Below are 115343 nucleotides of genomic sequence, written 5' to 3'. Positions count from 1 at the left end.
CCCATCGCGGTGCCGGAGTCCCCGGCCGTCCCCCCGTCCGGTGCGGCGAGCGCGGCACCGGTGGCGAGCATCCCGGCCGTGACCGTACCGATGCAGGCGCTCGCCAGTCTGTGGCGTGGTCTGGCCATGGCGTTCTCCCGGGGCTTTCCGAATGGCTGGTCCTGAAAAGACGTTAGGCATCAGATCCGATGAACGGCCTGCCCGGTGACGGATCGGTAGGCCATTCGCAGCTGCGCACCACTTCCGCTTGGTCCGACTAGGTGAAAGACACCGTTCCCATGCACGCCTTCGCCACTCATGTGCCCGCGGTTCTGCTCAGACTCGACCGGAACCCCTTCCACCACGGCACCCTCGGCGCCGTCCGCTCGCTGGGCCGCCGGGGCGTGGAGGTCCACGCGGTGGTCGCCGACGGCGGTGGGCCGATGGCCCGTTCCCGTTACCTGCGCACGGTCCATGCCGGACCGTCAGGTCCCGAGGGGCTGGCGGAGTGCCTGACCGGGGTCTCCGAGCGGATCGGCCGTCAGGCGGTGCTGATCGCCATGGACGACCTGAGCGCGATCACCGTCGCCCGGCTCGCCCCCGGGCTGACCGACCGCTTCCGGATCCCCCACCAGCCCGACGGGCTGCCGGAGCGGGTCGCCGACAAGGCGGAGCTGGCCCGGCTCTGCGCCCGCTGGGACATCCCGCACCCCGAGACCGTGGTCCCGGAGGACGGTGCCGGGGCCGCCGACGCGGCCTGGCGGCTGGGACTGCCGGTGGTCGCCAAGTGGAGCCGGCCCTGGCTGCTGCCCGCCGGCAGCGGACTGCGCAGCACCACCCTGCTGCACACCGCCGCCGAGGCCCGCCGGCTGTACGAGCGGTCGGCGGAGGCGGGCAGCCGGCTGCTGCTCCAGCGGTTCCTGCCGGCCGGCCCGGACACCGACTGGTTCTTCCACGGCTGCTTCACCCGCTCCGGGCGGCCGCTGCTCACCGGCTCCGGCCGCAAGGAGCTGTCCTGGCCGGTCCGGACCGGGCTGACCGCGATGGGCCGCTGGCTGCCCGACCCCGCGGTGGAGGAGGCGGGCCTGCGGCTCGCCGAACGCCTGGGCTACCAGGGCATCCTGGACCTCGACTTCCGCCGCGACGAGGACGGCTGCCTCCGGCTGGTGGACTTCAACCCGCGGCCCGGCGCCCAGTTCCGGCTGTTCACCGAACCCTCCGGCCTCGACGTGGTCCAGGCGATGTACCTGGACCTGACCGGGCAGGGAGCCCTCGCCCCGGAGCCGGCCGGTGCCGCCGGGCGGCTGTTCCTCGCGGAGAACTACGCCCTGCTGGCCGCCCTGCGCGGGGCCCGGCCGCCGGCCGGCGGCCGGGCGGAGCACACCGGCGGGGGCGGCGGGTTCGAGGCCGCCTGGTTCGCCGCCGACGATCCGCTGCCGTTCCTGGGGATGGTCTCCGCCTTCCTCGGACGCGGAGCGGGCAAGGGCACCCGGCGGCTGGGCGCCGCGCTGCGCGAGCTCCCGGCCCGCGGCCGGGGCACCGGGGGCGCCCAGGCCCGTACGCCCCGCCAGCGCGGGGGCGGACTGCCCGCGCAGCACAGCTCCTCGCAGGCGCCGCCGCAGAGTCCGGCCGAGCCCGACGAACTGGTGACCCGCTGATCCCGGCCGGGGCCCGGCCGGGATCGCACGGAGGAAGAAGAGAGCGAGTGAACCGCATGGACGATCTGGTGGTGGTGGGCGCCGGGCCGTACGGGCTGTCGGTCGCCGCGCACGCCGCGGCCGCCGGGCTGAGCGTCCGGGTCCTGGGCCGCCCGATGGCCTCCTGGCGCGACCACATGCCCGAGGGCATGTACCTGAAATCGGAGCCCTGGGCCTCCAGCCTGTCCGCCCCGGGCGGCCGCCACGGCCTGCCCGAGTACTGCGCGGGCCTGGGCATCGGGGCGGCGCACGGCAGCCCGCTGCCGATCGGCACCTTCAGCGCGTACGGCCAGTGGTTCGCCGACCGGGCCGGGCCCGGCGTGGAGGAGCACACCGTCACCGCCGTCGCCCCGCACGGCCGGGGCTTCCGGGTCGACACCGCCGGGGGGCCCCGGCTGCTGGCCCGGACCGTGGCGCTGGCCGTCGGGGTGATGCCCTTCGTGAACCTGCCCGCCGTGCTCGACGGGCTGCCGCCCGGGCACGTCTCGCACAGCAGCTCGCACCGGGACCTGGGAGCCTTCGCCGGGCAGGAGGTGGCCGTGCTGGGCGCCGGACAGGCCGCCCTGGAGACCGCCGCGCTGCTCGCCGAGTCCGGGGCCCGCCCGGTGCTGGTGGCCCGCCGGCACCGGCTGAACTGGAACACCGTCCCGCAGGCCCTGGAGCGGCCGCTGCCGCGCGCCCTGCGCGAACCGCACAGCGGGCTGGGCACCGGCTGGCGCAGCTGGGCCTGGGCCGAGCTGCCCTGGGCGGTGCGCCGGCTGCCCGGCCGGACCCGGGAGCGGATCGTGGCCACGGCGCTGGGACCGGCCGGGGCCTGGTGGCTGCGCGAGCGCTTCGAGCGCCAGGTGCCCGCCCTGCTGGGGCACGAACTGCGCCGGGCGCTGCCGGTGGGCGGCCGGACCCGGCTGGGACTGACCGGGCCGGCCGGGGAGCCGGTGGAGCTGGAGGTGGACCATGTGGTCGCGGCCACCGGGTTCACCCCGGACCTGGCCCGGCTGGACCTGCTGGACGCCGGGCTGCGGGCCGGCCTGGCGACCGTCTCGGAGGGCCGCACCCCCCGGCTGACCGGTTCCTTCGAGTCCTCCTGCCCGGGACTGTTCTTCGCCGGGCTGCTCACCGCTCCCTCATTCGGCCCTTCCATGCGATTTGTACACGGCGCGGGCTTCACTGCGGGGAAACTGGTGGCAGGAGTCCGCAGGCGTCTGGGCCCGCGGATCCCGCTGCCCGGCGCGGCCGGGCGGCGGGCTGCCGACGAGCAGGGCGACCGGTCCGCGGTCAACCGGTGAGAGGGGTCCGTGATGAGCCGGGAGCGAGCACAGGGGCGGGGCTGGGTCCGCATTCCCGCGAGCCGTGCGGAACAGCAGCCCGCTGGCCCGGCCCCGACGATCTACATGTCCCTGGTCAAGCGCTGGCGGGAGGCCGGGCGCACCCTTCCGGGGCATCCTGACGAGGAGTGGGAACGGCTGGTCTCCCAGCCGTGCTGGCCCGGCCCTTAGGTGGTGTGTCCCATGGCAGCGGAGCGGGGTCAGGGGCGGGAACCGGAGCGGGAGTGGCGGTCGGCCGCGGTGACCGGGCCGGGGGAGCGGCTCGCGCTCAACGGGATGGGCAGTTTCGAGTGGGACCTGGACGCCGGGACCCTGGACATCGACCCGGCCGGAATGGTGGTCTTCGACCTCGCCGAGGGCGGTTTCGACGGCACCCCGGAGGGCCTGGGGGTGCGGATCCCGCCCGAGGACTCGGTCCGGCTGGGCGAGGTGGTGCTCGCCGCGATCGAGGCCGGGGAGTCGACGTACGGCTCGTACTTCACGGTGCGCCGGCGCAACGGCACCGAGCAGTGGACCCACACCCAGGGCCGGATCCTGCGGGACGCGGGCGGGTCGCCCCGGCGGATCGTCGGGGTGGTCCGGGACGCCACCGCCGAGCTGGCCCACTCCGAGCTGCTGCGGAAGCTGGAGGCGGCCCGGGCCAAGCAGACCACGATCGTGCAGCGGACCACCGAGGCGCTGTCCCGGGCGGTCACCGTGGACGATGTCACGGCGGTGCTGACCGGGGCGGGGGCGCTGGAGCGGCTGGGTGCGGACGGGCTGGCGCTGGGCCTGGTGGAGAACGGTTCCATCAAGATCATCGCATTGAGCGGGGAATCCCTGGAGATCCTCAACGAACGCCGGTTCACCCGGCTGGACGGGGACGTCCCGCTGGCCAAGGCGGTCCGCAGCCGCAAGGCCCGGTTCGTCACCTCGATGGACGAGCTGGCCGGGGAGTTCCCCGACATCGGCCGCTATCTGCGGGCCATCGCCTACGACGCGGCCGCCTATCTGCCGCTGATCGCCCAGGCCAAGGCCATCGGCGGACTGGTGCTGTTCTACCGGCGCCGCGAGGAGTTCACCCCGGAGGAGCGCAACCTCACCCTGGGCCTGGCGGGCATCGTCGCCCAGTCCCTGATGCGGGCGCTGCTCTTCGACCAGGAGCGCGAGTTCGCCACCGGGCTCCAGGCCGCCATGCTGCCGCGCCGGATCCCGGAGATCACCGGCGGGGAGATCGCCGTCCGCTACCACTCCGCGTGGAGCGGCCGGGAGGTCGGCGGGGACTGGTACGACGTGATCGCGCTGCCCCGGGACCGGGTCGGCATCGTGGTCGGCGACGTCCAGGGCCACGACACCCACGCGGCCGCCATCATGGGCCAGCTGCGGATCGCGCTCCGCGCCTACGCCGGGGAGGGCCATCCGCCGTCCACCGTGCTGGCCCGGGCCTCCCGGTTCCTCGCCGAACTCGACACCGAGCGCTTCGCCACCTGCACCTACGCCCAGGTCGACCTGGAGACCGGCGGGGTCCGCGCGGTCCGGGCCGGCCATCTGGGACCCCTGATCCGGCACACCGACGGCCGCACCGGCTGGCCCAACCTGCGCGGCGGCCTGCCGCTCGGCCTGGCCTCCGTCTTCGAGCAGGAGGAGTTCCCGGAGACCAGGCTCGACCTGGTCCCCGGCGAGACCCTGGTGCTGTGCACGGACGGCCTGGTGGAGGAGCCCGGCACCACCATCACCACCGGCATGGACGCCCTCGCCCAGGCGGTCCGCAGCGGCCCCCAGGAGGCCGGGGCGCTCGCCGACCACCTGCTGGACCGGCTGTGGGAACGCTGGGGCTCCGGCGACGACGTGGCCCTGCTGGTGCTGCGCCGCGCCCCCGACCCCGGCACCCACCGGGCCCCCCGGATCCACCAGTACGTCCACCAGGCCGACCCCGAGGGCCTCTCCGAGGCCCGCTACGCGCTGCGCCAGGCCCTGCGCGACTGGGGCATGCCGGCGCTGGCCGACGATGTGGAGCTGGCCGCCGGGGAACTCCTGGTCAACGCGCTGCTGCACACGGACGGCGGGGCGGTGCTCACCATGGAGGTGCTGCCCGAACCGGTCCGCAAGGTCCGGCTCTGGGTCAAGGACCGGTCCAGCGTCTGGCCGCGCCGCCGCACCCCGGGGGAGTCCGCCACCACCGGCCGCGGACTGCTGCTGGTGGACGCGCTGGCCGCGCACTGGGGCGTGGAGTCCCGGGGCGACGGCAAGGCCGTCTGGTGCGAGTTCGACGCCCCCGCCGAACCCTGAACGGCTGCGCTGGGTGACCGGATGGACGCACCGGGTTGTGGACCGGGCCGGCCGGGGTGAGGATCGCCGCATGAGAAGGATTCGGCCGTGAGTCGGCGGGTGAAGGGCGGTCTGCCGACCGCCCTGGTCGCCCTGGTGCTGCTCCTGCCGGCCGGCTGGGCGGCGACCCGCCCGGCCGCCGCCGACCACCCGGCCCCGGACCGGCCCTGCCGGCCGGTGGCCTACATGTCGATGGTCGGCCTGGAGCGGGACTGCCCGTAGCGGGACCGCCGGTAGCGGGACCGCCCGGAGCGGGCCCCCGGAGGGCGGTCCCCTAACCGCGCTCCACCAGCTCGATGTCGCGGTGCTCCTCGGCGAGGTGGGTGATCCGCGGGATCAGTCCCCGGCCCGGACGCGCCGAGGTCAGCCGCACCTCCGCACCGGCCCCGCCGGGGTGGACGTCCGGGGTCATCCGCAGGGTCCCGGTGGCGGACCACTTGCGCTGCTCCCCGTCACAGACGGCCTCGTCCCCGCCGAAGCCCAGCCGGGTGCCGTCCTGGACCAGGGTGGCCGCCACCCGAACCCCTCCAGAGGGTGACGGCGCGCTGCACCGGTAGGTCCCGGAAAGAGTGACGGTCCCGTCCCGGGAGATGTGCCCGGTGGGGTGCACGGAAATGTCGTTGCCGTAGGTCCCGGCGCTCGCCGGGGCGGTGAGGGCGAGGGCCGCCGCGGCCGCGGAGACCGCCGCCAGGGCCAGTCGGGGAGTGCTGATGCGCATGAATCCTCCGGATGTCAGGAAGTGGCTCGTGGGATGTGCCGCGGGATTTTTCACGGGATGTGCCGCGGGATGTTCCAGGGCGTGGTGAAACCGCCGGAACGCATTGTGCTGGCCGGGCCGCGGCAACTCGCCCGGCGCGCTCGTGTCGGTGTGTGCAATTGCCCGCTCGGCCGCGTGAGACTGACCGGAATACATCCCCCGAAGGGATCCCCATGCGCCGCTCGGTCACCCCCGCCTGTCTCGCCCTGCTCCCGCTGCTGCTGCTCTCCGCGACCGGCTGCGCCGACTCGCCGCCGGACGCCACCCTGGCCCCCGCCGCCATGCCCGCCGTACCGGTGGACGACAACGCCCCCGGCGCCGAGGAGGACCTGCCGCCCGACGGGCCCCCGGCCGGCCGCCGGGCCGCCGCGCACGTCGGGGACCCGCTGCGGGTGCACGGACGGCAGATGGGCCGCCATCTCCAGGCCGTCCTCGACGCCTACGCGGACCCGGCGGTCAGCGTGGACCGGGCCTACGCGCCGCCGGCCGGCAAGCGCTGGGTGGGCGCCCGGATGTCCTTCGTCAACGTGGGCGGTGCCACCTACGGGGCACTCGGGCGCATGTGGGCGCACGACAGCGCGGGAGGGCGTCATCCGGCGATCCGCACCGGGGAGCTCACCACGGGCAAACCGCTGGTCTTCGATTCCCTTTCGGTCGGCGACCGGGCCGAGGGATGGGTGGTGTTCGAAATTCCGGAAAACGCGCGCATTGTGCGCCTCCAGTACGCGGACGCGAACATCCAGGCGAATTCCGGAGAAGGATTCTGGGAGGTATAGCCCGCCCGGGTGAAGGGCCGGAAAGCACTCGGGGAAACACCACTAGGGTGCGGCGCATGACTTCAACTCACGCGGAAATCGACCGGTCCCAGCTGGGCACGCTCTCCGTGCTCGCCTGGATCGGCGACCCCGAGGACGGCCACGACATCCCCTACCTCCTCGCCTACACCCTGGGCGACGGCCCGGGCGGCGCGGAGAAGGGCGAGGAGGCCGCCCGGGCGCTGCTGGAGGAGATGGGCCTGCCGATCGGCGACGTGGTCCTCGACGGGACGGCCAACGCCTCCACCTTCCCGATCCAGGTGCTCCTGGAGGGCGACCAGATCGCCCTCACCCTGCCCGGGCTGAACGCCCGCTGCACCGCCCCGCCGGAGTGGGTCGAGGCGGCCAACGACAGCGAGCAGGTCTACTTCCTCTTCGGCACCCGCGCCTGGCCGGAGGCCGTCCCGGGCCGCCCGGTGACCGCCGAGATGCTCCAGGCCTACGCCGGCGACGAGGCCATCCTCACCGCCAGCGTGCACTGCGTCCTGCGCGTCCGGCGGCTCCAGAAGTAGCCGCGCCGAGCAGCACCAACGGGGGCCGTGCACGGCCGGCCGCCGGGCTCCCAGCCTGCCCGGTGGCCGGCTCCCTCCGCCGTACCGCCCGCTCAGTGCTCGAAGGCGAACTTCAGCGACCGGACCCGGTTGTCGAAGTTCGAGCCCGCGAGGTCCGGCAGACCCACCGCACGCAACTCCTTGGGCCGGGTGAGAAGTTCCCGGAACAGGGCCTTCATCTCCACCCGGGCCAGATGCGCGCCCAGGCAGAAGTGCGGGCCGCCGCCGCCGAACCCGAGGTGCGGATTGGGCGAGCGGGTGATGTCGAAGGCGTCGGGATCGGGGAACACCGCCTCGTCCCGGTTGGCGGAGGCGTAGTACAGCACCACCTTGTCCCCGGGCCGGAACAGGTGCCCGCCCAGGCTGTGCTCGGCCGTCACCGTCCGCCGGAACTGGATGATCGGCGTGGAGTGCCGGATCATCTCGTCCACCGCACCGTCCGCCCGGCCCTCGAAGTCGGCCAGTAGCAGCTCCCGCTGCTCCGGGTGATCGGTGAGCAGGCTCAGCCCGTGCGTGATCGCGTTCCGGGTGGTCTCCACCCCGGCCACCATCAGCAGCGAGAAGAACGCCCCCAACTGCCGGGCGCCCAGCGCCTGCCCGTCCACGTCCGCGCACACCAGGGCCGAGATCAGGTCGTCGGCGGGGTTCCGGCGGCGCTCCCGGCCGATCCCGGCCACCATCCGCTGCATCCGGCCCAGGGCCCGCAGCCCGCGCCCCGGGATCCGCAGCCGGTCCGCCAGCCCGCGCTCCACCCCGATGTTCTCGGAGGCGTGGTTGACCCGGGCGGCGATCTCCGCCCGGTACCGCTCGGGGATCCCCATCATGTTGCAGATGACCTCCAGCGGCAGGCGGGAGGCGACGGACTCGACGAACTCCTCGGGCCGCCGCTCCAGCACCTCGTCCACGATCCTGGCCGCCACCGCGTGGATGTCCGCCTCGGCGGCGGCCAGCAGGCGCGGGGTGAAGGCCCGTTGGACGATCTTCCGGAGGCGGGCGTGCTCGGAACCGTCCAGATTGACCATCGAGTCCCCGAACAGCGCCCGCACCCAGCGGGCCGGTTCCGGAGTGGTCACCCCCGGCGCGCTGGCGAACACCTTCGGGTTCCGGCTGGCCTCCTGGACGTCCGCGTGCCGGACCAGCGCCCAGTGTCCGCGCCCGCGCCCCTCCGGGAAGTAGCGGGGGCCGTCCAGGGCCCGCAGGCGGGCGAAGGCGGCCAGCCGGGCGGCCGGCGGCTGCTGCCAGAACGCCGGGTCGGCCAGGTCCCGCCGCTGTGCGGGAACCACCGGGTCTGTGTTCATGCGTGACGCCTCTCTGGAGTTCTCACGCTCCAGAACGCGTCCGTACGGCGAGGGTTACGCCGACCGCCACGGCCGCGGCGGCCACCAGCCCGGCCCACAGCACCGCGTAGGAACCCGTCCAGGCGCAGGCCAGTACGGCCACCGCGGCGACCGGCAGCACCAGCTGCTGGGCGGTGCCCCGCTTGAAGTGCCGGGAGTGCAGCAGCCAGGTGAACAGCAGGAACAGGGCGGCCGGCACGGCCACCGCCAGGTTCGCGGCGAGGGTGGACACGTGCGCCTTGCCCACCGCGTGCTCCACGGCCACCTCGATGCCCGCGCCGATCGCGGCCGCCGAGGCCAGGATCACGAAGTGCCCGTAACCCCACGGGATGGCCTCCCGGTTGCTCCGCAGCCGGTCGTGCGCCGGCACCGCGAAGTAGATCCACCAGGCCGCGAACACCAGCAGCAGACCACCCGCCGCGATCGGCAGCAGCACGTCCAGCGCCTCGTGCTCGTCCAGCGCGGACTGCACCGCGACGGTGGAGGCGGCGATGGTCTCACCCAGCACGATGATGGTGAACAGGCCGTACCGCTCGGCGATGTGGTGCGGGTGCCAGGGTGTCTGGTGGCCCCGCTCGGCGATCACCGGCACCAGCAGCTCGGCCGCCACCAGCACCAGGAACAGCCACCGCTTGGCGCCGTCCGGCGCCCACAGCAGCGCGATCCAGCCCAGCTGGCAGACCACCAGCCCGGCCGCGTAGGTGAGCGCGCAGCGGCGGGCACTGCCGGTCTCGGAGGCCGCCGCCCGCAGCCACTGTTCGGTGAGCGCCACCCGCATCACCAGATAGCCGATGACGGCCACGGTCCAGTCGCCGTCGTTGAAGGCGCGCGGGATCCCGGCCGAGTAGACGAGCACACCGGAGATCTGCACCAGGGCCGAGATCCGGTAGGGCACGTCGTCGATGTCGTAGGCGGAGGCGAACCAGGTGAAGTTCATCCAGGCCCACCACACACCGAAGAACACGAACAGGTAGCCGGTGATCCCGGCCCCCACATGGTCCTCGGCCAGCGCGTGCACCAGCTGGCGGCCGGCCTGCGCCACCGCCACCACGAAGCACAGGTCGAAGAACAGTTCCAGCGGGGTCGCCGCCCGATGGGCCTCGTCGCGGCTCCGGGCGGTCATCGGTACGTACGCCATGCCGCCATCCCAGCAGCGCGACGCCCCCCGACACCCGAGGCGCGCGGCCCGCGCCCCCCGCGTCAGCCGTCCGCGCGAACCGCCCCCACCAGCAGCGACCACGCCTCGGCCGACACCGCGAGGACCGGCCCCTCGTGCTGCTTGCTGTCACGGACCAGGACGGTGGAGACGGCGGAGGGGTTGATCTCCAGGCACGAGTCGTTGACACCACCGCTGTACGAGGACTTGAACCAACCCGGCATTCCGTGGGAGTTCATCTCATGCGCTCCAGTGCTGTTCGGATCATGTCCAGCGAACGGGCGGGCCGTTCAGCCTCTTCTGACAACCGATCATAGACCCGCTGGAACTCGGCTACCTCGGCTGGCTCTTCAGTATGAGCACCACACGCATGGCCCTCTGTATAGGCGGCACGCCCGGCCCCCCGGTCGAACGTGAGCAACGTCAGCATGCCCACGATGACCGGCGCGGAGTAGGGCAGGATGCGCACGCTGATGTTCGGCAGGGCAGCCACCTTCAGCAGGTATCCGAGTTGGTCGGCGACAGCCGGCTGGTCCCCGATCTCCGCATGCAGCACCCCCTCGTACAGGATGAGGGTCACGTGGGGCGGGGTGTCGCGCGTCAGTATCTCCTGGGCGCGCTCCCACCGCTCGTGGGCCAGGGCCCGGATGTCCTCCTGGCGCGCGCCGACCATGCCGGAGGCCATCAGCGCGGCCGTGTAGCGCTCGGTCTGGAGGGTGCCCGGTACCGCCGCCATGCCCACGTGGTAGATCGCCTCCGCGACGAACAGCCGACGCATGTACGGCTGGGCGTAGTCCCTGACCTTGGTGTCGCGCATCTGCCGGACCACGGCGACGAGGGCGTCCGGGGGAAGGTCGAGCGCGCGCTCCAGCTCGCGTGCGAGCGGGACGTCCGGCGGGGCGAGGCCGCGTTCCAGTTCGCTGATCCGGGTCTGGTTGGTCCTGGCCTTCGTGGCCAGTGCGGCCTGAGAGAGCGTCCGCCCGCTCTCCCTGCGGGACTTGCTCGTACGTGACTGCTGTACCACGTACCCGATCCAGTGGGCGGGGCTGTGGAACGGGTCGGCTTCCTGCTTGCCTGGCATATGCGGCCCAGTCCCTTCAACTGCACTAGGTGACTCATGGTCAGACTAGTTACACGGAGCCATAGTCGAGCCACGTTCGGTGAAACTCCGAGGTGGCGGGCGAAGGGCGGACGACCATGACCGGAAGCGGGAAAGCGGCGTGGGAGCAGATGTTCAGCGGTACCGAGCGCGGAGCCAGGCTGGCCCGCCGGCAGGCCGTCGTACGGCTCCGTGACTGGGGGTTGCCACCGGACGGGGAGGCCTCCGGGACGGCCGCCCTGGTGATCGGGGAACTGGTCGCCAACGCGGTGGTGCACGGCCGGGTCCCGGGGCGCCGGTTCCGGATCCGGCTGGAGCTGGCCGGGGGCACGCTCCGGGTGGCCGTCACCGACGCCCGATGGGAGCGGAAGCCGGAGATCCGGCCCGCGGCGGACGGCGCCGGCGGCAACGGCATGGTGCTCGTCGACGCGCTCACCGCCGCGTGGGGAGTCGACGTACAGCGGATCAGCAAGACCGTCTGGGCCGAACTGGAGCTCCGGGCGTGAACTGGGAAGTCCTGGCGGGCGGACTGGCGGACGGCCTGGAGGCATCGGGGGACCTGGGGTCCGCCGCTCTCGGCCGGGCGGTCAGGGGTACGCCGCGCCATGTGTTCGTCCCGCGCTACTTCGAGAACGCGGGTGGGGCGCCCACCCTGTGGCGGGAGCGGGGCCGGTCGGACGGGGACGGCTGGCTGGCCCCGGTCTATGCGAACAGGACCCTCGTCACGGAGCTCGGCGAGGCCAGACGTGCCGAGGGCGGCTGGTACGGCGTACCCACCTCGTCCAGCACCCAGCCGAGCGTGACCGTGCGGATGATCGAGGCACTGGACGTGCAGCCGGACGACGAGGTCCTGGACGGCGGGCTCGGCACCGGCTATCAGGCGGCGCTGATCCTGGGCCTTCTCGACGGGTCCTCCCGGATGGTGGCGTCGGCCTCACGGTCACGGCCGGCTCGCACCGCCTCCGGTACCTGAGCCCCGAGGGGGAGTCCTGGGAGCTGGCCCCGCTCTGAGGTCCGGTAGTGGCACCCGCTAGCTGGCGAGGCGGGCGGTGCGGAGGGTGCGGGGGCCGTGGGCCGGGGTGGCGGTGGCGTAGCGGGAGAGGACCAGGCGGGCCAGGCGGGGGTGGTCGGCGAGCGGGGCGGAGACCGTCCAGGCGCCGCAGCCCTCCAGGGCGCGGGTGAAGCGGCCGGGGGCCAGCAGGTGGGCGGCCACCGCGATCCGCCGGTGGCCCTCGTCCCGCAGCCGCGCCAGGGCCTCCTCCACGGTGGGCGCGGCCGAGGTCAGATAGGCGGTCCGGACCGGGACCGGGGTCCCGGACGCCGGGTCGGCCGGGTCGGCGGCCAGCAGCTCCGCCAGCCGGGCCGCGCAGGCCTCGGTGCCGGTGTTCCCGCCGGGCCGGGAGGAGCCGGCGCCGGCCACCACCACCGCGTCGGCCCGGGCGAACGGCCCGCGTCGGCGTTCCGCCTCGCGCAGCCGCCCGTACAGGGCCGTGCCCACCTCCGGCTCGCCGGCCAGGCCGGCGGTCAGCCGGGCCCCGGGGGCGTTCGCGGCGATCACGGCGGGCAGGTCCACCCGCCGGTGGTAGCCGTCGCCGAGCAGCAGCGGCACCACCACCGAGTCCGGGTGGGCCCGCAGCACCTCCGCCAGCGACGGGTGCTGCACGTCGAGGTGGCCGACCAGGGCCCGGACCCCGCTCAGCGACTCCACGGCGGCGGTCAGCCGGTCGATGGTCGCGGCGGCGGCCGGGACGGCGCTGCCGTGCACGGCGAGTACGAGCATGCTTCCACGCTAGGCCCCCCGGACGGTCCGCGCAGGGGCCGGGCGGCGGTCGCGGCCGGGCCGCAGGTCCCGCCCCGAGGGGGACCTGCGGCCGCCCGCTTCGGGCCCTTCACGGCCGGTCGGGGCGGGGGCGGAGACCTACCGTCGAAGGAGGTGGCGGCCGCATCCCCGCGGCCCCGCGCGACCCGGAGTGAGCCCCATGACGCAGACGCTGGTTGTCATCGGCCACGGCATGGTGGGACACCGCCTGCTGGAAGCCCTCGCCGAGCGGGACGCGCTCGCCGGACCCGGCCGGGCCGGGGACACCGGCTGGCAGGTCACCGTGCTCGCCGAGGAGACCCGCCCCGCCTACGACCGGGTCCACCTGTCGGCCGCCTTCACCGGCGCCACCGGCGAGGAGCTCGGCCTGGTCGCCCCCGGGTTCACCGAACGCCACGGCATCGACCTGCGGCTGGGCGATCCGGCGGTGGCCCTGGACACCGCCGCCCGGACGGTGACGGCCGCCTCCGGCGCCGTCCTCCGCTACGACGCGCTGGTCCTGGCCACCGGCTCCTACCCCTTCGTCCCCCCGATCGAGGGCGCCGACGCGCAGGGCTGCTTCACCTACCGCACCCTCGACGACGTGGCGGCCCTCACCGGCTACGCGAAGACCGCCCGCACCGGAGTGGTCATCGGCGGCGGACTCCTCGGCCTGGAAGCGGCCGGCGCCCTGCGCACCCTCGGACTGACCACCCACGTGGTGGAGTTCGCGCCCCGGCTGATGCCCCTCCAGGTGGACGACGGCGGGGCCGCCGCGCTCCGCGCCACCATCGAGTCCATGGGCGTGGCCGTGCACACCGGGGTCGGCGCGGCCGGGGTGCGCACCGACGCCGACGGGCGGGCCGCGGGCCTGCGGATGACGGACGGCCGGGAGATCAGCGCCGACGTGGTGGTGTTCTCCGCCGGGGTCCGGCCGCGCGACCGGCTGGCCCGCGAGTCGGGGCTGGCCGTCGGCGACCGCGGCGGGGTGGTCGTGGACGCGCACTGCCGCACCAGCGACCCGTACGTCTACGCGGTCGGCGAGTGCGCGCAGACCGTGGACGGCAAGGTCTACGGGCTGGTCGCGCCCGGCTACCAGATGGCCGAGACGGTCGCCGACGCCCTCGCCGGCGACGGCCGGACCGTGTTCACCGGCGCCGACACCTCCACCAAGCTGAAGCTGATGGGCGCCGACGTGGCCTCCTTCGGCGACCCCTTCGCCCCCGAGGGCCGCGACGCCGCCGTCTCCGTGGTGTTCTCCGACGCCCGCGAGGGCGTGTACAAGAAGCTGCTGCTCGGCCCCGACGGCTCCCTCCTCGGCGGCATCCTGGTCGGGGACGCGGAGGCCTACGGTTCGCTGAAGCCGCACGCCGGCCGACAGCTGCCCGCCCCGCCGGAGGCGTTCATCCTGCCCAGCACCGAGGGCGCGGCACCGCCCGGCGCGGACGCCCTGCCCGACGACGCGGTGGTCTGCTCCTGCCACAACGTCACCAAGGGGCAGGTCCGGACTGCCGTCACCGAGCAGTCCCTCACCGATGTCGGCGGGATCAAGCAGTGCACCAAGGCCGGCACCGGCTGCGGCGGCTGCCTGGGCACCCTCCAGGCGGTCCTGGACGCGGAGCTGGCGGCGGCCGGGATCGAGAAGCCGCGCGGACTGTGCGAGCACTTCGCGCTGACCCGGGCCGAGATCTACGAGAAGGTGCGCACCGAGCGGATCCGCGGGTTCTCCGAGCTGCTGGAGCGGTACGGGCAGGGCGGCGAGGGCTGCGCCGTCTGCAAGCCGGTGGTGGCCAACGTGCTGGGCACCCTCGCCCCCGACCTGGGGCTGCGGCACATCCTGGACGGGGAGCAGGCGGCCCTCCAGGACTCCAACGACCTGTTCCTCGCCAACCTCCAGAAGGACGGCACCTATTCGGTGGTGCCCCGGGTGGCGGGCGGGGAGATCACCGCCGACCAGGTGGTGGCGCTCGGCGAGGTGGCCCGCGACTACGGCCTCTACACGAAGATCACCGGTGCCCAGCGGATCGGCCTGTTCGGTGCCCGCAAGGAGCAGCTGCCCGACATCTGGCGGCGGCTGGGCGGGGCCGGCTTCGAGTCCGGCCAGGCGTACGGCAAGTCCCTGCGGGCCGTGAAGTCCTGCGTCGGGGCCCGGTTCTGCCGGTTCGGGCAGGGCGACTCCATCCAGCTGGCCATCGACCTGGAGCTCCGCTACCGGGGCCTGCGCACCCCGCACAAGTTCAAGGGCGGGGTCTCCGGCTGTCTGCGCGAGTGCGCCGAGGCCCGCGGCAAGGACATCGGGGTCATCGCCACCGCCAACGGCTGGAACCTCTACGTCGGCGGCAACGGCGGGGCGGTCCCGCGCCACGCGGACCTGCTGGCCGCGGACCTGTCCACGGGTGAACTCCTCGTCCTGACCGACCGGTTCCTCATGTACTACATCCGCACCGGGGAGCGCCTGGAGCGGACGGCGGCCTGGGTGGAGCGGCTGGGCGGCAGCACCGGCGGGCTGGACCACCTGCGGGAGGTGCTGATCGAGGACTCGCTGGGCATCTGCGCCGAGCTGGAGGCCCAGATGGAGCGGCACGTGGCCGCCTACCAGGACGAGTGGCAGGCGGTCCTGGAGGACCCGGCGGCCCTGGACCGCTTCGGCACGGTGGACTTCGGGGCGGCGGCCTCCGGGGAGGCCGTCCTCGAAGCGGGCCGCGGGCGCAGCGCGGTCCTGCCGGACGGCTCGACGGCGGCGGTGTTCAAGGACCGGGCGGGCGAGGTGTACGCGGTGGGCGGCCGGGACCCCTTCTCCGGGGCCGAGGTGATCGCGGACGGGATCATGGGGTCGCGGGACGGGGTGCCGGTGGTGGCCTCGCCGATGCACAAGCAGGTCTTCGACCTGCGGACCGGTGTCTGCCTGGACGACCCGGAGGTCTCGCTGCCGGTGCTGCCGCTGCCGTAGGGCTCGCCGCGGGGGAGTCGAACGCCTGGTGGGCGGTGGGACAAGGTCCCGCCGCCCACAGTGCGTTCTCCTCTGCCGGGGGCCGGGTCCCGGGGCGGAACCTGGATAGGCAAGGACACCTCTCGACGTTTGAGGACACGCCATGAGCTCCGCCACGAAGGACGCGGTACGGCAGCCGCTCGCCGCCGACCCGGCGCAGTACCGGCCCGGCCGGACCATCACCGACTGGACCCCGGAGGACCCGTCCTTCTGGCGGACCACCGGCAAGAGGGTGGCCACCCGCAACCTGTGGATCGCGGTCCCGGCCCTGCTGGTCGCCTTCGTGGTGTGGCAGGTCTGGAGCATCACGGCCACCAACCTCAAGGACGTCGGCTTCGGGTTCAGCCAGTCCCAGCTGTTCTGGCTGACCGCCGTCCCGGGCATCACCGGCGGCACCGCCCGGATCTTCTACACCTTCCTCGGCCCGATGGTCGGCCAGCGCCGCTTCACCGCCCTCTCCACCGTGGTGCTGATCGTGCCGCTGCTGTGGCTGGGCTTCGCGGTGCAGAACCCGGACACCCCGTACGGGGTGATGATCGCCATCGCCGCGCTGTGCGGCATCGGCGGCGCCAACTTCTCCTCCTCGCTGGCGAACATCGGCTTCTTCTACCCCAAGCAGGAGAAGGGCAACGCGACCGGCATCAACGGCGGCCTGGGCAACCTGGGCGTCTCGGTGGTCCAGCTGCTCACCCCGATCCTGATCACCTCCTCGGTGCTGGCCATCGGCGCGGGCCAGAAGAAGGCCAACGGCTCGGAGATCTACCTCCAGAACGCGGCCTTCGTCTGGGTGCCGGTCCTGATCGTCCTCGCGGTGATCGCCTGGTTCGGCCAGAACGACCTCAAGGTCGCCTCCACCCCCTTCAGCCAGCAGAAGGTCATCTTCAAGCGCAAGCACAACTGGCTGATGACCTGGCTGTACGTCGGCACCTTCGGCTCCTTCATCGGCTTCGCGGCGGCCCTGCCGCTGCTGATCAAGACCACCTTCCCGGCGTACTCGGTCGCCACCTACGCCTGGATGGGCCCGGCCCTGGGCGCGCTCGCCCGCTGGGCCGGCGGCTGGATCGCCGACAAGCTGGGCGGGGCCCGGGTGACGATCCTGTCCTTCGTCGGAATGGCGATCTCCATCATCGGAGTGATCAACTTCCTGCCGTCCGGCTCCGACCAGGGCTCGTTCTACGGCTTCTTCTTCTGCTTCCTGTCGGCCTTCTTCTTCTCCGGCATCGGCAACGGCTCGACCTTCCGGCAGATCCCGGTGATCTTCCGGAGCCAGCACCTGAAGGGCCTCACCGAGGGCACCCCCGAGTACACGGCCGCCCTGAAGCAGTCGGAGATCGAGTCCGGCGCCGTCACCGGCTTCACCGCCGCCATCGCCGCCTACGGCTTCTTCTTCATCCCGGCGATGTTCGCGAACTTCGCGGTCACCAGCGCGATGTGGGGCTTCGTGGGCTTCTACGCCTCCTGCATCGTCGTCGCCTGGTGGTTCTACGCCCGCCCCGGCGCCGAAGCCCCCAGCTAGAGCGCGCAGCACCCGACGCCCCGCCCCCGCGCGGGGCGTCCTGGCGTCCTGGCGTCCTGGCGTCCACAGGGGGGCACGCACCGTCGGAAAGGTCACGCAGTGTTCGGGATGGTCCTGCAGCTCGGCGTCATGGTGGGGGCCATCGCCCTCGGGTCCCGCAAGGGCGGGGTGGCGATGGGCCTCTGGGGAGCGGTGGGCGTCTTCGTGCTCGCCACGGTCTTCGGCGTCGCCCCCGCCGACACCTCCGGCATCGTGGACGTGATGCTGATCATCCTTGCGGTGATCATGGCCGCGGCGGCCATGGAGGCGGCCGGCGGCATCGACCACCTGGTCGGGGTGGCGGAGCGGGCGATCCGCCGGAACCCGCGCCGGGTCACCTACATCGCCCCGCTGGTCTCCTGGGCCTTCACCCTGGGGGCCGGCACGGCCCACGTGTTCTACCCCCTGCTGCCGGTCATCCACGACGTGGCCCGGGAGGGCGGCATCCGTCCGGAGCGGCCGATCGCCGTCTCCTCGGTGGCCGCCACCGTGGGCATCACCGCCTCCCCGGTGTCGGCGGCGATGGCCGCGATGATCGTGATGTTCGACGGGGACGGCTGGAACCTGCCCAGGATCATGGCGGTGGCCGTTCCCTCCACCCTGCTGGGGGTGCTGGTGGCGGCCACCGTGCAGTCCAGGGTGGGCCGGGAGCTGGACCGGGACCCGGAGTACCTGCGCCGACTGGCCGCCGGGGAGCTCGACCCGCCGTCCCCGTCCCCGGCCGCCGCCCCGGCTTCGGCTCCGGCCGCCACCCCGGCCGGGCCGGCGGGGCCCCGCCCCCGGGCGGCCTGGTCGGCGTACCTCTTCCTGGCCGGGACGGCCGCGGTGGTGCTCAGCGGGCTGTTCCCCTCGCTCCGCCCGGACACCGGCGAGGGTCCGCTGGGCATGCCGGCCACCATCGAGATCCTGATGATGGCCGTGGCGGCGCTGATCCTGCTGTGCTGCCGGGTGGACGCCCGCCGGGTCCCGGGGACGGACGTGGCCCGCTCGGGTCTGGTGGCCGTGATCGGGGTGTTCGGGCTCTCCTGGCTGGGCCTGTCCTTCATCGGCGCCAACGAGCAGCGGATCACCGCGGCCCTGGGCGGGATCGCGCAGGGCCACCCCTGGTTCTTCGCGGTGATGCTGCTCCTGCTGTCGGCGCTGCTGTTCAGCCAGGCGACCACCACCAAGGCGCTGATGCCGCTGGGCGTGGCCCTGGGCATCCCGGCGCCGCTGCTGATCGCCATGTGGCCGGCCGTGAACGGCTACTTCCTGCTGCCCACCTACGGAACCTTCATCGCGGCGATCAACTTCGACCGGACCGGCACCACCCGGGTGGGCCGGTTCGTGGTGAATCACTCCTTCATGCTGCCCGGCCTGGTGACCACGGCGGTTGCCGTGGGGACCGGATTCGCCCTGGTGACGGTGGTCTGAGCAGGTTCTTGTGAAAGTTTTCACAAGCGAACTAAGGCCTTTGGTCCCGGGTGAAGCCCCAGGTCAGGACCCCTACCTCCCCCCTGGGCCGGTCCGGGGCGGGACCTTCGGGCCGCAGGAGGGGACCAACGCGGGCCCAAATGATCGATCAAAGGGCGTGCAATGGAGACAAGCAAAGACGCGAACTCGGAAGGTGTGCGGGCCATGACTGCCACTCCTGCGGAAATCACCACCAACGGCGAGGCCTGGAAGGGCTTCAAGGGCGGGCTGTGGCGCGACGCCATCGACGTCCGCGACTTCATCCAGCAGAACTACACCCCCTACGAGGGTGACGACGGCTTCCTGGCCGGCCCGACCGAGCGCACCACCGCCGTGTGGAAGGCGATCACGGACAAGTTCCCCGAGGAGCGCGAGAAGGGCGTCTACGACGTCTCCTTCGACATCCCCTCGGGCATCACCGCCCACGCCCCCGGCTACATCGACCGGGACAAGGACCTCATCGTCGGCCTCCAGACGGACGCCCCGCTGAAGCGCGCGATCATGCCCTACGGCGGCTGGCGGATGGTGGCCGGCGCCCTGGAGACGTACGGCTACCCGGTCTCCGAGGACCTGGAGAAGGTCTTCACCGAGTACCGCAAGACCCACAACGCCGGTGTCTTCGACGCCTACACCCCCGAGATCCGCGCCGCCCGCAAGGCCGGCATCGTCACCGGACTCCCGGACGCCTACGGCCGCGGCCGCATCATCGGCGACTACCGCCGGGTCGCCCTCTACGGCGTGGACCGCCTGATCTCCTTCAAGAAGGAGGAGAAGGAGGAGCTCAACACCCTCCCGGCCGGCCCCCGCGGACTGGAGGAGACCATCCGGCTGCGCGAGGAGCTCTCCGAGCAGATCCGCGCCCTCGCCGAGCTCAAGGCCATGGCCGCCTCCTACGGCCACGACATCTCCCGCCCCGCCGCCACCGGCCGCGAGGCGATCCAGTGGCTGTACTTCGCCTACCTGGCGGCCGTGAAGGAGCAGAACGGCGCGGCCATGTCGCTGGGCCGCACCTCCACCTTCGTCGACGTCTACCTCCAGCGGGACATCGAGGCCGGCCTCCTCACCGAGGAGCAGGCCCAGGAACTCGTCGACGACTTCATCATCAAGCTCCGCATCGTCCGCTTCCTGCGCACCCCGGAGTACGACGAGCTGTTCTCCGGCGACCCCACCTGGGTCACCGAGTCCATCGCCGGCATGGGCGAGGACGGCCGCCCGCTGGTCACCCGGACCTCCTTCCGCTACCTCCAGACCCTCTACAACCTCGGCCCGGCCCCCGAGCCGAACATGACCGTCTTCTGGTCCCCGCAGCTGCCCCAGGGCTTCAAGGAGTTCTGCGCCCGGGTCTCCATCGACACCTCCTCCGTGCAGTACGAGTCGGACGAGCTGATGCGCCCCCGGTTCGGCGACGACACCGCCATCGCCTGCTGCGTCTCGGCCATGCCGGTCGGCAAGCAGATGCAGTTCTTCGGCGCCCGGGTCAACCTCGCCAAGACCCTGCTCTACGCGATCAACGGCGGCCGGGACGAGAAGTCCGGCGCCCAGGTCGGCCCGGAGACCGGCGCGGTCACCGCCGAGGTCCTCGACTACGACGAGGTCCTGGCCAAGTTCGACGCCCAGATGGAATGGCTCGCGAACGTCTACGTGCACGCCCTGAACGTCATCCACTACATGCACGACCGGTACGCCTACGAGCGCATCGAGATGGCCCTGCACGACCGCGACGTCCGACGCACCATGGCCTGCGGCATCGCCGGCCTCTCGGTCGCCGCCGACTCCCTCGCCGCCATCAAGTACGCCAAGGTCACCGCCCTGCGCGACGAGACCGGCCTGGCCACCGACTACACCATCGAGGGCGACTACCCGGCCTACGGCAACAACGACGACCGGGTCGACGACATCGCCGTCTGGCTGGTCGAGGAGTTCATGAAGAAGGTCCGCAAGCACGAGACCTACCGCGGCGCCGAGCACACCCAGTCGGTCCTGACGATCACCTCCAACGTGGTCTACGGCAAGAAGACCGGCAACACCCCCGACGGCCGCCGGGCCGGCGAGCCGTTCTCCCCGGGCGCCAACCCGATGAACGGCCGCGACACCCACGGCTACGTCACCTCCGCCCTCTCGGTCGCCAAGCTGCCCTACGAGGACGCCGAGGACGGCATCTCGCTGACCAACACGGTCACCCCCGACGGCCTGGGCCGCACCCCCGAGGAGCGGATCAAGAACCTGGCGGGCGTGCTCGACGGCTACATGGCCAGCGACGGCTTCCACATGAACGTCAACGTCCTCAACCGGGACACCCTGATGGACGCCATGGAGCACCCGGAGAACTACCCGCAGCTGACCATCCGGGTCAGCGGGTACGCGGTCAACTTCGTCCGCCTCACCCGCGCCCAGCAGCTGGACGTCCTGAACCGCACCTTCCACGGCTCCCTGTAAGGGAAGCCCCACCGACCGCGCGGCTCCGGGGCCGGGCCCTCACCCCCGCCCCGGACCGCGCGCCTCCTCCTCCCCTCTCTCCCCTCCCTCCCTCCCCGCCCGGATCCGTCCCGACAGGAGCGCCTGCCATGACCGTCCTCCTCGGCTCGACCATCCCCGTCGGCCCGACCGCCGCCTCCTGCGGCGGCTCCGGCACCGGATCCGGTACCGGCCCCGCGCAGACCCCGGCCGCCGCGGCGACCCACCGGCCCAGCGAGGGGTCCGTGCACTCCTGGGACCTGTCGACCGGGGTCGACGGCCCCGGCACCCGCTTCGTCACCTTCCTCGCCGGCTGCCCGCTCAGCTGCCTCTACTGCCACAACCCCGACACCATGCGGATGCGCAACGGCAAGCGGACCTCCGCCGACGACGTGATCGCCGAGGCGCGCAAGTACGTCCGCTTCATCACCGCCTCCGGCGGCGGGGCCACCGTCTCGGGCGGCGAGCCCCTGCTCCAGCCGGTCTTCGCCGGCGAACTGCTGCACCGGCTGAAGAAGGACCTCGGCCTGCACACCGCCCTGGACACCTCCGGCTTCCTCGGCGCCCGCGCCACCGACGCCCTGCTCCGGGACGTGGACCTGGTCCTGCTGGACATCAAGTCCTGGGACCGCGAGACCTACCGCTCGCTGACCGGCCGCCCGCTGGAGCCCACCCTGGACTTCGCCCGCCGCCTCGCGGACCTCGGCAAGGAGGTCCACCTGCGCTTCGTGCTGGTCCCCGGCCTCACCGACGCCCCCGACAACATCGCCGGGGTCGCCCGCTTCGCCGCCGGCCTCGGCAACGTCTCCCGGGTGGACGTCCTCCCCTTCCACAAGCTCGGCGAGAGCAAGTGGGAGGCCCTGGACATGCCCTTCACCCTGCACGACACGCCCACCCCGACCCCGGAACAGGTGGCCGCGGCCAAGGCCGTGTTCGCCGCCGAAGGTCTCCTCGCGGTCTGACCCCCACCCGAGATCCCCCGAACGGCCCACCCGCAGGGCCCTCATAACGGGCTGAAACGGTCTATACCGCCTAGCGTGGTGCTGTGCCCGAGCCCACAGAAGCAGTCGCCGCCGCGCCGCCTCCCCCGGAGGCGGCGCCCCCGCAGGAGCCCACCGGGACGGGTCTGTCCGTCGCCGCGCGCGCCACCCTCGCGGGCGCCGTCACCTCCCTCCTCCTGATCGTCGCGATCGTGCTGGGCAGCCGCTTCCTCCGGGACTTCGACTCGGCACTGCTGCCCTACGCCGTGGCCATCGTCTTCCTCGCCTTCGGCGTGGCCTACCGCTACACCGTGTGGGTCTCGGCCCCCGGAGCCCGCCGGCTCTTCAAACGGGGCTTCGGCAGCTTCTTCTCCGCCGAGAACTTCAAGAAGGCCCCCACCGCCCTGCCGAAGATGATCGCCACCTATCTCGGCTTCCAGAAGTTCCTCGGCGCCCGCTCCCGCGGCCGCTGGATCGCCCACCAGCTGATCTTCTGGGGCTGTCTGCTCGCCGCGGCCATCACCTTCCCGCTGACCTGGGGCTGGTTCACCTTCACCGCCGACTCCGGAGCCGGACCCGGCTACGACATGCGGATCTGGGGCATCAAGGTCCTCGGCTTCGACTCCCTCAACATCATCGGCTGGCTGATGTTCCACGGCCTGGACATCGCCGCCGTCCTGGTCATCCCCGGCGCCTCCTACTTCCTCTGGCGGCGCATGAGGGACCGGGGAGCCATCACCGGCCAGCGCTTCGCCTACGACCTGCTCCCGCTGATCTGCCTGATCGTCATCTCCGTGACGGGCCTGCTCCTCACCTTCTCCTCGATCTTCCTGCACGGCGGCGGCTACGAGTTCCTGGCGATCCTCCACATGGTCTCGGTGGTCTTCACCCTCATCTACATCCCCTTCGGGAAGTTCTTCCACATCGTCCAGCGCCCCGCCGCGGTCGGCATGCAGCTGTTCAAGTACACGACCCGCGAGGACGAGCAGGTCTTCGCCTGCAAGCGCTGCGGCGAACCCGTGGACACCGCCCCCTACGTGGAGAACCTGCGCGGCACCATGCGCGACCTCAAGCTCGGCTTCGACGCCTGGGCCGAGTACTGCCCCCGCTGCAAGCGGGTCCTGCGCGGCAACGCCTACCTCACCCACGTCAAGAAGGGCTACAAGTGACCCGGCAGCACATCCCGCTGGACCCCGCGATCGCCCCGCCCGGAACCCGCAACTTCCGGGACGCCGGCGGCATCCCCGCCGACCAGTGGCACGCGGACCAGAACGGGGAGACCCTGGTCCCCACCCACTGCTGCTTCTGCGGGGTCCAGTGCGGCATGTACCTCCGGGTCGACCAGGGCGGCAAGGTCTTCGGAGTGGAACCGCGCAACCACGACATCAACCGGATGCGGCTGTGTCCCAAGGGCATCAACGCCTACCAGCAGGTCAACCACCCCGACCGGCTGACCGCACCCCTGATGCGCCGCTCCCGCGACGAGGAGTTCCGCGAAGCCTCCTGGGAGGAGGCCCTGGACTTCACCGTCTCCGAGATCCGACGCATCCAGCAGACCTACGGCAACGACGCCTTCGGACTGCTCGGCGGCGCCAGTCTGTTCTCCGAGAAGACCTATCTGGTGGGCAAGTTCGCCCGGGTCGCCCTGAAGACCAAGCACGTGGACTACAACGGACGGCTCTGCATGGTCAGCGCCGCCGGCGCCAACAAACTCGCCTTCGGCATCGACCGCGCCGGCAACCCCTTCTCCGACATCCTCCTCTCCGACTGCCTGCTCATCGCCGGGTCCAACGTGGGGGAGTGCTTCCCCGTGATGACCCAGTACCTGTGGGGCGCCCGGGACCGCGGCGCCACCCTGATCGTGGTCGACCCGCGGGAGACCGCCATCGCCCGCACCGCCGACATCCACGTGGCCCTCAAACCGGGCACCGACTCGGCCTTCTTCAACTCCGTCCTCCATGTGGTGATCAGGGAAGAACTCGACGACGAGGCCTTCGTCGGCGCCCACACCACCGGCTGGGAAGAGGTCCGCGACACCGTCGCCGACTACCCGCCGGAGCGCGCCGCCGAGATCTGCGGCATCCCCGCCGAGCAGATCGTCCAGGTCGCCCGCACCTTCGCCGGAGCCGACCGCGCCATGGCCTGGCACGCCCGCGGCATCGAACACCACTCCCAGGGCGTCGAGAACTGCCTCTCCGTGATCAACCTCTGCGTGGCCACCGGGAACATCGGCAAACCCGGAGCGGGCTACGGCACCATCACCGGCCAGGGCAACGGCCAGGGCGGCCGCGAACACGGCCAGAAGTCCGACCTCCTCCCCGGCGGCCGCTCCATCACCAACCCCGAGCACCGCCGCCAGATCTGCGAGATCTGGGGAATCGAGGAGTCCGAACTCCCCGCCGCCGGGACCTCGATGATGGAAATGGTCTGGCAGATGCAGCGGAAGGAGATCCGCGGCCTGATCGGCATCTGCAACAACCCCTTCGTCTCCCTCCCCAACTACGCGGTGGTGAAGGAGGGCTACGACACGGCCGAGTTCCACGCACAGTTCGACTTCTTCCTCTCCGAGACCGCCGCCAACGCCCATGTGGTCTTCCCCGTCACCACCTGGGCCGAGGACGAGGGCGTGATGGCCAACGCCGAAGCCCGGGTGGTCAAGCACAACAAGGCCCAGGAGCCCCCGCCCGGGGTCCGCACCGACACCTGGGTGATCTGCGAACTCGCCCGCCGGCTGGGAGCCGGCGACAAGTTCGAGTTCCCCGGCTCCCGCGAGGTCTTCGAAGAGCTCCGGATCGCCTCCGCGGGCACCGTCAACGACTACTACGGCATCACCTACGAACGGCTGGAGGAGACCGGAGGCATCGCCTGGCCCTGCCCCTCCACCGAGCACCCGGGCACCCCCCGGCTGTTCGAGGACGGCCGCACCTACCACCCCGACGGCAAGATCCACATGCAGGTCGTGGAATGGCATCCCCCCATGGACGCCTACACCGAGGAATTCCCCCTCTCGCTCACAACCGGCCGCACCGTCGCCCACTTCCTCTCCGGCAACCAGACCCGCAGGCTGGGCGCCCTGGTCGAACAGACCCCCCGCCCCTGGGTCGAGGTCCACCCCTCGCACGGCTTCGCCAACGGCGACCCGGTCCGCGTGGTCACCCGCCGCGGCAGCGAGGTCTTCCCCGCCCTGGTCACCGAGGCCATCCGCCCCGACACCGTCTTCATCCCCTACCACTGGCCGGTCCCCACGGCCGCGAACGCCCTCACCATCGACGCCCTCGACCCCCGCTCCAAGATCCCCGAGTACAAGGTCTGCGCCGCCCGGATCGAGTCCGCGGAACGGGTCGACGAGGTACCCGCCCCGCCCACCGCTCCCGGCCACGAGGCCTATCCGGAGGCCCAGGCCTCCCGCACCGACCCGCTGCCCCCCACGTCCCCGCAGGGCCGTGGCACGGCCGAGAGGAGCTGAGCCCCGCCATGATGGGCCGCACGATCTTCATCGACCCGGGCCGCTGCATCGGCTGCCAGGCCTGTGTCTCGGCCTGCCGCGAATGCGATTCGCACCGCGGCAAATCGATGATCCACCTGGACTACACCGAACCCGGCCAGTCCGTCGCCTCCCTCCCCACCGTCTGCATGCACTGCGAGGACCCGGTCGCCCCCTGCGCCGAGGTCTGCCCCGCCGACGCCATCCTGATCACCGCCGACGGAGTGGTGCAGCAGGCCGACACCACCCGCTGCATCGGCTGCGCCAACTGCGTCAACGCCTGCCCCTTCGGAGTCCCGAAGATCGACCTCCAGGCCAAGCTCCAGATGAAGTGCAACCTCTGCTACGACCGCACCGCCTACGGACTGGCCCCCATGTGCGCCACCGTCTGCCCCACCGGAGCCCTCTTCTACGGAACCCTCGAAGAGCTCCAGGCCGAACGCCCCGGCGTCCAGGTCGCCGACTCCTTCGCCTTCGGCGACGTGATGGTCAGCACCGGTGTCGCCATGGTCGTCCCCGCCGACAAGGTCCAGTGGCCGGTGCCCGGCGGCCTGCCGGTCGTCGAGGTGAACGGAGTCGATGTCCGATGAGCGTCACCGAACAGCCCGGCCCCGGCTCCGGCAGCGGACCCGGCTCCGAGACCGGAACCGATCTGGCACAGGAACAGCTCCACGACCGGATCAGCGCCGACTCCCTCACCACCCGCCGCGACTACCTGCGGATCGTCGCCACCGTCTCCGGCGGCCTGGCCGTCGGCGGGATCGGCGTGGCCGCCGGCATGCTGCACCGGCACGGCGACAGCGAGGAAGCCCCCGAACCCCGCAAGGTCGCCGACCAACTGGCCCCCGGCCAGTCCGTGGCCTTCCGCTACCCCGGGGACGAGGACCGGGCGCTGGCCGTCCGGCTCTCCGACGGCACCCTGGTCGGCTACTCCGCCGTCTGCACCCACCTCGCCTGCGGAGTCCTCTGGCGCGAGGACCGGGGACCCGACGGCGAGCTCTACTGCCCCTGCCACGAGGGCGTCTTCGACGCCCGCAGCGGCGAGGTGACGGCCGGACCGCCGCCCCGGCCGCTCCCCAGGATCTTCCTGACCGAGCAGGTGGACGGCAGCGTCTGGGCCATCGCCACAGCCCGGTCCGGAGAGCCGGCCAAGGACGCCCTGTGCCGGCAGTTCGGCGGATCCCGGCCCGAAGTGGCCCAGCGACTGGGCTGCCCCGGAGCGGACCGCACCACCGAGACCAGGCGGACCTGATGAGCGACACCCCCCTGCCTCCCGAGCCCCCCGAACCCTCCGGGCGCCCCGCGCGGGAACTGCCGCCCCGGCCGGAGTACCGGCCCGGCAGCGCCCAGCCCCGGCTCAACCGGCCGGTCCGGGAGCGCTACCCGCAGCTCCGCCCCACCAGCGGCTACGGAGACCCGCGGGTCCGGCACACCGGCCCCGGCCCGGGCGCCGGCTCCGAACAGGAACCCGAGCGCTCGGCCCGCCTCAACGCCCGCATCGCCCTGGCCCTGACCGTGGTGATCGGACAGCTCTGGGGCCTGACCGTGCTCGTCAACGAGTGGATGAAGGGCAATACCGGCACGGCCTGGTGGGGGGCGGGATTCATGATCCTGTCCTTCCTGGTCGTGCTCGGACTGTGGCGCCTCGACCCGAAGGACCGATGACCATGTCCATACCCACCCCCACACCGCCCGCGCGGCGATCCCACCGGGCGGAGACCTACCGCCCGGGCGCCACCATCGGGGACTGGCGCCCCGAGGACGACGGCTTCTGGCAGTCCACCGGCCACCGGGTCGCCCAGCGCAACCTGTGGGTCTCTATCCCCGCGCTGATGCTCGGGTTCGTGGTGTGGCAGGTCTGGTCGGTCACCGTGGTCCGGCTCAACGACGTCGGCTTCGGATTCACCGCCTCGCAGCTGTTCTGGCTGACCGCCATCCCCGGAATCACCGGCGGCACCTTCCGGATCCTCTACACCTTCATCGGCCCGATCTTCGGCGAGCGGAAGTTCACCGCCTTCTCGACGCTGATCCTGGTGATCCCGATGCTGTGGCTCGGCTTCGCCCTCCAGGACAACGGCACCCCCTACTGGGAACTGGCCCTGATCGCGGCCGTCTGCGGGATCGGCGGCGCCAACTTCGCCTCCTCCATGGCCAACATCGGCTTCTTCTTCCCCAAGCGGGAGAAGGGCAGCGCCAACGGCCTCAACGGCGGACTCGGCAACCTCGGCGTGAGCGTGGTCCAGCTGGTCGCCCCGCTGGTGGTCACCGCCGCCATCCTCGGCGCCCCGGCCGGCGGACCGCAGCGCGACACCAAGAACGACACCGACATCTGGCTGCAGAACGGCGCCTTCCTGTGGGTGCCGCTGCTGGTCATCATGGCCCTGCTGGCCTGGTTCCTGATGAACGACCTCAAGGTGGCCGCCGCCCCCTTCAGCCAGCAGAAGATCATCTTCAAGCGCAAGCACAACTGGCTGATGACCTGGCTCTACGTCGGAACCTTCGGCTCCTTCATCGGATTCGCCGCCGGCCTGCCCCTGCTGATCAAGAACAACTTCGAGTCCCAGGGCTACCAGGCCACCACCTACGCCTGGATCGGCCCCTTCATCGGCGCGCTGATGCGCTGGGCCGGCGGCTGGCTCTCCGACAGGATCGGCGGAGCCAGGGTCACCATGCTCTCCTTCGTCGGCATGGCGGCCTCGCTGGTGGTGGTGATCTACGCCCTGCCGAGCGCGGGGGACCAGGGCAGCTTCTGGACCTTCTTCATCGGCTTCCTGGCCGCCTTCTTCTTCTCCGGCCTCGGCAACGGCTCCACCTTCCGGCAGATCCCGGTCATCTTCCGGGACCAGCACACGAAGGCGGCCGCAGGCCAGGGCCCCGAAGTACAGGCCGCGGCCCTGAAGCAGTCGGAGATGGAGGCCGGCGCCGTCACCGGATTCTCCTCCGCCATCGCCGCCTACGGCTTCTTCTTCATCCCCGCGATGTTCGCGAACCTGGCCGTGACCACCGCACTGTGGATGTTCATCGGCTTCTACGCCACCTGCCTGGTGGTCTGCTGGTGGTTCTACGCCCGCAAGGGCGCCGAGGCTCCCAGCTGAGCCCGGGCCGCGGGGGCGGCCGTACCCTGGATGCATGAGCACCGCCCCCGCCCCCGGCTCCGAGCCCGGGACCCAGACCACGCCCCAGGCCGCCCCCGCAGCCCGGCCGAAGCCGGCCCTGGTCTTCGACGACCCCCTGGACCGGCCCTCGGCGGACGACACCGACGGGGGCTGGGGCGAGCGCCCCACCTCCTCCGGCAGCGCCGCCGACCTGGCCCGCTTCCTCGACGAGAAGCCGCCGCACCACCTCTGAACCGGACCGGTCAGACCGATCCGTCGCCGCGCAGCGGGCCGGCACCCCCGGTGCCGGAGGCGGAGCCGCCGGTGCCGCTGCCGCCGGTGCGCTGGGCGACCAGGTTGTCCCGGATCTCCTTCAGCACCTCCAGCTCGGTGATCTCCACGATCTCCTGGACGCCCTCCTTCGCCTTCCGGCGGGCCTCCACCTTCGCGAGGTACTTCGCCATCGGCAGCACCATCAGGAAGTACACCACCGCCGCGGTGATCACGAAGGTGAGAGCGGCGTTGAGCACCGAGCCCCAGAGCAGGTTCACTCCGACCGGGTCCCCGGTCTTCGGGTCGACCGAGCAGGGGCCCTTGAGGCAGGAGGTGTAGCCGTCCAGGTTCTTGGTGCCGATCGCGCCGACCAGCGGGCCGATGATCCCCTTCACCAGGGAGTTCACGATGTTCGTGAACGCGGCACCGATGACCACGGCGATCGCCAGGTCGACCACGTTGCCGCGCATCAGGAAGGCCTTGAAGCCTGCCAGCACGCTCTCCTTCTTCTCGCTCACCACTGAGCCTTTCGTCGTTCGAACAGGACGCGGAGCCAACGGTTCCGAAAACTACGGCAGTCCAGGCATGGCGTGTCCAATCGAGGCTCACCGCCGGGGGACTTGACTGCTCGCCTGTGCGATTCAGCACAGCGTCACCGCCAGCCGCGCCGTGGTCCCCGCTCCCACGAGTTCCCGCGCGGTCTCCCTCGGCACCGACAACACCACCAGCGCCCCGCCGTCCCCGACACCCTTGTCCGTCAAGGGCACTTCGGCAACCCGGGCCCCCGCCGCCAGCACCCGCACCGGCCCGCCCCGGTCCGCCGCCACCACGTCCACCCGGTCTCCGGGCCGCAGCAGCCGGACCGTCTCCCCGTCCGCGATCCGCACCGGCGCCGACACCGTCCGCACCGGTTCCGCCCGCGGCCCCGCCGACCCCGCCGGCCGCTCCGGCGGCTCGGCACGGGCCGGCCGGGCCTCGGCCCCACCGCTCAGCGCCAGCGCCGCCACGGCGGCCATGGCGAGCCCGGCTCCCGCCACCCGCCGTCGCCGCCGCACGGCCCGCCGGAGCCGCCCGGCGCCCCGCCGCACCCGCAGCGGGGCGAAATCGGGCACGGCACGCGGCGGCGGACACATGGAAGAGGAGGACGCAGAGAGGCCGGCAGAGAGGTCAGTGGAGAGGCCGTTGGAGAGGTCGGACATGCCGAACACCACCCGTCATGAGGAAGCGGACACCGGGCCGACTGCCCGGACCCCCCATACGATCCGCCGTCCCCGCCCGCCCCGCTCAGCCCTGTGGACAGCCCTCGCGCCTGTGGACAGCCCTGTCACTCCCAGGAGTTAGCCTCCGACCGGCACCGGGCCCGGATCCGGTCCGATCCCGCCGTCACCGTCCGCACGGTCCAGGAGGACGCCCGCACCCGCGGCGGGAAGGTCGACGTGGTTCACCTGGTCCTGACCTGAGCCCGCTCGTCCCCGCCCGGGCCCGCTCGTCCCCGCCCGGGCCCGCCCGAGGCCCGTCCCGCCCGCCGGGCTACGGCAGCTCGATCCCGAGGTCCCAGCCGTCGTGGGCGTGCGTGCACAGGCAGTCCCGGTCGGCGGTCGCCGGCAGCCCGGCCACCGCGTCGAAGAGCACCTCGCGCAGCCGGCCGACGTTCTCCCCGAACACCTTGAGGACCTCGGTGTGGGAGACTCCCTCGCCGGTCTCGGCCCCCGCGTCCAGGTCCGTGACCAGCGCCATCGAGGTGTAGCAGAGCCCCAGCTCGCGGGCGAGCACGGCCTCCGGGTGCCCGGTCATGCCGACCACCGACCAGCCCATGGCGGCGTGCCACCGGGACTCCGCCCGGGTGGAGAACCGGGGGCCCTCGATGACGACCATGGTGCCGCCGTCCACCGGCTCCCAGGACCGTCCGCGGGCCGCCGCCAGCGCCACCGCCCGGCCGGCCGGGCAGTAGGGGTCGGCGAAGGTCGTGTGCACCACGTTGGGGATGCTGCCGTCGGGCAGCGGGTGCCCGTCGAAGTAGGTCTGGGCCCGGGCCTTCGTCCGGTCCACGAGCTGGTCGGGGACCAGCAGGGTGCCCGGACCGTACTCGCCGCGCAGTCCGCCCACCGCGCAGGGCCCCAGCACCTGCCGGACGCCCACCGAACGCAGCGCCCAGAGGTTGGCCCGGTAGTTGATCCGGTGCGGCGGGAGGTGGTGGCCGCGGCCGTGGCGGGGGAGGAAGGCGACCTGCCGCCCGGCCAGCTCGCCGAGGTAGAGGGAGTCGCTGGGGGCCCCGTAGGGGGTGTCCACCCGGATCTCGGAGACGTCCTCCAGGAAGGAGTAGAAGCCCGAGCCGCCGATTACGCCGATCTCTGCGTTCACCATGGGCCCCACACTAGTCCTGACGTGCGGAAGCCCCCCGCCGCAGGGGGCGGGGGGCTTCCGGCACGAAAGCACGAAGCGTTGTGGAGCGTGTGGAGCCTGGGGCGGGCAGCCCGGGGTCAGGCCGCCGGGGTGCTCGGCGCGGACGCCGGGGCGGCCGGCGCGGACGCCGCCGGAGCCGTGGACGCGGCGGGCTTCGCGGCGCCGGTGGACGCCGGGGAGCTGCTCGACGAGGCGCCTCGGCTGTCGTTCCGGTAGAAACCGGAACCCTTGAAGACGATGCCGACCGCGGAGAACACCTTCTTCAGGCGTCCCTTGCAGCTCGGGCACTCGGTCAGGGCGTCGTCCGTGAACTTCTGCACGGCCTCAAGGCCCTCGCCGCACTCGGTGCACTGGTACTGGTAGGTCGGCACGAAATCTTCCTCCTGGCACTCTGACTCAATGAGTGCTAACGACGCTCCATGGTGACGTATTCCGGCGGATCAGTCCACCGTCACCGGCACGCGGTGACCCAGACCACGCTCGTTCACCCGCGCGGCAGGCTTCACGGCGACGGTGCCGGCGGCCTTCGCGGTGGGCTGCGGGGCGGTCTTCGCCGCGGGCTTGGCCGAGGTGGTCACGATCCGGCTGGGTGCCTTGGGCGCCAGCTTGGAGCGCAGGGCCAGCAGGGTGACCAGGGCCAGCGCGGTGGCGCCCAGCGGCACCAGGAACCCGAAGGCGGATCCGTGCGCGTCGGTCAGCCGGCCGGCCAGGGTGACGGCTCCGGCCTGGCCGAAGGCGACCGCGCCGGTCAGCCAGGTGAAGGCCTCGGTCCGGGACGCGGCCGGGACCAGGCTCTCGACCATGGTGTAGCCGGTGATCAGGGCCGGGGCGATGCACAGGCCGACGACCAGGCCGATGGCGCCGAGCAGGATCGCGGAGTCCGCGGCCCACAGGACGGACGCGGCGGCGGTGAGGCCGATGTAGCCGAGCAGCAGCCGGCGGCGCGGGCCGATCTTCCAGGCGATGGCGCCGCAGGCGATGCCCGCGATCATGTTGCCGGCCGCGAAGACCCCGTAGAGGAGGCCGTTGGCGCCCGGGTTGCCGATCTCGTTGGAGAAGGCGGCCAGGGAGACCTGCATGCCGCCGAAGACGGCGCCGATGCCGATGAAGGCGACGATCAGGACCCGCAGGCCCGGGAAGGACAGCGCGGAGGCGTGCTTCTCGGTGCCGGCGGTCAGGCCGTGGGCCTTGGGCTGGGTGGCGCGCTGCGCGGCGAAGAGCAGGCCGCCGAGCAGGCTCAGTCCGGCCTCGGCGATCAGACCGGCGGCCGGGTGGATCCCGGTGCACAGGGCGGTCGCCAGCACCGGGCCCACCACGAAGGTGAACTCGTCGGTGACGGACTCGAAGGCGGCGGCCGTCGGCAGCAGCGGGGAGCCCTCCAGTCGGGCCGCCCAGCGGGCCCGGACCATGGGGCCGACCTGCGGGACGCTCGCACCGGCCGGGACGGCGGCCAGTGCGAGGGCCCAGAGCGGGGCACCGAGCAGCGCGAGCGCGGTCAGCGCGCTCACGGCGGTGGTGTGGGTGAGGACGACCGGGACCAGGACGGCGCCCTGGCCGTGGCGGTCGGTGAGCTTGCCTATCACGGGGGCGAAGAGGGCCATCGAGACGCCGGTGACGGCGGCGATGACGCCCGCGTTGGCGTAGGACCCGGTGGTGTGCTGGACGAGCAGCAGGATGCTGATGGTCAGCATGCCGAACGGCAGGCGTGCGGCGAAGCCGGGGAGCAGGAAGCTCAGGGCGCCGGGGGTGCGCAGCAGTGCGCCGTAGCCGGGGCGGGAGGCAGTCGAGGAGTTCTCGGACTTGTCGGTGGTGACCGCGGATGCCACGGTCCTTGCCTTTCTACCGCCTGGTAGAGCGTCCCCGTCTGCGGACGGTGCGTGTGCCTCGTGGGCGGCCGCACCCGTACGTTGGGAGCTCCGAGAGCTGTCCTCTTGCGCAGGACCGAGTGATACCTGGGGCGCCCACTGCGAGGGTGCCACGGCCGCCGAGCGGTCGCGCCAGCTCTGCGTCAGGCAGAGTTGGTTCGTCTGTGTTCCTTCATCATACAGGCAAAGCGCTCGGGACGCCCTGTGATTACGCTGGCAAGACGTGCCTTAACCTGCGATTAACCCGCACTTCACTGTTTCACGCCATGGAAACGGTCGCGAAACGATCGGATTTCCTGGGGAAGTATGAGTGGAATCCGTCAGATGATCCTCCGGGGAGGCCCCCGGAGGATCGTGTGATCGTCGGATGGTCCACCAGGGGCGGCTCAGTGCAGTGAGCCGCCGGTGCCCAGCCAGCCCGCCAGCTTGCCCCCGCGGGCCACCGCCCGCAGCCGCGCCTCGGCCGCGTCCCGCACCGGGTCGGTGGCCACCACCAGCAGTTCGTCCCCGCGCCGCAGCACGGTGGAGGGGGCCGGTACGAAGCTCTTGGCGTCCCGGACGACCAGGGTCACGGCCGCGCCGGCCGGCAGCCGCAGCTCGCCGACCTCCACCCCGTGCATCCGCGAGGCCCCGGGGATGGAGAAGGACAGCAGATGGCCGCGCAGCCGCTCCAGCGGGGCGGATTCGATGCCCAGGTCGGCGGCGGCCTCGTCGGAGTCCCGGAGGTTCAGCTTCCGGGCCAGCCAGGGCAGGGTCGGCCCCTGCACCAGGGTGTAGACGACGACCAGCACGAAGACGATGTTGAAGACCCGCTCGCTGCCCTCGATCCCGGACACCATCGGGATGGTGGCCAGGATGATGGGGACCGCGCCGCGCAGTCCGGCCCAGGACATCAGGGCCTTCTCCTGCCAGGGCAGCCGGAAGGGCAGCAGGCTGACGAAGACCTCCAGCGGCCGGGCCACCATGGTCAGCACCAGTCCGATGACCACCGCGGGCCAGATGTCGTTGCCCAGCTCGTGCGGGGTGACCAGCAGGCCGAGCAGCACGAACATGCCGATCTGGGCGATCCAGCCGAGCCCGTCGGCGAACCCCCGGGTGGCCGGCCAGTGCGGCAGCTTGGCGTTCCCCAGCACCATCGCCGCCAGGTAGACCGCGAGGAAGCCGGAGCCGTGCGCCATCGCGCCCGCCGCGTACGCCGACACCGCGATGGCCATCACGGCGATCGGATAGAGGCCGGAGGCGGGCAGGGCCACGTGCCGCAGTCCGTACGCGCCGAGGAAGCCGACCGCGAGGCCGACCGCGGTGCCGATCGCCAGCTCCAGGGCGATCTTCCCGATCAGCAGGTACCAGTCGTCGATCGGGCCGACGGTGGCGAAGGCCACCACCAGGATGACCACCGGGGCGTCGTTGAACCCCGACTCGGCCTCCAGCACACCGGTGACCCGGGAGGGCAGCGGCACCTTCCGGAGCACCGAGAACACCGCCGCCGCGTCGGTCGAGGAGACCACCGCGCCGATCAGCAGGGCCTGCCGCCAGTCCAGCCCGACCAGGTAGTGGGCGCCCGCCGCCGTCACGCCCACGCTGATCGCGACGCCCAGCAGGGACAGCACGATCGCGGCGGGCAGGGCCGGCCTGATCTCTTTCCACTTCGTGCCCAGACCGCCCTCGGCGAGGATCACGACCAGGGCCGCGTAGCCGATGACCTGGGTCAGTTCCGCATTGTCGAAGACGACGTTGCCGATGCCGTCCTGACCTATCGCGATGCCTATGCCGAGATAGATCAGCAGGCTGGGCAGGCCGCTGCGGGAGGAGACGCGCACCGCCGCCACGGCGATGAGCAGCACGAGCGAACAGACCAGCAGGAGCTCGTTGAGCTGGTGGACAGTCAGGGGGCGGCCCTTTCTCGCGCGTGCCTGCCGGATCGATCCTCCGGCGGCAGGTACTTCGTTACCTTACCTAATCTTTGACGCTTTCTTGACGCGATAGTCACATTGTGAAACGCCAGTTCGACGCAGTCCCTGACACCGCGTCCGAATGGGCGCGGTGCTGCGCCTATGGTTGCTCCCAGCACTCAGGACCACCCTGCCCCTCGAAGGACAGCGATGCCCGCCAACGAATCCGCCCCCGCCCCCAAGAAGAAGGGGCGACGCGCCCGTCTGATCGTGCTCATCCTGGTGCTGGCGCTCGTCGCGGGCCTCGGTTACGGGGCGTACTGGAGCGTGGACAGTGTGCGCGCATCCTTCCCGCAGACGACCGGCTCCCTGGAGGTCCCCGGCCTGACCGGGACCGTCGAGGTGAAGCGCGACGCCCACGGGATCCCCCAGCTCTACGCGGACAACGACCAGGACCTGTTCCGCGCGCAGGGCTTCACGCACGCGCAGGACCGCTTCTGGGAGATGGACGTCCGACGCCACATGACCTCCGGCCGTCTCTCGGAGATGTTCGGCAGCGGCCAGGTCGAGACCGACGCCTTCCTGCGGACCCTGGGCTGGCGGAAGGTCGCGCAGACCGAGTTCGACACCAAGCTCTCACCCGAGACCAAGCGGAACCTCCAGGCCTACGCCGACGGGGTCAACGCCTACCTCGACGGGAAGTCCGGCAAGGACCTCTCGGTGGAGCACGCGGCCCTCAAGCTGAGCGACGACTACACCCCCGAGCGCTGGGACCCGGTGGACTCGGTGGCCTGGCTCAAGGCCATGGCCTGGGACCTGCGCGGCAACATGACGGAGGAGATCGACCGGGCGCTGATGTCCGGCACCTTCTCCAAGGAGCAGATCGACCAGCTCTACCCGCCCTACCCCTTCGACCGGAACCGTCCGATCGTCGAGGGCGGCAAGGTCGACGAGGACGAGAAGGAGTACGTCCCGCAGGGCGCCTCGGCCAAGGGCTCCGGCAACGGCTCCGGCTCGGGCAGCGGCCCGGACTCCGGCTCCGGCAGCGACCCGGGCTCCGGCACCACCTCCCCGGCCGGCTCCACCGAGGGTCTGCGCAGCCAGCTGACCGCGCTGTCCCGCAGCATGGACCAGATCCCCGCCCTGCTCGGCCCCAACGGCAGCGGCATCGGATCGAACTCCTGGGTGGTCGCCGGACGGCACACCACCACCGGCAAGCCGCTGCTGGCCAACGACCCGCACCTGGCCCCGCAGCTGCCCTCGGTCTGGTACCAGATGGGCCTGCACTGCCGGAAGACCTCCCCGGACTGCAAGTACCAGGTGGCCGGCTACACCTTCGCCGGCACCCCCGGTGTGATCATCGGCCACAACCAGGACATCTCCTGGGGCATGACCAACCTGGGCGCCGACGTCACCGACCTCTACCTGGAGCAGCTGCGCCCCGAGGGCTACGTCTACGACGGCAAGGTGCTCCCCTTCGCCACCCGCGAAGAGGTCATCAAGGTGGCCGGCGGCGAGAGCAAGACCATCACCGTCCGCACCACCAACAACGGGCCCCTGGTGTCCGACCGCAGCGACGAGCTCGGCACCGTGGGCGCCCGCGCCCCCGTCGCCAGCTCCGCCCCCGACCGGGGCAACGGCTACGGGGTGGCCCTGCGCTGGACCGCCCTGGACCCGGGCAAGTCCATGGACGCGGTGTTCAAACTGAACCGCGCCAAGGACTTCAAGGACTTCCGGGCCGCCGCCCGCGACTTCGAGGTGCCCTCGCAGAACCTGATCTACGCGGACGGCAAGGGCGCCTCCGGCAACATCGGCTACCAGGCCCCGGGCCGGATCCCGGTCCGCACCAGCGGCGACGGCCGGATGCCGGCCCCCGGCTGGGACTCCAGGTACTCCTGGAAGGGCAAGCCGGGCGGCACCGCCGGCTGGATCCCGCAGGACGAGATGCCCTGGGACTACAACCCCAAGCGCGGGTTCATCGTCACCGCCAACCAGGCCGTGATCCGGTCCGGCGAGGGCAGGTACCCGTACACCCTGACCAGCGACTGGGGTTACGGCGCCCGCAGCCAGCGGATCAACGACCTCATCGAGGCGAAGACCAAGGACGGCGGCAAGGTCTCCACGGACGACATGCGGACCATGCAGATGGACAACAGCAGCGAGATCGCCACGCTGCTGACGCCCATCCTGTCCCGGATCCACGTCTCCGACCCGGACGTCCGCGCCGCCCAGAAGCTCCTGGAGGGCTGGAACTACACCCAGGAGCCCGACTCCGCCGCGGCCGCCTACTTCAACGCGGTCTGGCGGAACATCCTCAAGCTGGCCTTCGGCGACAAGATGCCCAAGGAGCTGCGGGTCGAGGGCAGCTGCATGAACATCCGCAAGGCCGCCACCGGGCTCGACGACGACCTCACCGAGGAGGTCCGCGAGTGCGGCGAGCGCTCGGCGGACTCGGCCCAGCCGGACGGCGGCGACCGCTGGTTCGAGGTGGTCCGCCGGCTGCTCAAGGACGAGGACTCCTCCTGGTGGACCTCGCCCGCGAGCCGGAACGAGAAGGCCACCGCCACCCGGGACCAGCTCTTCGCCCGGGCCATGGAGGACGCCCAGTGGGAGCTGACGGCCAAGCTGGGCAAGGACCGCACCAGCTGGAGCTGGGGCCGGCTGCACCAGCTGATGCTGCGCAACCAGACCATCGGCACCGAGGGCCCCGGCGCGCTCCAGTGGCTGCTCAACCGGGGTCCCTGGAACCTGGGCGGCGGCGAGGCCACGGTCAACGCCACCGGCTGGAACGCGGCCGGCGGCTACCAGGTCACCTGGGTGCCGTCCATGCGGATGGTGGTCAACCTCAACGACCTCGACAAGTCCCGCTGGATCAACCTCACCGGGGCCTCGGGCCACGCCTACCACCCGAACTACACGGACCAGGCCGACCTGTGGGCCAAGGGCGAACTGCTGGACTGGCCGTTCGGCCCGGAGGCGGTCGCCAAGGCCACCGAGGAGACGCTGACCCTCAGGCCGGCCGGCGGCTCATGAGCTGAACCGGCGCACCCCCGAGGGGGTGGCCACCGCGCGCACGGGGTGGTCGTGCGGTTCCTCCGGGACCCGCGCGACCACCTCGCCGTCGTAGAGGAGCACCACCAGCGCCGGATCCGCCGAGGCCCGCTCCAGCCGGGCCAGCACCCGGTCGTAGCTCCCGCCGCCGCGTCCCAGCCGCATCCCCCGGCCGTCCACCGCGAGCCCGGGCAGCAGGACCGCGTCCGCCCCGGTCACCGCCTCCGGGCCGAGCCGCGGGCCGGCCGGCTCCAGCAGCCGCATCTTCCCCGGGCGGGCCGCCTCGGCCAGTGAGCCGGGGCCCTCGTAGCCGGCCCAGTCCAGATCGTCGTCGGGCAGCAGCACCGGCAGCAGCACCCGCTTGCCGGCCGCCCGCAGCGCGTCGAGCAGCTCCCGGGTCCCCGGTTCGGTGCCCACCGAGACGTACGCGGCCACCGTGCCGGCCGCCGCCAGCTCCGGGAGCTCCAGCGCCCGCCGGGCCAGGGCGGCCGCCGCCGCGTCCACCTCGGCCGCCGACAACGCGCGGCGGGCCGCCAGCAGTTCGCGCCGGAGCCGGGACTTCTCGGTTGCGGAATCATTAACTCCGGCTTTGTTCTCTACCACAGTGCTTCCAAAATCCCTTCATATATGCGGGCAAAGGCGGAAGTGTTCCCAGGAATCCGGCCTCGGCTCCTCCTCCACCGACTATCGTTCGGCCCATGACTCAGTTGCACCCCGTGATCAAAAAGGCCGTCATCCCGGCCGCGGGCCTCGGCACTCGCTTCCTCCCGGCGACCAAGGCCACTCCGAAGGAAATGCTCCCCGTCGTGGACAAGCCGGCCATCCAGTACGTGGTCGAGGAAGCCGTGTCCGCCGGGCTGGACGACGTCCTCATGATCACGGGGCGTAACAAGCGCGCGCTGGAAGACCACTTCGACCGCAACTACGAGCTGGAGTCGGCCCTGGTCGCCAAGGGCGACGACGACCGGCTGAAGAAGGTCCAGGAGTCCAGCGACCTGGCCACCCTGCACTACGTCCGGCAGGGCGACCCCCGGGGCCTCGGCCACGCCGTGCTGTGCGCCGCCCCGCACGTGGGCCACGAGCCCTTCGCCGTCCTGCTCGGCGACGACCTCATCGACCCGCGCGACCCGCTGCTCCAGACCATGGTCAACCTCCAGCACCGCACCGGCGGCACCGTCATCGCCCTGATGGAGGTCCCCCCGGAGAACGTGCACCTCTACGGCTGCGCCGCCGTCGAGGCCGACCCCGGCGAGGAGGACGAGGACATCGTCCGCATCACCGGCCTGGTCGAGAAGCCCGACACGGCGGACGCGCCGAGCAACTACGCGGTCATCGGACGCTATGTCCTGAACCCCGCGATCTTCGACATACTGCGGGAGACCCAGCCGGGCCGCGGTGGGGAGATCCAGCTCACCGACGCCCTGCAGAAGCTGGCCGCCGACGAGACCGTGGGCGGCCCGGTGCACGGCGTGGTCTTCCGGGGCCGCCGCTACGACACCGGAGACCGTGCCGACTACCTGCGCGCCATCGTCCGCCTCGCCTGCGAGCGGGAGGACCTCGGCCCGGAGTTCCGCACCTGGCTTCGCAGTTACGTCACGGAGGAGATGTAAGGCCTTGAGCAGCACCGCACCCGAGGACACCGGCCGCCCGCAGCAGCGACTGTGGTCGGTGGACGAGCACCTGGCGGACATCCTGGCGGCCGTCCGCCCCCTGGAACCGATCGAGCTCCAGCTGCTCGACGCCCAGGGATGCGTCCTGGTCGAGGACGTCACCGTGCCCGTCGCCCTGCCGCCCTTCGACAACAGCTCCATGGACGGTTACGCCGTCCGGGTCGCCGACGTCCAAGGCGCGAGCGAGGAGTTCCCCGCGGTGCTCACGGTCATCGGGGACGTCGCGGCCGGCAGCGGCGAGCTGCCGACCGTCGGCCCCGGCCAGGCCGCCCGGATCATGACCGGCGCCCCGCTGCCGCCCGGCGCCGAGGCCGTGGTCCCGGTCGAGTGGACCGACGGAGGCACCGGCGGCGGGGCCGCCGCCGGAATGTCCCCGGCCGCCGTGGCCCCCGAGGGCGCGGCCGGCGAGGTCCGGGTGCACCGGGCCGCCGAGGCCCGCGCCCATGTCCGGGCCCGCGGCGGCGACGTCCAGGCCGGGGACCTGGCGCTGGCCGCCGGCACGGTGCTCGGCCCGCCGCAGATCGCCCTGCTGGCCGCCATCGGCCGCGGCACCGTCCGGGTCCGGCCGCGTCCCCGGGTGGTGGTGATGTCCACCGGCAGCGAGCTGGTCCAGCCGGGCGAGGCCCTCCCGGCCGGCACCATCTACGACTCCAACAGCTTCGCGCTGGCCGCGGCCGCCCGGGACGCTGGCGCCATCGCCTACCGGGTCGGCGCCGTCGCCGACGACGCCGACACCCTGCGCGCCACCATCGAGGACCAGCTGATCCGGGCCGACCTGCTGGTCACCACCGGCGGGGTCAGCGTCGGCGCCTACGACGTGGTCAAGGAGGCGCTCTCCACGGTCGGCAAGGAGGACGGCGACCCGGCCGGCACCGGCACGCCCGCCGGGATCGACTTCCGCAAGCTGGCCATGCAGCCCGGCAAGCCCCAGGGCTTCGGCTCCATCGGCCCCGACCACACCCCGCTGCTGGCCCTGCCCGGCAACCCGGTCTCCTCCTACGTCTCCTTCGAGCTGTTCGTCCGGCCGGCCATCCGCGCCCTGATGGGCCTGCCCGACGTGTCCCGGCCCAGCGTCCGCGCCGTGCTCTCGGCGGAGCAGCCGATCGGCTCCCCGGCCGGCCGCCGCCAGTTCCTGCGCGGCGCCCACGACCCCGAGTCCGGGACCGTCTCCCCGGTCGGCGGATCGGGCTCCCACCTGATCGCCGCGCTGGCCCACGCCGACTCCCTGATCGTCGTGCCGGAGGAGGTCACCGAGGTGGCGCCGGGGACCGAGCTCGAAGTGATCCTGCTCGGCTGAACCCCTCCGGGTGCGGGTAGCGTGTGTCGCACCACACAGGCCCCCGGGGGCCCAGAGCGGAGCGGCACAGCATGAGTACCCAGAGCAGGCTCACCCACATCGACGAGGCCGGCGCGGCGCGGATGGTCGACGTATCCGAGAAGGACGTCACCACCCGGACGGCCCGCGCCAGCGGTCGGGTCCTGGTCTCTCCCCGGGTGATCGAACTGCTGCGGGGCGAGGGAGTGCCCAAGGGCGACGCCCTCGCCACCGCGCGGATCGCCGGGATCATGGGTGCCAAGAAGACCCCCGACCTGATCCCGCTCTGCCACCCGCTCGCCGTCTCCGGGGTCAAGGTGGACCTGACGGTCGCCGACGACGCCGTGGAGATCCTGGCCACCGTCCGGACCACCGACCGCACGGGCGTGGAGATGGAGGCGCTCACCGCGGTGGCCGTCGCCGGTCTCACCGTCATCGACATGGTCAAGGCGGTGGACAAGGGGGCCGTCATCACCGACGTCCGGGTGGAGGAGAAGACCGGCGGCAAGTCCGGCGACTGGAACCGCGCGTGAACGCCCCCCGAGGCGGCGAGGTCCACAGCCACCACCACAGCCCCGGCCACGACCACGGCCACTCGGGGCCGGACACGGCCCCCTCCCCCGCCGACCAGGCCCGGGCACCCCGCGCGCTGGTGGTCACCGCCTCCAACCGCGCCTCCCAGGGCGTCTACGCCGACAAGGGCGGCCCGCTGCTCGCCGAAGGCCTGGAGCGCCTCGGCTTCACCGTCGACGGCCCCCGGGTGGTCCCGGACGGGGACCCGGTCGAGCGGGCCCTGCGCGAGGGGGTGGCGGCCGGCTACCAGGTCATCCTCACCACCGGCGGCACCGGCATCTCGCCCACCGACCGGACCCCCGAGGCCACCGCCCGGGTGCTGGACTACGAGATCCCCGGCATCCCGCAGGCCATCCGCGCCGAGAACCTGGCGAAGGTGCCCACCGCGGCGCTGTCCCGGGGACTGGCCGGGGTGGCCGGCGGCACCCTGATCGTGAACCTCCCCGGCTCCACCGGCGGGGTCCGCGACGGGCTCACGGTGCTCTCCCGGATCCTGACGCACGCCGTGGACCAGATCCGCGGCGGCGACCACGTGCGCCCGCCGGCGGGGGGCCCGAGCTGAACGGGCCCTCCTGGCCGGTGGCGCTGCGCGACGGCGACGTGTGCCTGCGGCCGATAAAGCTCCGCGACCAGACCGCCTGGCGCGAGGTGAACCGCCGCAACCGGGACTGGCTGCGGCCCTGGGAGGCGACGATCCCGCCGCCCGCCCCCTGGGGGCCGGTGGTCCAGCGGCCCACCTACCGCCAGATGGTCCGCCATCTGCGGGCCGAGGCCAACGCGGGCCGGATGCTGCCCTTCGTCATCGAGTACCAGGGGCGGCTGGTCGGCCAGCTGACCGTCGCCGGGATCACCTGGGGTTCGATGTGCGCCGGTCACGTGGGCTACTGGGTGGACCGGGAGGTGGCCGGCCGGGGGGTGATGCCCACGGCGGTGGCGCTCGCCGTCGACCACTGCTTCCGGCAGGTCGGACTGCACCGGATCGAGGTCTGCATCCGCCCGGAGAACGGCCCGAGCCGGCGCGTGGTGGAGAAGCTGGGCTTCCGCGAGGAGGGGCTGCGGCCCCGTTACCTCCACATCGACGGGGACTGGCGGGACCACCTGGTCTACGCGCTGACCGCGGAGGAGGTCCCCGGCGGACTGGTCGACCGGTGGCACCGCACCTCCCGATAAACGAATATCCGTTCGAATTCGATCGGGTCCGTCCATAACCTGATCCGAAGAATCACAAAAAAAGTCCGTGATATCAGCCGGATCGTGCGACACACCGGCCCAATTGGCCGATGCCCCCGCCCGCGCCCCTCTACGGTGTGGGGTGTGAGCAGCAGCGGCCTCATCTACGCAGTCATCGTCGGGGCCTGGGCCGCCTACCTGGTGCCCATGTGGCTCCGGAGGCAGGACGAGCTGAACGAAGCCCGTCCGACGGAACGCTTCTCCACCGCCATCCGGCTGCTTTCCGGCCGGGCGGGAATGGAGCGCCGTTATGCCAAGGAGCTGCGGGAGCGCACCGGCGAGGAGTCGGATCCCCCCGCGGACCCGGACGCCGCGACGGAAACGGTGAATTCCGTGGACGCCGACGTCCGGGCCACAGGCATGTCCCCGACCAGGACGGAGCCGCGGGCGCAGGCCGCCGAACGGCTGGAGCGGACCCGGCGCGAACAGCGCCTCCAGGTGCTCGCCCGCCGCCGGCGCACCACCGCGCTCCTCTTCCTCGTCTTCACCCTCGGCGCCGTGGTCGCGGCCGTCGGCGGCCTGGGCTTCCTCTGGGCCCCGGCCGTCCCCGCCGTGCTGCTCAGCGCGTACATCGTGCACCTGCGGGCGCAGGAGCGCCGCCGGTTCGCGTTCACCATGGACCACCGCAGGGCCGAGGCGGCCGCCCGCCGGCTCCGCGAGAACCGCCCCCGCCGCCGCGAGTCCGAGGCCGCGGCCGGGGCCGATCCGGACCCCGCGCCACCCGTCTCCCCGCAGGAGGCAGGCCGGCGCGCCCTGGTCGAGCAGACCGACCACGCCGAATGGGTGGACCAGCAGAAGGAACGCGAACGCGGCCCCGCCCGAGGTGACAGCTGGGAGCCCGTCCCGGTCCCGCTGCCCACCTATGTGACGGCCCCGGTGGCCCCGCGCGCCACCGGCTCCCCGGCCCCCGACGCCTGGAGCCCGGACCGGTCCAGCACCGCCGAGCCCACCGACCCCAGGCTGCGGGCCCAGCGCCCGGCCGAGCAGAAGCCGGCCGCCGCCGTCCCGCCCGCCGCGGACCGGGAGCGCCCGCCGTCCCGCCGCAACCGCGAGACCGGCCGCGGCCGCACCCCGCTCTTCGACCAGTACGAGGGCGAGGACCGGCCCCGCGCCGCCAACGAGTGATTTTGGTGCTGTCGAGCCGGGGTGCTAATGTTTCACACGTCGCAAGGGCCTGTGGCGCAGTCTGGTAGCGCACCTCGTTCGCATCGAGGGGGTCTGGGGTTCAAATCCCCACAGGTCCACAGACATTGAGGATCCCGTCCGATCGCAAGATCGGGCGGGATCTTCTGCTTTCCGGGTCAGTTCGTCAGGGGCTTGGACATGCAGCGGCTGGAGTCGTAGGCGCGGTAGTAGCCGAACTTGGCGCAGAACTCGTAGCCCGAGGACTGGTAGAGGGCGATGGCCTCCGGCTGGCGGTCGCCGGTCTCCAGGACCATGCGGGTGCGGCCCGCCGCCCGGGCGGAGGCCTCCAGTTCGGCGAGGATCCGGCGGGCCAGCCCCAGGCCGCGGGCGGAGGGTATGACGTACATCCGCTTCAGCTCGGCGTCGCCGTCCGAGTAGCCCTCCGGGCTCTGGTCCTGGGTGCGCCAGCCGCCGCTGGCCACCGGGGCGTCGTCGGCGTCGTAGGCCAGCAGGTAGAGGCCGCGCGGCGGCTCGAACATGGCGGGGTCCAGCCAGGTGGCGTCGCCCTCGCCCTGGTACCGGACCTGGTACTCGATCTGTACCTGGTCGTTGAGTTTCACCGCGTCGGGGGCGTCGTAGGCGACGGCGCGGAGTTCGATCCCGTGAGACATCCGGACATCGTACGGAACCCTCCGGCTATGGTGCTGTGATGCTCATCGTGACCACTGTGAACGTGAACGGGATCCGCGCCGCCGCCAAGAAGGGGTTCGTGCCGTGGCTCTCCGGCACCGACGCCGATGTGATCTGCCTCCAGGAGGTCCGGGCCGAGGAGGGCCAGATTCCGGCGGAGGTCCGGGCGCCCGAGGGCTGGCACACCGTGTTCGCACCGGCTGCCGCCAAGGGCCGGGCCGGGGTCGCGCTGTTCACCCGGCGGGCCCCGGAGCGGGTCCAGGTCGGGTTCGGGAGCGAGGAGTTCGACGGCGCCGGCCGCTATCTGGAGATCGATCTGCCGGGCGTGACCGTCGCCAGCCTCTACCTTCCCTCCGGGGAGGCCGGGACCGAGAAGCAGGACGAGAAGTACCGGTTCATGGCCGAGTTCCAGGAGTACCTGAAGGCGCTGCGGGTGCGCGCCGCGGCGGACGGCCGCGAGGTGGTGGTGTGCGGCGACTGGAACATCTGCCACCGGGAGGCCGACCTCAAGAACTGGAAGACCAACCGAAAGAACGCCGGCTTCCTGCCCGAGGAGCGGGAGTGGCTCGGGAAGGTCTACGAGGAGGCCGGCTACGTGGACGTGGTGCGCGAGCTGCACCCGGAGCAGGAGGGGCCCTATTCCTGGTGGTCCTACCGGGGCCGGGCCTTCGACAACGACGCCGGCTGGCGGATCGACCTGCACGTGGCCACTCCCGGGCTCGCCGCGAAGGCCGTGAAGGGCTTCGTGGAGCGCGCCGAGACCCACCCGGAGCGCTGGTCCGACCACGCGCCCGTCACGGTGGTCTACGAGCTCGGCTGAGCTCCCGGATCCCGGGGCCCGGCCTGCCGGGCCCCGGTGCCGCCGCCGGCCAGCAGCCGGTCCATCGCCATGGTCAGCTCGGCCTCGACCACGCTCTTGGCCAGCGGGCGCAGCCGGGTCAGCGCGTCCCCGTCCTCCTTCAGATGGGTGCCGATCAGTTCGGCGAAGAGCTCGGCCATGGCGTCGGCGTGGCCGCGGACCAGCCGGCCGGTCTCCAGCACGGCCGCGAGCGGTACCCCCTCGCGGACCAGGGCCGCCGAGACGTCCAGCAGCCGGCGGCTGACGTGCACGATCTCGTCCCCGTCGGTGGCCAGATAGCCCAGGGCCAGGGAGGCGGCCAGGTTCTCCGGGGTGGCCTCGCCCTCGAAGTAGTCGGCCAGCGCCTCCGGGGTGAGCCGTACCGGGGTCTCCTCCGACCAGCCCATGCCGAGCAGCTCGCTGAGCTGGCTGACGTCCCGGCCGCTCTCGAACGCGGTGATCAGCTCGGCGATGCCGCCGAGGGTGTGGCCACGGTCCAGCAGGGCGGCGATGGTCCGCAGCCGGGCCAGGTGGTGCCCGTCGTACCAGGCGATGCGGCCCTGCCGGCGGGGCGGTGGCAGCAGTTTGCGCTCGCGGTAGAAGCGCAGGGTGCGCGGCGGGATGCCGGCCGCCTCGGCCAGCTCCTCGGTCCGGTACTCGCGTACCGTCGTCCCGTCCGGCTGCTCCTGCGGCTGCTCCCGAGGCTGGTCGTGGGGCGGTTCGTGCGACTGTTCGTCGGCCATTGGCGCAGCCTAAGGCGTACCCCCGGTAACTTTCCCGGCGCGACCCCTACCCATGAGTACGGGGAAGCTCTACCCTCCGAATAGTGCCAGTGATTGCTGGCAGAGTCTGTGAAGGGCGGCGGGCGTGGGCGAGCATGTGCGCGTGGCGGTGATCGGATCCGGATTCGGCGGGCTGGGAGCGGCCGTCCGGCTGCGCCGCGAGGGGATCACCGATTTCGTGGTGCTGGAGCGGGCCGGGTCGGTGGGCGGGACCTGGCGCGACAACAGCTATCCCGGGTGCGCCTGCGACGTGCCCTCCCATCTGTACTCCTTCTCCTTCGCGCCCAACCCGGACTGGCCCCGGACCTTCTCCGGGCAGCCGCACATCCGGGCCTATCTGGAGCACGTGGCGGACACCTTCGGGCTGCGGCCGCACATCCGCCTCGACCACGAGGTCCGGATGATGCGCTGGGACGCCGAACTGCTGCGCTGGGAGATCGAGACCTCCGGCGGGGACCTCACCGCCGACGTGGTGGTCTCCGCCACCGGCCCGCTGTCCGACCCCAAGCTCCCCGAGGTCCCGGGCCTGTCCGGGTTCCCCGGCAAGGTCTTCCACTCGGCCCGCTGGGACCACGACTACGACCTCCGCGGCAAGCGGGTCGCGATGATCGGGACCGGCGCCTCGGCCATCCAGATCGTGCCCGCCATCGCCCCCGAGGTCGAGCGGCTCACCCTGTTCCAGCGCACCCCGCCCTGGGTCCTGCCGCGCACCGACCGGGCCATCAGCGGGGTCGAGCGCTGGCTGCACCGGCAGCTGCCGTTCACCCGGGCGGCCCGCCGCGGGCTGCTGTGGGGGCTGCGGGAGCTCCAGGTGAGCGCCTTCACCAAGCGGCCCAACCAGCTCGGACTGATCGAGTCCATGGCCAAGGCCAACATGGCCCGGTCGATCAAGGACCCGGCGCTGCGGGCCAAGCTGACCCCCTCCTACCGCATCGGCTGCAAGCGGATCCTGCTCTCCAGCGAGTACTACCCGGCCCTGGCCCGGCCCGATGTGGACCTGGTGGCCAGCGGGCTGAAGGAGGTCCGCGGCTCGGTGCTGGTCGCCGCGGACGGCACCGAGACCGAGGTCGACGCGATCATCTTCGGCACCGGCTTCCACGTCACCGACATGCCCATCGCCGACCGGGTGGTCGGGGTGGACGGCAAGACCCTCGCCGACGAGTGGAAGGACGGCATGCAGGCGCTGCGCGGCGCCACCGCGGCCGGCTTCCCCAACTGGATGACGATCATCGGCCCCAACACCGGGCTCGGGAACAGCTCGATGATCCTCATGATCGAGTCCCAGCTGAACTACATGGCCGACTATCTGCGGCAGCTGAACCTGCTGGACGCGCCCGGCGGCCGCACCGCGCTCGCCGCCCGGCCCTCCGCGGTGCACACCTGGAACCGGCGGGTGCAGGACCGGATGCTGCGGACCGTCTGGAACACCGGAGGCTGCACCAGCTGGTACCTGGACGCCAACGGCCGCAACACCACCGTGTGGCCCGGCACCACCGGCGAGTTCCGGCGGGCCACCCGGACCGTGGACCTCACCGAGTACGAGGTCCTCCGGGTCCGGCACCGCGAGGCCGCGGCCGTGGCCGCGCCGGTGGCCGCGCCCGAGGCGCCGGCCGCGCCCGAGACCGCCGCCCGGACCGGGGAGGACGCCGCATGAGCCGGCTGACGCACGTCACCAGCGGCCCGTACGCCCCGCCCGCCGCCCGCCGGGAGCTCACCGCGGTCTCCGCGGACGGCGCCCGGCTGCACGTGGAGGTCCACGGGGACGAGGACGCCCCCACCGTGGTCCTGGCGCACGGCTGGACCTGCTCCACCGCCTTCTGGGCCGCCCAGATCCGCGAACTGGCCGGCAGCGGCCACCGCGTCGTCGCCTACGACCAGCGCGGCCACGGCCGCAGCCCGGTCTCCGCCGCCTACTCCACCGAGGTCCTCGCCGACGATCTCGTCGCGGTGCTCGCCGCCACCCTCGCCGACGGGCGGCGGGCGGTGGTCGCCGGCCACTCCATGGGCGGCATGACCGTCATGGCGGCCGCCGGCCGCCCCGGCTTCGACGAGCGGGTCTCGGCCGCCCTGCTGTGCAGCACCGGCAGTGCCCGGCTGGTCGCCGAGGCGACCGTGCTCCCGGGCCGGCCCGGGCCGCTGCGGACCCGGCTGACCCGGACCGTGATGACCTCCGGGGCCCCGCTGGGACCGGTCACCCCGCTGGCCCGGCAGGCCGTCAAGTACGTCACCATGGCCGCCGGCTCCGCCCCCGACCGGGTCGAGGCCGTCGCCCGCATCGTGCACGCCTGCCCGCCGCCCGTCCGGCAGGGCTGGTCCCGGGTGCTGGCCGGGCTCGACCTCACCGAGGGCGTGGCCCGGCTCCGGCTGCCCACCGCCGTCGTCGCCGGCACCGCCGACCGGCTCACCCCGATCGGGCACGCCCGCGGCCTCGCGGCGGCCCTGCCGGACTGCACCGGACTGACCGAACTGCCCGGCATGGGGCACATGACCCCGGTGGAGGCCCCGGAGGCCGTCACCCACGCCATCCGCGAACTCGTCCGCACAGCGAAGAAGGAGAAGCGCGCGTGAGCACCCGAAACCTGGAGGGACAGGTCGCCGTCGTCACCGGGGCGGCCCGCGGGGTGGGCGAACTGCTGGCCCGCAAACTGTCCGCGCGCGGCGCCCGGATCGCCCTGGTCGGCCTGGAGCCGGAGGCGCTCAAGGAGGTCTCCGAGCGGCTGCACACCGACAGCGACCACTGGCACGCCGACGTCACCGACCACGAGGCCATGGCCCGGGTCGCCGAGGAGGTCAAGCAGCGGTTCGGCAAGGTGGACATCGTGGTCGCCAACGCGGGGGTCGCGGCCGGCGGCCCGTTCGGGGACTCCGACCCGGTCGCCTGGCGGCGGGTCATCGAGGTCAACCTGATCGGCGGCGCCGTCACCGCCCGCGCCTTCCTGCCCGTCCTGCGGGAGAGCCGCGGCTACTTCCTCCAGATCGCCTCGCTCGCCGCGATCACCCCGGCCCCGATGATGACCGCGTACTGCGCCTCCAAGTCCGGGGTGGAGGCCTTCGCGCACTGCCTGCGCGCCGAGGTCGGCTACCTGGGGGTCAAGGTGGGCGTCGGCTACCTGTCCTGGACCGACACCGACATGGTGCGCGGCGCCGACCAGGACGAGGTGATGCGCGAGCTCCGGCAGCGGCTGCCCTGGCCCTCCAACCGGACGTATCCGCTGGGGCCGGCCGTGGACCGGATCGTGGCGGGCATCGAGCGCCGGTCGGCGCACGTGTACGCCCAGTGGTGGCTGCGCGGGATGCAGTCGGTCCGCGGCTACCTCCCGGCCGTCATCGCCTCCGCCGGGCAGCGGGAGATGAGGCGGTTCGAACCCCGGCTGGCCGGAGTGTCCAAGGGGCTGGTGGGCGCCGGAGGGGTCGCCGACGAGAAGGAGCGCAGCACCGCCGACTGACCGAAATGCGAGGGATGTCGGGTCGTGCCAGGCTGGTCGCACCCCAGTCACCGACACCCCTGACGGAGTGAGAAGCATGGGTCTCAGGGACCAGTTCCAGGCGAAGGCACAGCAGCTCAAGGCGCGGGCGGAACAGGCCGGCGAGTCCATCCAGCCCGGCCCGCCCGCCCGGGCCGGCCGGAACGAGCCCTCCGAGCGGTCCCCGCGGCCGCCCCGGGAGGCCGAGGAGCGGACCGGCCGGGCCCGCGAGGAACTCGACGACGCGTTCTGACCCGGCCGTCCGCGCGCAGGGGCGCGGTCCCGTGGACCACGGGACCGCGCCCCTGCGGCATGTCCGGGGCCGCCCCTACGGGCGGGGCGGCAGCACCGGGCGCCGGCGGTCCGGTACGTCGGTGTAGCCGGGCGGGGTCTTGGCCGGATGGCGTTCCAGCAGCTCCAGCGCCAGGTGCACGGCGTCGTCGAGCTGGGCGTGCCGGCCCTCGGCCCAGTCCAGCGGGGTGCGCAGCATCGCCAGGTCCGGCTCCACACCGTGGTTCTCCACCGACCAGCCGTACTCGGGGAACCAGGCGGCGTTCATCGGCACGGTGATCACGGTGCCGTCGCCCAGGGTGTGCCGGCCGGTCATGCCGACCACCCCGCCCCAGGTGCGCTGGCCGACCACCGGGCCCAGGCCGAGCAGCTTGAACGCGGCGGTGATCATGTCCCCGTCCGAGGAGGTGGCCTCGTCGGCGAGGGCCACCACCGGCCCCCGGGGCGCGTTGGAGGCGTAGGAGACCGGCTGGGCGTCCCGGGTCAGGTCCCAGCCCAGGATCCGGCGGCTGAGCTTCTCCACCACCAGTTCGCTGATGTGACCGCCCGCGTTGCCGCGGACGTCGACGATCAGCGCGGGCCGGGACATCTCCATCCGCAGGTCCCGGTTGAACTGCGCCCAGCCGGAGCCGCCCATGTCGGGGATGTGGAGGTAGCCGCAGCGGCCGCCGCTGATCTCGCGGACCACCTCGCGGCGTTTGGCCACCCAGTCCTGGTAGCGCAGCGGCCGTTCGTCGACCAGCGGCATCACCGCCACCCGGCGGGCCGGGCCCTCGCCGCCCTCGGCGCCGGCGGGCCGGAAGGTGAGCTCGACGGTGGTGCCGCCGGCCGCGGCGAGCAGCGGGTAGGGGCCGGTCACCGGGTCCACCGGGCGGCCGTCGACATGGGTGAGGGCGGCGCCGTCGCGGATGCCGGTGCCGGCCAGCGGGGAGCGCGCCTTGGAGTCGGAGGAGTCGCCGGGCAGGATCCGCTTCACCACCCAACGGCCGTCCCGGCAGACCAGGTTGGCGCCCAGCAGGCCGATGGCCCGCTGGTAGTGCGGGGGGCCCTCGTTGCGGCGGGCCGGGGCGACGTAGGCGTGCGAGGTGCCGAGTTCGCCGAGGACCTCGCGGAGCAGGTCGGCGAACTCGTCGGGGGAGGCGACCCGTTCGACCAGGGGGCGGTACTGGCGCAGCACCGCGTCCCAGTCGATCCCGCACATCCTCGGTTCCCAGAAGTAGGCGCGGATCAGCCGGCCGGCCTCCTCGTAGGCCTGTCGCCACTCGGCGGCCGGGTCCACCTCGTGCAGGATCCGGCGCAGGTCCAGATAGACGGTGGAGTCGGAGTCGCCGGAGTCGGTGGCCGGTACCGCCCTCAGCTCCCCGTCCTCGTTGACCACCAGCCGGGTGCCGTCGCCGCTGACCGCGAACCAGTCCAGGTCGGAGGCGAGCTCGCTCTTGCGGGCCTTGGTGAGGTCGAAGTGCTCCAGGGTGGGCTTCCCGCTGGTGTGGGACGGGTTGGCGAAGGTCTCGCCCAGTGCCCCGGAGATCGGCCAGCGCAGCCAGACCAGACCGCCGCCGCTGACCGGGTGCAGGGCCGAGTACTTGGACGCGGACACCGGGAACGGGGTCACCCGGCTCTCCAGGCCCTCGACCTCGACGGTGACGGTGGAGGGGTCGGAGTCCGGGGAGTCCCCGGCGGCCCCCTCCACCGGGTCCAGCCCCCCGGCGGCCGGCCGGCCGTCGGCGGACACCGCGAACGGCGAGGGGGTGGCGGAGGACAGCGGCACCAGATAGGGGCGGCAGCCCAGCGGGAAGGACAGGTCGCCGGTGTGCACGTCGTAGACCGGGTCGAAGCCGCGCCAGGAGAGGAAGGCCAGATAGCGGCCGTCCCGGGTGAACACCGGGTTCTCGTCCTCGAAGCGGCCGTTGGTGACGTCCACGACGGTGCGGGCGCCGGGTCCGGAGATCCGGGCCATCTTGATCTGCCGCAGGGAGCGGCCGATGCCCGGGTGGGACCAGGTCAGCCAGGCCCCGTCGGGGGAGAAGGCCAGGTCGGTGACCGGGCCGTTGATGGACCGGATCAGCTCGGTGACCTCCCCGGCCGGGTCCTCGCCCGCGTCCTCGGTGGTGTCGAGGAGCAGCAGCCGGCCGTCGTGCGAGGCGATGGCGAGCCGTTCGCCCTCCGGGTCGGAGACCAGCTCCAGCACCCGGCCGAGCTTCCCGGAGGCCAGCCGGCGGGGCTCGCGGTCCCCGGAGGCCCGGGGCAGGTAGGCGATCTCGACGGCGTCCTCGCCCTCGGCGTCCGTGACGTAGGCGACCTGTCCGCCGGAGCCGAGCATCTCGGGCAGCCGGACCCGGACCCCGGGCGTGTCGGCGATGGTGCGGGCGGGGCCGTCGCGGTGGGTGAGCCAGTAGAGGCTGCCGCGCACGGTCACGGCGCTGGCCCGGCCGGTGGCGTCGACGGAGACGCTGTCCACATGGCTGGCGGCGGGCACCTGGTACGTCCGGCGGCCCGCCCGGGGGCCGCCCAGCCGGACCGCGAGCCGGCGCGGCCGGGCGTCCGGGGCCAGTGAGTCCACCAGCCAGAGCTCGCCGGCGCACTGGTAGACCACCCGGCGGCCGTCGCTGCTCGCGTGCCGGGCGTAGAACTCGGCGTGGTCGGTGTGCCGGCGCAGGTCGCCGCCGTCGGGGCGGCAGGAGTAGAGGTTGCCGATGCCCTCGTGGTCGGAGAGGAAGGCGATCCGGCCGTCGACGAACATGGGGGAGTCGAGGTGTCCGTCGAGGTCCTCCAGCAGCCGTTCGCCGTGCAGCCAGAGCCGTCCGGTGGCCCCGCCCCGGTAGCGCTTCCAGGCGGCCGGCTCGTGCGGGGGCTTGCCGGTGAGCAGCAGGGTGTGGCGGGCGGCCGGTTCGTCCGGCCGGATCGAGGCCTCGTCGTGCACGGCGAGGTGGGCGACCGGCCCCCAGGGCAGCCGGCCGCCGGGGCTGCCGTCGGTGGGCAGGCTGTACGCCCAGGCGAAGTAGGAGAAGGGCTGGCCGTGCGAGGAGACGGCGAGGATGTCGCTGCGGCCGTCCTTGTCGGGCGGGGTCCAGCCGCACACCCGGGTGTCGGTGGAGCCCCAGTAGCTGAGCCGGCGGGCGGGGCCGCCGTCCACCGGGACCAGGTGGATCTCGGGGTCGAGGCTGCGCCAGGTGGTGAAGGCGATCTCGTGGCCGTCCGGGGAGAACCGGGGGTGTCCGATCCGGGTCCGGTCGACGGTGAGGCGCCAGGCCCGGCCGGGGGCCTCGCCCTCGGCCACCAGGGGGGCGACCCAGAGGTCGTCCTCGGCGGCGAAGCACAGCAGGTCGTCGTGCAGGTGCGGGAACCGGAGGTACGCGACGTCGTGACTCACCCCCCAATGCTTTCCGCGGGGCGGGGGCCCGGCAACTCGTACTGGTGAACAAGCCGTCCCCCGAGCGGGGTTCGGGTGCCCCCCTGGCGCGCCGCGAGTGCCCTTCGAGCCGTGACGCAGAACACGGCCCGGAACGAAACGAAACGGTTTCGTTCCGATGGTGGCGCGGGTATCGTCTTCGCTGTAAGAAGCAGTCCCGTCCGAGTGGGAGGTACGGAAGAGATGGTCAGCCGGATCACCCCCGAACGGGAGGCCGAACTGCACGGAGCGGTCCTGGACCTGCTCCGCGAGGTCGGCTACGAGGCGCTGACCATGGACGCGGTGGCAGCACGCACCAAGTCCAGCAAGGCGACGCTCTACCGCCAGTGGGGGAGCAAGCCGGAACTGGTCGCGAGGGCGCTGCGGTGCACCCAGCCGGTCTCCCTCCGGGAGATCGACACGGGTTCGCTGCGGGGGGACTTCGCGGTCATGGTCGAGAGTTCCGACGACGACCGGATGGCGAAGGACACCGCGCTGATGCGCGGCCTGACCCACGCGGTGCACGAGAGCCCGGAGCTCCACAAGGCGCTGCGGGACCTGCTGGTCGACCCGGAGATCACCGGGTTGCAGGTGATGCTCCAGCGGGCGGTGGACCGGGGCGAGGTCGCTCCGGACTGTCCGGCCCTGGACTTCGTGCCGCACATGCTGATCGGGGCGTTCATCGCGCTCCCGCTGATCGAGGACAGACCCGTCGACCGGGACTTCCTCTCCGATTTCATCGACGCCGTGGTCTTCCCCGCCCTCGGAGTCTGACCGCAGTCCCCGCTGCCGGTCGCTGTTCCTGCTGCTCCTGACACGCCGCTCTCGTCGTCGGGTCGGCTGACCAATCGCTGATCCCATCCCACGACTCGAACGGGAGACCACTGACGTGGCCACCTTCCTCTATCGACTCGGCAAGGGCGCCTTCCGGCGCCGGCGCCTCGTCGCCCTGCTCTGGGTGGCGCTGCTGTTCCTCGCCGGTTTCGGCGCGGCATCGGCGTCCGCCCCCACCGCCGGCTCCTTCTCCATACCCGGTACGGAGGCCCAGAAGGCCTTCGACCTGCTCGAACAGCGCTTCCCGGCGGCCGCGGCCGACGGTGCCACGGCCCGCGTGGTCATCAAGGTCCCGGCCGGCCAGAAGGTCACCGACCCGGCCGCCAAGGACCAGGTCACGAAGATCGTCAACGATCTGAAGTCCGGTTCGGACCAGATCGCCTCGGTCGACGACCCGTACCAGGCCCAGGCGGTCAGCCGGGACGGAAGCACCGCCTACATCTCCACCAAGTACAAGGTCAACTCCATGGAGCTGACCGATGAGACCCGTGAGGCCCTGACCGATGTCGGCGCCGGGGCCCAGAAGGCCGGGCTGACCGTGGAGATCGGCGGTGACGCGCTCCAGGTGATGCCGGAGACCGGCTCCGGCGAGATCATCGGCATCATGGTCGCCGCGATCGTGCTGGTGATCACCTTCGGTTCGCTGGTGGCGGCCGGACTCCCGCTGCTGACCGCCCTGATCGGCGTCGGCATCGGCATCTCCTCCATCACGGCGCTGGCCAACGTCCTCGACCTGGGCAGCACCACCTCCACCCTGGCCATGATGATCGGCCTGGCGGTCGGCATCGACTACGCCCTCTTCATCGTCTCCCGCTACCGCGCGGAGCTCGCCGAGGGCCGGGACCGCGACGAGGCGGCCGGCCGGGCCGTCGGCACCGCCGGCTCCGCCGTGGTCTTCGCCGGTCTGACCGTGGTCATCGCCCTGGTGGGCCTGGCCGTGGTGAACATCCCGATGCTCACCAAGATGGGCGCGGCGGCCGCCGGAACCGTGGTCATCGCGGTGTTCGTGGCCCTCACCCTGGTGCCCGCCATGCTCGGCTTCGCCGGCAAGCGGGTGCTGCCCGCCGGTACCAAGAGCAAGCTGTTCGGCGGGGGCAAGCCCAAGCCGGAGGGTGCCGAGGACAAGCCCAACGGCGGCACCCGCTGGGCCCGCTTCGTGCTGCGCCGCCCGGTCGCGGTCCTGCTGGCCGGCGTGGTCGGCCTCGGGGTGATCGCGCTGCCGGTCAGCCAGCTGAAGATGGGTCTGCCCGACGAGGGTTCCCAGCCGGTCTCCACCACCCAGCGCAAGGCCTACGACCTGCTGTCCGAGGGCTTCGGCCCGGGCTTCAACGGTCCGCTGATGCTGGTCGTGGACGGGGACCAGACGGCCGCCGACAAGGCGTCCGAGCGGGTGAAGAGCCTCGGTCTGGCCGAGGCCGTGACCCCCCCGATGCCCAACGGGAAGAAGGACACCTGGATCATCTCGGTGATCCCGAAGGACCGTCCCTCCTCCACCGAGACCGAGGACCTGGTCCACAAGATCCGCGAGGTCAGCGGGGACGAGGTGCTGGTCACCGGCCAGACCGCGATGAACATCGACTTCTCGCAGAAGATGAACGACGCCCTGCTGCCGTACCTGGCGCTGGTGGTCGGCCTCGCCTTCCTGCTGCTGATGATCGTGTTCCGGTCCGTCCTGGTGCCGCTCAAGGCCGCGCTCGGCTTCCTGCTCTCGGTGGTCGCCGCGCTCGGCGCGGTGGTCGCGGTGTTCCAGTGGGGCTGGCTCGGCGGGATCTTCGGGGTGGAGCAGCCCGGCCCGATCATGAGCATGATGCCGATCTTCATGGTGGGCGTGGTGTTCGGTCTGGCCATGGACTACGAGGTCTTCCTGGTCACCCGGATGCGCGAGGCCTATGTGCACGGCGAGCGGCCGGGCCAGGCCGTGGTGACCGGCTTCCAGCACGGCGCCCGGGTGGTCACCGCCGCCGCGGTGATCATGATCGCGGTGTTCGCCGGGTTCATCGGCTCCAGCGAGCAGATGGTGAAGATGATCGGCTTCTCGCTGGCCATCGCCGTCCTCTTCGACGCCTTCATCGTGCGCATGGCGATCGTGCCGGCCGTGCTGGCCCTGCTGGGCCACCGCGCCTGGTGGCTGCCGAAGTGGCTGGACCGGGTCCTGCCCAACGTGGACGTCGAGGGCGAGGCGCTGCGCAAGCACCTGGCCGACCCGGCCGACTCCGGCAACGGTCCCGACCAGGACCAGGACCGCGAGCTGGTCAAGGCCTGACCACCCGGCAGTACGGCACGACGACCCGGCCCCGCACCTGATCCAGGTGCGGGGCCGGGCCCGTTGCGCCGGGCGGGTGAGGGGGTGCCGGTCAGGGGGTTCCCGGCTGGAGGGTGCGGCGCAGGAACCGGCGCAGCACCGCGATGTCGAACTGGACCACGGCGACCCCTTCGGGGGAGTGGAACTCCACCACCGCCTGCACCCGGCCGCAGGGCCAGACGCGTACGTCACCGCTGCCGGACGGGGCCTGCAGGCCCGCCTCCAGCAGGGCCCGGGGGAAGACCCATTCGTTCTCGGTGCCTTCCGGGGACAGGCCCGCGGGGAACACGATGCGCACGGCCAGGGGCTCGTCGGGGGAGAACCGCAGGGCCACCGGGATGGCGCGGTAGAGCGGGTCGTCGGTGATCACTCGTGCGCGCACCCGCTCTTCGACGGCGGTGGTGGTGGCTGACATCGGCCGGCTCCTCGCGTCAGAAAGCGGAACAAAACACTCCGTATCGCACTCCAGCCTCGCACATTCCCACGAGTCCGCGTCCCGGGTTTTGTGACCGGAGCGCTATTGCCAAGCATTTGCAACTACCGACATGCTGAGAGAGATAAAGACTGTGTGAAGACCCGAAGCGGAGCGACTCAACCATGCATGTACCCGACGGATTCATCGATGCACCCGTCTCGGTGGCAGCAGGGGTCGCCGCGGCCGGAGCCGTGGCCGTCAGCCTGCGCGGCGCCCGCCGGGAACTCGACGAGCGGACCGCCCCGCTGGCCGGCCTGGTCGCCGCCTTCATCTTCGCCGTCCAGATGCTGAACTTCCCGGTGGCCGCCGGCACCAGCGGCCACCTCCTCGGCGGGGCCCTGGCCGCGATGCTGGTCGGCCCCTACACCGGGGTGCTCTGCGTCTCGGTGGTCCTGCTCATGCAGGGCATCCTGTTCGCCGACGGCGGGCTGACCGCCCTCGGCGTCAACATCACCGTCATGGGCGTGGTCACCGTGGTCGTCGCCTACGCGATCTTCCGCGGGCTGCTCGCCGTGCTGCCCCGCACCCGCGCCTCGGTCACCGCCGCCGCCTTCACCGGCGCCCTGGTCTCGGTGCCCGCCTCCGCCGCCGCCTTCACCCTGCTCTACGCCGTCGGCGGCACCACCGACGTGCCCGTGGGCAAGGTGCTCACCGCCATGGTCGGCGTGCACGTGCTGATCGGCCTCGGCGAGGCCCTGATCACCGCCGCGACCGTCGGCGCCGTCCTCGCCGTCCGCCCCGACCTGGTCCACGGCGCCCGCGGACTCACCGCCCCGCTCCGGCTGCGGGTCAACGGCGAACTGGTCGACGCACCCGCCCCGGCCCCGGCCGCCGCCCCGGCCCGCCCCACCCGGAAGCTCTGGGCCGGCGGCCTGGTCACCGCGCTGCTGCTGGCCGGCTTCGTCTCCTTCTACGCCTCCGCGAACCCGGACGGCCTGGAGAAGGTCGCCGCCGACAAGGGCATCGACGCCAAGGCCGACCAGTACGAGCACGCCACCGCCGACTCCCCGCTCGCCGACTACGCGGTCAAGGACGTGGACGACGAGCGGATCTCCGTCGGCCTCGCCGGGGTCATCGGCGTCGGCGCCACCGTGGCCGTCGGCAGCGGACTGTTCTGGGTGGCCCGAGGCCGCCGCCAGGACCCGGCCGCCACGGCCGCGGACTCCGAACCCTCGGCGGTCTGAGATGGCGGCCGGCCACGCGCACAAGCTCTACCGCCACGGGCACTCGCCCGTGCACGCGCTGCCGCCGCACTGCAAGCTCGCCGCGACCTTCGCCTTCGTCCTGGCCGTCGTGTCCACCCCGCGCGAGGCGGTGTGGGCCTTCGGCCTCTACGCCCTGCTGCTCGCCGGGGTCGCGGCCGCCGCCCGGATCCCCGCCGGCTTCCTGCTCCGCCGGCTCGTCATCGAAGTCCCCTTCGTGGCCTTCGCCTTCCTGATGCCGTTCGTCGCCGAGGGCGAGCGGGTGGAGGTCCTCGGGCTCTCGCTGTCCGTCTCCGGCCTCTGGGGCGCCTGGAACGTGCTCGCCAAGGGCACCCTGGGCGTGGCCGCCTCGGTGCTGCTCGCCTCCACCACGGAACTGCGCGCCCTGCTGCTGGGCCTCCAGCGGCTCAGGCTGCCCCCGCTGCTGGTCCAGATCGCCTCCTTCATGATCCGCTACGGTGACGTGATCACCGACGAGCTGCGCCGGATGTCCGTGGCCCGCCGCTCCCGGGGCTTCGAGGCGCGCGGCATCCGCCACTGGGGGGTGCTCGCCAAGACCGCCGGAGCCCTGTTCATCCGCTCCTACGAACGCGGCGAACGGGTCTACCTGGCGATGGTCAGCCGGGGCTACGCCGGCTCCATGCCGGTGATCGACGAGGTGGCCGCCACCCGCGCCCAGTGGGCGTACGCGGCCGTACTGCCGTTGGCGGCGCTCGCCGTCTGTCTGATGGGTTGGACGATATGACCAGCACCGCCCCCTCCCTGGAGGTCTCCGGCCTCGCCTACGCCTACCCGGACGGCCACCAGGCCCTCTTCGGGGTCGACCTCACCGTCGGCCGCGGCGAACGGGTGGCCCTGCTCGGCCCGAACGGAGCCGGCAAGACCACCCTGGTGCTGCATCTGAACGGCATCCTCGGCGGCGGGGTCGGCACCGTGAAGGTGGCCGGGCTGCCCGTGGAGAAGCGGAACTTCGCCGAGATCCGGCGCCGGGTCGGCATCGTCTTCCAGGACCCCGACGACCAGCTGTTCATGCCCACCGTCCGGGAGGACGTGGCCTTCGGCCCGGCCGCGGCCGGACTGCGCGGCGCCGAACTGGCGGCCCGGGTGCACACCGCCCTGGAGCTGGTCGGCATGGCCGCCTTCGCCGACCGGCCCCCGCACCACCTCTCCTTCGGCCAGCGCCGCCGGGTCGCGGTGGCCACCGTGCTCGCCATGGAGCCGGAGATCCTGGTGCTGGACGAGCCCTCCTCCAACCTGGATCCGGCCTCCCGGCGGGAACTGGCCGACATCCTGCGCTCGCTGGACGTGACCGTGCTGATGGTCACCCACGACCTGCCCTACGCGCTGGAGCTCTGCCCGCGCGCGGTCGTCCTCAGCGAGGGCGCGATCGCCGCCGACGGCCGCACCCAGGACCTGCTGTGCGACGAGGAGCTGATGCGGGCGCACCGGCTGGAGCTGCCCTTCGGCTTCGACCCGCGCTCGGTGGCCGTGGCATAACCGTCCCGCCCCGGGTGTTGCACCGCCCGTGGACAACGTGAACATCCAGGGTGTGGTGGCGGACGGCTTCGAGCCGGTGCGGGACGCGTTCGCGCGGAACTTCGCGCAGCTCGGCGACCGGGGCGCGGCGGTGGCCGTCTACCGGGACGGCCGCAAGGTGGTCGACCTGTGGGGCGGCACCAAGGACGGCGACCCGGCGCCGGGCGCCCCCGCCGAGCCCTGGACCCGGGACACCGCGGTGCTGGTCCGCTCCGCCACCAAGGGGGTCGCGGCGGCCGTACCGCTGCTGCTGCACCAGCGCGGGCTGCTGGACCTGTCCGCGCCGGTGGCCTCGTACTGGCCGGAGTTCAAGGCCGGCGGGAAGGAACGGACCCTGGTCCGCGACCTGCTCGCGCACCGGGCCGGGGTGCCCGCCCTGGACCGGTCCCTGACCGCCGCGGAGGCCGCGGACGGGGTCAGCGGTCCCCGCGCGGTGGCCGCCCAGCAGGCGTTCTGGGAGCCCGGCACCGCCCACGGCTACCACGCGCAGACGTACGGCTGGCTGCTGTCCGAGCTGGTCCTCCGGGCCACCGGGCGGTCGGTGGGCGACTGGCTGGCCGAGGAGATCGCCGAGCCGCTGGGCCTGGACTTCTGGATCGGGCTGCCGGAGGCGGAGGCCCACCGGGTGGGCCGGGTGGCGGCGGTGGAACCGCCCGAGAGCGCGGGCGGACTGCGGCTCAGGCCGCGCAGAAACGTTTCCGAGGCCTATGCCGACCCCGGCTCCCTGACCCGGCGGGCGTTCGCCGCCATCGACCCGCTGCCCGACGAGAACGACCCCGCCTGGCGGACCGCCGAACTCCCCGCCTCGGCCGGCATCGGCACCGCCCGGGCCCTGGCCCGGTTCTACGCGGCCACCATCGGGGTGGTCGAGGACGGCGCCCGGATCCTCACCCCCGAGAGCACCGCCCGGGCCGGCACCGAACTGTCGGCCGGACCGGACCGGGTCCTGGTGGTCGGCACCCGCTTCGGCCCCGGCTTCATGCTGCACGGGCCGGCCTCCCCGCTGCTCTCCCCGGCCTCCTTCGGACACCCGGGCCGCGGCGGCTCGCTGGCCTTCGCCGACCCGGACTCCGGGATCGGCTTCGGCTACGTCACCAACGCACTGGCCAAGTCGGTCACCGCGGACCCGCGCGCCCAGGCCTTGGTCCGAGCGGTCCGCTCGGCCCTCTGAACCACCCGGGCGCCCCCCGGTACCCGGGCCCGGCACCGGGGGGCGCACGGCGGGGCACGCCCGGCGGTGGGTCCGCCCGTCCACGGGCACTCCCGCCCGCCCGTGGTACCTGGGCCACCCGGACGGACCTGCCAGGGTGTGTTCGTGCCGGGCCTGCCCGGGTCGCGTCAGTGGTCGGCCGGACTCCGGCCCCCGGCCCGGCCGTGGCCCGGCCCGGGTCCTGGCCGGGGATCGTCAGCCGGCCCGCAGGACCTGGGCCACCAGGGGGCCGGCCGCGTCGGCGCCGTGGCCGCCGCCCTCGACCATGGCCGCCGCCGCGATGTCGTCCGAGTAGCCGGTGAACCAGCTGTCCGGGGCGTCCTCGGCGCCGCCGACCTCGGCGGAGCCGGTCTTGGCGCCCTTGTCGCCGCCTACCGAGGCCATCACCCCGGCCGCGGTGCCCCGGGTGGCGGTCTGCCGGAGCATCGAGGTCAGCTGCCGGCGCACCTCCGCCTTCATCCGGCGCTCCGCCTTCGCGATCGGCCGCCCGTCCAGCGAGGCCGGCACGATCACCGGCTGCCGGAACACCCCGGTCTTCGCGGTCGCCGTGATCGAGGCGATGTTCAGCGGGTTCATCCGGATCCGGCCCTGCCCGATGTACTCGGCCGCGGTCTCCGCGCCGCTCGCCTCCGGCACCTCGCCGTCCCAGGTGGCGATCCCGGTCTTCCAGTTGTCGAGGCCGATCCCGAAGACCTCGCGGGCCTCCCGGGGCAGCGCCCCGGCGTCGTCCACCTCGTCGATCCGGCCGATGAACGCGGTGTTGCAGGACTTGGCGAAGCTGGTCGCGAAGGTCTGCCCGGTCAGTGAGAAGCCGTCGAGGTTCTTGAAGGACCTCCCGTCCCAGGAGACGGTGGGCGGGCAGGGCGCCACCTCGTCCGCGGCCACCAGCCCCCGGTCCAGCAGCATGGCCGCCGTCACGATCTTCAGGGTGGAGCCGGGGGCCCGGGTGCCCTGCACAGCCGCGTTGAAGCCGTCCGCGCGGTTGTTGGCGACCGCGAGGATGTCCCCGGTGCTCGGCCGGACCGCCACCACCGAGGACTGCGGGTACTTCTTCACCGCCCGCTCGGCCGCCGCCTGGACCCCGGCGTCCAGCAGGGTCCGGATCCGCCCCGGCCTGCCCTCGGCCAGGGTCAGCAGGGTCCGCTTGGGGGCGTCCTCGGCGGCCGGCTCGATCCACACCTCGGCGCCCGGGTCCCCGCCCGCCCCCTTGCCGTACGTGGCCCGGAGCTGCTCCAGCACCGGCCGCAGCGAGGGGTACCGCTGCGGGTCCAGCTCCTTGCCGTTCCGGTCCAGGGCCACGACCGGCGGCGCCTCCGGGACCCCGGCCCGCAGCTTCTCGTCCTTGCGCAGCTGCGGATGGAGCACCGAGGGCTGCCAGTCCACCAGCGCCTTGCCGGTGGTGGCCCCGCGCACCACCGTCAGCTCGGACTTCCAGCCCAGGCTCTTCACGGCCCCCTGGAAGGAGAACTCGGCGGTCACCGTGAAGGGCACCCGGGCGCCGGCCGGGGCGCCCGGGGTGGCGGTCAGCCGGGTCACATGGGCCCCGGCGCGGAGGTCGGCCACGGCCGGCTGGGCGGCGTACGCGTTGTCGGTCAGATCGGCCGCCGCGCGCTCGTCGCCCGTGGCCAGGGCCGCCAGGAAGGCCCCGGCGGTCGCCTCGACCTCCGCCGGGGAGGGCGGTCCGCTGCCGCGGACGGGCGGCCTCCCGTCGGCGGCTCCGCCCCCCGATCCGCCGGAGTCGAGCACCAGCGCGTAGGCCCCGTAGCCGGCGCCTCCCACCATCGCCAGGAACACCGCTCCGGCGATGGCCCCCTTGGCCGCCCCGTTCATGACAGTCCCCTCCCCAGGGTTCACAACAGTCTGAACATGTTCAACCAATCCGGGGCGGGTGTCCACCGACTTGCGGGCTCAGTCGTCCGGGTCCGCCGCCGCCCGGGAGGAGGGGCACCAGGAGCTGACCGGGCACCAGCCGCAGTGCTCCCCGGGAGCGGCCTCCCAGACGGCGTCCCGGTGCCAGCCCGCCGCCCTGCGCCGGACCTCCGCCCTGGCCCGGGCCAGCGCCTCCGGGTCCCGCGCGTCCCAGGAGTACACCCGGCCCTCCAGCGGCGACAGCACCTCCAGCTCCAGACGCGCGGCCTCCGCGGCGGCCGCGCCGCCGGGGCCGCGGAAGCCGCTACCCAGCAGGTTCAGCAGCCACGGCACCTGGAAGTACCGCTCGAAGGCCGCCTCCTCGGAACCGGGCAGCGGCAGGGTGGTGGTCTTGGTCTCCCGGACCACCAGTGCCCCGCCGGCGTCCACGTACACCGCGTCGGGACTGCTCGCGACGACCAGGTCGGCCGAGGCGTCGTACCCGTACACCGCCGGCTCCGACTCCAGGTGCCGGACGCCGTCCCCGAGCGGGCAGGTCCCGATGTGCCGCAGCAGGTAGTCCCGCACCCCCGCGTACTCCTCCGCGGACAGCGAGGAGGTGAAGAACCCCTGGTCGAAGAACTCCCCGAGGTCGGACGGCCGGCACGGCTGCGACCGGGCGTGCGCCGTGGCGAGCCAGCGGTGCACCAGCGTCCCCCGCCGGGAGGCCGGACCCGAGGAGCGCCGGCCCGGCAGATGGCAGTCCAGGTCCAGGTACCACTGGGCCGGGCAGGTCTCGTACACCTGGATGTCCCGGGCGCTGACCGACCGGGTGCGCGCGCCGGGCACGTCCTGCCCCAGGAACCCGTCGAGCTCCTCCGTCGCACCACAGCAGCCCGCGATCTTGCAGTCCTTGCAGCCGCGGCCCGGGGCCGCCTCCCGCGCCCCGGTGATCTGCTCCAGGGCGGGCACCGCGATCTCCCGGAAGGCGTCGGCCGCGGCCCCGGGCGTCCCGTCGAACAGCACCCGGAACGATCCGTCGCCCAGCCCGACCTCCGTCACCCGGACCCGCTCCACCCCGTCCGACGGCCGCATCAGCGCCACCACCCGGGCGGCCACCGCCGTCCAGCGGTCCGGGTCCGCAGACCCTTCCGCCGGGCGGACACCGCCCATCCGGAGCCTCCTGATCTCCCGGGTGCCGCTGCCGTCCTCGTAGACCGGACCCCATGCGGTGAGCGTCCGCCCGGACCCCACCCGGGCCTGCGGATCGAAGCAGCGGAACACCAGGGGGGCGCCCTCGGGGGCCTCCGCCTCGTGCGCCTCCAGATAGTTGGCGACGGCCCGGCGGGCGTACGCGGCCGTGCCCGGATGGAGGCCCTGCCCGGCGAGCTCCTCGCGTATCGCGGAGTCCAGCCCCTCCCAGGTGTCCGTCCCGGGGCGCCCGTGCAGGCGTACGCAGACCTCCCGGACCAGCCCGAGCAGGAAGGGCCGGGAGTTGTCGTACCGCCGGGACCAGTGCGCCGGCCGCAGCAGCGGACGGACCTTCAGCGCGCCCTGGGCCCCGCAGCCCCCGGGCCGCTCCTGGGCGTCGGTGGCGCTGATGCTCAGCACCCCGGCGTCCCCCTCCAGCGGCGGCCACACCCCACGGCGCTCTCCCACGGTCCTTCTCCCCCTACACCCAGGTGTCCAGCCACATGCGGCCCCGCCAGGAGTCCATCGGCAAGGTCTGGCCGGTGTAGATGGGCCAGAAGTAGATGAAGTTCCAGACGATCAGCAGGACCAGCACCCCGGCCCCGATCGCGCCCACCGCACGCCGGCGCTCGGTGGATCCGGCCGGTCCCAGCAGGGCGCCGACCATCATGGCCACCGCCAGGCACAGGTAGGGCACGAACACCACGGCGTAGAAGTAGAAGATGGTCCGCTCCTGGTAGTTGAACCAGGGCAGGAAGCCCGCGGCCGTCGCGCAGACGATCGCGCCGGCCCGCCAGTCGCGGCGGAACGCCCACCGCCACAGCACGTAGAGCAGGGCGAAGCAGGCCGTCCACCACAGCAGCGGGGTGCCCAGGGCCAGCACCTCGCGGGCGCACTTGGCGGTCTCGGTGGCCGGGCAGCCGTCGGTGCCGGGGGCCGGGGACTCGTAGAAGTAGGACACCGGGCGGCCCAGGACCAGCCAGCTCCACGGGTTCGACTCGTAGGTGTGGCCGTCGGTGAGGCCGACGTGGAACTTGTACACCTCGGTCTCGTAGTGCCACAGGCTGGTCAGCCAGTCCGGCAGCCAGGACACCCCGCCCTGCTTGGCCGACCAGTCGCGGAAGTAGCCGCCCTTGCCGTTGTCCGGGCTGAGGATCCAGCCCGTCCAGGAGGCCACGTACACGCCGATCGCCACCGGGACGGTGGACAGGAAGGCGGGCAGCGCGTCCCGGCGCAGCATCGAGGCGTACGGGGTGCCGGCGCCGGCCACCTTGCGGGCCGAGGCGTCCCACAGCACCGTCAGCAGCCCGAAGAAGGCCAGCACCACCAGGCCGTTCCACTTGGTGCCGAAGGCCAGGCCCAGGCTGACGGCCGCGACCAGCCGCCACGGCCGCCAGCCCAGCCGCAGGGTCTCCGCCACGGTCGCGTCGGCCCGGGCCGTGCCCGCCTCGTCCAGCGGGAGCGCGGCGGCCAGCCGGGCCCGTGCCGCGTCCCGGTCGATCAGCAGCGCCCCGAAGGCCGCCAGCACGAAGAACATCAGCACCAGGTCGAGCAGGGCGGTGCGGCTCATCACCAGGTGCAGGCCGTCCACGGCGAGCAGCAGGCCCGCCAGGCAGCCCAGGAAGGTGGAGCGGAACAGCCGGCGGCCGATCCGGCACAGCATCAGCACCGACAGGGTGCCGAGCACGGCGGTCATGAACCGCCAGCCGAAGGGGTCGAAGCCGAACATCCACTCGCCGAGGCCGATGACCCACTTGCCGACCGGCGGGTGCACCACGTAGCCGGGGTCCAGCGGGAGCGCCACCCCGTCGGGGTTGGCGATGACCGACTTGTCGATGTCCTTGGGCCAGCTGGCCTCGTAGCCCTGCTGGACCGTGGCCCAGGCGTCCTTGGCGTAGTACGTCTCGTCGAATATCACCGCCTTCGGGGTCCCCAGGTGCCAGAACCTGAGCACTCCGGCGACCAGGGCCACCAGCAGCGGACCGGCCCAGGCCAGCACCCGGTTCACCGTCCCCGTCAGGGCCGGCGGCACGCCGAGCGCCGTCCACAGCTGTGCGGACGGCCCGGTGTACGGCGGCACCAGGCGCGCGCGTACGTCGTCCCGGCGGGGCGGGCTGGGCGCGTGGGGCTCGGTAAGCGTCGCGGTACTGGTCACCGGGTCATCGTAGGGAACGGTTCCGTGCCATCCACAGCACCGGGGGAGTTCGGTGCGCGGGCTGAGAGGATGGGCGGGTGACCGACATCCAGCCCAGCCCCTCCGACCGTCCCGCCGACCCCTCCGGAGCCCCTGCCGCCGACCCCGCCGGGGCGTCCTCCCCGGCCCCCGCCCGGGTCCGTTCCGCGGACGGCTCCGCCGGGGTGCTCGTCCTCGCCGGCACCCCCATCGGGGACCTCGCCGACGCCCCGCCGCGGCTCGCCGCCGAGCTGGCCGGGGCCGATGTGATCGCGGCCGAGGACACCCGGCGGCTGCGGCGGCTCACCCAGGGGCTCGGGGTCCACACCACCGGCCGGGTCGTGTCCTACTTCGAGGGCAACGAGTCGGCCCGCACCCCGGAGCTGGTCGAGGCCCTGGCCGGCGGTGCCCGGGTGCTGCTGGTCACCGACGCGGGCATGCCCTCGGTCTCCGACCCCGGATACCGGCTGGTCGCCGCCGCCGTCGAGCGGGACATCAAGGTGACGGCGGTGCCCGGTCCGTCCGCCGTGCTGACCGCGCTGGCCCTCTCCGGGCTGCCGGTGGACCGGTTCTGCTTCGAGGGCTTCCTGCCCCGCAAGGCCGGGGAGCGGCTGGGCCGGCTCCGCGAGGTGGCGGCCGAGCGCCGCACCCTCGTCTACTTCGAGGCCCCGCACCGGCTCGACGACGCCCTGGCGGCCATGGCCGAGGTGTTCGGCCCGGAGCGGCGGGCCGCCGTCTGCCGCGAACTGACCAAGACCTACGAGGAGGTCCGGCGCGGCGGCCTCGGCGAGCTGGCGGCCTGGGCCGCCGAAGGGGTCCGCGGGGAGATCACCGTAGTGGTCGAGGGGGCGCCCGCGGCGGCCCCCGGGGACGTGGACGCGGAGGAGCTGGTGCGCCGGGTCCGGGTCCGGGAGGAGGCCGGGGAGCGGCGCAAGGAGGCCATTTCGGCCGTCGCGGCCGAGGCCGGCCTTCCCAAGCGGGAGGTGTTCGATGCGGTGGTCGCGGCAAAGAACGCGGCACAAAAGGTGCCGTAAATCGGCAAAGGGCTAACCTGAAAGGCAAAAGCCAAGACAAGCCCAGACCGCGCTCCGGGCGCTTTGGAATCGATTCGCCCAAAGACCGTCCAACAGTCGACAGGGCCTGATGCGCTCCCCGCCGCGGAGGCGTCCACTGGTCAGGAGACCAGAAGGACCAGAGGAGTCGGCATGAGTGAGATCGTCGAACCGCCCGTCACGGCAACCACCTCCCCGGCGCATGCCGGACCCGCCCGCTCCGCCGCGGTCTCGACCGTGCACGAGGCCTACTCCTTCGCCTGCATGAAGTGCGGCTACGGCTGGGAGCAGGCCTACGAGATCGAGCACCACGTCGACGCCCACGGCCAGCCGTTCATCGTCTACACGGCGGCCGGCGAGCGGGTGCCCTCGCCGCTGTCCAACCCCACCTGCCACAACTGCGGCGGGCACGTGGTCCGGATCATGCGCGAGGGCCAGGTCTCCTCCGTCCTGGGCATGCTCGACCAGCTCTACCACCACCGGATCGCCCCCGGGATCGCCGGACCGGTCCCGGCCGGAGCCAAGGTCCCGCAGCCGCCGAAGCGGCGCGGGGCCGCCCCGACGCACGACTCCCCGGGGCCGGTGGCCGTGGACGGCACCGAGGAGGAGGGCGGCTGGTTCGCCCGCTTCCGGGCCCGGATGCGCCGCTCGTAGCGGACCGGCCGGGCCCGGACGCGCCGCCCGCGGCGGTCCGGTCCGGTCATAGGATCGGCTCCATGAGCCCCAGCAACGCCAAGGACGAGATGCCGCCGCTGCCCGAGCCCCTCCGGGTCGCGGTGGCCGACTCCCACACCCATCTCGACATGCAGCGGGACACCGTGGAGGAGGGCCTGCGCAAGGCCGCCTCGGTCGGCGTGACCACGGTCGTCCAGGTCGGCTGCGACGTGAAGGGCTCCCGCTGGGCGGCCGAGACCGCCGCCGTGCACGAGAACGTCCACGCGGCCGTCGCCCTTCACCCGAACGAAGCCCCCCGGATCGTCCACGGGGACCCCGACGGCTGGTCCCGGCAGGGCGCCCGCCCCGGCGGCGGCGAGTCCGCCCTCGACGAGGCCCTCGCCGAAATCGAGGCGCTGGCCGCGCTGGAGCAGGTCAAGGCCGTCGGCGAGACCGGACTCGACCACTTCCGGACCGGCCCCGAGGGCAAGGCGGCGCAGGAGCGCTCCTTCCGCGCCCACATCGAGATCGCCAAACGGCTCGGCAAGGCCCTGGTCATCCACGACCGGGAGGCCCACGCCGACGTCCTGCGGATCCTCCGCGAGGAGGGCGCCCCCGACCGGACCGTCTTCCACTGCTACTCGGGGGACGCCGAGATGGCCCGCGAATGCGCGGCCGCCGGCTACTACCTCTCCTTCGCCGGGACCGTCACCTTCAAGAACGCCCAGCCCCTGCGGGACGCCCTCGCGGTGACCCCGCTGGACCGGGTGCTGGTCGAGACGGACGCCCCCTACCTCACCCCCGCCCCCTACCGCGGACGGCCCAACGCCCCGTACCTGATCCCGCTCACCGTGCGCGCCATGGCGGCCGTCCGGGGCCTGGACGAGGACGCCATGGCCACCGCCATCGCGGCCAACACCGCCCGGGCCTTCGACTACCGGTAGGGCCGCCCGGCACACCGTCCGGCACCATCCGGCACACCGCCCGCCGCCGCCCGCCCGGCCACCCGTGCGACACGCAGGGTAGCCGCCCGGTTTCCCCGGGTGACGCCCGCTCCGCTAGTCTCCCCTGCCCGAACCAGGGCGGGCCGGACCAGTGGAGCGAGCGCCGTGAGCGATACCCAGCCGTACGCGGACACGTACGTCGACCCGTACGCCGACCCCTACCCCGGACCGGGCCCGCACCCCGGCCCCCGGCCCGCCCCGGCCCCGGGCCGCGACCCCTACGCCGACCGGTACACCGCCGAGGCCGACACCCTCCCGGCCGTGGAGCCGCCCCGGACCCTCCCGGAGGAGCCCGCGCCGGCCTTACCCGCCCCCCGAGGCGGCCGCCGCCGCAAGGAAGCGCCCCCGGCCCCGGCCCCCGGCCCGTCCCCGCGGCGGCGCCGCTCCAAGGCCGGCGGGCGGGCCGCCGTCCGGGCCGCCGGCCGGACCGCTGCCCCCGACAGCTGGCGGCGGATCGTCCCGCAGGCCCTGGTCGTCGCCTTCCTCGCCGGCGGCACCTCCGCCTTCGTCGCCGCGGACAAAACGGTCCGCCTCACCGTGGACGGCGTCCCCCGCACCCTCCACACCTTCTCCGACGACGTGGACGAACTCCTGCGCCGCGAGGGGATCGCCCTCGGCGGCCACGACCTGGTCGCCCCGGCCCGCACCGCCGACCTCGACGACGGCGACGAGATCAGCGTCCACTACGGCCGTCCCCTCCGCCTCACCGTGGACGGCGAGCACCGCCGGGTGTGGACCACCGCCCGGACCGTGGAGACCGCCCTGCGCGAGCTCGGCGTCCGCGTCGAGGGCGCCCACCTCTCCGCCCCCCGCACCGCCCCCGTCCCGCGCACCGGCCTCGCCCTCAGCGTCCGCACCGAACGCGGCGTCACCTTCCTGGCCGACGGCCGCGAACTCACCATCCGCACCAACGCCGCCACCGTCCGCGAGGCCCTGGACCAGGCCGGCATCGGCCTCGGCGGCCAGGACACCACCTCGGTGGCCCCCGACTCCTTCCCGCGCGACGGCCAGACCGTCACCGTGCTGCGCATCACCGGCACCCGCGAGGTCCGCGAGGAACAGATCCCCTACCGGACCGTGCGGGTCGAGGACCCCGAGGCCTTCGCCGGCACCGAGGTCGTCGAACGGGCCGGCCGCCCCGGGGCCCGCCGCGTCACCTTCGCCCTGCGCACCGTCAACGGGGTCCGCGAGAAGCCCCGCCGGATCGCCGAGGAGACCGTCCGGGAACCCGTGGACGCCCTCATCCGGACCGGCACCCGCCCGCTGCCCCGCTCCGTCGCCGGAGCCGACGGCCTGGACTGGGCCGCCCTCGCCCACTGCGAGTCCGGCGGCCGCCCCGCCGCCACCGACCCCTCCGGCACCTACGGCGGGCTCTACCAGTTCGACACCCGCACCTGGCAGGGCCTCGGCGGCAGCGGCAGCGCCCAGGACGCACCCGCCGCGGAGCAGACGTACCGGGCCAAGAAGCTCTACGTGCAGCGGGGGGCGAGTCCGTGGCCGCACTGCGGCCGTAGGCTTTACCGGTGAGCACCACTGAACCCCCCGCGACGCCCGAAGCCAACGAAGCCTCCGACGCCCTGCTCGGGCCCGCCGACATCCGCGAACTCGCCGCGGTCCTCGGCGTCCGTCCGACGAAGCAGAAGGGCCAGAACTTCGTCATCGACGCCAACACCGTCCGCCGGATCGTGCGGACCGCCGGGGTCCGCCCCGAGGACGTGGTCGTCGAGGTCGGTCCGGGCCTGGGCTCCCTGACGCTCGCCCTCCTCGAAGCCGCCCGGCACGTCACCGCCGTCGAGATCGACGACATCCTCGCCGCCGCGCTGCCCGCCACCATCGAGGCCCGGCTGCCGCACCGCAAGGACCACTTCGCGCTGGTCCACTCCGACGCCATGCTGGTCACCGAACTGCCCGGCCCGGCCCCCACCGCCCTGGTCGCGAACCTCCCGTACAACGTGGCCGTGCCCGTGCTGCTCACCATGCTCGACCGGTTCCCGACCATCGAGCGGACCCTGGTCATGGTCCAGTCCGAGGTCGCCGACCGGCTCGCCGCCGAACCGGGGAACAAGGTGTACGGGGTCCCCTCCGTCAAGGCCAACTGGTACGCCCAGGTCAAGCGGGCCGGAGCCATCGGCCGCAAAGTGTTCTGGCCCGCCCCCAACGTGGACTCCGGCCTGGTCTCCCTGGTCCGCCGCACCGAGCCGGTGAAGACCACCGCCACCAAGGACGAGGTCTTCGCCGTCGTCGACGCCGCCTTCGCCCAGCGCCGCAAGACCCTGCGCGCCGCCCTGGCCGGCTGGGCCGGCTCCGCCGCCGGCGCCGAGGCCGCCCTCGTCGCCGCCGGGATCTCCCCGCAGGCCCGCGGCGAGTCCCTCACCGTCGAGGAGTTCGCCGCCATCGCCGAGCACCGGCCGCAGCCGGAAGGGCCCACCCTGTGACCGCCGCGACCGCCGCCACCGGGGCGACCGCCGCCACCGGGGTGACCGTACGGGTCCCCGCGAAGGTCAACGTCCAGCTGGCGGTGGGCGCCGCCCGCCCCGACGGCTTCCACGACCTCGCCAACGTCTTCCTCGCCGTCTCCCTCCACGACGAGGTCACCGCCACCCCCGCCGACACCCTGCGGATCACCTGCGAGGGCCCCGACGCCGACCAGGTCCCGCTGGACCGCGGCAACCTGGCCGCCCGGGCCGCCGAACTCCTCGCCGCCCGGCACGGCATCGAACCCGCCGTCCACCTGCACATCGCCAAGAACATCCCGGTGGCCGGCGGAATGGCCGGCGGCAGCGCCGACGGCGCCGGCGCCCTCCTCGCCTGCGACACCCTCTGGGGCCTGGACACCCCCCGCTCCGAACTCCTCGACCTGTGCGCCGAGCTCGGCAGCGACGTCCCGTTCAGCCTGGTCGGCGCCGCGGCCCTGGGCACCGGCCGGGGCGAGCACCTCACCCCGGTGGACGCCGGCACCTTCCACTGGGTGTTCGCCGTCGCCGACGGCGGGCTGTCCACCCCGGCCGTCTTCCGCGAGTTCGACCGGCTCACCGCCGGCACCGAGGTCCCCGCCCCCGCCGCCTCGCCCGCCCTGCTCGCCGCACTGGCCTCCGGGGACCCCGCCGCGCTCGCCGCCCACCTGGCCAACGACCTCCAGCCGGCCGCCCTCTCGCTGCGCCCGGCGCTCGCCGACACCCTGGCCGCGGGCCTCGACGGAGGGGCCCTCGCCGCCCTGGTGTCCGGCTCCGGCCCCACCACGGCCTTCCTGGCCCCCGGCCCGGAGGCCGCCCTCAAGATCGCCGCGGCCCTGGAGGCCTCCGCCACCTGCCGCACCACCCGCATCGCCACCAGCCCGTCCCCCGGCGCCACCGTCCTGCCCCGCTGACCGCCCCCGGGCGGCCCCGGGCACCGGCGGGCACCCGGGGAGGTACTCAGGCCCGGCCTGAGTACCGGGGCGGTGCCGCCCGGACGGCAGCCCCGGCACCGTGGGGGCATGGGACAGACCGCCGCCGCACTCGCCGCCGCCACACCCGCCGGACGGGACCGCTTCACGGACCTCCTCCGGGTCGCCTCGCTGGGCACCGTGGTGCTCGGCCACTGGCTGATGGCCGCCGTCGGCACCGACGGACGCATCGGGAACCTGCTCACCGAGCTCCCCGCCCTCCAACTGCTCACCTGGGCACTCCAGGTGATGCCGGTGTTCTTCCTGGTCGGCGGGTTCTCGCACGCCCTCTCCTACCGCTCGCTGGTCCGCCGCCACCCGGACACCCCGGTCTACGCGCTGTTCCTGCGGCTCCGGCTCCGCCGACTGCTGCGCCCCACCCTGGTGTTCGTCCTGGTCTGGGCGGCCCTCGCCCTGGCCGTCCAGCTCGCCGGGGGCGGCGACGGCCTCACCGGCGCCGCCCTGCGCCTGGTCACCCAGCCCCTCTGGTTCATCGGGATCTACCTGGCCATGGTGGCCCTCACCCCGCCGATGCTGGCCCTGCACGACCGCTACGGCTGGGCCGCCTTCGCCGCGGTGGCCGCCGCGGCCGCCTTCGTGGACCTGCTGCGCTTCGCCGCCGGGGTCCCGCACGTCGAGTTCCTGAACTTCGCCTTCGTCTGGCTCGCCGTCCACCAGCTCGGCTTCCTGCGCGCCGACGGCCGGATCCGCCGCCCCGCCCTGCTCGCGGGGGCCGGACTGGCCGGCGCCGTCCTGCTGGTGGCCCTCGGCCCGTACCCGCTGTCCATGGTGGGGATGCCCGGCGAGAAGGTCTCCAACATGGCCCCGCCCACCCTCGCCCTGCTCTGCCACGGCCTCTGGCTGGCCGGGGCGGTCGAGCTGCTGCGCCGGCCGGCCGCCGCCGTCCTGGCCCGGCCGAGGGTGTGGCGGGCCGTGGTCGCCGCCAACGGCATCGCCATGACCGCGTTCCTCTGGCACCTGACCGCCATGCTCGCCGTGTACGCCGCCCAGCTCGCCCTCGGCCCCGCCCTGCCGGCCCCGGCCACCGCCGCCTGGTGGGCCCAGCTGCCCGTACGGATCGCCCTCGCCGCGCTCGCCACCGCCGGACTCGTCGCCCTGTTCCGCCGGTTCGAACGCCCCGCCCCGCCGGCCCCGGCCGGCCGGGCACCCGGCGCGGGCCCGCTGGCCGCCCTGGGGACCGTGCTCTGCCTGTTCGGGATCCTCGGCCTGTCCATGACCGGGCTGGGCGGCCTCCTGGAGGGTCGGACCGCCGTCCTGGTCGCGGTCCCCGTCAGCGCCCCCGCGGCCGTCCTGATGGTGCTGGGCGGCTGGCTGCTGGTGGAGCGTTCCGGGTCCGTCGGGAGGGTTAGGCTGAGGGGCTGATCCTTCCCTTTCCCTGGAGCGCGTCTGATGGCCGTCAATCTGGTCAATGTCGAGGCAGTCAGCAAGGTGTACGGCACCCGTACCCTGCTCGACGGCATCTCCCTCGGCGTGTCCGAGGGGGACCGGATCGGTGTCGTCGGCCGCAACGGCGACGGCAAGACCACCCTCATCCGGATGCTCGCCAAGCTGGAGGAACCCGACAGCGGCCGGGTCACCCACACCGGCGGCGCCCGCTTCGGGGTGCTCACCCAGCACGACTCCCTGGACCCGGCGGCCACCGTCCGGCACGAGATCATCGGCGACATGGCCGACCACGAGTGGGCCGGCAACGCCAAGATCCGCGACGTGCTCACCGGACTCTTCGGCGGACTGGACCTGCCCGGCTTCGGCCAGGGCCTGGACACCGTGATCGGCCCGCTCTCCGGCGGCGAGCGCCGCCGGATCGCGCTCGCCAAGCTGCTGATCGCCGACCAGGACCTGCTGGTCCTCGACGAGCCCACCAACCACCTGGACGTCGAGGGCATCTCCTGGCTGGCCCGGCACCTCCAGGAGCGCCGCTCCGCACTCGTCTGCGTCACCCACGACCGCTGGTTCCTGGACCAGGTCTGCACCCGCATGTGGGACGTCCAGCGCGGCGAGGTCCACGAGTACGAGGGCGGCTACAGCGACTACGTCTTCGCCCGCGCCGAACGCGACCGGATCGCCGCCACCGAGGAGGTCAAGCGGCAGAACCTGATGCGCAAGGAGCTGGCCTGGCTGCGCCGCGGCGCCCCCGCCCGGACCTCCAAGCCCCGGTTCCGCATCGAGGCCGCCAACGAGCTGATCGCCGACGTGCCGCCGCCCCGCGACACCTCCGAGCTGATGAAGTTCGCCAACGCCCGGCTCGGGAAGACGGTGTTCGACCTGGAGGACATCACCGTCCAGGCCGGTCCCAAGACCCTCCTCAAGCACCTCACCTGGCACCTCGGCCCCGGCGACCGCATCGGCCTGGTCGGGGTCAACGGCGCCGGCAAGACCTCCCTGCTGCGGGCCCTCGCCGAGGCCTTCCGCACCCAGGGCGACAAGCAGCCGGCGGCCGGCACCATCACGGTCGGCAAGACCGTCAAGCTGGCCTACCTCTCCCAGGAGGTCGGCGAACTCGACCCGTCCCTGCGGGTGCTGGAGGCCGTCCAGCGGGTCCGCGACCGGGTGGACCTCGGCAAGGGCCGCGAGATGACGGCGGGCCAGCTGTGCGAGCAGTTCGGGTTCACCAAGGAGAAGCAGTGGACCCCGGTCGGGGACCTGTCCGGCGGTGAGCGCCGCCGGCTGCAGATCCTGCGCCTGCTGATGGACGAGCCCAACGTCCTCTTCCTCGACGAGCCCACCAACGACCTGGACATCGAGACCCTGACCCAGCTGGAGGACCTCCTCGACGGCTGGCCCGGCTCGATGATCGTCATCTCGCACGACCGGTTCTTCATCGAGCGGACCACCGACACCGTGATGGCCCTGCTCGGCGACGCCACCCTGCGGATGCTGCCGCGCGGTCTCGACGAGTACCTGGAACGGCGGCGGAAGATGATCGAGGCGGCCGCTCCGGCGCCCGCCCCGGTGGCCGCCAAGAGCAGCTCCGCCGTGGACTCCCGGGCCGCGAAGAAGGAGCTCCAGAAGATCGAGCGCCAGCTCAACAAGCTGGGCGACCGCGAGTCCCAGCTGCACGCGCAGATCGCCGAGAACTCCACCGACTACGACAAGGTGGCCAAGCTCGACGCCCAGCTCCGGGAACTGCTCTCCGAGCGCGACGAGTTGGAGATGCGCTGGCTGGAGCTGGCCGAGGAGGCCTGATCCGGAGCGGGCCGACGGCATAACGGCGGGATCACGGGCCGGTCCTCCCTTGGGAACAGGGGTGCGACCGGCCCGTGCGTCGTCGGGGCCGGGTGGTAGAAAGGTCATCCCCCCACGACTCCCTCACGCCGAAGGTATGCGCTGATGACGAACCCGCCGCCTGTCCCCGAGGGTTACGGGCACCTGCCCGGTCCGCCGCCCCAGGGGTACGGTCAGCCCCAGCCGGGCCCCAACCCGTACGCGCAGCCGGGGCCCTCGCAGCCGGGACAGCCGCCGCAGTACGCGCAGCAGCCGCCGCAGCCGGGCTACGGCTACCCGCCGCCGCCCCCGATGCCGCCCGGCCCCCCGCTGGGCCCGCACGGCACCGCCCCCGGCCGGCGCAAGGGACTCGTCCTGGTCGCCGCCGCGGTCGCCGGGGTGCTGGTCCTGGGCACCGGCGGCTACTTCCTGCTCGCCGGCGGTGACGACGCGAAGGACGGCAAGACCACCGCCCAGCCCGGCCAGAGCCCCGCCACGGACGGCAAGCCGGCCGGCAGCCCCTCGCCCTCCGTCCCGGTGGACGACGGGGACGGCAGTGGCCCGGGCCGGGACACCGGGGAGGACGAGGACCTCAACGCCGACCGCAAGCCGGGCGAGGACAAGGTCCTCTGGCTGAAGACCAACTCCGTGGAACTGCCCGGCAACGGCGCCGAGGCACCCGCCCAGTGGATCGTCGGCGACACCGTGGTCAAGGCCCTCTACAAGTCCGTCACCGGCTACGGCGCGGCCGACGGCAAGCAGCGCTGGAACGTGGAGTTCCCGTCCGTGATCTGCGCCGCCACCGGGCAGACCACCGCCGACGGCAAGACGGTCGTCGCCGTCAAGAACGGCGACTCCTCCAGCGCGGACTGCAACCAGCTGCGCCTGGTCGACCTGAAGACCGGCAAGGCGGGCTGGACCAAGGAGGTTCCCAAGGAGGGCCTCTTCGACATCATGACCTCGCTCAGCCTCGCCATCACCGGGGACACCGTCGCCGTCAGCCGCATGGGGCAGGCCAGCGCCTTCAAGGTGAGCACCGGGGAGAAGCTGTTCGGCCCCCCGGCGACCGGCTGCAAGCCCGACTCCATCGCGGGCGGCGCCAAGATGGTCGCCATCGCCGGCTGCGCGGACCAGGTCCAGGAGCTCCAGGGCCTGGACCCGGCCACCGGCAAGCCCCGCTGGACCTACCGGCTCAGCAAGGGCTGGGAGGTCAGCCGGGTCTACTCCACCGATCCGCTGGTGGTCGACGCCACCAAGAAGGCGACCAAGGAGCGGGCCATCGCGGTCGTCGGATCCGACGGACGGCTGCGCAGCCAGCTCACCGGCAAGGGCAGCTTCACCGCCCGCTGCGGGCTCTCCATCTTCGCCGGCCCGCAGGCCTGCACCGGTGTGGTGGTGGACCGCGCCACCGACACCGCCTACCTGCCCACCGAGGGCGACTCCAACGAAGTGGTGGCCTTCAACCTGGCCACCGGCAAGGTCAAATGGCGGGCCGCGGCCGGCGAGGGCCGCACCGCGATCCCGCTGGGCACCGAGAACGGCCGACTGGTCGCCTATCTGGAACCCGGCTTCGAGCAGGGCGGCCAGGTGGTCTCCTACCCGGTCGGCGGCGGCAAGCCCGACACCCTCCTCCGGAACCCCTCGGGCACGGCCGCACCGGTCGAACGCGGTTTCTTCAACCCGCAGATCGACTACGCCGACGGCCGGCTCTTCCTCTCCGCCACCCGCCTGAGCGGCCGGAGCGAGGGTCCGGAGAAATTCCTGATGGTCTTCGGCAAGTGAACGACGAGAGGCAGTGGAACACCCGATGAGCACCCCGCCCCCACCCCCGCCGAGCCAGCCCCCGACTCCGCCCGGCCAGCCCCCCGTCCCGCCCGGCCCGCCCCCGGGCCAGCCCCCGGCGGGCGGCTTCGGCGCCCCCCAGGACCCGCGGTCCGGCGGCTTCGGCGCCCCGCCGCCGGTGCCCCCGCAGCAGCCCGGCTACGGACAGCCGGCCGGCGACCCCGGCTACGGCTACCCGCAGGCCCCGCCCGCCGCCGCCCCCGGCTACGGCTACCCGCAGAACGCCCCGCAGGGCGCCGGCTACGGCCAGACCCCGCCGGCCGGCACCGGCTACGGCCACCCGCAGCCCGCACAGCCCCCGCAGCCCGCCACGGCGGTCATGACCGGCGGCGCCCGCACCAACGACAAGCGCAACCAGCTGCTGATCGTCGTCGCGGCCGTCGTGGCCATCGCCCTGATCGTGACCGGCGGCTTCCTCGCCGTCTCCGACGACGGGGACGGCAAGGACGAGCCCGGCAAGCAGCCGGTCGCCCAGGGCTCCCAGAGCCCCGGCGAGGACAAGGGCGGCGACACCGGCACCGGCGGCGACGAGAAGCCCACCGGCAACACCACCGCCAAGACCCTGGTCAACCTGGAGCAGCCCAAGGTCCCCAAGGACCCCGACGGCGGCTACAACACCATCGGCACCTACGGCTCCTGGCTCACCGACTCGGTGTACGCCAAGTCCGACATCGCCAAGGTCGTCGGATACGACCTGGACTCCGGCAGCACCAAGTGGACGGTCGACCTGCCCGCCCACGTCTGCGCCGCCAGCCGGCACCTCTCGGACGACAAGACGGCCGTCCTCTTCCAGAACTTCCTGCCGACGGCCGAGAAGAAGTACCCCAAGTGCACCAAGGTGGGGGTCGTCGACCTGAAGGCCGGCAAGCTGCTCTGGTCCGCCGAGACCAAGTCCGCCACCGGCGGGGACGAGGCCATCGCCTTCAACGAGGTCACCGTCAGCGGCAACACCGTCGCGGCCGGCGGCCTCTACGGCGGCGCCGCCTGGAACCTGGCCGACGGCAAGAAGCTCTGGACCCCCAAGGAGGACGCCGACCGCTGCTACGACATGGGCTACGCGGGCGGCGAGAAGGGCCTGGCGGTCCTCCGCAAGTGCGGGGCCATCGGCTCCCAGTCCCTGCAGGCCCAGGTCCTCGACCCGGTCACGGGCTCGCCCAAGTACTCGTACAAGATGTCCCCGGGCATCGAGTGGGCGCAGATCGTCTCCACCGATCCGCTGGTGGTCGCGGCCAACGTGAACCGCAGCGCCCCCAACGCCACCGGCGTCAGCGACATCTTCGTGGTCGACACGTCCGGCGGGCTGAAGACCAAGATCTCGCTCACCTCGGGCAACTACGACCCCAAGTGCAACTCCACCAACGTGGAGAAGTGCCACAAGATCGTGGTCGGCAACGGCAAGCTCTACCTGCCGTCCATCGAGCACGCGGGCACGAGCAACGAGGGCGGCCCGCGGACCAACGAGATCCTCTCCTTCGACCTCACCACCGGCAAGCAGACCAGCGACCGGGCCGACGCGGGCGAGCGCTACACCATGTTCCCGCTGCGCATGGACGGGTCGAACATCATCGCCTACAAGCGGCCTCCCTACGACAAGGGCGGCCAGGTGGTCTCCATCGACGGCAAGACGATGAAGCAGACCGTGCTGATGGTCAACCCGGACGACAAGACCACCCAGCGGGCGGAGACCAGCTTCCTCCCGGAGTCCGAGTTCCGTTACGGGGACGGCCGGCTGTTCATCGCCGACGACATCATCAGCTCCAGCACCTCGGCGTACGAGAAGGACTACCTGTTCGTCTCCTTCACCACGCACTGACCCGGCCGCCGACAGAGCGGTTCAGGCCGAAGCCCCCGGAAGGTCAGCCCTTCCGGGGGCTTCTGCGCGGTAAGCCGGACGCGCCCTCGAACAAGCGTGTAGCTTCCCGGGACATGGGCGTACGGGTGATGGTGGTCGACGAGCACCGGCTGCTGGCCGAGGCGCTCGCCTCCGCCCTGAAACTGCGCGGGCACCGGGTGCTGGCCGCGGCGGCCCCGGCCGCGGGCGCCGCCGAACTGGTCATCAGCCGCGCCCCCGAGGTCTGCCTCCTCGGCACCGCCAACCCGGCCGAACCCGGGGTGTTCGAACCGGTGGTGCGGATCAAACGGGAGCGCCCGCAGATCGCCGTGGTGGTGCTGGGGCCGGTGCCGAGCCCGCGCGGGATCGCCGCCGCCTTCGCCGCCGGAGCCTCCGGCTACGTCCGGCAGGACGAGCGGATCGAAGGGGTGGAACGGGCCCTGGCCAAGGCCCGGGCGGGGGAGGCCGCGGTCTCCCCGCAACTGCTCCAGGGAGCCTTCGCCGAGCTCCTCAACCCCGCGGCACAGCCCGACGACGAGGCCGGCCGGCTGCTGCGGATGCTCACCCCGCGCGAGGTGGAGGTCCTGGTCAGGGTGGCGGAGGGGGAGGACACCCGGCTGATCGCGGCCGGGATGGCCATCGCCCCGAGCACCGCCCGCACCCATGTCCAGCGGGTGCTGATGAAACTGGGCGTGGGCTCCCGGCTGGAGGCGGCCGCGCTGGCCGCGCGGACCGGGCTGCTGGACCGGGCGGCGGCCCTGCCGCCCCTCTGAGCCCCGCCGTCCCCGGTGACCCGCCCGGCCGAACCCCGATTTCCGCCGGGCCGCCGGGATCGGGTATGCCAGTGCGCGACAGACCGCGCGGCCGCGCGCGGTGTCGGGACTGCGGGAGTGAGCCACACGTGAGCAAGTACCTGGTCACCGGCGGCGCCGGATACGTGGGCAGTGTGGTGGCCGCCCACCTCCTGGAGGCGGGCCACCGGGTCACCGTCCTCGACAACCTCTCCACCGGCTTCCGCGAGGGCGTCCCGGCCGGGGCGGACCTCATCGAGGACGACGTCCAGGAGGCCGCCCGGCACCTGGACTCCTCCTACACGGGCGTGCTGCACTTCGCCGCCTCCTCCCAGGTCGGCGAATCGGTGGCCGACCCGGCCAAGTACTGGGAGAACAACGTCGGCGGCAGCATGGCGCTGCTGGCCGCGATGCGCGGCGCCGGGGTCCGCCGGCTGGTCTTCTCCTCCACCGCCGCCGTCTACGGGGAACCGGCCGCCGGCCCGATCCCGGAGTCCGCGCCCACCGCGCCCACCAACCCGTACGGGGCCACCAAGCTGGCCGTGGACCACATGATCGCCGGGGAGTGCGCGGCACACGGCCTGGCCGCCGTCTCGCTCCGCTACTTCAACGTGGCCGGGGCGTACGGGGAGTTCGGCGAGCGGCACCGGCCGGAGAGCCATCTGGTCCCGCTGGTCCTCCAGGTGGCGCTGGGGGAGCGCCCCGCCGTCTCGGTGTTCGGCGAGGACTACCCGACCCCGGACGGCACCTGCGTCCGCGACTACATCCATGTGGCCGACCTGGCCGAGGCCCATCTGCTGGCCCTGGACGCGGCGGCCCCCGGCGCGCACCTGGTCTGCAACCTGGGCAACGGCAGCGGGTTCTCGGTCCGCGAGGTGGTCGAGACCGTCCGGAAGGTGACCGGCCGGGAGATCCCGGAGACCCTGGCGCCCCGCCGGGCCGGCGACCCGGCCGTGCTGGTGGCCTCGGCCCGGACGGCCGAGGAGCGGCTCGGCTGGACTCCGCGCCGGCCGGAGCTGGCCGCGATCGTCGCGGACGCCTGGCAGTTCGCCCGACGCCGGCATGCCGAGACCGGTCAGGGCTGAGCCGGACCGGAGGCGGGGGAGCGGGGCGGGCGCACGGTACGGCGCGTGCGCCGGTCCCACGCCTTTCGCGCGGGCGCCTGGCGCGCACGCGCTGCGTGAAATGCCCCCCGTGCAACTGCCCGGGGCACTCTCCGGGCACCCTCCGGGCCGTACGTTCCCTTCCGGACCCCCGGGCGGACTGTTTCAAGCCACCGAAAACCGCTCAGAAGGCCCCCGCGCCGGAAAAGGGCAAGGAAAACTTCTGCTATTCGGCCAACCACGGGCTGTCCGCGCCCCTACGCTGATGCGTGACACCGGTGGGGGCCGGTGTTGATTCAGGGGTCGAGACACGTCGGGTACGACGGCCGGTCCGGGGTAATGCACTGGTGTTGCGGCGGCGGCCGCGCCGGCTGCGGACCACCGGGTCCCGGCCGTCGTACCCGACGCCGTCCGTTCCCCGACCCATGGGGGTGTCTGTGGTGCGTATCCGGGTTCTCGTGGTGGACGATCACCGCATCTTCGCCGAGTCCCTCGCCGCCGCGCTGGCGGCCGAGCCGGACGTGGACGTGTCCGCTGCCGGCAGCGGTCCCGCCGCGCTGCGCGCGCTGGAACGGGGCGCGGCCGAGGGCCGGCGGTTCGACGTCCTGCTGGTCGACGCCGACCTGGGCGCGGCCCCCGGGGCGGGCGTCCTGCCGTCCCAGCGCGAGCCGGGGACCGGCCCGCCGCCGGGAACGGCCGCCCCGCCGGGCACCCCGGCCGACGGGATCGCTCTGGTCGCCGGGGTGCGCACGCTGCATCCGGGGGTCCGCACGGTGGTGCTCGCCGAGCGCGACGAACCGCGCCGGGCCGCGCTGGCCCTCCAGGCCGGGGCCACCGGCTGGGTGGCGAAGGACTGCTCGCTGTCCCGGCTGCTCGCGGTGGTCCGGGGGGTGCTCCGGGAGGAGACCCATCTGCCTCCGGCCCTGCTCACCGGGGTGCTGCGGGAGCTGACGGCGGCGCGCAAGCACCGCACCGACAGCGAGCGGCTGGTGGAGTCACTGACCCCGCGGGAGCACGAGGTGCTCCGCTGCATGGTGGCCGGTCTGGGCCGCAAGGACGTGGCGGCCCGGCTGTTCCTGTCCCCGCACACCGTCCGCACCCACATGCAGAACGTGCTGGGCAAGCTGGGGGTGCACTCCACCCTGGCGGCGGTCGCGCTGGCCCGCCGGGCCGGGGTGCGCCCGGCGGATCTGGCGCCGGGGCATCCGCTAGCCGGGGATGTTGTCGAACGGAGCGGTCAGCCGGCGTAGCAGGGCGGCCAGGTCCCCGCGCTGGGCGCCGGAGAGCTGGGCCAGGATGGCCCGCTCCTGGGCCAGCAGCCCGGCCAGGGCCTGATCGGCGGCCTCCCGGCCCTCGGGGGTGAGCCGGACCAGGACCCCGCGCCGGTCGTTGGGGTCCGGCAGCCGTTCCACCAGGCCCTTCTTGGCCAGCCGGTCGATCCGGTTGGTCATGGTGCCCGAGGTGACCAGGGTCTGGGTCAGCAGCTGGCCGGGGGAGAGCTGGTACGGGGCCCCGGCGCGGCGCAGCGAGGTGAGCACGTCGAACTCCCAGGGCTCCAGCCCGTGCTCGGAGAACGCGATGCGGCGGGCCCGGTCGAGGTGCCGGGCGAGCCGGGACACCCGGCTGAGCACTTCGAGCGGTTCCACGTCGAGGTCAGGGCGTTCCCGCCGCCATGCCGCGACCAGTCGGTCGACCTCGTCCTCCATGCCGATCATTGTAAGGGGTCTGTCGACATGAAGTCTCTTGACGTCAAGATATATTTCGCGTGACCATGGGGCATGGAGGGGGCCGGAGCAGCTTCCGTTCCCCACCGTGCTGCCGGCAGGAAGGCTCGAACATGCATTCCGACATCGCACCTGGTCCACGTCCCACCGTTACCGACACCCCCACCAGCCACAACAACCCCACCAACCCCATCGCGTCCCCTCCGCCGACCTGGGACCCCCAGCAATACCTGCACCACACCAGCCATCGCACCAGGCCGTTCCTCGACCTGCTCGCCCGGATACCCGAGCTGCCCACCCGGCCCGCCCGCATCGCCGACCTCGGCTGCGGCCCGGGCAACGTCACCATCCTGCTCGCCGACCGCTGGCCCGACGCCCGCATCTCCGGCTACGACCTCTCCCCGGAGATGCTCCACCGCGCCGACCGCGAACACGCCGGCCCCACCCCCGGCGGCGGCACCCTCGACTTCCACCGCGCCGACCTCGCCACCTGGGTCCCCACCGAACCCCACGACCTGATCGTCTCCAACGCCGCCCTCCAGTGGGTCCCCGGCCACCCCGGCTCCTTCGCCACCTGGATCAACGCCCTGCGCCCCGGCGGCAGCTTCGCCTTCCAGGTCCCCGGGAACTTCACCGCGCCCAGCCACGCCCTGCTCGCCGAGCTCTGCGACGCGCCCCACTGGCGCAACCGGCTGGCCGGCCACGGCGCCCGCTACATCCACATCCGGGAACCCGGCGAGTACCTGGCGCGCCTCACCGAGCTCGGCTGCGAGACCGACGTCTGGGACACCACCTACCACCAGCTGCTGTCCGGCCCCGACCCGGTCCTCGAATGGGTCAAGGGCACGGCGCTCCGGCCGGTCCTCACCGCCCTGGGCGAGGACCGGGCGGCGGTGGACGCCTTCCTCCTCGAATACCGGGACCTGCTGCGGGAGGCCTATCCGCCAGGCCCGCGCGGCACCGTCTTCCCGTTCCGGCGGATCTTCGCGATCGCCCGCAAGGAGGGCTGACACGACGGCGCCCCGCCGCCGGGGGTACCGGGGGCGGGGCGCGTCGTGGGCCGGGCCGGGGCTCAGCCGATCTGGGTGTACTTGTTCCAGCCCTTGTCCAGGTAGGCGCGGGCGGTGAAGGTGCCGGTGCCGCCGTTGCCGGTGGCCTTGTAGAGCCACATGCCGCCGGCCGAGTCGCGGGCGATCAGGTCCGCGCGGCCGTCGCCGTTGAGGTCGCCGGGGGCGGCCAGGGCGTTGTACATGTTCCAGCCGCTGCCGATGAGCGTCCGGGCGCCGAACGGGGCGGCGGCGTTGCCGGTGCCCTTGTAGAGGTACAGCTTGCCGTCGGTGCCCGCGGCGACGAGGTCGGCACGGCCGTCGCCGGAGATGTCCCCGCCGCCGACGAGGGACTTGTACGAGCCCCAGCCGCTGCCGACCTTGACCGGGTTGTTGAACACGGTGATGTCGGCGGTGCCGGTGCGCAGCCACAGGGTGCCGCCGGAGTCGCGGGTCAGCAGGTCGCCGCGGCCGTCGCCGTTGAGGTCGCCGGGGCCGACCACCAGGTTGCCGGTGAAGCTGCCCTTGACCGCGATGCCGGACAGCACGTGGGTCAGCGTGGACCCCTTCCAGCCGTAGCTGGTGGTCCAGTTGTAGCGGCTCACCGAGGCGGCGCTGACCAGCTTCACGCCGGCCGGCAGCTTGTCCTCGAACGCGGGGAGGGGTGCGCCCTCGAAGCGGCCGTTGGTGAGGTTGGCGTAGTCCCAGACGTCCCCGTCGGCCTCCACGGCGTTCACGCCGTGCTTGCCGTAGACCGGGGTGACACCGGAGTTGACGATCAGGTCGGTGTCGGTCCAGCCGTCCGCGGCGCTGATCCGCCCGTGGAAGGCGCCGTCGCCTTTGCCCTTGCTGATGTAGCCGAACAGGGTGCCCGAGGGGGTGATGGCCCACAGGTCGCCGCGGCCGTCGCCGTCGATGTCGTCGCCGCCGACGATCTTGTTGTAGGCGTTCCAGCCGCCGCCGACCAGGGTGCGCCCCTTGAAGGGGGCGGAGCCGCTGCCGGTGCCCCGGTAGTGGTAGAGCTTGCCGTCGGTGGACTTCGCCACGAGGTCGGCGTTGCCGTCCCCGTCGAGGTCGTTGGCGCCGACGATCTGGTCGTAGACGCCCCAGCCGCTGCCGACCTTCACCCGGCCGGCGAAGGGGTTGCCGGAGGCGGAGCCGGTTGACTTGTACAGGTACAGGTCGCCGGAGGGGGTGCGGGCGAGGAGGTCGGGGCGGCCGTCCTTGGTGAGGTCCCCGGCGGCGATCAGCTTGTTGTAGATCTGCCAGCCGGTGCCGGTCCAGGTCGGGGCCTGGGTGCCGGTGCGGGTGGCGCCGTTCAGCGACAGCCGGCCGTCCCGGTACCACTGGAGGACCTCGGGGCCGGAGCCGCCGCGGATGTTGCCGATGCCGACCAGGTCCCTGGCGAGCTCGTCGGCCTCGCCGTGGACGGTGAACGGGCCGGAGGTCCCGCCCTTGCTGCCGAGGAAGCCCGCGGTGCCCCACGGGGTGCGGTAGAGGAAGTCGCTGGTGCCGTCGCCGTCCGCGTCCAGACGCGGCTTCGCCTTCTTGAGGGCGAAGGAGGACTTGCCGGGGGCGCCGGCCGGGGCGTGCAGCTCGGGCAGGCCCTGGAGCGAGGGGCCCGCGGGACGCGAGGAGGCGCCGGTGGGGCGGTCCTGGTCCTGCGGGGCGGCGGAAGCGGGAGCGGCGGACAGCAGGGTGCCCGCCGAGAGGGCCAGCGCGGTGCAGGCCGCGATACGGCCCAGGCGCCGGGAACGCGAGGAAGACAAAGGGGTTCCCCCTGAGTTGCAGGTGAAACCGGGTGGAAGTCCCTGACTGCTGGCACGCGCCGCAGCAGGCGGCACGGAGCGTCGGACATTCCCCCCCGGGTAAGTGATCTCACCATATCCGGGGGGTCCGACAACTCAGAAGGGGATGCCCGTACAACCTTTCCCGCGCCCGTCCGTCCCGGCGCGGGAGGCCGGCGGCCTTGTCGACTAATCGATGACTAGTCGACCTGCACGTGGACGTTCCAGCCCTTGTCCGCGTAGGTGCGGGCGGCGAAGGCCTTGGTACCGGTGCCCCCGGTGGCGCGGAACAGGTAGACGGTGCCGGTGGCGTCCCGGGCGACCAGGTCGGCGCGGCCGTCGCCGTTGAGGTCCCCGGGGGCGACCAGGGCGGTGTAGGCGTTCCAGCCGGTGCCGACGAGCTCGCGGGCGCCGAACGGGGCGGTGCCGCTGCCGGTGCCGCGGTAGAGGTAGAGCTTGCCGTCGGGGCCGGCCGCCACGATGTCGGCGAGCCCGTCCCCGGTGAGGTCCCCGCCGCCGGCGATGGTGGTGTAGCCGCCCCAGCCGGGTCCGACCTTGGTGGGGGCCCCGAACCAGTTGCCGGAGCCGTTGCCGGCCCGCAGCCACAGGACGCCCGCGGTGTCGCGGAGCAGCAGGTCGCCCTGGCCGTTGCCGGTCAGGTCGCCGGGGCCCAGGATCAGGTCGGTGCTCGCGTAGTCGCCCGCCACCGGGACCTCCAGCGCGACGCTGTCCAGGGTGCCCGCCGCACGGTTCCAGGCGAGCGGGGAGCCCCAGTCCGCCGAGTCCAGCGCGGTGGCGTTCACCAGCTCGCCGCCGCCCCACCGGAAGCCCTTGTCGGCACCGGCGGCGGGGGCCAGGAACCGCCCGTTGGTGAGGTTGATCTTCTGCCGGGTGTTGCCCGCGCCGTCGACCATGATCGCGCCGTGCTTGCCGTACACCGGGGTGGTGCCCGAGTTGACGATCAGCTGCTGGGTGGTCCAGCCGGTGCCGTCCAGCTTGCGGGCGGTGAACTTGCCACCGCCCAGCGAGGCGTACGAGTAGTGGTCGCCGTTCTCCGCGACCGCGAGGAGGTCGCCCCGGCCGTCGCCGTTGCGGTCGTCCAGGCCCACGATCTTGTTGTAGGCGTTCCAGCCGCCGCCGACCAGGGTGGCCGCCTTGAACGGCGCGGCGGCCGTCCCGGTGCCCTGGTAGGAGTACAGGTTGCCGTCCGGCTTCCGGGCCAGCAGGTCGCCGATGCCGTCGGCGTCCAGGTCGCCGGTGCCGACGATCTGGTCGTAGATCCCCCAGCCGCCGCCGACCTTGATCCGGGCCGCGAAGGGCTCGCCGGTGGCGGCCCCGGTCGCCGGATACAGGTACAGGTCCCCGGAGGGGGTGCGGGCGAGCAGGTCGGGACGGCCGTCCCGGGTGAGGTCCCCGGCCGCCGTCAGCTTGTTGTAGATCTGCCATCCCCGCCCGGACCAGCTCGCCGGCCCGGTGCCCTCCGGACCGGCCTCGTGCAGCGCCAGCCGGCCGTCGGCCGACCACAGGAGCACCTCCGGGAGGGCCCCGCCGCGGACGTTCCCCAGCCCGACGATGTCGCGCGGGGCCTCCCGCCCGAAGTCGGGCACCAGGAACTCCACCCCCTGCGACCCGCCCGCGCTCAGCAGCGAGAAGGAGTCACCGGCCACATCGCGGACGATCAGGTCCGACAGCCCGTCCCCGTCCAGGTCCAGCCGCGGCTTCGCCGCCACCGCCGCCGCGAACGCGCCCTTGGCCCGGGCGCCGGCCGGTGCCGACAGCCCCAGCGAGAGCTCCGGCGCGGGCAGGTCCACCGCGGGTCTGCGCGCGTCCGGGCCCGGACCGGCCGCCGAGGCCGTCACCGGCACGGCGCACAGGCAGACCCCGACGGCCGCGACGAGGGCGGCACGGGCAGCGGAACGGACGGAACGCGGAAGGCGCGAAGCAGACAAGCGCGAAGCAGACAAAGGGGTCCCCCAGACGAGCGTATGACCGCAGCCTAGTCCGGGGGTGAACGAGTGCAAACATGTTGCCTGTACAACCTTTGAGGAGCTGGAGCGTCAGCTCTTGCGGTGCCCCATCAGCCGGGGCTTCGCCTCCAGCCCGTCCAGCCCGTGCCAGGCCAGGTTCACCAGATGCGCCGCCACCTCGGCCTTCTTCGGCCGACGCGTCTCCAGCCACCACTGACCCGTCAGCGCCACCATCCCCACCAGCGCCTGCGCGTACAGCGGGGCCAGCTTCGGATCGAACCCCCGGGCCTTGAACTCCAGCCCCAGGATGTCCTCCACCTGCGTGGCGATATCACTGATCAGCGAAGCGAACGTGCCCGTCGACTGGGCCACCGGCGAATCCCGCACCAGGATCCGGAAACCGTCCGTGTAGTTCTCGATGTAGTCCAGCAGCGCGAACGCCGCCTGCTCCAGCAGCTCCCGGGGATGCCCCGCCGTCAGCGCCCCCGTCACCCCGTCCAGCAGCTGCCGCATCTCCCGGTCCACGACGACCGCGTACAGCCCCTCCTTGCCGCCGAAGTGCTCGTACACCACCGGCTTGGACACCCCGGCCTTCGCCGCGATCTCCTCCACCGAGGTGCCCTCGAAACCCTTCTCGGCGAACAGGGCCCGGCCGATGTCCAGCAGCTGCTGGCGCCGCTCGGCACCGGTCATCCGGACCCGGCGACCGCGCCGGGGCTTGTCACTGCTGGAACTGCTGCCGTCGATCGCCACATCACCCATCATGCCGGGTTCGCGCTCTTCTCCCGGCGCCGGGCTTCGATCCGGGCACCCGACGGCCAGCGCACATCGGTCGCCCAGCCGAGCACCTCGAACCAGCGGATCAGCCGCGCACTCGAATCCACCTGCCCGCGCAGCACCCCGTGCCGCGCCGAGGTCGGATCCGCGTGGTGCAGGTTGTGCCAGGACTCCCCGCACGACAGCACCGCCAGCCACCACACGTTCCCCGAACGGTCCCGCGACCGGAACGGCCGCTTGCCCACCGCGTGACAGATCGAGTTGATGGACCAGGTCACATGGTGCAGCAGCGCCACCCGCACCAGAGAACCCCAGAAGAACGCCGTGAACGCACCCCACCACGACATCGTCACCAGACCGCCCACCAGCGGCGGGATCGCCAGCGACAGCATCGCCCAGAACACGAAGTCCCGGGAGATCCGCCGGATCGCCCGGTCCTTGATCAGATCGGGCGCGTACTTCTGCTGGTCCGTCTGCTCCTCGTCGAACAGCCACCCGATGTGCGCCCACCACAGGCCCTTCACCAGCGCCGGCACCGTCTCGCCGAACCGCCACGGCGAATGCGGGTCACCCTCGTGGTCCGAGTACTTGTGGTGCTTGCGGTGGTCCGCCACCCAGCGCACCAGCGGACCCTCCACCGCCATCGACCCCGCGATCGCCAGCGCGATCCGCAGCGGCCGCTTCGCCTTGAAGGACCCGTGCGTGAAGTACCGGTGGAACCCCATCGTGATCCCGTGGCAGGTCAGGAAGTACATGAACACCATCAGACCGAGGTCCAGCCAGCTCACCCCCCAGCCCCAGGCCAGCGGAACCGCCGCCAGCACCGCCACGAACGGCACGACGATGAACACCAGCAGCGCGACCTGCTCGACCGACCGCTTGCTCTCACCCCCCAGCGTCGCCGACGGCAGCGGCCCGCCGGCCGCCTCCGGGGATTCTTCGATCAGATCGGGGCTGAGGGTCATGGGCGTCCCCTGAGGGTGAGGGAGTCGAGTGGCACACGGGCTACGGATGCGTAACCTACGGCCACGTAAGTATGGCGCAGCCGCGCCCCCCGGCAAGAGCAGCAAAACGAGCCACCCCCCACCCGTCTCACAAGGTGAGCCACCACCGGCGACCCTTGACCGGGCACCGCGCCCCGGCACCTATCCTGGTCTCGTCGGACAGCGCGGTCCGCACGGGCAGCCCGAGCTGCGCACAGGAAGCGGCCCAGCCGCGCGCACCCGGGAGACCCACTCCCCGTAGCGCTCGAACCACTGCAAGGAGCCGCACCTGTGAGCAGTGCCGACCAGACCACCCCCAACGCGAACGCAGAGCTGCGCGCGGACATCCGCCGCCTCGGCGACCTCCTCGGCGAGACCCTGGTCCGCCAGGAGGGGCACGAGCTCCTCGACCTCGTCGAGCAGGTCCGCGCCCTCACCCGCACCGACGGCGAAGCCGCCGCCCAGCTCCTCGGGGACACCGACCTGGAGACCGCGGCCAAGCTGGTCCGCGCCTTCTCCACCTACTTCCACCTCGCCAACGTCACCGAGCAGGTGCACCGCGGCCGCGAGCTCCGCGCCCTGCGCGCCGCCGAGGGCGGCCTCCTCGCCCGCACCGCGGACATGCTCAAGGACGCCGACCCCGAGCACCTCCGCGACACGGTCCGCAACCTCAACGTCCGGCCCGTCTTCACCGCGCACCCCACCGAGGCCGCCCGCCGCAGCGTCCTCAACAAGCTCCGCCGGATCGCCGCACTCCTCGAAGAGCCCGTCACCGGCGCCGGCGACCGCCGCCGCCACGACCTCCGCCTCGCCGAGAACATCGACCTCGTCTGGCAGACCGACGAACTCCGCGTCGTCCGCCCCGAGCCCGCCGACGAGGCCCGCAACGCCATCTACTACCTCGACGAACTCCACGCCGGAGCCGTCGGCGACGTCCTGGAGGACCTCGCCGCCGAACTCCAGCGCGTCGGCGTCGAACTGCCCGCCGGAACCCGCCCCCTCACCTTCGGCACCTGGATCGGCGGCGACCGCGACGGCAACCCCAACGTCACCCCCGAGGTCACCCGCGAAGTCCTGATCCTCCAGCACGAGCACGGCATCACCGACGCCCTCGAACTCGTCGACTTCCTCCGCGGACTCCTCTCCAACTCCATCCGCTACACCGGAGCCACCGAGGAACTCCTCGCCTCCCTCCAGGCCGACCTCGACCGCCTCCCCGAGATCAGCCCCCGCTACAAGCGCCTCAACGCCGAGGAGCCCTACCGCCTCAAGGCCACCTGCATCCGGCAGAAGCTCCTCAACACCCGCAAGCGCCTCGCCAAGGGCACCCCCCACCAGGACGGCCGCGACTACCTCGGCACCGCCGAGCTCCTCACCGACCTCACCCTGATCCAGACCTCCCTGCGCGAGCACCGCGGCGCCCTCTTCGCCGACGGCCGCATGGACCGCACCATCCGCACCCTCGCCGCCTTCGGCCTCCAGCTCGCCACCATGGACGTCCGCGAACACGCCGACGCCCACCACCACGCCCTCGGCCAGCTCTTCGACCGCCTCGGCGAGGAGTCCTGGCGCTACGCCGACATGCCCCGCGACTACCGGCAGAAGCTCCTCGCCAAGGAACTCCGCTCCCGCCGCCCGCTGGCCCCCACCCCCGCTCCCCTGGACGCGGCCGGCCAGAAGACCCTCGGCGTCTTCGGCACCATCAAGGACGCCTTCGAGAAGTTCGGCCCCGAGGTCATCGAGTCCTACATCATCTCGATGTGCCAGGGCGCCGACGACGTCTTCGCCGCCGCCGTCCTCGCCCGCGAGGCCGGCCTCATCGACCTCCACGGCGGCTGCGCCAAGATCGGCATCGTCCCGCTCCTGGAGACCACCGACGAACTCCGCGCCGCCGACGTCATCCTCGACGAGATGCTCGCCGACCCCTCCTACCGGCGCCTGGTCTCCCTCCGCGGCGACGTCCAGGAAGTCATGCTCGGCTACTCCGACTCCTCCAAGTTCGGCGGCATCACCACCAGCCAGTGGGAGATCCACCGCGCCCAGCGCCGGCTCCGCGACGTGGCCCACCGCTACGGCGTACGCCTGCGCCTCTTCCACGGCCGCGGCGGCACCGTCGGCCGCGGCGGCGGCCCCTCCCACGACGCGATCCTCGCCCAGCCCTGGGGCACCCTGGAAGGCGAGATCAAGGTCACCGAGCAGGGCGAGGTCATCTCCGACAAGTACCTCGTCCCCTCGCTGGCCCGCGAGAACCTGGAACTGACCGTCGCGGCCACCCTCCAGGCCTCCGCCCTGCACACCGCCCCCCGCCAGTCCGACGACGACCTGGCCCGCTGGGACGCCGCCATGGACGTGGTCTCCGACGCCGCCCACGGCGCCTACCGCCGGCTCGTCGAGGACCCCGACCTGCCCGCCTACTTCTTCGCCGCCACCCCCGTCGACCAGCTCGCCGACCTGCACCTCGGCTCCCGGCCCTCCCGCCGCCCCGACTCCGGCGCCGGCCTCGACGGCCTCCGCGCCATCCCCTGGGTCTTCGGCTGGACCCAGTCCCGGCAGATCGTCCCCGGCTGGTACGGGGTCGGCTCCGGCCTCAAGGCCCTCCGCGAGGCCGGCCAGGACGAGGTCCTCGCCGAGATGGGCGACCGCTGGCACTTCTTCCGCAACTTCCTGTCCAACGTCGAGATGACCCTGGCCAAGACCGACCTGCGGATCGCCCGCCACTACGTCGACACCCTCGTCCCCGAGAACCTCAAGCACGTCTTCGCGCAGATCGAGGCCGAGCACGAGCTCACCGTCCGCGAGGTCCTCGCCATCACCGGCGGCGAACGCCTCCTCGACTCCAACCCCGTCCTCCAGCAGACCTTCTCCGTCCGCGACGCCTACCTGGACCCCATCTCCTACCTCCAGGTCTCCCTGCTGGCCCGCCAGCGGGCCGCCGCGGCCGCCGGCGAGGAACCCGACCCGCTGCTCGCCCGGGCCCTGCTCCTCACCGTCAACGGAGTCGCCGCCGGCCTCCGCAACACCGGCTGACCCGCCCCCGCGCAGCACGGAGCCCCCGCACCCGGAAAGGGCGCGGGGGCTCCGCCGTACTCGGGAGTCCGCCGTACTCGGGAGTCGGCCGTACTCAGGAGTTGTACGTGGACTGGGCGCGCTCCAGCCCCTCCTGCACCAGGCACTCCACCGCGTCCGCCGACCGGTCCACGAACCAGTCCAGCTCCTTGCGCTCCGCCGAGGAGAAGTCCCGCAGCACGAAGTCCGCCACCTCCATCCGGCCCGGCGGACGACCGATCCCGCACCGCACCCGGTGGTAGTCCGCTCCCATCGACTTCGTCATCGACTTCAGGCCGTTGTGCCCGTTGTCCCCGCCGCCCAGCTTCAGCCGCAGCGTCGGATAGTCGATGTCCAGCTCGTCGTGGACCGCCACCACCCGCTCCAGCGGCACCTTGTAGAAGTCCCGCAGCGCCGTCACCGGACCGCCCGACAGGTTCATGAACGACATCGGCTTCACCAGCACCACCCGCCGGTTCGCCGGCCCCGGCGCACCGATCCGGCCCTCCAGCACCTGCGCCCGCGCCGCCTTGTGCGCCTTGAACCTGCCGCCCATCCGGCCGGCCAGCAGATCCGCCACCATGAAACCGATGTTGTGCCGGTTCCCCGCGTACTCGCCGCCCGGATTCCCCAGCCCCACTACCAGCCAGGGTGCCGCCGCATCGTCAGCCATCGAAAGAACTCCTCCACCACGGATGAAAACGAAACGACCGCCGTCCCGCTCCAGTGGAGCCGAACGGCGGTCGATCAGCAAAGCGAACCGGGCCGTGAAGCGGCCCGGGACGTGACTCAGGCCTCGGTGCCCTCGGCGGCCTCGGCGGCCGGCTCCTCGGCCTGCGGGGCCACGACCTGAAGGACGGGGGTCTCGCCGTCCACGGCCAGCGTGGTGCCGGCCGGCAGGACCAGGTCGGCGGCGGTGACGGTGGCACCGGCCTCCAGGCCCGCGATGGAGACGGTCACGGCCTCCGGCAGGTGGGTGGCCTCGGCCTCGACGGTGATGGTCGTCAGCAGGGTCTCCAGCATGTTGCTGCCCGCCGCCAGCTCACCCTCGGTGTGGACCGGAACCTCGACCGTGACCTTCTCGCCCTTCTTGACGATCAGGAAGTCGACGTGCGAGATGGTGCGCTTCAGGGGGTGGCGCTGGACGGCCTTCGGCAGGACCAGCTCGGTGCCGCCGTCCTTGATGTCCAGCGACAGCAGGACGTTCGGGGTCTTCAGCGCCATCATCAGACCGTGGGCCTCGACGTTGACGTGCTTGGGGTCCTGGCCGTGGCCGTAGATGACCGCGGGGGTCAGGGCCGCACGACGGGCCTGACGGGCGGAACCCTTGCCGAAGCTGGAACGGAGCTCGGCGGAAAGCTTGACCTCGGAAGACATGCGCACTCCTCATGGGGTGACGGAAAACGGAAGGGTCACCCGGCCTGAACGGCCTGCTACGAAGAGCGCGTCGATAACGGAGGGCGGTACCGAAAAGGTACGGCCTCCCTCGCCGAGCAACTCAAGGAGTCTACCCGGCCGGGAGGCCGCACCCAAAAACGATCAGCGATCGCCCTACTGCTGCTCCTCGAAGAGGCTCGTCACCGAACCGTCCTCGAAGACCTCACGCACCGCACGCGCCACCATCGGGGCGATCGACAGCACCGTGATCTTGTCCAGCTCCAGGTCCGAGGGATCCGGCAGCGTGTTCGTGAACACGAACTCCGACACCTTCGAGTTCTTCAGACGGTCCGCCGCCGGCCCCGACAGGATGCCGTGCGTCGCCGTCACGATCACGTCCTCCGCACCGTGCGCGAACAGCGCCTCGGCCGCCGCGCAGATCGTGCCACCGGTGTCGATCATGTCGTCCACGAGCACGCACACGCGGCCCTTGACCTCACCGACCACCTCGTGGACGGTCACCTGGTTCGCCACGTCCTTGTCGCGCCGCTTGTGCACGATCGCCAGCGGAGCGTCCAGCCGGTCGCACCAGCGGTCCGCCACGCGCACCCGGCCCGCGTCCGGGGACACGATCGTCAGCTTCGTACGGTCCACCTTCGCGCCCACGTAGTCCGCCAGCACCGGCAGCGCCGACAGGTGGTCCACCGGACCGTCGAAGAAGCCCTGGATCTGGTCCGTGTGCAGGTCCACCGTCAGGATCCGGTCCGCACCCGCCGTCTTCAGCAGGTCCGCCACCAGCCGCGCCGAGATCGGCTCGCGGCCCTTGTGCTTCTTGTCCTGACGCGCGTACCCGTACGAGGGCACGATCACCGTGATGGAGGCCGCCGACGCGCGCTTCAGCGCATCGATCATGATCAGCTGCTCCATCACCCACTTGTTGATCGGAGCCGTGTGGCTCTGGATCACGAAGCAGTCCGCGCCGCGCGCCGATTCCTCGAAGCGGACGTAGATCTCACCGTTCGCGAAGTCGAAAGCCTTGGTCGGCACGAGCTCGACACCGAGCTGGTGCGCGACCTCCTCGGCCAGCTCGGGGTGGGCGCGGCCGGAGAAGAGCATCAGCTTCTTCTCGCCGGTCGTCTTGATCCCGGTCACAGCACAGTCTCCTCAGACGTGTTGGAAGCTGCTCGCCCCCGTGCGCGTCCGTCCCGCGCACGGTGAGCCAGCCGAATTGCGTGCACCTACCACGGTACGCCGTCCCCGACGTACCCGTTTCCGGTCAGTTCTCGGCCGGGACCCCGTCGGCCGCCGACTGGGCGGCCTGGGCGGCCGCACTGCCCGGACGCTTGCGGGCCACCCAGCCCTCGATATTCCGCTGCTGGCCGCGGGCCACGGCCAGCGCGCCCGCCGGAACGTCCTTGGTGATGACCGACCCGGCGGCCGTGTAGGCGCCGTCCCCGATGGTGACGGGTGCCACAAACATGTTGTCCGAGCCCGTCTTGCAATGCGAGCCGACGGTGGTGTGGTGCTTGTTCTCACCGTCGTAGTTCACGAACACACTGGCCGCGCCGATGTTGCTGTACTCGCCGATCGTCGCGTCACCCACGTACGACAGGTGCGGCACCTTCGTGCCCTCGCCGATCGTCGCGTTCTTCATCTCCACGTACGTGCCGGCCTTCGCCTTCGCGCCCAGCCGGGTGCCCGGCCGCAGATACGCGAACGGACCCACGGTCGCCGCGTCCCCGACCACCGCCCCGTCCGCCACCGTGTTGTCCACCCGCGCCCCGGCACCCACCACGGTGTCCTTCAGCCGCGTGTTCGGACCCACCTCGGCACCCTCGCCGATCCGCGTCTCGCCCAGCAGCTGGGTCCCCGGGTGCACCACCGCGTCCTGCCCGAAGCCGACCGTCACGTCCACGAACGTGCTGCCCGGGTCCACCACCGTCACGCCCGCGAGCATCGCCCGCTCCAGCAGGCGCGCGTTCAGCAGACCGCGGGCCGCCGCCAGCTGCACCCGGTTGTTGATCCCCAGGATCTCCCGGTGGTCCCCGCCCACGGCGGCCCCCACCCGGTGCCCGGCCTCGCGCAGGATCCCCAGCACGTCGGTGAGGTACTCCTCGCCCTGGCTGTTGTCCGTCCGGACCTTCCCCAGCGCCTCGGCCAGCAGGGTCCCGTCGAAGGCGAACACCCCGGAGTTGATCTCCCGGATCGCCCGCTGGGCGTCCGAGGCGTCCTTGTGCTCCACGATCGCCTTCACCGCACCGGACTCGCTGTCCCGCACGATCCGGCCGTAGCCGGTGGAGTCCGGCACCTCGGCGGTCAGCACGGTGACGGCGTTGCCGTCCGCGCCATGGGTGGCGACCAGCTGCGCGAGGGTGTCCCCGGTCAGCAGCGGAGTGTCCCCGCAGACCACGACCACGGTCCCGGAGACCTGCCCGCCGAGCTCCTCCAGAGCCATCCGGACGGCGTGGCCGGTGCCGTTCTGCTCGTACTGCACGGCCGTCCGCACACCGGCGTCGACCGCGCCGAGATGCGCGACGACCTGCTCGCGGGCGTGGCCGACGACCACGACGAGGTGTTCGGGATCGAGCTCACGGGAGGCGGCGACGACATGACCCACGAGCGAACGCCCGCAGATCTCGTGCAGGACCTTGGGGGTGGCCGACTTCATGCGGGTGCCCTCCCCCGCTGCGAGTACGACGACGGCTGCCGGGCGGTTGGCGCTCACGGGGATGCCCTTCGGCTTCAGGGGGTGGACCCGTGAAGGATACCGGGGCGTTAAGTCCCGTAAACGAGGCCGGGTCCCGACTGTCACGTCAGGACCCGGCTTTGCGAAGCTCCCGGGGAAGGAATCGAACCCTCATTCAATGGACCAAAACCATTTGTCCTGCCATTAGACGACCCGGGATGGTTCGTCGCCTATGCCCGATTCTGGTGATCGGCTTTAGGGGCAGCCCCTACTATGCCGTACCACGCCCCCTCGATGCGACGGTACGGATCGGCGCTTTGCAGGACGCGCACGGCCGGGCAGCCGCGATAGTCGGCGCCGATGTTCTTCCGGTTCGTCCTGGGGTTGTGCCGCTTCAGTCGGATGTGCGATTACCGGGGGTGTGCGGGAATTCTGCTCGCGTGTGTGCGGGGGCGCGCCCGTACGCTGGGCGGTATGACCATGACGGGGGAAAAGCAAGGCGGCGAGGGTCGCGCGGGGCCCATGTGGTGGGGGAAGCCCTGGGATCTCGTGCTGGATGTGGGGCTCGCGGCGGTGTCGGCCGTCGAGTGTGGTTTCGAGGGGGTCTCCTTCGCCCGGGAGGCGGGGGTGCCCGAAGCGGTCGGGGTGCTGTTCGGGGCGCTGGTGGGGAGTTCGCTGGTGCTGCGGCGCCGGTGGCCGATCGCCGTGGTGCTGGTGGGGATCGCGGTGTCGCCGGCCGCCATGGGGTTCATGCTGGGCGTGGTGGGGCTGTACACGCTGGCGGCCTCGGAGGTGCCGCGCCGGATCACCGGGTTGCTGACCCTGCTGTCGTTCGGGGCGACGTTCGCGGTGATGTACGTGCGGACCCGGTTGGACATCGAGGCGAGCGGGACCTCCCTGTGGGTGCTGTCGGGGTTCATCGCGATCGCGTTGACGGCCCCGCCGGTGCTCTACGGGCTGTACATGGGGGCCTGGCGCCGATTGATGGAGAGCCTGCAGGAGCGGGCGGACTCGCTGGAGCGGGAACTGTCGCTGCTGGCCGACCGGGCCGAGGAGCGGGCCGAGTGGGCGCGGCAGGAGGAGCGGACCCGGATCGCCCGGGAGATGCACGACGTGGTGGCGCACCGGGTGTCGTTGATGGTGGTGCACGCGGCGGCGGTGCAGGCGGTGGCGCCGAAGGATCCGGAGAAGGCGGCGCGGAACGCGGGTCTGGTGGGGGACATGGGCCGGCAGGCGCTGACGGAGCTGCGGGAGATGCTCGGGGTGCTGCGGGCGCCGGAGAAGCCGGTGCCGGCGGCGGCCTCGGTGCCGGTGTCGGTGCGTTCGGGGGCGGCCGTGGTGGCCGCGGTGGTGCCGGCCGGGCCGGGGGATCCGGCGGTGCCGCCGGAGGAGGGGCCGACGCTGGCCGAGCTGGAGGTGCTGGTGGGGCAGTCCCGGGCGGCCGGGATGGTCGTGGAGCTTCTGGTAGACGGACCCGACGGACCCGACGGGGTCGGCATGGCCGGCGGGTACGCGGCGGAGGTGGAGCAGACGGCCTACCGGGTGGTGCAGGAGGCGTTGACCAACTGCCACAAGCACGCGGTGGGGGCGAAGGTCGTCGTGCGGTTGGCGTACCGGGGCGGCGAGGTCGCGATGCAGGTGGAGAACGGGCCGTGCGACGGGGAGACCGGCGGTGCCGGGCTGCCGAGCGGGGGGAACGGCTTGGTGGGGATGCGGGAGCGGGTGCTGGCGCTGGGCGGGGTGTTCGTGTCGGGGCCGACGGAGGCCGGCGGCTGGCGGGTGTCGGCGGTACTCCCCGGCCGGGCCGCCTGAACCCCGCGCGCACCGCCTGATCCCTGTCCCCTGGTCCCCGTACGGGCCGGCTGGTCCCCCCGTACGCCGCCGTCAGGTGGTGAGGCGGGTGGGCTGGAGGCCGGTGAGGAGGAGGGTGAGGGCCTCGTCGAGGGTGGCGCCGAGGTACCAGTCGCCGGTGTGGTCGATGGAGTAGACGCGGCCTTCGGCGTCGATGGCCAGATGGGCGGTGCCGTCGGATTCGACGCCGAGCGGGGCGAGTCGGCTGGAGAGGGCGCGGCCGAGGTCGGCGAAGGTCCGGGCGAGGTGGAGCCCGGTGAGGGGGTCGATCCGTACGGTGGCGGGCGCTATCTGGCGGCCGGGTCCGGGGGCGGTGACGGTGAGCCCGCCGAACTCGGCCCAGGCCTCGACGGCGGCCGGGAAGACGGTGTGCTGGTGGCCGGCCGGGGTGGTGTGGTCGCGGAGGGCGTCGGCCCAGTACTCGGCCTGCTTGATGTCCCAGCGGCCGGGCTGCCAGCCGGCGGTGCGCAGGGCGGTGTCGACCGGGGCCGGGAAGCGGGTGGCCGAGGAGCGGTCGTAGGAGGCGCTGGTGGTGGTCATGGCTTCTCGGGGGTGGTGAGGTCGACGGGGCGGACGCCGAAGTGGGCGAGGAGTGCGTCGCAGGAGCGACACGGGGGTGCGTAGCTGCCGTGCAGGGGGTCGCCGTCCTCGCGGATGCGGCGGGCGGTGATGCGGGAGTGCTTGAGGGCGCGCCGGGCCTCGCCGGCGGTGAGGGGTTTGCGGGAGGCGCGGCGGCTGCGGTTGCCCTCGACGGTGGTGAGGTGGCGGGAGAGCAGGGTGGCTTCGGGGCAGCGGCCGGTGAAGCGTTCCCGCTGGTTGCTGGTGAGGGTGTCGAGGAAGTCCTGGACGAGCGGGTGGAGGGTGGGCGGCAGGTCGCCCTTGCCCGCGGTGCCGGTGAGGGTTTCGCCGCGTACGGAGAGGGCTGCGGCGATGGTGGGGAGGATGCCGTCGCGGCGGAACCGGAGGGTGGGTGCGGTGGGTCCGTCGGTGCTGCTCCAGCGCAGGCGGGGGTCGCCGGCCGGTGCGGTGGCCTCCGACGGGCCGTTGCGTGCGGTGGTGTTCTGCAGGTCGAGCATGTCGTGTGTTCCCTCCCGTGGCGGCGGTGGTGGCCGCTGTCGCGCACGCCCCCGTGCTGCGGGACAGCCTGTCAAATGTCCCCATGGGTGGGGAAGCGGGGTCGAATATTCGTATCAATTCGGATGTTCCGGGGCGGTGCTCGCGGGCGGGGCTCGGGGGAGGGTGGGGGCCTTGCCGTACCGCTTAGGCTGTGCGGAACCAGCCAGATCCAGCAGGGGGCTACCGCCATGACGACAGGTCGGCTCGGGCAGCAGGCCGTGCCACCCAACGCCGCGTACTCCGGGCAGGTCGTGCACTTCCCGGATCCCGTCCGGGCCGCCCGGCATCCGCAGGGTGTGCGGATGGACGGGAACGGGCATCCGGATTTCGCGCCGTACGCGCGGGCCGCGGTGGAGATCGCCGCGCCGCCCGAGGGCTTCGGCGTGGACGAGCTGCGGCTGACGGACTACGTGTCGGCGAACGCGGCGATGCGCGCGTCGGGGCACGAGCTGTGGGACACGGTGGGTCCGGTGGCGACCCCGCACGGCTGGACCTGGCACCACGTGTCGGGGACCCGCCGGCTGGAGCTGGTGCCGGTGGAGGTGAAGGCCCTGCTGCGGCACCACGCGGGGCTGGCGACGGCTCCGGTGGACCACGAGAAGCGGGGCACCCGGCCGTTGCAGGAGGTGCGCCCGGTGCACCTGGGGCTGCCGAAGTCGCTGGTGTCGGTGTCGGAGCAGCAGGTGCTCGGTGTCGAGGAGGACCTGGGCTACCGCCTTCCGGAGGCGTACCGGTCGTTCCTGAAGGCGGCGGGCGGCTGCGCCCCGGTCGGCGCGGGCCTGGACGTGGACCTGGGGCTGCTGGTGGACCAGCCGTTCTTCACGGTGCGCGAGGAGGCGGCGGTCAACGACCTGGTGTACGTCAACAAGTGCCTGCGGGACCATCTGACCAAGGACTACCTGTGCGTGGGTTTCGCGCAGGGCGGTCTGCTCGCGGTGAAGGTGAAGGGCGAGGCGCTCGGTTCGGTGTGGTTCTCCCCGTACGACGACGCGCGCGACCGGGACGGATGGTCGGTCCAGGAGCGGGTGGAGCGTCTGCTGCTGCCGTGCGGTGCGGATTTCGACTCCTTCCTGGAGCGGCTGGCGGGCAATCCGCCGGAGCTGGAGACGGTGGCCGGTCTGATGGTGGACGGCGGTTTCGCGCACGCGGTTCCCGTGTCGGGTCCGTCGTCGGTGGAGGGGTGATCGCGTCGTGGTGACGTTCGCGCAGGCGCAGGAGCGCGCCGAGGAGTGGATCAACGGGGACGTGGCCGCGTACCAGCACCGGGAGGTGCGGGTACGGGAGTTCGGCCTCGGGTTCGTGGTGTGGGCGGAGGACCGTGCGTCCGGTCCGGTGTCGGGGGGCGGCCGGCAGCGGCTGGTGATCGCCCGCGACAGCGGCGAGGTGACCCTGTGGCCGGGACTGCCGGTGGGCGAGGTGATCCGCCGGTACGAGGAGGAGTACGGGGCCGTGGTCTCCGGCGGGGCGCCGGAGGCGTCGGTGCCGCCGCCGCGGATCGACTCGGAGCAGACCTCGTTCATGCTGAGTCCGCCGGAGTGGCTGCGGGAGGCGGGGGCCTCGGTGCCGTTCGCGGAGCCCGTGGCGGAGCCGGCCGCGGAGGCGCCGTCGGCGGTGCCCGCGCCTCCGGTACCCGCGCCGCCGGTACCGGATTCGGATTCGGGTCCGGCTCCGGTGTCCGGCTCCGGGTCAGGTCCCGCGCCGGTGCCGGTGCCGGTGCCCTCGGATGCGACGCCGTGGGCGGGCACCGATGTGAACCTGGACGCGGACGACGTGTCCGTGCCGCTGCCCGCGACGGTGTTCGCGCCGCCGCTGTCCGGTGTGGACCTTGAGGAGTCCCCCGCGTCCGGGGTGGAGCCGGAGGCCCGTACCCAGCTGATGGCGGGCGGGAGCCAGCTGCCGCGTACGGCGGTGGCGCCGGCCATCGACCTGAGCCGGTCGGCCCCGCCGCAGGAGGCCGATCAGGCCGGTCGGCCCGGGCAGCCCGGGCCGGCGGGCGGGGCCGCGGACATCGCGGACGCGCCCACCAGCAGGGCACGGGTGCCGGGACGCCCCGGCGCGCCGGACGGACCGGGTGCCCCCGGTGCGCCGGGTGCGCCCGGTGGTGGGCTGGACCATGCGGCGACCATGCTGGCCGGTCCGGGTGTGCCGCAGCCGCCCGGTCCGCCGGGAGCTCCCGGGCAGCCGGCTCCGCCCGGGCCGCCCGGTGGTGGGCTGGACCATGCCGCGACCATGCTCGCGGGCCCCGGTGTGCCCCACCCGCCCGGTTCCCCCGGTGCGCCCGGCGGTGGGCTCGACCATGCCGCGACCATGCTGGCCGGTCCCGGTGTGCCGCAGCCGCCCGGTCCGCCCGGTGCTCCCGGGCAGCCGGCCCCGCCCGGGCCTCCCGGTGCGCCGGGTGCCCCCGGTGGTGGGCTGGACCATGCGGCGACCATGCTGGCCGGTCCGGGTGTGCCGCAGCCGCCCGGTCCGCCGGGAGCTCCCGGGCAGCCGGCTCCGCCCGGGCCTCCCGGTGCGCCCGGTGCGCCCGGTGGCGGTATGGACCATGCCGCGACCATGCTCGCGGGGCCCGGTGTGCCGCGCCCGCCGGTGGGGCAGGGGCCCGGCCCGGCTCCGGCCCCGGGGCCGCAGGGCGGGGTGCCCACGGTGGGTCCCGGCTATCAGGCCGTACTGCGCTACCGCGCGCCCGACGGCTCGGAGCAGCAGATCATCCGCCGTTCCGCGCCCGGCACCCCGCACCCGGAGTGGCAGATCCTGCACGAACTGCGGGCCATGAACGTGCCCCCGCAGCAGGTGCTGGAGCTGCACACCGAGCTGGAGTCCTGCGAGCTGCCGGGTGCCTACTGCGCCCGGATGATCCGGGAGACCTGGCCCCAGGTGCGGATCACCAGCGTCGCTCCGTACGGTCAGGACCACGCGAGCCGCCGCCAGGGCATGCAGCACCTGCTCACCCATCAGGGGGAGCTGCACCAGGTCGCGGACGGTCCGGCGCGTCCGGCTCCGGTCCGGGCGCCGCTGCCGCAGGTGCCGTTGCAGCCCGCCGTGCCGATGGAGGCGATCGCGCAGGAGCTGACGGGTGCGTTCGGGCCGCAGGGCGTGTTCCGGTTCGAGCAGCGGGCGGTGTCCCGGCAGGGTGTGCCGGAGATCGTGGCGCAGACCCTGGTCTGGGCGGGTCTGCCGGTGGACTTCGGGCCGTTCTTCTGGGCGCAGGCGGTGCCGGGTCAGCCGGTGCCGACGCTGGCCGAGCTGGCGGCGCAGCGGCAGGTGCAGCCGGCCACGGACGCCGGTTCGTACCTGGTGGTCGGCAGCGACTTCGGCAAGGCGCTGTGCGTGCAGTACGGGACGGCGCACATCGTGGCCGTGCCGGTGGAGGGCGGGCCCGGGGGTGCTCCGGTGCCGCCGCAGTTCGTGAATTCGAGTCTGCCGCAGTTCGTCCGGTCGATGGCGATGCTGGGTCACATGTGGCGGCTGCGCCAGCATCTGACGCCGGAGCAGGCGGGGCGCTGGACGGTCGACTTCCAGGCGAACCTGGCCTCGCTGGACAGTGCCGCGCTGGCCTCGCCGGAGAGCTGGTGGTCGGTGCTGCTGGAGCAGATGTGGGACGGGCTGCTCTGATCGGGTCCTGACGACCGCCTGGTGGAGGGAATGGCCGGGCCGGACCCCGTCTTCGACGACGGGGGTTCCGGCCCGGCCATTCCGGCTTCTGATCGCAAATGGCGCATCCTTGACAGGAATCCCCGCGAGAGAGGCGCTTTCCGGATGAGTTCAGCCATGCCGCCCATGCCGTCCATGCCGCCCGTGTCACCTCGGCCCCACCGGTTCGCGATGGTCCGGGGCCGTGGCTACCGGCCGGAGGACGTGGACCGTTACCTGTCCCGGCTGTCCGGGCAGCGGGACGAGGCGTGGGAGCGGGTGGCGCGGCTGACGGTGCTGGCGAAGCGGATGGAGGCGGACGCGGAGCGGCTGCGCGCGGCGGTGGCGGGCCTGGTCCCGCAGACCTACGAGGACCTGGGGGAGCGGGCCCGCCGGATCCTGTCGCTGGCGGAGGAGGAGTCGGAGGCGGTACGCGAGGACGCGCGGGTGGACGCGGCGGCCGCCCGGGGCGCGGCGGAGGCGCACGCGGACCGGGTGGCGGAGCTGGCCCGGGTGGACGCGGCGGCGGTGCGGGACCAGACCGAGGTGCGGGCCCGCCAAGGGCTGCTGCGGGCCGGCCGGGAGGCGGAGGAACTGCTGGCGGAGGCCCGTTCCGAGGCCGGGGAGTGGCAGGGGGAGGCGCGTGCGGTGCTGCTGGAGACCCGGCGGCGGGCCGACGCGCTGCTCGCGGAGCGGGAGGCCGAGCGGGTGGAGCGGTGGGACGCGGCGCAGCGGGAGCTGGCGGACCGGGAGGAGGGGTTCCTGGTGCGGGAGGCGGAGTCGGAGGCGTACGGGGAGTCCCGGCTGACGGAGGCCCGGCGGGCGTTCGCGCAGGCGCAGGAGGAGGCCCGGCACGGGCAGGAGGACGCGCAGGCGCGGGCGGCGGAGCTGATCGCGGAGGCCCGGGCGCGGGAGGAGCGGACGGGCCGGGAGACGGAGCGGCTGTTGCGCGAGCACGCGGAGGCGCAGGAGGAGCTGCGGGCCCATATGGACCATGTGCGGGCGAGCCTGGCCGCCCTGACGGGCCGGGCACCGGCGGAGGGCTGAGGGTCGGCGGGCCGTGGGCCCGGTGGGCCCGGGTGCGCGGGTCCGGTGTCCGGGGTGGGTCAGGGGAGGTCGGTGAGGAACTCGGCGATCAGGGGGGCGATCTCGGGGAGGTGGGTCTCCAGGGCGAAGTGGCCGGCGTCCTCGAAGACATGGACCTTCGCGTCGGGGAGGTCGCGGCGGTAGGCGTGGGCGCCGGCCGGGAGGAAGAAGGGGTCGCCCGCGCCCCACAGCACCAGGGTGGGCGGGCGGTGTTCGCGGAGCCAGGCCTGCCAGGCGGGGTAGCGGGCGAGGTTGCCGGCGTAGTCGAAGGCGAGGTCGGCCTGGGCGTCGGCGCGGCCGGGCAGGTCGAGGTAGTGCTGGTCGAGGGTCCAGCTGTCGGGGGAGATCAGCGAGGGGTCGGCGACCCCGGTCTCGTACTGGAAGCGGGTGCCTTCGGGGGTGAACAGGGCGCGGACCCGCTCCTCGTTGCCGGGGACCTCGCGGCGCAGGCCGGTGAACTCGCGGGCGGCGTCGGAGAGTCCGTCCTCGTAGGCGTTGCCGTTCTGCACGATCAGGCCGGTGATCCGGTCGGGCCGGCGGGTGGCGAGGCGGAGGCCGATGGGGGCGCCGAAGTCGAAGAGGTAGAGGGCGTAGCGGTCGAGGCCGAGGGCGTCGGTGAACCCTTCGAGGGTGTCGGCGAGGGCGTCGAACGCGTGGGTGTATCCGGCGGGGGTCGCGGTCCGGCCGAAGCCGGGGTGGTCGGGGGCGATCAGCCGGTGCCGGCCGTCGCCGAGGGCGTCCATCAGGCGGGTGAACTGGTGGGAGGAGGTGGGGAAGCCGTGCAGCAGCAGGAGGACGGGGCCGTCGGCGGGGCCGGTCTCGCGGTAGAAGACGCGGACGCCGTCCACCTCGACGTGCTGGTGGCGGATCCGGGGTGCGCGGGCGGTGCGGGGTGCGACCGTGCTCATCACATGCCTCCTGGCTGGTTGGTTCCATTAGTTTGACCATGAACCTCTAACGGGTCAAGTGCTTCGAGTACCATTAGTCAGGTGATGGTGACCTTCCCGCTGCTGGGCGAGCCGCTCGCCCTGGACCTGCTCAACACCCGGCCCGCGCCGACCGGCGACCTGATCGCCGACACCGGGGGACTGACCGCCTGGCTCGCCGCCCAGACCGGCCGACTGACACCGGTGCCCGAGGTGGGCGCGGCCGAACTGGCCGCCGTCCGCGCCGTACGGGAGGCGGCCGGCCCGGCGCTGGCCGCGGCCCGCCGGGGCGAACGCCCGCCCGCCGGGGCCCTGCGCGAACTCAACGCCTTCCTGGCCGCCGCCCCCGCCCACCGGGAGCTCGACTGGACCGCCGAAGGCGGCCTGACCGCCCTGACGCACCGGGCCGCCGACCCGGCCCGGCGGCTGGCGGCGGAACTGGCCGAGGCGGTGGCCGGACTGCTGACCGACCCGAAGGTGGGCACGGTGCGGGACTGCGAGGCACCGGACTGCGTCCTGCTCTTCCTGCCGGCCCACCCCCGCCGCCGCTGGTGCGTGGCCTCGGCCTGCGGCAACCGGACCCGGGTGGCGCGCTACTACGCCCGCCACAAGAACGACGAAACCGGCTAGGCCGGGCCGTCCTGGCCGGTGGGCCGGGGGTCGGATTCCGGGGCCGGGGCCGGGCGGGGCGTACCGATCACCGTGGCGCCGATGACGGTGGCCGGGGCCGGAGCGGTGCTCGGCCCGTGCGCCACGCCCGGGTCGACCGTGCCCGGATCCGCCTTGCCCGGGTCAGTGAAGCCCGGGTCCGCCGCTTCCGCGTCCGGGGCGGCCGGAGCCATGGCGGGGGTGAAGGCGTGCGGGTCGCTGCGGAGGCCCGCGACGGTGGCTATCACCGTCTGGGGGCCGGCCAGCGGTCCCGGCCGGTCCACGACCAGCTGCCCGGAGTCGAGCCGGGCCGGGGTCTCGACCCCGTTGAAGGACACGGTCGCCGCCTCCCCCCGGAAGCCGCCGGTCAGCACCACCGGCCCGCCCGGGGCCTCCTGCCGTACGCCGGTGATCACCGGGTTGGGCCGGGAGGCCAGCTTGTTCAGCAGGTAGGCGCCGGCCGGCGCCCCGGTCAGCGCCCAGATCTGCTCCGGCAGCCTCGGCAGTCCGGCCCCCACGTCGCTCAGGAAGAACGCCACCACATAGGCCATGGTGACCGCGCTGAGCGCCACGTACTGGAGGTCCACCAGGTCGGTGCGCCCGCCGTCGTTCGCGATCAGGTCCCGGACCGGCCGGGGCCCGGACCCGGGGCCCGGGCCCGGTTTGGCCAGCCCGCCCTGCTCCACCCGCAGGCCGACCACCGCCTTGGCGGCGATCAGCGCCACGTACGGGCCTCCGAGCAGCGGCAGATAGACCCCGGTCAGGGCGGACAGCGGCCCGTCCGGGCGGTGGAACCAGCCGATGCCGCCGCCTGCGGTCAGCCCGTAGCCGAGGATCACCAGCAGCAGCCAGACCAGGATCAGGGTCCAGGCCAGGGCCAGCGTGGTCGAGGTGGACAGCCGGCCGTCCCGGCCGGTGATGAACCCCGGGTCGCGGCGCAGCCGGAACAGCAGCGGGCCGGCCAGCGCGGCCAGCGTCAGCAGTGCGAAGAAAGCGGAAAGCATGCTCGTCCCCCCGGGCAGGTGCCCCGAGTCGGCGCCCTGGGCGGGCACCCCCCGTCTGTGGTCTACCCCCTGCCCCGGAGCATGACAAGGCCGACCCGCCGTACGGACTGCCGCGGGTCCGCCGGTCCCGCCGACTGCCGTTATTCCTCGCGCTGTTCGGGCAGGACCGGGAAGCGGCGGGGGGCCACCAGCAGGAGGACCAGCAGGGCGGCGACCGCGGCGGCCGCCGCGCCCAGGTAGACGTACTCCACCGCGCTGGTGACCGCCCCGCGCAGATAGTCGGCGGCCGCGCCGGTCAGCTCCGCCGGGTCGTCCAGGGCCCGGGTCACCTCGTCCAGATGGGCCGGCAGGCCCGGCATCGGGGCGTCCGCCAGCCGGGCCGCGATGGTGGCGTTGGCGATCGCCCCGAACACCGCGGCGCCCACGCTCTGGCCCACCTGCCGGCAGAACAGCACGGAGGCGGTTGTCACCCCGCGTTCCGACCAGCCCACCGAGGACTGCACCCCGATCACCAGCGGCAGTTGGAACAGTCCGAGGGCCGCGCCGAGCGCCAGCATCAGCAGGGCCGGCTGCCAGGGCCGGGCCGGGTGGGGGAGCAGCGGGAAGGCGGCCAGGCAGAGGAAGGCCAGGCCCATGCCGAGGGCGGCGGTGTTGCGGAAGCCGATCCGGCGGTAGACGTGCTGGCTGAGGGCGGCGGAGAGGGGCCAGCTCAGGGTCATCGCGGACATCACGAACCCGGCGGAGATCGGGTCCAGGCCCAGCGCGGACTGGGCGTAGGTGGGCAGGAACACCATGGGCGCGATCATCAGCAGGCCCAGTGCGGCCATGGCCAGGTTGACCGAGGCGATGGTGCGGCGGCGCCAGACCCAGCCGGGCAGGATCGGTTCGGCGGCGCGCCGTTCGACGTATCCGACGAGTACGGCGGCGAGCGCGGCGGCGGCGAACAGGCCGAAGGAGGGGGCCGACAGCCAGGGCCAGGCCACCCCGCCCTGGACCAGGGCGAACAGCAGCAGTCCGCCGCAGAGGAACACGCAGAGGGCGCCGGCCCAGTCGATGCGGGGCGGCCGGGCGGGCCGGGGGCGGGCCGGTTCGCGCAGGTGGCGGGCGGTCAGCCAGAGGGCCAGGGCCCCGAAGGGCAGGTTGAGGAGGAAGATCCAGCGCCAGCCGGCGTAGGAGGCGAGCAGCCCGCCGAAGGCGGGGCCGGCTATCGCCGAGGTGGCCCACACGGTGGACATCCGGGCCTGGATCTTCGGGCGGTCCTTCAGCGGGTACAGGTCGGCGGCCAGGGTCTGGACGGTGCCCTGGATGGCGCCGCCGCCCAGGCCCTGGACGATCCGGAAGGCGATCAGTGCGGCCATGTTCCAGGCGGTGGCGCAGAGCAGGGCGCCGAACAGGAACAGGGCGGTGCCGCCGAGGAGCACGGGCCGCCGGCCGAAGGTGTCGGAGAGCTTGCCGTACACGGGGAGGGTGACGGTGACGGCGAGGAGGTAGCCGGAGAACAGCCAGGAGAAGACGGAGAAGCCGCCGAGGTCCCCGACGATCTGGGGGACGGCGGTGGACACGATGGTGCCCTCCAGGGCGACCAGCGCCATACCGAGCATCAGGGCGGCCACCAGGGCCGGCCGGGGGCGTCCGGCCGGGGACCCGCCCACCGGGCCGCCGTGCTCCGTGACCGGTCCCGCCGTGTTCTCCCCCGTTCCCACGGTGATCCTTTCACTGTGCATCGATCCCGGGGGAACACCCTCTCACCCGGCCCGCGCGGTGCGGTATCCCCGAGGGCGCCTCCCCCGCAGGGCTGAGGTCCCCTAGGGGTTGCTCCTCACATTGGTCCAGGGGTCTTTCGTCCCGACGGAGGACGAGGAAAGTCCCGCTCGGTTCTTAACTGGATCCTACGGAGCGGGGTGGGGATAACCCCCCGGCGGATACGGCGATCGGCACCAGGGCGCCCGACCCCCCGCTCCCCGCAGACTTCAACTCGCAAGACACCGAACAGCGAACCACGAACGAGGAGATGCACCGTGACAACGGCTGTGACCGAAACCAGGCACGGGGGTACTGGAGGGCGTACGGCCGTCGCGGCGCGAGCGCGGCAGGTCGTCAAGGCCTACGGCGCCGGCGAGACCAGGGTGGTCGCCTTGGACCACGTGGACGTGGACATCAACCGCGGCCAGTTCACCGCGATCATGGGCCCCTCCGGGTCCGGCAAGTCCACCCTGATGCACTGCCTGGCCGGACTGGACACGGTCAGCGGCGGCCAGATCTACCTGGACGACACCGAGATCACCGGGCTGAAGGACAAGAAGCTCACCCAGCTCCGCCGGGACCGGATCGGGTTCATCTTCCAGGCGTTCAACCTGCTGCCCACGCTGAACGCGCTGGAGAACATCACGCTGCCGATGGACATCGCCGGCCGCAAGCCCGACGCGGAGTGGCTGAACCGGGTGGTGGAGACGGTCGGTCTGGCCGGCCGGCTCAAGCACCGCCCCACCCAGCTCTCCGGCGGCCAGCAGCAGCGCGTGGCCGTGGCCCGCGCCCTGGCCGCCCGGCCCGAGATCATCTTCGGTGACGAGCCCACCGGAAACCTGGACTCCCGGGCCGGCGCCGAGGTCCTCGGCTTCCTCCGCCGCTCGGTGGACGAGCTGGGCCAGACCATCGTGATGGTCACCCACGACCCGGTGGCCGCCTCCTACGCGGACCGGGTCCTCTACCTCGCCGACGGCCGGATCGTGGACGAGATGTACAACCCGACCGCCGACCAGGTGCTGGACCGGATGAAGGACTTCGACGCGCGCGGGCGGACCTCATGAGCGTCTTCAGAACCTCGCTGCGCAACGTCCTGGCCCACAAGGGCCGGATGGCGCTGTCGGCGGTGGCGGTGCTGCTCTCCGTCGCGTTCGTCTGCGGCACCCTGGTGTTCACCGACACCATGAACACCACCTTCGACAAGCTGTTCGCGACCACCGCGGCCGATGTCACGGTCACCGCGAAGGCCGAGAAGGGCGCCGACGACATCGAGAACCCGCAGCGCGGCCGCCCGGAGACCGTCCCGGTCTCCGCCGTCGCGAAGGTGGCCTCCGCCAAGGGCGTCAAGGCCGCCGAGGGCACCGTCATCTCCCTGTCGGTGACGGTGGTCGACGGCAGGAACAAGAACCTCGGTCCGACCACCGGCGCGCCCACCATCGCCGCCAGCTGGAACGACAACGAGCTCAAGTCGATGGACGTGACCTCCGGGCACCCGCCGCGCGGCCCCACCGAGCTGCTGATCGACGCCGACACCGCGAAGAAGCACAAGCTGAAGCTCGGCGACGAGCTGCGGACCATCTCCATCACCGGGGACTTCAAGGCGAAGATCGCCGGTATCGCCGAGTTCAAGGTGACCAACCCCGGCGCGACCGTCGTCTACTTCGACACCGCCACCGCCCAGCGCGAACTGCTCGGCTCCACCGACGCGTTCACCAACATCAACGTGACCGCCGCCGAAGGGGTCACCGACGAGGCGCTCAAGGCCTCGATCGCCTCCACCGTCGGCGCCGGCACCTACAAGCTGCAGACCGCGGCCGAGGCGGCCGACGAGGGCCGCGAGGACGTCGGTTCCTTCCTCGACATCATGAAGTACGTGATGCTCGGCTTCGCCGGCATCGCCTTCCTGGTCGGCATCTTCCTGATCTTCAACACCTTCTCCATGCTGGTCGCCCAGCGGACCCGTGAGATCGGCCTGATGCGGGCCATCGGCTCCGACCGCTCGCAGATCAACCGCTCCGTCCTGGTCGAGGCCTTCCTGCTCGGCGTCATCGGCTCTGCCCTCGGCATCGGCGCCGGTGTCGGACTGGCCGTCGGCCTGATGAAGCTGATGGGCCAGATGGGGATGAACCTCTCCACCGACGACCTGACGGTCGCCTGGACCACCCCGGTCACCGGTCTGGTCCTCGGTGTGGTCGTCACCGTCATCGCCGCGTGGATCCCGGCCCGCCGGGCCTCCCGGATCTCCCCGATGGCCGCCCTCCGCGACGCCGGCACCCCCGGCGACCGCAAGGCCGGAGTCATCCGCGGCATCCTCGGCACCGTCCTCACCGGCGCCGGCGCGGCCGGCCTGCTGCTCGCCGCCAACGCCGACCAGGCGAAGGACGGTTCGCTGTGGCTGGGCCTGGGCATCGTGCTCAGCCTCATCGGGTTCATCGTGATCGGCCCGCTGCTCGCCGGGGCCGTGGTGAAGGTCCTCTCCGGAGTGGTCCTGCGGCCCTTCGGCTCGGTCGGCCGGCTCGCCGAGCGCAACGCGCTCCGCAACCCCCGCCGCACCGGCGCCACCGCCGCCGCCCTGATGATCGGCCTGGCCCTGGTCGCCTGCCTGTCGGTGGTCGGCTCCTCCATGGTGGCCTCCGCCACCGACGAGCTCGACAAGTCGGTCGGCGCGGACTTCATCGTCGCCTCCGACACCGGCCAGCCGGTGATGCCGCAGACCGAGCGGGCCATGCGGGACACCGAAGGCATGGAGCACGTCACCGCCTACCGCACGGTCGACGCCTCCGTCACCGCCCCCGACGGCTCCGTCAAGGAGACCGACCTCAGCGCCACCGACCCGACCTACCCGCAGGACGTCCGCCGCAAGATGCAGGCCGGCGAGCACCAGGACGCGTACGGCCCGGGCGCCATGGCGGTCGGTTCGATCTACGCCGCCGAACACGGGGTCAAGGTCGGGGACCGGCTGAAGGTCGCCTTCACCGGCGGCCGGACCACCGAACTGAAGGTCGCCGCGATCACCCTGGACGAGGGGAACCTCGACAAGGGCGTCATGTACATCAGCACCGCCACGGCCAAGGCCAACATCCCGGCCGACAAGCTGCCGCTGCCCTTCATGATGCTGGGCAAGGCCCAGGACGGCCGCGCCGACGCCGCCTACCAGTCGCTGAAGTCCGAGCTGTCCGCCTACCCGCAGTACTCGGTGCGCGACCAGACCGACTACAAGCAGGCCCTGAAGGACCAGGTCGGCACCCTGCTCAACCTGGTCTACGGACTGCTGGCCCTGGCGATCATCGTCGCGGTCCTGGGCGTGGTGAACACCCTGGCCCTCTCGGTGGTCGAGCGGACCCGCGAGATCGGCCTGATGCGCGCCATCGGCCTCTCCCGCCGCCAGCTGCGCCGCATGATCCGCCTGGAATCGGTGGTCATCGCCCTCTTCGGCGCCCTGCTGGGCCTGGGGCTGGGCATGGGCTGGGGCGCCACCGCCCAGCAGCTGCTGGCCCTGGAAGGGCTGAAGGTGCTGGAGATCCCCTGGGGCACGATCATCGGGGTGTTCATCGGCTCGGCCTTCGTGGGCCTGTTCGCCGCCCTGGTCCCGGCCTTCCGGGCCGGCCGGATGAACATCCTCAACGCCATCGCCAGCGAATAGGCGGCCGCCGGGCGGCCGCCCGGAGACCAGCCGCCGTCCGGTGGCCCCGGTCCCCCACGGGGGAGGGACCGGGGCCACCGGCGTGTCCGGCGCCGCGACCGGGCCGGGAGCCGCGATCCCCCGCGCGGGCCGGGGACCCCCGTCGTAGGCTGGGACCCCCGGCCCGTATGACGTGTCGGGCCACTCGCGTTGCCTATCCTCCGGACGGAATAGCCCTTCATGAGTCTGCACGGACTGCTCGACGCCGTCACCCGGGACGCCGCCCTCACCGAAGCGGTGTCGGCGGCCGCCGACGGGAACCGGATGCACGTGGACCTGGTCGGTCCGCCCGCCGCCCGCCCCTTCGTGATCGCCGCACTGGCCCGGCGCACCGAGCGGACCGTCCTCGCGGTCACCGCGACCGGCCGGGAGGCCGAGGACCTGGCCGCCGCGCTCCGCTCGATGCTGCCCCCCGAGCAGGTGGTCGACTACCCGTCCTGGGAGACCCTGCCGCACGAGCGGCTGTCCCCGCGCAGCGACACCGTGGGCCGCCGGCTGGCCGTACTGCGCCGGCTCGCCCACCCCAGCAAGGACGATCCGGCCGCGGGCCCGGTCAGCGTGGTCGTCGCCCCGATCCGCTCGGTGCTCCAGCCGCAGGTCAAGGGGCTCGGCGAACTGGTGCCGGTGTCCCTCCGGCAGGGCGAGTCCGCCGATCTCGGCGAGATCACCGAAGCGCTCGCCGCAGCCGCCTACGCCCGCGTCGAACTGGTCGAGAAGCGCGGCGAGTTCGCCGTCCGCGGCGGGATCCTCGACGTGTTCCCGGCCACCGAGGAACACCCGCTCCGGATCGAGTTCTGGGGCGACGAGGTCGAGGAGATCCGCTACTTCAAGGTCGCCGACCAGCGGTCCCTGGAGATCGCCGAACACGGACTGTGGGCCCCGCCCTGCCGGGAACTGCTGCTCACCGACCAGGTCCGGGAACGGGCCGCCGCCCTCGCCGAGCAGCACCCCGAGCTCGGCGAACTCCTCCACAAGATCGCCGAGGGGATCGCGGTGGAGGGCATGGAGTCCCTCGCCCCGGTCCTGGTCGACGACATGGAACTGCTGCTGGACGTGCTGCCCGCCGGGGCGATGGCCGTGGTCTGCGACCCCGAGCGGGTCCGCACCCGGGCCGCCGACCTGGTCGCCACCAGCCAGGAGTTCCTCCAGGCCTCCTGGGCGGCCACCGCCGGCGGCGGAGAGGCCCCCATCGACGTGGGCGCGGCCTCCCTGTGGGGCATCGCCGACGTCCGCGACCGGGCCCGCGAGCTCGGCATGATGTGGTGGTCGGTCTCGCCGTTCACCGGCGCCGCCGAGGACGAGGAGCTCGGCGGCGACACCCTGGTCCTGGGCATGCAGGCCCCCGAGGCCTACCGCGGGGACACCGCCCGCGCCCTGGCCGACACCAAGGGCCGGATCGCCGAGGGCTGGCACACCGTGTTCCTCACCGAGGGCCACGGCCCGGCCGCCCGCACCGTGGAGGTCCTCGGCGGCGAGGGCATCCCGGCCCGCCTGGAGTCCGGGCTGACCGCCCTGGAACCCTCCCTGGTGCACGTGGCCTGCGCCTCCCTCGACCACGGCTTCCTGCACCCCGGACTGAGGATCGCCGTCCTCACCGAGACCGACCTGACCGGTCAGCGCACCGCCAGCAAGGACCTCGGCCGGATGCCCACCCGGCGCCGCAAGACCATCGACCCGCTGACCCTGGAGGTCGGCGACTACATCGTGCACGAGCAGCACGGCGTGGGCCGCTACATCGAGATGGTCCAGCGGACCGTGCAGGGCGCCACCCGCGAGTACCTCCTCGTCGAGTACGCCCCCGCCAAGCGCGGCCAGCCCGGCGACCGGCTCTACATCCCCACCGACCAGCTGGAGCAGGTCACCAAGTACGTGGGCGGCGAGGCCCCCACCCTGCACCGGCTCGGCGGCGCCGACTGGACCAAGACCAAGGCGAAGGCCAAGAAGGCCGTCAAGGAGATCGCCGCCGACCTGATCAAGCTGTACAGCGCCCGGATGGCCGCCCCCGGCCATGTCTTCGGCCCCGACACCCCCTGGCAGCGCGAGCTGGAGGACGCCTTCCCGTACGCGGAGACCCCCGACCAGCTCACCACCATCGCCGAGGTCAAGGAGGACATGGAGAAGTCGGTCCCGATGGACCGGCTGATCTGCGGCGACGTCGGCTACGGCAAGACCGAGATCGCGGTCCGGGCCGCGTTCAAGGCCGTCCAGGACGGCAAGCAGGTCGCCGTCCTGGTCCCCACCACCCTGCTCGTCCAGCAGCACTTCGGGACCTTCTCCGAGCGCTACGCCCAGTTCCCGGTGAAGGTGCGGGCGCTGTCCCGGTTCCAGACGGAGACCGAGTCCAAGGCCACCCTGGAGGGCCTGAAGGAGGGCTCGGTGGACGTGGTCATCGGCACCCACCGGCTGTTCTCCCAGGAGACGAGGTTCAAGGACCTCGGCCTGGTCATCGTCGACGAGGAGCAGCGGTTCGGCGTGGAGCACAAGGAGCAGCTGAAGAAGCTCCGCGCCAACGTGGACGTGCTCACCATGTCCGCCACCCCGATCCCGCGCACCCTGGAGATGGCGGTCACCGGCATCCGCGAGATGTCGACGATCACCACCCCGCCGGAGGAGCGGCACCCGGTGCTCACCTTCGTCGGGCCGTACGAGGAGAAGCAGATCGGTGCCGCCGTCCGACGTGAACTCCTGCGCGAGGGGCAGGTGTTCTACATCCACAACCGGGTGGAGTCCATCGACCGGGCGGCCGCCAAGCTCCGCGAGATCGTGCCGGAGGCGCGGATCGCGACCGCGCACGGCCAGATGTCGGAGACCGCCCTGGAGCAGGTGGTGGTGGACTTCTGGGAGAAGAAGTTCGACGTGCTGGTGTCCACCACCATCGTGGAGTCCGG

The 115343-nt window shown here is 72.9% G+C and carries 97 protein-coding genes and 2 tRNA genes (2 of these 99 only partly in view); 63 read left to right on the top strand and 36 right to left on the bottom strand.

Going from position 1 to position 115343, the window contains the following annotated elements:
- Positions 1 to 128 carry the 5' portion of a glycoside hydrolase family 26 protein gene (locus tag ACZ50K_RS13260; RefSeq protein ID WP_468901651.1) on the bottom strand. 1519 nt of this gene lie to the left of the window's left edge, so 128 of the gene's 1647 nt are visible here — the first part of the coding sequence; its start codon is at positions 126 to 128; its stop codon lies off the left edge, out of view.
- 150 nt (positions 129 to 278) lie between these two features.
- Here ACZ50K_RS13260 and ACZ50K_RS13255 point away from each other — a divergent pair, with 150 nt between their 5' ends.
- From ACZ50K_RS13255 to ACZ50K_RS13240, 4 genes are all read left to right on the top strand, one after another.
- Complete coding sequence (locus tag ACZ50K_RS13255; protein WP_468901649.1) at positions 279 to 1637, top strand: carboxylate--amine ligase; 1359 nt, start codon at positions 279 to 281, stop codon at positions 1635 to 1637.
- Between the two features lie 56 nt (positions 1638 to 1693).
- Positions 1694 to 2962 (top strand): NAD(P)-binding domain-containing protein, encoded by a 1269-nt coding sequence (locus ACZ50K_RS13250; protein ID WP_468902411.1) that lies wholly within the window; start codon positions 1694 to 1696, stop codon positions 2960 to 2962.
- 222 nt (positions 2963 to 3184) lie between these two features.
- Complete coding sequence (locus tag ACZ50K_RS13245) at positions 3185 to 5269, top strand: SpoIIE family protein phosphatase (protein WP_468901647.1); 2085 nt, start codon at positions 3185 to 3187, stop codon at positions 5267 to 5269.
- Between the two features lie 87 nt (positions 5270 to 5356).
- Positions 5357 to 5530 carry a hypothetical protein gene (locus ACZ50K_RS13240; protein WP_468901645.1) on the top strand — a complete coding sequence of 58 codons (174 nt, stop codon included), beginning with the start codon at positions 5357 to 5359 and terminating at the stop codon, positions 5528 to 5530.
- Between the two features lie 52 nt (positions 5531 to 5582).
- On the opposite strand, the gene ACZ50K_RS13235 is transcribed toward ACZ50K_RS13240, so the two are convergent.
- Entirely contained in the window at positions 5583 to 6026 is a 444-nt protein-coding gene (locus tag ACZ50K_RS13235; RefSeq protein ID WP_468901642.1) for a DUF6299 family protein, read from the bottom strand.
- Between the two features lie 212 nt (positions 6027 to 6238).
- Between ACZ50K_RS13235 and ACZ50K_RS13230 the strand changes: the two genes are divergently transcribed.
- Both ACZ50K_RS13230 and ACZ50K_RS13225 read left to right on the top strand, forming a co-directional pair.
- Positions 6239 to 6841 (top strand): hypothetical protein, encoded by a 603-nt coding sequence (locus tag ACZ50K_RS13230; protein ID WP_468901639.1) that lies wholly within the window; start codon positions 6239 to 6241, stop codon positions 6839 to 6841.
- A gap of 56 nt (positions 6842 to 6897) precedes the next feature.
- Positions 6898 to 7392 (top strand): DUF5949 family protein, encoded by a 495-nt coding sequence (locus tag ACZ50K_RS13225; RefSeq protein ID WP_468901637.1) that lies wholly within the window; start codon positions 6898 to 6900, stop codon positions 7390 to 7392.
- A 92-nt stretch (positions 7393 to 7484) separates the two neighbouring features.
- Here the strand turns inward: ACZ50K_RS13225 and ACZ50K_RS13220 are convergent, their stop codons facing one another.
- The 4 genes from ACZ50K_RS13220 to ACZ50K_RS13205 all read right to left on the bottom strand — a co-directional run bounded on the left by ACZ50K_RS13220 (position 7485) and on the right by ACZ50K_RS13205 (position 11005).
- Positions 7485 to 8729 carry a cytochrome P450 gene (locus tag ACZ50K_RS13220; RefSeq protein WP_468901634.1) on the bottom strand — a complete coding sequence of 415 codons (1245 nt, stop codon included), beginning with the start codon at positions 8727 to 8729 and terminating at the stop codon, positions 7485 to 7487.
- Positions 8730 to 8751: 22 nt separating this feature from the next.
- A complete protein-coding gene (locus ACZ50K_RS13215) occupies positions 8752 to 9906 on the bottom strand; it encodes a low temperature requirement protein A (RefSeq protein WP_468901631.1) in 1155 nt (384 codons plus the stop codon).
- A 62-nt stretch (positions 9907 to 9968) separates the two neighbouring features.
- Entirely contained in the window at positions 9969 to 10163 is a 195-nt protein-coding gene (locus ACZ50K_RS13210) for a DUF397 domain-containing protein (protein WP_468901629.1), read from the bottom strand.
- Complete coding sequence (locus ACZ50K_RS13205) at positions 10160 to 11005, bottom strand: helix-turn-helix domain-containing protein (RefSeq protein WP_468901626.1); 846 nt, start codon at positions 11003 to 11005, stop codon at positions 10160 to 10162. Before ACZ50K_RS13205 ends, ACZ50K_RS13210 begins: the two co-directional genes overlap by 4 nt.
- A gap of 116 nt (positions 11006 to 11121) precedes the next feature.
- Between ACZ50K_RS13205 and ACZ50K_RS13200 the strand changes: the two genes are divergently transcribed.
- Positions 11122 to 11529 carry an ATP-binding protein gene (locus tag ACZ50K_RS13200; RefSeq protein ID WP_468901623.1) on the top strand — a complete coding sequence of 136 codons (408 nt, stop codon included), beginning with the start codon at positions 11122 to 11124 and terminating at the stop codon, positions 11527 to 11529.
- Positions 11526 to 11996, top strand: a complete 471-nt coding sequence (locus ACZ50K_RS13195; protein WP_468901620.1) for a hypothetical protein — start codon at positions 11526 to 11528, stop codon at positions 11994 to 11996. The genes ACZ50K_RS13200 and ACZ50K_RS13195 overlap by 4 nt, the downstream gene beginning before the upstream one ends.
- A 57-nt stretch (positions 11997 to 12053) precedes the next feature.
- On the opposite strand, the gene ACZ50K_RS13190 is transcribed toward ACZ50K_RS13195, so the two are convergent.
- Entirely contained in the window at positions 12054 to 12803 is a 750-nt protein-coding gene (locus ACZ50K_RS13190; RefSeq protein WP_468901617.1) for a sirohydrochlorin chelatase, read from the bottom strand.
- 199 nt (positions 12804 to 13002) lie between these two features.
- On the opposite strand from ACZ50K_RS13190, the gene nirB reads away from it, so the two are divergent.
- From nirB to ACZ50K_RS13130, 12 genes are all read left to right on the top strand, one after another.
- Positions 13003 to 15771, top strand: a complete 2769-nt coding sequence (gene nirB, locus ACZ50K_RS13185; protein ID WP_468901614.1) for a nitrite reductase large subunit NirB — start codon at positions 13003 to 13005, stop codon at positions 15769 to 15771.
- 142 nt (positions 15772 to 15913) lie between these two features.
- On the top strand, positions 15914 to 17326 hold the full coding sequence (locus ACZ50K_RS13180; protein WP_468901612.1) for a NarK family nitrate/nitrite MFS transporter: 1413 nt from the start codon (positions 15914 to 15916) through the stop codon (positions 17324 to 17326).
- 108 nt (positions 17327 to 17434) lie between these two features.
- Positions 17435 to 18778, top strand: coding sequence for an anaerobic C4-dicarboxylate transporter family protein (locus ACZ50K_RS13175; RefSeq protein WP_468902410.1), 1344 nt, complete (start codon positions 17435 to 17437; stop codon positions 18776 to 18778).
- 204 nt (positions 18779 to 18982) lie between these two features.
- The gene (pflB, locus tag ACZ50K_RS13170; RefSeq protein ID WP_468901609.1) at positions 18983 to 21253 is read left to right on the top strand and encodes a formate C-acetyltransferase; all 2271 of its coding nucleotides are present in this window, start codon (positions 18983 to 18985) and stop codon (positions 21251 to 21253) included.
- Between the two features lie 128 nt (positions 21254 to 21381).
- Positions 21382 to 22233 (top strand): pyruvate formate-lyase-activating protein, encoded by an 852-nt coding sequence (pflA, locus tag ACZ50K_RS13165; protein WP_468901607.1) that lies wholly within the window; start codon positions 21382 to 21384, stop codon positions 22231 to 22233.
- A gap of 83 nt (positions 22234 to 22316) precedes the next feature.
- Positions 22317 to 23420 carry an MFS transporter gene (locus ACZ50K_RS13160; RefSeq protein ID WP_468901605.1) on the top strand — a complete coding sequence of 368 codons (1104 nt, stop codon included), beginning with the start codon at positions 22317 to 22319 and terminating at the stop codon, positions 23418 to 23420.
- Positions 23417 to 25717 carry a molybdopterin oxidoreductase family protein gene (locus tag ACZ50K_RS13155; protein ID WP_468901603.1) on the top strand — a complete coding sequence of 767 codons (2301 nt, stop codon included), beginning with the start codon at positions 23417 to 23419 and terminating at the stop codon, positions 25715 to 25717. Before ACZ50K_RS13160 ends, ACZ50K_RS13155 begins: the two co-directional genes overlap by 4 nt.
- A gap of 8 nt (positions 25718 to 25725) precedes the next feature.
- Positions 25726 to 26325, top strand: a complete 600-nt coding sequence (locus tag ACZ50K_RS13150; protein ID WP_468901600.1) for a 4Fe-4S dicluster domain-containing protein — start codon at positions 25726 to 25728, stop codon at positions 26323 to 26325.
- Entirely contained in the window at positions 26322 to 26987 is a 666-nt protein-coding gene (locus tag ACZ50K_RS13145) for a QcrA and Rieske domain-containing protein (RefSeq protein WP_468901597.1), read from the top strand. The genes ACZ50K_RS13150 and ACZ50K_RS13145 overlap by 4 nt, the downstream gene beginning before the upstream one ends.
- The gene (locus tag ACZ50K_RS13140; RefSeq protein ID WP_468901594.1) at positions 26987 to 27400 is read left to right on the top strand and encodes a hypothetical protein; all 414 of its coding nucleotides are present in this window, start codon (positions 26987 to 26989) and stop codon (positions 27398 to 27400) included. The genes ACZ50K_RS13145 and ACZ50K_RS13140 overlap by 1 nt, the downstream gene beginning before the upstream one ends.
- Before the next feature lie 2 nt (positions 27401 to 27402).
- A complete protein-coding gene (locus ACZ50K_RS13135) occupies positions 27403 to 28830 on the top strand; it encodes a NarK family nitrate/nitrite MFS transporter (protein WP_468901592.1) in 1428 nt (475 codons plus the stop codon).
- A 34-nt stretch (positions 28831 to 28864) separates the two neighbouring features.
- Positions 28865 to 29083, top strand: a complete 219-nt coding sequence (locus tag ACZ50K_RS13130; protein WP_468901589.1) for a hypothetical protein — start codon at positions 28865 to 28867, stop codon at positions 29081 to 29083.
- 10 nt (positions 29084 to 29093) lie between these two features.
- On the opposite strand, the gene mscL is transcribed toward ACZ50K_RS13130, so the two are convergent.
- Together mscL and ACZ50K_RS13120 are read right to left on the bottom strand one after the other, a co-directional pair.
- Complete coding sequence (mscL, locus tag ACZ50K_RS13125; protein WP_468901586.1) at positions 29094 to 29621, bottom strand: large conductance mechanosensitive channel protein MscL; 528 nt, start codon at positions 29619 to 29621, stop codon at positions 29094 to 29096.
- 123 nt (positions 29622 to 29744) lie between these two features.
- Entirely contained in the window at positions 29745 to 30215 is a 471-nt protein-coding gene (locus ACZ50K_RS13120; protein WP_468901583.1) for a hypothetical protein, read from the bottom strand.
- Between the two features lie 180 nt (positions 30216 to 30395).
- Here ACZ50K_RS13120 and ACZ50K_RS13115 point away from each other — a divergent pair, with 180 nt between their 5' ends.
- Entirely contained in the window at positions 30396 to 30563 is a 168-nt protein-coding gene (locus tag ACZ50K_RS13115; protein ID WP_468901581.1) for a hypothetical protein, read from the top strand.
- A gap of 70 nt (positions 30564 to 30633) precedes the next feature.
- Here the strand turns inward: ACZ50K_RS13115 and ACZ50K_RS13110 are convergent, their stop codons facing one another.
- The 4 genes from ACZ50K_RS13110 to ACZ50K_RS13095 all read right to left on the bottom strand — a co-directional run bounded on the left by ACZ50K_RS13110 (position 30634) and on the right by ACZ50K_RS13095 (position 35293).
- Positions 30634 to 31467, bottom strand: coding sequence for an S-methyl-5'-thioadenosine phosphorylase (locus ACZ50K_RS13110; RefSeq protein WP_468901578.1), 834 nt, complete (start codon positions 31465 to 31467; stop codon positions 30634 to 30636).
- Between the two features lie 116 nt (positions 31468 to 31583).
- Positions 31584 to 31877 carry an FmdB family zinc ribbon protein gene (locus ACZ50K_RS13105; protein WP_468901575.1) on the bottom strand — a complete coding sequence of 98 codons (294 nt, stop codon included), beginning with the start codon at positions 31875 to 31877 and terminating at the stop codon, positions 31584 to 31586.
- 69 nt (positions 31878 to 31946) lie between these two features.
- Positions 31947 to 33332, bottom strand: a complete 1386-nt coding sequence (locus ACZ50K_RS13100) for an MFS transporter (RefSeq protein ID WP_468901573.1) — start codon at positions 33330 to 33332, stop codon at positions 31947 to 31949.
- A 425-nt stretch (positions 33333 to 33757) separates the two neighbouring features.
- Complete coding sequence (locus tag ACZ50K_RS13095; protein WP_468902407.1) at positions 33758 to 35293, bottom strand: potassium/proton antiporter; 1536 nt, start codon at positions 35291 to 35293, stop codon at positions 33758 to 33760.
- Positions 35294 to 35473: 180 nt separating this feature from the next.
- On the opposite strand from ACZ50K_RS13095, the gene ACZ50K_RS13090 reads away from it, so the two are divergent.
- Positions 35474 to 38296 (top strand): penicillin acylase family protein, encoded by a 2823-nt coding sequence (locus ACZ50K_RS13090; RefSeq protein WP_468901570.1) that lies wholly within the window; start codon positions 35474 to 35476, stop codon positions 38294 to 38296.
- Here the strand turns inward: ACZ50K_RS13090 and ACZ50K_RS13085 are convergent.
- Positions 38291 to 38917 carry a 5-formyltetrahydrofolate cyclo-ligase gene (locus ACZ50K_RS13085; protein WP_468901568.1) on the bottom strand — a complete coding sequence of 209 codons (627 nt, stop codon included), beginning with the start codon at positions 38915 to 38917 and terminating at the stop codon, positions 38291 to 38293. The two genes, ACZ50K_RS13090 and ACZ50K_RS13085, sit on opposite strands and share 6 nt — an antisense overlap.
- Positions 38918 to 39012: 95 nt before the next feature.
- Between ACZ50K_RS13085 and galU the strand changes: the two genes are divergently transcribed.
- The 7 genes from galU (at position 39013) to ACZ50K_RS13050 (ending at position 44346) form a co-directional block, all read left to right on the top strand.
- Positions 39013 to 39924, top strand: a complete 912-nt coding sequence (galU, locus tag ACZ50K_RS13080) for a UTP--glucose-1-phosphate uridylyltransferase GalU (RefSeq protein WP_468901566.1) — start codon at positions 39013 to 39015, stop codon at positions 39922 to 39924.
- Between the two features lie 4 nt (positions 39925 to 39928).
- Positions 39929 to 41281: a molybdotransferase-like divisome protein Glp gene (gene glp / locus ACZ50K_RS13075; RefSeq protein ID WP_468901564.1), complete on the top strand. Its 1353-nt coding sequence runs from the start codon at positions 39929 to 39931 to the stop codon at positions 41279 to 41281.
- A gap of 71 nt (positions 41282 to 41352) precedes the next feature.
- Entirely contained in the window at positions 41353 to 41832 is a 480-nt protein-coding gene (gene moaC, locus ACZ50K_RS13070; protein ID WP_468901561.1) for a cyclic pyranopterin monophosphate synthase MoaC, read from the top strand.
- Positions 41829 to 42434, top strand: a complete 606-nt coding sequence (locus ACZ50K_RS13065) for a MogA/MoaB family molybdenum cofactor biosynthesis protein (protein WP_468901558.1) — start codon at positions 41829 to 41831, stop codon at positions 42432 to 42434. Before moaC ends, ACZ50K_RS13065 begins: the two co-directional genes overlap by 4 nt.
- Positions 42435 to 42451: 17 nt before the next feature.
- Complete coding sequence (locus ACZ50K_RS13060) at positions 42452 to 43042, top strand: GNAT family N-acetyltransferase (RefSeq protein WP_468901555.1); 591 nt, start codon at positions 42452 to 42454, stop codon at positions 43040 to 43042.
- 144 nt (positions 43043 to 43186) lie between these two features.
- Entirely contained in the window at positions 43187 to 44227 is a 1041-nt protein-coding gene (gene sepX / locus ACZ50K_RS13055; RefSeq protein ID WP_468901552.1) for a divisome protein SepX/GlpR, read from the top strand.
- A gap of 45 nt (positions 44228 to 44272) precedes the next feature.
- Positions 44273 to 44346: transfer RNA gene (locus ACZ50K_RS13050), tRNA-Ala, on the top strand.
- Positions 44347 to 44403: 57 nt separating this feature from the next.
- Here the strand turns inward: ACZ50K_RS13050 and ACZ50K_RS13045 are convergent.
- Positions 44404 to 44898 carry a GNAT family N-acetyltransferase gene (locus ACZ50K_RS13045; RefSeq protein ID WP_468901550.1) on the bottom strand — a complete coding sequence of 165 codons (495 nt, stop codon included), beginning with the start codon at positions 44896 to 44898 and terminating at the stop codon, positions 44404 to 44406.
- A 38-nt stretch (positions 44899 to 44936) separates the two neighbouring features.
- Here ACZ50K_RS13045 and ACZ50K_RS13040 point away from each other — a divergent pair, with 38 nt between their 5' ends.
- Positions 44937 to 45737, top strand: coding sequence for an exodeoxyribonuclease III (locus ACZ50K_RS13040; protein WP_468901547.1), 801 nt, complete (start codon positions 44937 to 44939; stop codon positions 45735 to 45737).
- Here the strand turns inward: ACZ50K_RS13040 and ACZ50K_RS13035 are convergent.
- A complete protein-coding gene (locus ACZ50K_RS13035) occupies positions 45722 to 46498 on the bottom strand; it encodes a MerR family transcriptional regulator (protein WP_468901545.1) in 777 nt (258 codons plus the stop codon). The two genes, ACZ50K_RS13040 and ACZ50K_RS13035, sit on opposite strands and share 16 nt — an antisense overlap.
- 124 nt (positions 46499 to 46622) lie before the next feature.
- On the opposite strand from ACZ50K_RS13035, the gene ACZ50K_RS13030 reads away from it, so the two are divergent.
- From ACZ50K_RS13030 to ACZ50K_RS13015, 4 genes are all read left to right on the top strand, one after another.
- Complete coding sequence (locus ACZ50K_RS13030) at positions 46623 to 48191, top strand: flavin-containing monooxygenase (RefSeq protein ID WP_468901542.1); 1569 nt, start codon at positions 46623 to 46625, stop codon at positions 48189 to 48191.
- Complete coding sequence (locus ACZ50K_RS13025; RefSeq protein WP_468901539.1) at positions 48188 to 49105, top strand: alpha/beta fold hydrolase; 918 nt, start codon at positions 48188 to 48190, stop codon at positions 49103 to 49105. The genes ACZ50K_RS13030 and ACZ50K_RS13025 overlap by 4 nt, the downstream gene beginning before the upstream one ends.
- Positions 49102 to 49983, top strand: coding sequence for an SDR family oxidoreductase (locus tag ACZ50K_RS13020; RefSeq protein WP_468901536.1), 882 nt, complete (start codon positions 49102 to 49104; stop codon positions 49981 to 49983). Before ACZ50K_RS13025 ends, ACZ50K_RS13020 begins: the two co-directional genes overlap by 4 nt.
- Before the next feature lie 76 nt (positions 49984 to 50059).
- The gene (locus tag ACZ50K_RS13015; protein WP_468901533.1) at positions 50060 to 50254 is read left to right on the top strand and encodes a hypothetical protein; all 195 of its coding nucleotides are present in this window, start codon (positions 50060 to 50062) and stop codon (positions 50252 to 50254) included.
- Positions 50255 to 50329: 75 nt separating this feature from the next.
- Here ACZ50K_RS13015 and ACZ50K_RS13010 read toward each other — a convergent pair whose 3' ends face one another.
- Complete coding sequence (locus ACZ50K_RS13010; protein WP_468901530.1) at positions 50330 to 53662, bottom strand: S41 family peptidase; 3333 nt, start codon at positions 53660 to 53662, stop codon at positions 50330 to 50332.
- Between the two features lie 222 nt (positions 53663 to 53884).
- On the opposite strand from ACZ50K_RS13010, the gene ACZ50K_RS13005 reads away from it, so the two are divergent.
- Entirely contained in the window at positions 53885 to 54454 is a 570-nt protein-coding gene (locus ACZ50K_RS13005) for a TetR/AcrR family transcriptional regulator (protein ID WP_468902404.1), read from the top strand.
- A 115-nt stretch (positions 54455 to 54569) separates the two neighbouring features.
- Positions 54570 to 56777 carry an MMPL family transporter gene (locus ACZ50K_RS13000; RefSeq protein WP_468901528.1) on the top strand — a complete coding sequence of 736 codons (2208 nt, stop codon included), beginning with the start codon at positions 54570 to 54572 and terminating at the stop codon, positions 56775 to 56777.
- A 91-nt stretch (positions 56778 to 56868) separates the two neighbouring features.
- On the opposite strand, the gene ACZ50K_RS12995 is transcribed toward ACZ50K_RS13000, so the two are convergent.
- Positions 56869 to 57231: an SsgA family sporulation/cell division regulator gene (locus ACZ50K_RS12995; RefSeq protein ID WP_468901526.1), complete on the bottom strand. Its 363-nt coding sequence runs from the start codon at positions 57229 to 57231 to the stop codon at positions 56869 to 56871.
- Positions 57232 to 57413: 182 nt separating this feature from the next.
- Here ACZ50K_RS12995 and ACZ50K_RS12990 point away from each other — a divergent pair, with 182 nt between their 5' ends.
- Genes ACZ50K_RS12990 through ACZ50K_RS12975 form a run of 4 tightly spaced genes read left to right on the top strand, consistent with a single transcriptional unit; the run spans position 57414 to position 61200 of the window.
- The gene (locus ACZ50K_RS12990; protein WP_468901523.1) at positions 57414 to 58475 is read left to right on the top strand and encodes an energy-coupling factor ABC transporter permease; all 1062 of its coding nucleotides are present in this window, start codon (positions 57414 to 57416) and stop codon (positions 58473 to 58475) included.
- A gap of 1 nt (position 58476) precedes the next feature.
- A complete protein-coding gene (cbiQ, locus tag ACZ50K_RS12985; protein ID WP_468901520.1) occupies positions 58477 to 59238 on the top strand; it encodes a cobalt ECF transporter T component CbiQ in 762 nt (253 codons plus the stop codon).
- Entirely contained in the window at positions 59235 to 59990 is a 756-nt protein-coding gene (locus tag ACZ50K_RS12980) for an energy-coupling factor ABC transporter ATP-binding protein (RefSeq protein WP_468901517.1), read from the top strand. The genes cbiQ and ACZ50K_RS12980 overlap by 4 nt, the downstream gene beginning before the upstream one ends.
- A gap of 37 nt (positions 59991 to 60027) precedes the next feature.
- Complete coding sequence (locus ACZ50K_RS12975) at positions 60028 to 61200, top strand: serine hydrolase domain-containing protein (protein WP_468902401.1); 1173 nt, start codon at positions 60028 to 60030, stop codon at positions 61198 to 61200.
- A gap of 234 nt (positions 61201 to 61434) precedes the next feature.
- Here the strand turns inward: ACZ50K_RS12975 and ACZ50K_RS12970 are convergent, their stop codons facing one another.
- From ACZ50K_RS12970 to ACZ50K_RS12960, 3 genes are all read right to left on the bottom strand, one after another.
- Complete coding sequence (locus tag ACZ50K_RS12970; protein WP_468901514.1) at positions 61435 to 63069, bottom strand: penicillin-binding transpeptidase domain-containing protein; 1635 nt, start codon at positions 63067 to 63069, stop codon at positions 61435 to 61437.
- Positions 63070 to 63147: 78 nt separating this feature from the next.
- Positions 63148 to 64746 (bottom strand): PD-(D/E)XK nuclease family protein, encoded by a 1599-nt coding sequence (locus tag ACZ50K_RS12965; RefSeq protein ID WP_468901512.1) that lies wholly within the window; start codon positions 64744 to 64746, stop codon positions 63148 to 63150.
- A 13-nt stretch (positions 64747 to 64759) separates the two neighbouring features.
- On the bottom strand, positions 64760 to 66433 hold the full coding sequence (locus ACZ50K_RS12960; protein WP_468901510.1) for a dolichyl-phosphate-mannose--protein mannosyltransferase: 1674 nt from the start codon (positions 66431 to 66433) through the stop codon (positions 64760 to 64762).
- Positions 66434 to 66636: 203 nt separating this feature from the next.
- On the opposite strand from ACZ50K_RS12960, the gene rsmI reads away from it, so the two are divergent.
- The 13 genes from rsmI (at position 66637) to ACZ50K_RS12895 (ending at position 82627) form a co-directional block, all read left to right on the top strand.
- Positions 66637 to 67485, top strand: coding sequence for a 16S rRNA (cytidine(1402)-2'-O)-methyltransferase (rsmI, locus tag ACZ50K_RS12955; protein WP_468902398.1), 849 nt, complete (start codon positions 66637 to 66639; stop codon positions 67483 to 67485).
- A gap of 282 nt (positions 67486 to 67767) precedes the next feature.
- On the top strand, positions 67768 to 68157 hold the full coding sequence (locus ACZ50K_RS12950; protein WP_468902396.1) for a hypothetical protein: 390 nt from the start codon (positions 67768 to 67770) through the stop codon (positions 68155 to 68157).
- Between the two features lie 62 nt (positions 68158 to 68219).
- On the top strand, positions 68220 to 69101 hold the full coding sequence (locus ACZ50K_RS12945; RefSeq protein ID WP_468901508.1) for a TatD family hydrolase: 882 nt from the start codon (positions 68220 to 68222) through the stop codon (positions 69099 to 69101).
- A gap of 165 nt (positions 69102 to 69266) precedes the next feature.
- Complete coding sequence (locus tag ACZ50K_RS12940) at positions 69267 to 70688, top strand: ubiquitin-like domain-containing protein (RefSeq protein WP_468901505.1); 1422 nt, start codon at positions 69267 to 69269, stop codon at positions 70686 to 70688.
- Positions 70685 to 71596 (top strand): 16S rRNA (adenine(1518)-N(6)/adenine(1519)-N(6))-dimethyltransferase RsmA, encoded by a 912-nt coding sequence (gene rsmA / locus ACZ50K_RS12935; RefSeq protein WP_468901502.1) that lies wholly within the window; start codon positions 70685 to 70687, stop codon positions 71594 to 71596. The genes ACZ50K_RS12940 and rsmA overlap by 4 nt, the downstream gene beginning before the upstream one ends.
- Entirely contained in the window at positions 71593 to 72528 is a 936-nt protein-coding gene (locus ACZ50K_RS12930; protein WP_468901499.1) for a 4-(cytidine 5'-diphospho)-2-C-methyl-D-erythritol kinase, read from the top strand. Before rsmA ends, ACZ50K_RS12930 begins: the two co-directional genes overlap by 4 nt.
- A 108-nt stretch (positions 72529 to 72636) precedes the next feature.
- On the top strand, positions 72637 to 73968 hold the full coding sequence (locus ACZ50K_RS12925; protein WP_468901496.1) for an acyltransferase family protein: 1332 nt from the start codon (positions 72637 to 72639) through the stop codon (positions 73966 to 73968).
- Positions 73969 to 73995: 27 nt separating this feature from the next.
- Positions 73996 to 75792 (top strand): ABC-F family ATP-binding cassette domain-containing protein, encoded by a 1797-nt coding sequence (locus ACZ50K_RS12920; protein WP_468901494.1) that lies wholly within the window; start codon positions 73996 to 73998, stop codon positions 75790 to 75792.
- A gap of 144 nt (positions 75793 to 75936) precedes the next feature.
- On the top strand, positions 75937 to 77592 hold the full coding sequence (locus ACZ50K_RS12915; protein ID WP_468901491.1) for an outer membrane protein assembly factor BamB family protein: 1656 nt from the start codon (positions 75937 to 75939) through the stop codon (positions 77590 to 77592).
- 25 nt (positions 77593 to 77617) lie between these two features.
- A complete protein-coding gene (locus ACZ50K_RS12910) occupies positions 77618 to 79465 on the top strand; it encodes an outer membrane protein assembly factor BamB family protein (RefSeq protein ID WP_468901488.1) in 1848 nt (615 codons plus the stop codon).
- A 113-nt stretch (positions 79466 to 79578) separates the two neighbouring features.
- Positions 79579 to 80256, top strand: coding sequence for a helix-turn-helix transcriptional regulator (locus ACZ50K_RS12905; RefSeq protein ID WP_468901486.1), 678 nt, complete (start codon positions 79579 to 79581; stop codon positions 80254 to 80256).
- A 128-nt stretch (positions 80257 to 80384) separates the two neighbouring features.
- Entirely contained in the window at positions 80385 to 81359 is a 975-nt protein-coding gene (galE, locus tag ACZ50K_RS12900; protein ID WP_468901483.1) for a UDP-glucose 4-epimerase GalE, read from the top strand.
- A 443-nt stretch (positions 81360 to 81802) separates the two neighbouring features.
- Positions 81803 to 82627 carry a LuxR C-terminal-related transcriptional regulator gene (locus ACZ50K_RS12895; RefSeq protein WP_468901480.1) on the top strand — a complete coding sequence of 275 codons (825 nt, stop codon included), beginning with the start codon at positions 81803 to 81805 and terminating at the stop codon, positions 82625 to 82627.
- On the opposite strand, the gene ACZ50K_RS12890 is transcribed toward ACZ50K_RS12895, so the two are convergent.
- The gene (locus ACZ50K_RS12890; RefSeq protein WP_468901478.1) at positions 82586 to 83083 is read right to left on the bottom strand and encodes a MarR family winged helix-turn-helix transcriptional regulator; all 498 of its coding nucleotides are present in this window, start codon (positions 83081 to 83083) and stop codon (positions 82586 to 82588) included. The two genes, ACZ50K_RS12895 and ACZ50K_RS12890, sit on opposite strands and share 42 nt — an antisense overlap.
- Before the next feature lie 131 nt (positions 83084 to 83214).
- On the opposite strand from ACZ50K_RS12890, the gene ACZ50K_RS12885 reads away from it, so the two are divergent.
- Positions 83215 to 84111, top strand: a complete 897-nt coding sequence (locus tag ACZ50K_RS12885) for a trans-aconitate 2-methyltransferase (RefSeq protein ID WP_468901475.1) — start codon at positions 83215 to 83217, stop codon at positions 84109 to 84111.
- Between the two features lie 62 nt (positions 84112 to 84173).
- Here the strand turns inward: ACZ50K_RS12885 and ACZ50K_RS12880 are convergent, their stop codons facing one another.
- From ACZ50K_RS12880 to ACZ50K_RS12865, 4 genes are all read right to left on the bottom strand, one after another.
- On the bottom strand, positions 84174 to 85916 hold the full coding sequence (locus ACZ50K_RS12880) for an FG-GAP repeat domain-containing protein (RefSeq protein WP_468901473.1): 1743 nt from the start codon (positions 85914 to 85916) through the stop codon (positions 84174 to 84176).
- A gap of 218 nt (positions 85917 to 86134) precedes the next feature.
- Entirely contained in the window at positions 86135 to 87883 is a 1749-nt protein-coding gene (locus ACZ50K_RS12875) for an FG-GAP repeat domain-containing protein (RefSeq protein ID WP_468901470.1), read from the bottom strand.
- A gap of 108 nt (positions 87884 to 87991) precedes the next feature.
- Positions 87992 to 88666 carry a TetR family transcriptional regulator gene (locus ACZ50K_RS12870; protein WP_468901467.1) on the bottom strand — a complete coding sequence of 225 codons (675 nt, stop codon included), beginning with the start codon at positions 88664 to 88666 and terminating at the stop codon, positions 87992 to 87994.
- Complete coding sequence (locus ACZ50K_RS12865) at positions 88663 to 89643, bottom strand: acyl-CoA desaturase (RefSeq protein WP_468901464.1); 981 nt, start codon at positions 89641 to 89643, stop codon at positions 88663 to 88665. Before ACZ50K_RS12865 ends, ACZ50K_RS12870 begins: the two co-directional genes overlap by 4 nt.
- A gap of 309 nt (positions 89644 to 89952) precedes the next feature.
- On the opposite strand from ACZ50K_RS12865, the gene ppc reads away from it, so the two are divergent.
- Positions 89953 to 92688: a phosphoenolpyruvate carboxylase gene (gene ppc / locus ACZ50K_RS12860; protein ID WP_468901462.1), complete on the top strand. Its 2736-nt coding sequence runs from the start codon at positions 89953 to 89955 to the stop codon at positions 92686 to 92688.
- Positions 92689 to 92782: 94 nt separating this feature from the next.
- Here ppc and pth read toward each other — a convergent pair whose 3' ends face one another.
- The 5 genes from pth to ACZ50K_RS12835 form a co-directional block, all read right to left on the bottom strand.
- Positions 92783 to 93379, bottom strand: coding sequence for an aminoacyl-tRNA hydrolase (gene pth / locus ACZ50K_RS12855; protein WP_468901459.1), 597 nt, complete (start codon positions 93377 to 93379; stop codon positions 92783 to 92785).
- A gap of 116 nt (positions 93380 to 93495) precedes the next feature.
- Positions 93496 to 94083: a 50S ribosomal protein L25/general stress protein Ctc gene (locus ACZ50K_RS12850; protein ID WP_468901456.1), complete on the bottom strand. Its 588-nt coding sequence runs from the start codon at positions 94081 to 94083 to the stop codon at positions 93496 to 93498.
- Positions 94084 to 94257: 174 nt separating this feature from the next.
- On the bottom strand, positions 94258 to 95235 hold the full coding sequence (locus ACZ50K_RS12845; RefSeq protein WP_468901453.1) for a ribose-phosphate diphosphokinase: 978 nt from the start codon (positions 95233 to 95235) through the stop codon (positions 94258 to 94260).
- Between the two features lie 124 nt (positions 95236 to 95359).
- Positions 95360 to 96808, bottom strand: a complete 1449-nt coding sequence (glmU, locus tag ACZ50K_RS12840) for a bifunctional UDP-N-acetylglucosamine diphosphorylase/glucosamine-1-phosphate N-acetyltransferase GlmU (RefSeq protein WP_468901450.1) — start codon at positions 96806 to 96808, stop codon at positions 95360 to 95362.
- Between the two features lie 109 nt (positions 96809 to 96917).
- Positions 96918 to 96988 (bottom strand) — tRNA-Gln (locus ACZ50K_RS12835).
- Between the two features lie 255 nt (positions 96989 to 97243).
- On the opposite strand from ACZ50K_RS12835, the gene ACZ50K_RS12830 reads away from it, so the two are divergent.
- The gene (locus ACZ50K_RS12830) at positions 97244 to 98581 is read left to right on the top strand and encodes a sensor histidine kinase (protein WP_468901447.1); all 1338 of its coding nucleotides are present in this window, start codon (positions 97244 to 97246) and stop codon (positions 98579 to 98581) included.
- A gap of 72 nt (positions 98582 to 98653) precedes the next feature.
- On the opposite strand, the gene ACZ50K_RS12825 is transcribed toward ACZ50K_RS12830, so the two are convergent.
- Both ACZ50K_RS12825 and ACZ50K_RS12820 read right to left on the bottom strand, forming a co-directional pair.
- Complete coding sequence (locus tag ACZ50K_RS12825) at positions 98654 to 99160, bottom strand: SUKH-3 domain-containing protein (protein WP_468901444.1); 507 nt, start codon at positions 99158 to 99160, stop codon at positions 98654 to 98656.
- Positions 99157 to 99696: a YwqJ-related putative deaminase gene (locus ACZ50K_RS12820; RefSeq protein WP_468901442.1), complete on the bottom strand. Its 540-nt coding sequence runs from the start codon at positions 99694 to 99696 to the stop codon at positions 99157 to 99159. Before ACZ50K_RS12820 ends, ACZ50K_RS12825 begins: the two co-directional genes overlap by 4 nt.
- Positions 99697 to 99924: 228 nt before the next feature.
- On the opposite strand from ACZ50K_RS12820, the gene ACZ50K_RS12815 reads away from it, so the two are divergent.
- The 3 genes from ACZ50K_RS12815 to ACZ50K_RS12805 all read left to right on the top strand — a co-directional run bounded on the left by ACZ50K_RS12815 (position 99925) and on the right by ACZ50K_RS12805 (position 104413).
- Positions 99925 to 100920, top strand: a complete 996-nt coding sequence (locus ACZ50K_RS12815; RefSeq protein ID WP_468901439.1) for an SMI1/KNR4 family protein — start codon at positions 99925 to 99927, stop codon at positions 100918 to 100920.
- A gap of 7 nt (positions 100921 to 100927) precedes the next feature.
- The gene (locus ACZ50K_RS12810) at positions 100928 to 103348 is read left to right on the top strand and encodes an SUKH-4 family immunity protein (protein WP_468901436.1); all 2421 of its coding nucleotides are present in this window, start codon (positions 100928 to 100930) and stop codon (positions 103346 to 103348) included.
- Between the two features lie 174 nt (positions 103349 to 103522).
- Entirely contained in the window at positions 103523 to 104413 is an 891-nt protein-coding gene (locus ACZ50K_RS12805) for a DivIVA domain-containing protein (RefSeq protein ID WP_468902393.1), read from the top strand.
- A 59-nt stretch (positions 104414 to 104472) separates the two neighbouring features.
- Here the strand turns inward: ACZ50K_RS12805 and ACZ50K_RS12800 are convergent, their stop codons facing one another.
- Complete coding sequence (locus ACZ50K_RS12800) at positions 104473 to 105360, bottom strand: alpha/beta fold hydrolase (RefSeq protein WP_468901434.1); 888 nt, start codon at positions 105358 to 105360, stop codon at positions 104473 to 104475.
- Between the two features lie 84 nt (positions 105361 to 105444).
- Here ACZ50K_RS12800 and ACZ50K_RS12795 point away from each other — a divergent pair, with 84 nt between their 5' ends.
- A complete protein-coding gene (locus tag ACZ50K_RS12795; RefSeq protein WP_468902391.1) occupies positions 105445 to 106008 on the top strand; it encodes a CGNR zinc finger domain-containing protein in 564 nt (187 codons plus the stop codon).
- Here ACZ50K_RS12795 and ACZ50K_RS12790 read toward each other — a convergent pair.
- Together ACZ50K_RS12790 and ACZ50K_RS12785 are read right to left on the bottom strand one after the other, a co-directional pair.
- On the bottom strand, positions 106005 to 107030 hold the full coding sequence (locus ACZ50K_RS12790) for a hypothetical protein (RefSeq protein WP_468901431.1): 1026 nt from the start codon (positions 107028 to 107030) through the stop codon (positions 106005 to 106007). The genes ACZ50K_RS12795 and ACZ50K_RS12790 overlap by 4 nt on opposite strands.
- 140 nt (positions 107031 to 107170) lie before the next feature.
- Complete coding sequence (locus ACZ50K_RS12785; protein ID WP_468901428.1) at positions 107171 to 108754, bottom strand: MFS transporter; 1584 nt, start codon at positions 108752 to 108754, stop codon at positions 107171 to 107173.
- A gap of 294 nt (positions 108755 to 109048) precedes the next feature.
- On the opposite strand from ACZ50K_RS12785, the gene ACZ50K_RS12780 reads away from it, so the two are divergent.
- The 3 genes from ACZ50K_RS12780 to mfd form a co-directional block, all read left to right on the top strand.
- Positions 109049 to 109837, top strand: coding sequence for an ABC transporter ATP-binding protein (locus tag ACZ50K_RS12780; RefSeq protein ID WP_468901425.1), 789 nt, complete (start codon positions 109049 to 109051; stop codon positions 109835 to 109837).
- Complete coding sequence (locus ACZ50K_RS12775; RefSeq protein ID WP_468901422.1) at positions 109834 to 112416, top strand: ABC transporter permease; 2583 nt, start codon at positions 109834 to 109836, stop codon at positions 112414 to 112416. Before ACZ50K_RS12780 ends, ACZ50K_RS12775 begins: the two co-directional genes overlap by 4 nt.
- A 219-nt stretch (positions 112417 to 112635) precedes the next feature.
- Positions 112636 to 115343 carry the 5' portion of a transcription-repair coupling factor gene (gene mfd, locus ACZ50K_RS12770; protein WP_468901419.1) on the top strand. The gene runs 835 nt beyond the window's last position, so only the first 2708 of its 3543 coding nucleotides appear in the window; its start codon is at positions 112636 to 112638; its stop codon lies beyond the right edge, outside the window.

This window comes from Streptomyces sp. NPDC033845 (assembly GCF_055576225.1).
This window is presented reverse-complemented; position numbering and strand designations above follow the sequence as displayed.

Bases quoted from the DNA above. Each gene is read 5' to 3' on its own strand.
- ACZ50K_RS13255 (WP_468901649.1), top strand. From the start codon at position 279: ATGCACGCCTTCGCCACTCATGTGCCCGCGGTTCTGCTCAGACTCGAC.
- ACZ50K_RS13250 (WP_468902411.1), top strand. From the start codon at position 1,694: ATGGACGATCTGGTGGTGGTGGGCGCCGGGCCGTACGGGCTGTCGGTC.
- ACZ50K_RS13245 (WP_468901647.1), top strand. From the start codon at position 3,185: ATGGCAGCGGAGCGGGGTCAGGGGCGGGAACCGGAGCGGGAGTGGCGG.
- ACZ50K_RS13235 (WP_468901642.1), bottom strand. From the start codon at position 6,026: ATGCGCATCAGCACTCCCCGACTGGCCCTGGCGGCGGTCTCCGCGGCC.
- ACZ50K_RS13230 (WP_468901639.1), top strand. From the start codon at position 6,239: ATGCGCCGCTCGGTCACCCCCGCCTGTCTCGCCCTGCTCCCGCTGCTG.
- ACZ50K_RS13225 (WP_468901637.1), top strand. From the start codon at position 6,898: ATGACTTCAACTCACGCGGAAATCGACCGGTCCCAGCTGGGCACGCTC.
- ACZ50K_RS13220 (WP_468901634.1), bottom strand. From the start codon at position 8,729: ATGAACACAGACCCGGTGGTTCCCGCACAGCGGCGGGACCTGGCCGAC.
- ACZ50K_RS13215 (WP_468901631.1), bottom strand. From the start codon at position 9,906: ATGGCGTACGTACCGATGACCGCCCGGAGCCGCGACGAGGCCCATCGG.
- ACZ50K_RS13210 (WP_468901629.1), bottom strand. From the start codon at position 10,163: ATGAACTCCCACGGAATGCCGGGTTGGTTCAAGTCCTCGTACAGCGGT.
- ACZ50K_RS13205 (WP_468901626.1), bottom strand. From the start codon at position 11,005: ATGCCAGGCAAGCAGGAAGCCGACCCGTTCCACAGCCCCGCCCACTGG.
- ACZ50K_RS13200 (WP_468901623.1), top strand. From the start codon at position 11,122: ATGACCGGAAGCGGGAAAGCGGCGTGGGAGCAGATGTTCAGCGGTACC.
- ACZ50K_RS13190 (WP_468901617.1), bottom strand. From the start codon at position 12,803: ATGCTCGTACTCGCCGTGCACGGCAGCGCCGTCCCGGCCGCCGCCGCG.
- nirB (WP_468901614.1), top strand. From the start codon at position 13,003: ATGACGCAGACGCTGGTTGTCATCGGCCACGGCATGGTGGGACACCGC.
- ACZ50K_RS13180 (WP_468901612.1), top strand. From the start codon at position 15,914: ATGAGCTCCGCCACGAAGGACGCGGTACGGCAGCCGCTCGCCGCCGAC.
- ACZ50K_RS13175 (WP_468902410.1), top strand. From the start codon at position 17,435: ATGGTCCTGCAGCTCGGCGTCATGGTGGGGGCCATCGCCCTCGGGTCC.
- pflB (WP_468901609.1), top strand. From the start codon at position 18,983: ATGACTGCCACTCCTGCGGAAATCACCACCAACGGCGAGGCCTGGAAG.
- pflA (WP_468901607.1), top strand. From the start codon at position 21,382: ATGACCGTCCTCCTCGGCTCGACCATCCCCGTCGGCCCGACCGCCGCC.
- ACZ50K_RS13150 (WP_468901600.1), top strand. From the start codon at position 25,726: ATGATGGGCCGCACGATCTTCATCGACCCGGGCCGCTGCATCGGCTGC.
- ACZ50K_RS13145 (WP_468901597.1), top strand. From the start codon at position 26,322: ATGAGCGTCACCGAACAGCCCGGCCCCGGCTCCGGCAGCGGACCCGGC.
- ACZ50K_RS13140 (WP_468901594.1), top strand. From the start codon at position 26,987: ATGAGCGACACCCCCCTGCCTCCCGAGCCCCCCGAACCCTCCGGGCGC.
- ACZ50K_RS13135 (WP_468901592.1), top strand. From the start codon at position 27,403: ATGTCCATACCCACCCCCACACCGCCCGCGCGGCGATCCCACCGGGCG.
- ACZ50K_RS13130 (WP_468901589.1), top strand. From the start codon at position 28,865: ATGAGCACCGCCCCCGCCCCCGGCTCCGAGCCCGGGACCCAGACCACG.
- ACZ50K_RS13110 (WP_468901578.1), bottom strand. From the start codon at position 31,467: ATGGTGAACGCAGAGATCGGCGTAATCGGCGGCTCGGGCTTCTACTCC.
- ACZ50K_RS13090 (WP_468901570.1), top strand. From the start codon at position 35,474: ATGCCCGCCAACGAATCCGCCCCCGCCCCCAAGAAGAAGGGGCGACGC.
- galU (WP_468901566.1), top strand. From the start codon at position 39,013: ATGACTCAGTTGCACCCCGTGATCAAAAAGGCCGTCATCCCGGCCGCG.
- moaC (WP_468901561.1), top strand. From the start codon at position 41,353: ATGAGTACCCAGAGCAGGCTCACCCACATCGACGAGGCCGGCGCGGCG.
- ACZ50K_RS13045 (WP_468901550.1), bottom strand. From the start codon at position 44,898: ATGTCTCACGGGATCGAACTCCGCGCCGTCGCCTACGACGCCCCCGAC.
- ACZ50K_RS13040 (WP_468901547.1), top strand. From the start codon at position 44,937: ATGCTCATCGTGACCACTGTGAACGTGAACGGGATCCGCGCCGCCGCC.
- ACZ50K_RS13035 (WP_468901545.1), bottom strand. From the start codon at position 46,498: ATGGCCGACGAACAGTCGCACGAACCGCCCCACGACCAGCCTCGGGAG.
- ACZ50K_RS13025 (WP_468901539.1), top strand. From the start codon at position 48,188: ATGAGCCGGCTGACGCACGTCACCAGCGGCCCGTACGCCCCGCCCGCC.
- ACZ50K_RS13015 (WP_468901533.1), top strand. From the start codon at position 50,060: ATGGGTCTCAGGGACCAGTTCCAGGCGAAGGCACAGCAGCTCAAGGCG.
- ACZ50K_RS13005 (WP_468902404.1), top strand. From the start codon at position 53,885: ATGGTCAGCCGGATCACCCCCGAACGGGAGGCCGAACTGCACGGAGCG.
- ACZ50K_RS12995 (WP_468901526.1), bottom strand. From the start codon at position 57,231: ATGTCAGCCACCACCACCGCCGTCGAAGAGCGGGTGCGCGCACGAGTG.
- ACZ50K_RS12990 (WP_468901523.1), top strand. From the start codon at position 57,414: ATGCATGTACCCGACGGATTCATCGATGCACCCGTCTCGGTGGCAGCA.
- cbiQ (WP_468901520.1), top strand. From the start codon at position 58,477: ATGGCGGCCGGCCACGCGCACAAGCTCTACCGCCACGGGCACTCGCCC.
- ACZ50K_RS12980 (WP_468901517.1), top strand. From the start codon at position 59,235: ATGACCAGCACCGCCCCCTCCCTGGAGGTCTCCGGCCTCGCCTACGCC.
- ACZ50K_RS12970 (WP_468901514.1), bottom strand. From the start codon at position 63,069: ATGAACGGGGCGGCCAAGGGGGCCATCGCCGGAGCGGTGTTCCTGGCG.
- ACZ50K_RS12950 (WP_468902396.1), top strand. From the start codon at position 67,768: ATGAAGTGCGGCTACGGCTGGGAGCAGGCCTACGAGATCGAGCACCAC.
- ACZ50K_RS12945 (WP_468901508.1), top strand. From the start codon at position 68,220: ATGAGCCCCAGCAACGCCAAGGACGAGATGCCGCCGCTGCCCGAGCCC.
- ACZ50K_RS12925 (WP_468901496.1), top strand. From the start codon at position 72,637: ATGGGACAGACCGCCGCCGCACTCGCCGCCGCCACACCCGCCGGACGG.
- ACZ50K_RS12920 (WP_468901494.1), top strand. From the start codon at position 73,996: ATGGCCGTCAATCTGGTCAATGTCGAGGCAGTCAGCAAGGTGTACGGC.
- ACZ50K_RS12915 (WP_468901491.1), top strand. From the start codon at position 75,937: ATGACGAACCCGCCGCCTGTCCCCGAGGGTTACGGGCACCTGCCCGGT.
- ACZ50K_RS12910 (WP_468901488.1), top strand. From the start codon at position 77,618: ATGAGCACCCCGCCCCCACCCCCGCCGAGCCAGCCCCCGACTCCGCCC.
- ACZ50K_RS12905 (WP_468901486.1), top strand. From the start codon at position 79,579: ATGGGCGTACGGGTGATGGTGGTCGACGAGCACCGGCTGCTGGCCGAG.
- ACZ50K_RS12895 (WP_468901480.1), top strand. From the start codon at position 81,803: ATGGGGGTGTCTGTGGTGCGTATCCGGGTTCTCGTGGTGGACGATCAC.
- ACZ50K_RS12890 (WP_468901478.1), bottom strand. From the start codon at position 83,083: ATGGAGGACGAGGTCGACCGACTGGTCGCGGCATGGCGGCGGGAACGC.
- ACZ50K_RS12885 (WP_468901475.1), top strand. From the start codon at position 83,215: ATGCATTCCGACATCGCACCTGGTCCACGTCCCACCGTTACCGACACC.
- ACZ50K_RS12870 (WP_468901467.1), bottom strand. From the start codon at position 88,666: ATGATGGGTGATGTGGCGATCGACGGCAGCAGTTCCAGCAGTGACAAG.
- ACZ50K_RS12865 (WP_468901464.1), bottom strand. From the start codon at position 89,643: ATGACCCTCAGCCCCGATCTGATCGAAGAATCCCCGGAGGCGGCCGGC.
- pth (WP_468901459.1), bottom strand. From the start codon at position 93,379: ATGGCTGACGATGCGGCGGCACCCTGGCTGGTAGTGGGGCTGGGGAAT.
- ACZ50K_RS12850 (WP_468901456.1), bottom strand. From the start codon at position 94,083: ATGTCTTCCGAGGTCAAGCTTTCCGCCGAGCTCCGTTCCAGCTTCGGC.
- ACZ50K_RS12830 (WP_468901447.1), top strand. From the start codon at position 97,244: ATGACCATGACGGGGGAAAAGCAAGGCGGCGAGGGTCGCGCGGGGCCC.
- ACZ50K_RS12825 (WP_468901444.1), bottom strand. From the start codon at position 99,160: ATGACCACCACCAGCGCCTCCTACGACCGCTCCTCGGCCACCCGCTTC.
- ACZ50K_RS12820 (WP_468901442.1), bottom strand. From the start codon at position 99,696: ATGCTCGACCTGCAGAACACCACCGCACGCAACGGCCCGTCGGAGGCC.
- ACZ50K_RS12815 (WP_468901439.1), top strand. From the start codon at position 99,925: ATGACGACAGGTCGGCTCGGGCAGCAGGCCGTGCCACCCAACGCCGCG.
- ACZ50K_RS12805 (WP_468902393.1), top strand. From the start codon at position 103,523: ATGCCGCCCGTGTCACCTCGGCCCCACCGGTTCGCGATGGTCCGGGGC.
- ACZ50K_RS12800 (WP_468901434.1), bottom strand. From the start codon at position 105,360: ATGAGCACGGTCGCACCCCGCACCGCCCGCGCACCCCGGATCCGCCAC.
- ACZ50K_RS12795 (WP_468902391.1), top strand. From the start codon at position 105,445: ATGGTGACCTTCCCGCTGCTGGGCGAGCCGCTCGCCCTGGACCTGCTC.
- ACZ50K_RS12790 (WP_468901431.1), bottom strand. From the start codon at position 107,030: ATGCTTTCCGCTTTCTTCGCACTGCTGACGCTGGCCGCGCTGGCCGGC.
- ACZ50K_RS12785 (WP_468901428.1), bottom strand. From the start codon at position 108,754: ATGCACAGTGAAAGGATCACCGTGGGAACGGGGGAGAACACGGCGGGA.
- ACZ50K_RS12775 (WP_468901422.1), top strand. From the start codon at position 109,834: ATGAGCGTCTTCAGAACCTCGCTGCGCAACGTCCTGGCCCACAAGGGC.